This is a genomic window from Paenibacillus amylolyticus, from assembly GCF_036894225.1.
Lineage (GTDB): Bacteria > Bacillota > Bacilli > Paenibacillales > Paenibacillaceae > Paenibacillus > Paenibacillus amylolyticus.
On record NZ_CP145892.1, the window covers coordinates 3921655 to 4036997 of the forward strand.

106 protein-coding genes, 2 pseudogenes and 3 riboswitches (2 of these 111 only partly in view) are annotated in these 115343 nt (G+C 44.3%); of the genes and pseudogenes, 21 read left to right on the plus strand and 87 right to left on the minus strand.

What is annotated here, in order from left to right; translation table 11 throughout:
• The 4 genes from V6668_RS17385 to V6668_RS17400 form a co-directional block, all read right to left on the minus strand.
• Positions 1-1019, minus strand: the 5' portion of a protein-coding gene (locus tag V6668_RS17385; RefSeq protein ID WP_338706265.1) for a hypothetical protein. 61 nt of this gene lie to the left of the window's left edge; the window shows 1019 of its 1080 coding nt (coding positions 1-1019); its start codon is at positions 1017-1019; the stop codon falls past the left edge of the window.
• Positions 1020-1278: 259 nt separating this feature from the next.
• On the minus strand, positions 1279-2715 hold the full coding sequence (locus V6668_RS17390) for an amino acid permease (protein WP_338706266.1): 1437 nt from the start codon (positions 2713-2715) through the stop codon (positions 1279-1281).
• A 520-nt stretch (positions 2716-3235) separates the two neighbouring features.
• Positions 3236-4606, minus strand: a complete 1371-nt coding sequence (locus tag V6668_RS17395) for an amidohydrolase family protein (protein ID WP_422395218.1) — start codon at positions 4604-4606, stop codon at positions 3236-3238.
• 120 nt (positions 4607-4726) lie between these two features.
• On the minus strand, positions 4727-5278 hold the full coding sequence (locus V6668_RS17400) for a CGNR zinc finger domain-containing protein (protein ID WP_338706268.1): 552 nt from the start codon (positions 5276-5278) through the stop codon (positions 4727-4729).
• Positions 5279-5420: 142 nt separating this feature from the next.
• Here V6668_RS17400 and V6668_RS17405 point away from each other — a divergent pair, with 142 nt between their 5' ends.
• The 6 genes from V6668_RS17405 (at position 5421) to V6668_RS17430 (ending at position 11445) form a co-directional block, all read left to right on the plus strand.
• A complete protein-coding gene (locus tag V6668_RS17405) occupies positions 5421-5921 on the plus strand; it encodes a DinB family protein (RefSeq protein ID WP_338706269.1) in 501 nt (166 codons plus the stop codon).
• An 84-nt stretch (positions 5922-6005) separates the two neighbouring features.
• Positions 6006-6159, plus strand: a riboswitch (FMN riboswitch).
• Between the two features lie 144 nt (positions 6160-6303).
• Positions 6304-7284 carry a DMT family transporter gene (locus tag V6668_RS17410; RefSeq protein WP_253509061.1) on the plus strand — a complete coding sequence of 327 codons (981 nt, stop codon included), beginning with the start codon at positions 6304-6306 and terminating at the stop codon, positions 7282-7284.
• 310 nt (positions 7285-7594) lie between these two features.
• The gene (locus V6668_RS17415) at positions 7595-9091 is read left to right on the plus strand and encodes an amidase (protein ID WP_338708967.1); all 1497 of its coding nucleotides are present in this window, start codon (positions 7595-7597) and stop codon (positions 9089-9091) included.
• Between the two features lie 135 nt (positions 9092-9226).
• Positions 9227-9835: a DUF1989 domain-containing protein gene (locus V6668_RS17420; RefSeq protein WP_074095440.1), complete on the plus strand. Its 609-nt coding sequence runs from the start codon at positions 9227-9229 to the stop codon at positions 9833-9835.
• A 139-nt stretch (positions 9836-9974) separates the two neighbouring features.
• Entirely contained in the window at positions 9975-10601 is a 627-nt protein-coding gene (locus V6668_RS17425) for a LysE family translocator (RefSeq protein WP_017688112.1), read from the plus strand.
• Between the two features lie 82 nt (positions 10602-10683).
• On the plus strand, positions 10684-11445 hold the full coding sequence (locus V6668_RS17430) for a YqcI/YcgG family protein (RefSeq protein WP_047843355.1): 762 nt from the start codon (positions 10684-10686) through the stop codon (positions 11443-11445).
• Positions 11446-11506: 61 nt separating this feature from the next.
• Here V6668_RS17430 and V6668_RS17435 read toward each other — a convergent pair whose 3' ends face one another.
• The 7 genes from V6668_RS17435 to V6668_RS17465 form a co-directional block, all read right to left on the minus strand.
• Positions 11507-12853, minus strand: a complete 1347-nt coding sequence (locus V6668_RS17435) for an amino acid permease (protein ID WP_338706273.1) — start codon at positions 12851-12853, stop codon at positions 11507-11509.
• A 683-nt stretch (positions 12854-13536) separates the two neighbouring features.
• Positions 13537-13986, minus strand: coding sequence for a group II intron maturase-specific domain-containing protein (locus tag V6668_RS17440; RefSeq protein WP_338706274.1), 450 nt, complete (start codon positions 13984-13986; stop codon positions 13537-13539).
• 16 nt (positions 13987-14002) lie between these two features.
• Positions 14003-14374: a reverse transcriptase domain-containing protein gene (locus tag V6668_RS17445; RefSeq protein WP_338708968.1), complete on the minus strand. Its 372-nt coding sequence runs from the start codon at positions 14372-14374 to the stop codon at positions 14003-14005.
• On the minus strand, positions 14298-14831 hold the full coding sequence (locus V6668_RS17450) for a hypothetical protein (RefSeq protein WP_338709017.1): 534 nt from the start codon (positions 14829-14831) through the stop codon (positions 14298-14300). Before V6668_RS17450 ends, V6668_RS17445 begins: the two co-directional genes overlap by 77 nt.
• A 579-nt stretch (positions 14832-15410) precedes the next feature.
• Complete coding sequence (locus V6668_RS17455; protein ID WP_338706275.1) at positions 15411-16304, minus strand: aldo/keto reductase; 894 nt, start codon at positions 16302-16304, stop codon at positions 15411-15413.
• 134 nt (positions 16305-16438) lie between these two features.
• Entirely contained in the window at positions 16439-17212 is a 774-nt protein-coding gene (locus tag V6668_RS17460; RefSeq protein ID WP_076250275.1) for an SDR family NAD(P)-dependent oxidoreductase, read from the minus strand.
• A gap of 78 nt (positions 17213-17290) precedes the next feature.
• On the minus strand, positions 17291-17779 hold the full coding sequence (locus V6668_RS17465; RefSeq protein WP_036613700.1) for a GNAT family N-acetyltransferase: 489 nt from the start codon (positions 17777-17779) through the stop codon (positions 17291-17293).
• Between the two features lie 178 nt (positions 17780-17957).
• Here V6668_RS17465 and xerS point away from each other — a divergent pair, with 178 nt between their 5' ends.
• Complete coding sequence (gene xerS / locus V6668_RS17470; protein ID WP_338706277.1) at positions 17958-19064, plus strand: tyrosine recombinase XerS; 1107 nt, start codon at positions 17958-17960, stop codon at positions 19062-19064.
• 246 nt (positions 19065-19310) lie between these two features.
• On the opposite strand, the gene mobB is transcribed toward xerS, so the two are convergent.
• Together mobB and glp are read right to left on the minus strand one after the other, a co-directional pair.
• Positions 19311-19844: a molybdopterin-guanine dinucleotide biosynthesis protein B gene (mobB, locus tag V6668_RS17475; protein WP_338706278.1), complete on the minus strand. Its 534-nt coding sequence runs from the start codon at positions 19842-19844 to the stop codon at positions 19311-19313.
• Positions 19845-19850: 6 nt separating this feature from the next.
• Positions 19851-21140, minus strand: coding sequence for a gephyrin-like molybdotransferase Glp (glp, locus tag V6668_RS17480; RefSeq protein ID WP_338708969.1), 1290 nt, complete (start codon positions 21138-21140; stop codon positions 19851-19853).
• Positions 21141-21334: 194 nt separating this feature from the next.
• On the opposite strand from glp, the gene V6668_RS17485 reads away from it, so the two are divergent.
• Positions 21335-21631, plus strand: a complete 297-nt coding sequence (locus V6668_RS17485; RefSeq protein ID WP_076328545.1) for a restriction endonuclease — start codon at positions 21335-21337, stop codon at positions 21629-21631.
• A gap of 114 nt (positions 21632-21745) precedes the next feature.
• On the opposite strand, the gene V6668_RS17490 is transcribed toward V6668_RS17485, so the two are convergent.
• The 5 genes from V6668_RS17490 to V6668_RS17510 form a co-directional block, all read right to left on the minus strand.
• Positions 21746-22486 carry a DUF4247 domain-containing protein gene (locus V6668_RS17490; protein ID WP_017688102.1) on the minus strand — a complete coding sequence of 247 codons (741 nt, stop codon included), beginning with the start codon at positions 22484-22486 and terminating at the stop codon, positions 21746-21748.
• Between the two features lie 11 nt (positions 22487-22497).
• A complete protein-coding gene (locus V6668_RS17495) occupies positions 22498-23004 on the minus strand; it encodes a DUF4178 domain-containing protein (RefSeq protein WP_076317633.1) in 507 nt (168 codons plus the stop codon).
• A gap of 23 nt (positions 23005-23027) precedes the next feature.
• Complete coding sequence (locus V6668_RS17500; protein WP_338706279.1) at positions 23028-23429, minus strand: DUF350 domain-containing protein; 402 nt, start codon at positions 23427-23429, stop codon at positions 23028-23030.
• Positions 23430-23524: 95 nt separating this feature from the next.
• A complete protein-coding gene (locus V6668_RS17505) occupies positions 23525-24196 on the minus strand; it encodes a PspA/IM30 family protein (RefSeq protein WP_076210133.1) in 672 nt (223 codons plus the stop codon).
• A 111-nt stretch (positions 24197-24307) separates the two neighbouring features.
• On the minus strand, positions 24308-24649 hold the full coding sequence (locus tag V6668_RS17510) for a hypothetical protein (protein WP_051447323.1): 342 nt from the start codon (positions 24647-24649) through the stop codon (positions 24308-24310).
• Positions 24650-24803: 154 nt separating this feature from the next.
• Between V6668_RS17510 and V6668_RS17515 the strand changes: the two genes are divergently transcribed.
• On the plus strand, positions 24804-25595 hold the full coding sequence (locus tag V6668_RS17515) for a polysaccharide deacetylase family protein (RefSeq protein WP_338706281.1): 792 nt from the start codon (positions 24804-24806) through the stop codon (positions 25593-25595).
• Positions 25596-25702: 107 nt separating this feature from the next.
• Here the strand turns inward: V6668_RS17515 and V6668_RS17520 are convergent, their stop codons facing one another.
• From V6668_RS17520 to V6668_RS17530, 3 genes are all read right to left on the minus strand, one after another.
• The gene (locus V6668_RS17520) at positions 25703-26377 is read right to left on the minus strand and encodes a 3D domain-containing protein (RefSeq protein ID WP_338706282.1); all 675 of its coding nucleotides are present in this window, start codon (positions 26375-26377) and stop codon (positions 25703-25705) included.
• A gap of 2 nt (positions 26378-26379) precedes the next feature.
• Positions 26380-26574, minus strand: a riboswitch (cyclic di-AMP (ydaO/yuaA leader).
• 218 nt (positions 26575-26792) lie between these two features.
• Positions 26793-27515: an amino acid ABC transporter ATP-binding protein gene (locus tag V6668_RS17525; protein WP_338706283.1), complete on the minus strand. Its 723-nt coding sequence runs from the start codon at positions 27513-27515 to the stop codon at positions 26793-26795.
• Positions 27502-28965: an ABC transporter permease subunit gene (locus V6668_RS17530; protein ID WP_083677436.1), complete on the minus strand. Its 1464-nt coding sequence runs from the start codon at positions 28963-28965 to the stop codon at positions 27502-27504. The genes V6668_RS17525 and V6668_RS17530 overlap by 14 nt, the downstream gene beginning before the upstream one ends.
• A 184-nt stretch (positions 28966-29149) precedes the next feature.
• Between V6668_RS17530 and V6668_RS17535 the strand changes: the two genes are divergently transcribed.
• Both V6668_RS17535 and V6668_RS17540 read left to right on the plus strand, forming a co-directional pair.
• Positions 29150-30325, plus strand: a complete 1176-nt coding sequence (locus V6668_RS17535; protein ID WP_338706284.1) for a M20 family metallopeptidase — start codon at positions 29150-29152, stop codon at positions 30323-30325.
• 265 nt (positions 30326-30590) lie between these two features.
• A complete protein-coding gene (locus tag V6668_RS17540) occupies positions 30591-32357 on the plus strand; it encodes an alpha-glycosidase (protein ID WP_338706287.1) in 1767 nt (588 codons plus the stop codon).
• A gap of 142 nt (positions 32358-32499) precedes the next feature.
• Here V6668_RS17540 and glgA read toward each other — a convergent pair whose 3' ends face one another.
• Positions 32500-33942, minus strand: coding sequence for a glycogen synthase GlgA (glgA, locus tag V6668_RS17545; protein WP_074095456.1), 1443 nt, complete (start codon positions 33940-33942; stop codon positions 32500-32502).
• Complete coding sequence (gene glgB / locus V6668_RS17550; RefSeq protein WP_076328539.1) at positions 33939-35945, minus strand: 1,4-alpha-glucan branching protein GlgB; 2007 nt, start codon at positions 35943-35945, stop codon at positions 33939-33941. The genes glgA and glgB overlap by 4 nt, the downstream gene beginning before the upstream one ends.
• A gap of 193 nt (positions 35946-36138) precedes the next feature.
• On the opposite strand from glgB, the gene V6668_RS17555 reads away from it, so the two are divergent.
• Positions 36139-37365 (plus strand): glucose-1-phosphate adenylyltransferase, encoded by a 1227-nt coding sequence (locus V6668_RS17555; RefSeq protein ID WP_338706288.1) that lies wholly within the window; start codon positions 36139-36141, stop codon positions 37363-37365.
• A gap of 114 nt (positions 37366-37479) precedes the next feature.
• On the opposite strand, the gene V6668_RS17560 is transcribed toward V6668_RS17555, so the two are convergent.
• The 5 genes from V6668_RS17560 to V6668_RS17580 form a co-directional block, all read right to left on the minus strand.
• The gene (locus V6668_RS17560; RefSeq protein ID WP_127547712.1) at positions 37480-38979 is read right to left on the minus strand and encodes a sensor histidine kinase; all 1500 of its coding nucleotides are present in this window, start codon (positions 38977-38979) and stop codon (positions 37480-37482) included.
• A complete protein-coding gene (locus tag V6668_RS17565; RefSeq protein ID WP_017688086.1) occupies positions 38976-39674 on the minus strand; it encodes a response regulator transcription factor in 699 nt (232 codons plus the stop codon). Before V6668_RS17565 ends, V6668_RS17560 begins: the two co-directional genes overlap by 4 nt.
• The gene (locus V6668_RS17570; protein WP_338706290.1) at positions 39667-40869 is read right to left on the minus strand and encodes a hypothetical protein; all 1203 of its coding nucleotides are present in this window, start codon (positions 40867-40869) and stop codon (positions 39667-39669) included. Before V6668_RS17570 ends, V6668_RS17565 begins: the two co-directional genes overlap by 8 nt.
• Before the next feature lie 139 nt (positions 40870-41008).
• Entirely contained in the window at positions 41009-41734 is a 726-nt protein-coding gene (locus tag V6668_RS17575; RefSeq protein ID WP_036613671.1) for a phosphonate ABC transporter ATP-binding protein, read from the minus strand.
• A gap of 83 nt (positions 41735-41817) precedes the next feature.
• Positions 41818-43008 (minus strand): MFS transporter, encoded by a 1191-nt coding sequence (locus V6668_RS17580; RefSeq protein WP_338706291.1) that lies wholly within the window; start codon positions 43006-43008, stop codon positions 41818-41820.
• A gap of 380 nt (positions 43009-43388) precedes the next feature.
• Between V6668_RS17580 and V6668_RS17585 the strand changes: the two genes are divergently transcribed.
• Together V6668_RS17585 and V6668_RS17590 are read left to right on the plus strand one after the other, a co-directional pair.
• Positions 43389-44309: an ArsR/SmtB family transcription factor gene (locus tag V6668_RS17585; protein ID WP_036613670.1), complete on the plus strand. Its 921-nt coding sequence runs from the start codon at positions 43389-43391 to the stop codon at positions 44307-44309.
• A 49-nt stretch (positions 44310-44358) separates the two neighbouring features.
• Positions 44359-45123: an HAD family hydrolase gene (locus V6668_RS17590; RefSeq protein WP_036613669.1), complete on the plus strand. Its 765-nt coding sequence runs from the start codon at positions 44359-44361 to the stop codon at positions 45121-45123.
• Positions 45124-45158: 35 nt separating this feature from the next.
• On the opposite strand, the gene V6668_RS17595 is transcribed toward V6668_RS17590, so the two are convergent.
• From V6668_RS17595 to pdhA, 9 genes are all read right to left on the minus strand, one after another.
• Positions 45159-47498 carry a type IA DNA topoisomerase gene (locus V6668_RS17595; protein ID WP_100527397.1) on the minus strand — a complete coding sequence of 780 codons (2340 nt, stop codon included), beginning with the start codon at positions 47496-47498 and terminating at the stop codon, positions 45159-45161.
• Between the two features lie 125 nt (positions 47499-47623).
• Positions 47624-48115, minus strand: a complete 492-nt coding sequence (locus V6668_RS17600) for a Fur family transcriptional regulator (RefSeq protein WP_036613667.1) — start codon at positions 48113-48115, stop codon at positions 47624-47626.
• A gap of 231 nt (positions 48116-48346) precedes the next feature.
• Entirely contained in the window at positions 48347-49834 is a 1488-nt protein-coding gene (locus V6668_RS17605) for a glutamate synthase subunit beta (RefSeq protein ID WP_036673826.1), read from the minus strand.
• Positions 49835-50450: 616 nt separating this feature from the next.
• Entirely contained in the window at positions 50451-50939 is a 489-nt protein-coding gene (locus tag V6668_RS17610) for a dihydrofolate reductase (protein WP_036613663.1), read from the minus strand.
• A 50-nt stretch (positions 50940-50989) separates the two neighbouring features.
• On the minus strand, positions 50990-51784 hold the full coding sequence (gene thyA, locus V6668_RS17615) for a thymidylate synthase (protein WP_338706292.1): 795 nt from the start codon (positions 51782-51784) through the stop codon (positions 50990-50992).
• Between the two features lie 477 nt (positions 51785-52261).
• Positions 52262-53677 (minus strand): dihydrolipoyl dehydrogenase, encoded by a 1416-nt coding sequence (gene lpdA, locus V6668_RS17620; RefSeq protein ID WP_036613658.1) that lies wholly within the window; start codon positions 53675-53677, stop codon positions 52262-52264.
• Between the two features lie 3 nt (positions 53678-53680).
• Positions 53681-55000, minus strand: a complete 1320-nt coding sequence (locus V6668_RS17625; RefSeq protein ID WP_338706293.1) for a dihydrolipoamide acetyltransferase family protein — start codon at positions 54998-55000, stop codon at positions 53681-53683.
• Positions 55001-55176: 176 nt separating this feature from the next.
• On the minus strand, positions 55177-56154 hold the full coding sequence (locus V6668_RS17630) for an alpha-ketoacid dehydrogenase subunit beta (RefSeq protein WP_036613653.1): 978 nt from the start codon (positions 56152-56154) through the stop codon (positions 55177-55179).
• Positions 56155-56255: 101 nt separating this feature from the next.
• Positions 56256-57323 (minus strand): pyruvate dehydrogenase (acetyl-transferring) E1 component subunit alpha, encoded by a 1068-nt coding sequence (pdhA, locus tag V6668_RS17635; RefSeq protein WP_017688072.1) that lies wholly within the window; start codon positions 57321-57323, stop codon positions 56256-56258.
• 256 nt (positions 57324-57579) lie between these two features.
• Here pdhA and V6668_RS17640 point away from each other — a divergent pair, with 256 nt between their 5' ends.
• Complete coding sequence (locus V6668_RS17640; protein WP_338706295.1) at positions 57580-58314, plus strand: alpha/beta hydrolase; 735 nt, start codon at positions 57580-57582, stop codon at positions 58312-58314.
• A gap of 165 nt (positions 58315-58479) precedes the next feature.
• Here the strand turns inward: V6668_RS17640 and V6668_RS17645 are convergent, their stop codons facing one another.
• Positions 58480-58950 carry a low molecular weight protein-tyrosine-phosphatase gene (locus tag V6668_RS17645; RefSeq protein WP_282321103.1) on the minus strand — a complete coding sequence of 157 codons (471 nt, stop codon included), beginning with the start codon at positions 58948-58950 and terminating at the stop codon, positions 58480-58482.
• 1 nt (position 58951) lies between these two features.
• Positions 58952-59653: a trimeric intracellular cation channel family protein gene (locus V6668_RS17650; RefSeq protein ID WP_036613646.1), complete on the minus strand. Its 702-nt coding sequence runs from the start codon at positions 59651-59653 to the stop codon at positions 58952-58954.
• A gap of 182 nt (positions 59654-59835) precedes the next feature.
• Here V6668_RS17650 and V6668_RS17655 point away from each other — a divergent pair, with 182 nt between their 5' ends.
• Together V6668_RS17655 and V6668_RS17660 are read left to right on the plus strand one after the other, a co-directional pair.
• Positions 59836-60477, plus strand: a complete 642-nt coding sequence (locus V6668_RS17655; protein ID WP_100527390.1) for a thiamine diphosphokinase — start codon at positions 59836-59838, stop codon at positions 60475-60477.
• 296 nt (positions 60478-60773) lie between these two features.
• Positions 60774-61274, plus strand: a complete 501-nt coding sequence (locus tag V6668_RS17660; RefSeq protein WP_036613641.1) for a C40 family peptidase — start codon at positions 60774-60776, stop codon at positions 61272-61274.
• 110 nt (positions 61275-61384) lie between these two features.
• Here the strand turns inward: V6668_RS17660 and V6668_RS17665 are convergent, their stop codons facing one another.
• From V6668_RS17665 to metH, 27 genes are all read right to left on the minus strand, one after another.
• Positions 61385-62089: a response regulator transcription factor gene (locus V6668_RS17665; RefSeq protein ID WP_338706297.1), complete on the minus strand. Its 705-nt coding sequence runs from the start codon at positions 62087-62089 to the stop codon at positions 61385-61387.
• A gap of 119 nt (positions 62090-62208) precedes the next feature.
• On the minus strand, positions 62209-63258 hold the full coding sequence (locus tag V6668_RS17670) for a ThiF family adenylyltransferase (protein ID WP_338706299.1): 1050 nt from the start codon (positions 63256-63258) through the stop codon (positions 62209-62211).
• A complete protein-coding gene (locus V6668_RS17675) occupies positions 63255-64022 on the minus strand; it encodes a thiazole synthase (RefSeq protein ID WP_338594985.1) in 768 nt (255 codons plus the stop codon). The genes V6668_RS17670 and V6668_RS17675 overlap by 4 nt, the downstream gene beginning before the upstream one ends.
• A 2-nt stretch (positions 64023-64024) precedes the next feature.
• On the minus strand, positions 64025-64228 hold the full coding sequence (gene thiS / locus V6668_RS17680) for a sulfur carrier protein ThiS (protein ID WP_036613636.1): 204 nt from the start codon (positions 64226-64228) through the stop codon (positions 64025-64027).
• Positions 64225-65397: a glycine oxidase ThiO gene (gene thiO / locus V6668_RS17685; protein WP_338706300.1), complete on the minus strand. Its 1173-nt coding sequence runs from the start codon at positions 65395-65397 to the stop codon at positions 64225-64227. The genes thiS and thiO overlap by 4 nt, the downstream gene beginning before the upstream one ends.
• A gap of 17 nt (positions 65398-65414) precedes the next feature.
• A complete protein-coding gene (locus V6668_RS17690) occupies positions 65415-66077 on the minus strand; it encodes a thiamine phosphate synthase (protein ID WP_338706301.1) in 663 nt (220 codons plus the stop codon).
• 226 nt (positions 66078-66303) lie between these two features.
• A riboswitch (TPP riboswitch) is annotated at positions 66304-66413 on the minus strand.
• Positions 66414-66488: 75 nt separating this feature from the next.
• The gene (locus V6668_RS17695; protein WP_036613631.1) at positions 66489-68039 is read right to left on the minus strand and encodes an ABC-F family ATP-binding cassette domain-containing protein; all 1551 of its coding nucleotides are present in this window, start codon (positions 68037-68039) and stop codon (positions 66489-66491) included.
• 138 nt (positions 68040-68177) lie between these two features.
• A complete protein-coding gene (locus V6668_RS17700) occupies positions 68178-69161 on the minus strand; it encodes a hypothetical protein (RefSeq protein ID WP_338706302.1) in 984 nt (327 codons plus the stop codon).
• Positions 69148-69699, minus strand: a complete 552-nt coding sequence (locus V6668_RS17705) for a hypothetical protein (protein ID WP_338706303.1) — start codon at positions 69697-69699, stop codon at positions 69148-69150. Before V6668_RS17705 ends, V6668_RS17700 begins: the two co-directional genes overlap by 14 nt.
• The gene (locus tag V6668_RS17710; protein ID WP_076250224.1) at positions 69696-70094 is read right to left on the minus strand and encodes a hypothetical protein; all 399 of its coding nucleotides are present in this window, start codon (positions 70092-70094) and stop codon (positions 69696-69698) included. Before V6668_RS17710 ends, V6668_RS17705 begins: the two co-directional genes overlap by 4 nt.
• Positions 70095-70110: 16 nt before the next feature.
• Positions 70111-70596, minus strand: coding sequence for a hypothetical protein (locus V6668_RS17715; RefSeq protein ID WP_017688056.1), 486 nt, complete (start codon positions 70594-70596; stop codon positions 70111-70113).
• A 62-nt stretch (positions 70597-70658) separates the two neighbouring features.
• The gene (locus V6668_RS17720; protein WP_422395219.1) at positions 70659-72725 is read right to left on the minus strand and encodes a hypothetical protein; all 2067 of its coding nucleotides are present in this window, start codon (positions 72723-72725) and stop codon (positions 70659-70661) included.
• A complete protein-coding gene (locus V6668_RS17725) occupies positions 72715-74541 on the minus strand; it encodes an ATPase, T2SS/T4P/T4SS family (RefSeq protein ID WP_338706307.1) in 1827 nt (608 codons plus the stop codon). Before V6668_RS17725 ends, V6668_RS17720 begins: the two co-directional genes overlap by 11 nt.
• 7 nt (positions 74542-74548) lie before the next feature.
• Positions 74549-75379 (minus strand): hypothetical protein, encoded by an 831-nt coding sequence (locus V6668_RS17730; protein ID WP_338706308.1) that lies wholly within the window; start codon positions 75377-75379, stop codon positions 74549-74551.
• Positions 75376-76089: a hypothetical protein gene (locus V6668_RS17735; RefSeq protein ID WP_017688052.1), complete on the minus strand. Its 714-nt coding sequence runs from the start codon at positions 76087-76089 to the stop codon at positions 75376-75378. Before V6668_RS17735 ends, V6668_RS17730 begins: the two co-directional genes overlap by 4 nt.
• A gap of 75 nt (positions 76090-76164) precedes the next feature.
• The gene (locus V6668_RS17740) at positions 76165-77184 is read right to left on the minus strand and encodes an SAF domain-containing protein (protein ID WP_338706310.1); all 1020 of its coding nucleotides are present in this window, start codon (positions 77182-77184) and stop codon (positions 76165-76167) included.
• 24 nt (positions 77185-77208) lie between these two features.
• A complete protein-coding gene (locus V6668_RS17745; protein WP_338706311.1) occupies positions 77209-78687 on the minus strand; it encodes a serine/threonine protein kinase in 1479 nt (492 codons plus the stop codon).
• 226 nt (positions 78688-78913) lie between these two features.
• Positions 78914-79963, minus strand: a complete 1050-nt coding sequence (locus V6668_RS17750) for an SAM-dependent methyltransferase (RefSeq protein WP_338706312.1) — start codon at positions 79961-79963, stop codon at positions 78914-78916.
• A gap of 6 nt (positions 79964-79969) precedes the next feature.
• Positions 79970-80749, minus strand: a complete 780-nt coding sequence (locus V6668_RS17755; RefSeq protein WP_373461254.1) for an ABC transporter ATP-binding protein — start codon at positions 80747-80749, stop codon at positions 79970-79972.
• Positions 80746-81063, minus strand: a complete 318-nt coding sequence (locus V6668_RS17760; RefSeq protein WP_036613610.1) for a thioredoxin family protein — start codon at positions 81061-81063, stop codon at positions 80746-80748. Before V6668_RS17760 ends, V6668_RS17755 begins: the two co-directional genes overlap by 4 nt.
• A complete protein-coding gene (locus tag V6668_RS17765; protein WP_017688046.1) occupies positions 81063-81401 on the minus strand; it encodes a cyclic-phosphate processing receiver domain-containing protein in 339 nt (112 codons plus the stop codon). Before V6668_RS17765 ends, V6668_RS17760 begins: the two co-directional genes overlap by 1 nt.
• Positions 81402-81420: 19 nt before the next feature.
• On the minus strand, positions 81421-82269 hold the full coding sequence (locus V6668_RS17770) for a deoxyribonuclease IV (RefSeq protein ID WP_338706314.1): 849 nt from the start codon (positions 82267-82269) through the stop codon (positions 81421-81423).
• Positions 82259-83080, minus strand: coding sequence for an Fpg/Nei family DNA glycosylase (locus V6668_RS17775; RefSeq protein ID WP_091029323.1), 822 nt, complete (start codon positions 83078-83080; stop codon positions 82259-82261). Before V6668_RS17775 ends, V6668_RS17770 begins: the two co-directional genes overlap by 11 nt.
• Positions 83081-83086: 6 nt before the next feature.
• Positions 83087-83896 carry a TIGR01457 family HAD-type hydrolase gene (locus V6668_RS17780; protein ID WP_076317609.1) on the minus strand — a complete coding sequence of 270 codons (810 nt, stop codon included), beginning with the start codon at positions 83894-83896 and terminating at the stop codon, positions 83087-83089.
• Positions 83897-83977: 81 nt separating this feature from the next.
• Positions 83978-84112, minus strand: a complete 135-nt coding sequence (locus V6668_RS17785) for a hypothetical protein (RefSeq protein WP_255319801.1) — start codon at positions 84110-84112, stop codon at positions 83978-83980.
• 140 nt (positions 84113-84252) lie between these two features.
• On the minus strand, positions 84253-85191 hold the full coding sequence (gene rnz / locus V6668_RS17790; protein WP_017688042.1) for a ribonuclease Z: 939 nt from the start codon (positions 85189-85191) through the stop codon (positions 84253-84255).
• A gap of 77 nt (positions 85192-85268) precedes the next feature.
• Entirely contained in the window at positions 85269-88709 is a 3441-nt protein-coding gene (gene metH, locus V6668_RS17795) for a methionine synthase (RefSeq protein ID WP_338706315.1), read from the minus strand.
• Positions 88710-88888: 179 nt separating this feature from the next.
• On the opposite strand from metH, the gene V6668_RS17800 reads away from it, so the two are divergent.
• Positions 88889-89434 (plus strand): cupin domain-containing protein, encoded by a 546-nt coding sequence (locus tag V6668_RS17800; protein WP_047843398.1) that lies wholly within the window; start codon positions 88889-88891, stop codon positions 89432-89434.
• Between the two features lie 96 nt (positions 89435-89530).
• Here V6668_RS17800 and V6668_RS17805 read toward each other — a convergent pair whose 3' ends face one another.
• From V6668_RS17805 to V6668_RS17840, 8 genes are all read right to left on the minus strand, one after another.
• The gene (locus V6668_RS17805) at positions 89531-90205 is read right to left on the minus strand and encodes a GntR family transcriptional regulator (protein WP_338706316.1); all 675 of its coding nucleotides are present in this window, start codon (positions 90203-90205) and stop codon (positions 89531-89533) included.
• A gap of 102 nt (positions 90206-90307) precedes the next feature.
• Positions 90308-91942: an extracellular solute-binding protein gene (locus V6668_RS17810; RefSeq protein WP_076328521.1), complete on the minus strand. Its 1635-nt coding sequence runs from the start codon at positions 91940-91942 to the stop codon at positions 90308-90310.
• Between the two features lie 247 nt (positions 91943-92189).
• On the minus strand, positions 92190-93062 hold the full coding sequence (locus V6668_RS17815) for a carbohydrate ABC transporter permease (protein ID WP_036613592.1): 873 nt from the start codon (positions 93060-93062) through the stop codon (positions 92190-92192).
• A 12-nt stretch (positions 93063-93074) separates the two neighbouring features.
• Positions 93075-94004, minus strand: coding sequence for an ABC transporter permease (locus V6668_RS17820; RefSeq protein ID WP_339177159.1), 930 nt, complete (start codon positions 94002-94004; stop codon positions 93075-93077).
• A gap of 588 nt (positions 94005-94592) precedes the next feature.
• On the minus strand, positions 94593-95384 hold the full coding sequence (locus V6668_RS17825) for an HAD family hydrolase (protein WP_076328520.1): 792 nt from the start codon (positions 95382-95384) through the stop codon (positions 94593-94595).
• A gap of 28 nt (positions 95385-95412) precedes the next feature.
• Positions 95413-95922 (minus strand): hypothetical protein, encoded by a 510-nt coding sequence (locus V6668_RS17830; RefSeq protein ID WP_017688037.1) that lies wholly within the window; start codon positions 95920-95922, stop codon positions 95413-95415.
• Positions 95923-96047: 125 nt separating this feature from the next.
• Positions 96048-96257 carry a DUF896 domain-containing protein gene (locus V6668_RS17835; protein WP_017688036.1) on the minus strand — a complete coding sequence of 70 codons (210 nt, stop codon included), beginning with the start codon at positions 96255-96257 and terminating at the stop codon, positions 96048-96050.
• Positions 96258-96352: 95 nt separating this feature from the next.
• Complete coding sequence (locus V6668_RS17840) at positions 96353-96730, minus strand: LysM peptidoglycan-binding domain-containing protein (RefSeq protein ID WP_076328519.1); 378 nt, start codon at positions 96728-96730, stop codon at positions 96353-96355.
• Positions 96731-97026: 296 nt separating this feature from the next.
• On the opposite strand from V6668_RS17840, the gene lexA reads away from it, so the two are divergent.
• Positions 97027-97653 (plus strand): transcriptional repressor LexA, encoded by a 627-nt coding sequence (gene lexA / locus V6668_RS17845; RefSeq protein WP_017688034.1) that lies wholly within the window; start codon positions 97027-97029, stop codon positions 97651-97653.
• 105 nt (positions 97654-97758) lie between these two features.
• Here the strand turns inward: lexA and V6668_RS17850 are convergent, their stop codons facing one another.
• Positions 97759-99060, minus strand: a complete 1302-nt coding sequence (locus V6668_RS17850) for an aldehyde dehydrogenase (protein ID WP_338706318.1) — start codon at positions 99058-99060, stop codon at positions 97759-97761.
• Positions 99061-99791: 731 nt separating this feature from the next.
• Here V6668_RS17850 and V6668_RS17855 point away from each other — a divergent pair.
• Positions 99792-100103 carry a hypothetical protein gene (locus V6668_RS17855; RefSeq protein WP_036673874.1) on the plus strand — a complete coding sequence of 104 codons (312 nt, stop codon included), beginning with the start codon at positions 99792-99794 and terminating at the stop codon, positions 100101-100103.
• A 104-nt stretch (positions 100104-100207) separates the two neighbouring features.
• Here the strand turns inward: V6668_RS17855 and V6668_RS17860 are convergent.
• The 5 genes and pseudogenes from V6668_RS17860 to V6668_RS17880 form a co-directional block, all read right to left on the minus strand.
• Positions 100208-101508: pseudogene (locus V6668_RS17860) on the minus strand (IS3 family transposase).
• A 148-nt stretch (positions 101509-101656) separates the two neighbouring features.
• On the minus strand, positions 101657-102331 hold the full coding sequence (locus V6668_RS17865) for an adenosine deaminase (protein WP_235200808.1): 675 nt from the start codon (positions 102329-102331) through the stop codon (positions 101657-101659).
• Positions 102332-102394: 63 nt separating this feature from the next.
• Positions 102395-102598: a hypothetical protein gene (locus V6668_RS17870; protein ID WP_017688028.1), complete on the minus strand. Its 204-nt coding sequence runs from the start codon at positions 102596-102598 to the stop codon at positions 102395-102397.
• A 1203-nt stretch (positions 102599-103801) separates the two neighbouring features.
• Positions 103802-104821, minus strand: a complete 1020-nt coding sequence (locus V6668_RS17875; RefSeq protein WP_338706319.1) for a phosphotransferase enzyme family protein — start codon at positions 104819-104821, stop codon at positions 103802-103804.
• A 301-nt stretch (positions 104822-105122) separates the two neighbouring features.
• On the minus strand, positions 105123-105245 hold the full coding sequence (locus V6668_RS17880) for a hypothetical protein (RefSeq protein ID WP_268745234.1): 123 nt from the start codon (positions 105243-105245) through the stop codon (positions 105123-105125).
• A 919-nt stretch (positions 105246-106164) separates the two neighbouring features.
• Between V6668_RS17880 and V6668_RS17885 the strand changes: the two are divergent.
• Positions 106165-107348 (plus strand): annotated as a pseudogene (locus tag V6668_RS17885) (tyrosine-type recombinase/integrase).
• Between the two features lie 70 nt (positions 107349-107418).
• On the opposite strand, the gene glnA reads toward V6668_RS17885, so the two are convergent.
• The 7 genes from glnA to V6668_RS17920 all read right to left on the minus strand — a co-directional run.
• Positions 107419-108747 (minus strand): type I glutamate--ammonia ligase, encoded by a 1329-nt coding sequence (gene glnA / locus V6668_RS17890; RefSeq protein ID WP_036613569.1) that lies wholly within the window; start codon positions 108745-108747, stop codon positions 107419-107421.
• A gap of 129 nt (positions 108748-108876) precedes the next feature.
• Positions 108877-109290, minus strand: a complete 414-nt coding sequence (locus tag V6668_RS17895; protein WP_017687924.1) for a MerR family transcriptional regulator — start codon at positions 109288-109290, stop codon at positions 108877-108879.
• An 82-nt stretch (positions 109291-109372) separates the two neighbouring features.
• Complete coding sequence (locus V6668_RS17900; protein WP_338706321.1) at positions 109373-110626, minus strand: aminotransferase class I/II-fold pyridoxal phosphate-dependent enzyme; 1254 nt, start codon at positions 110624-110626, stop codon at positions 109373-109375.
• Between the two features lie 83 nt (positions 110627-110709).
• Positions 110710-111996, minus strand: a complete 1287-nt coding sequence (gene hflX / locus V6668_RS17905; protein ID WP_076317601.1) for a GTPase HflX — start codon at positions 111994-111996, stop codon at positions 110710-110712.
• Positions 111997-112120: 124 nt separating this feature from the next.
• Positions 112121-113092 (minus strand): AAA family ATPase, encoded by a 972-nt coding sequence (locus V6668_RS17910; protein ID WP_036613563.1) that lies wholly within the window; start codon positions 113090-113092, stop codon positions 112121-112123.
• Positions 113093-113202: 110 nt separating this feature from the next.
• A complete protein-coding gene (locus tag V6668_RS17915; protein ID WP_036613560.1) occupies positions 113203-113766 on the minus strand; it encodes a DUF402 domain-containing protein in 564 nt (187 codons plus the stop codon).
• A 302-nt stretch (positions 113767-114068) separates the two neighbouring features.
• A protein-coding gene (locus tag V6668_RS17920) for a PBP1A family penicillin-binding protein (RefSeq protein ID WP_338706323.1) crosses the window boundary here: on the minus strand, positions 114069-115343 show its final stretch. 1398 nt of this gene lie beyond the right edge of the window; only the last 1275 of its 2673 coding nucleotides appear in the window; the start codon falls outside the window, past its right edge; the stop codon is at positions 114069-114071.

Below are 115343 nucleotides of genomic sequence, written 5' to 3' on the forward strand. Positions count from 1 at the left end.
CTGCGAGTAAGTACAAACGATGGCAATGGATTCTCGTGCAACCCATTCACGGATTCACAGATCTGAGTATACAAATTCATGTGCAACGTCTCGCCTTCACCCGCCACATCAATGACAGGCCAATCGTTCTGAACACAGCCAGGCCAATAAGCCAGCTCATTCGCAGGTACGATACTTAACTGCTGAATGGACGGATCAATACGGTAGATCCCTTGCCGTTCAGGTTCATCGCCCAGCTTGTCCACGGCGAGTATTCGAGCAGACTGCTCATCTGGTGCAGAATAGAGTGAATAACACCACGGAGTCACGCCCCAGGCAATTGCCATCAGCCCCTCTTCCAGCAACGTATCCGACAGTTCCCCTTCCGCAAATTGTTCGATCAGATTATGGTTCCCCGGTCCCATCAGTTCCTCTACACGTTCAGCGAGTCGAGGCAGGTCAGCGAGAATAAATCCCCCTCTGCCATAGGAGTCAAACACATGATGGTTTCTGCTCCACACAACTTGAGTTGGTGAACTCAACGACGCTGCTTCTGCCGGGAAAAGCGATATATATACGGTGATAACTTGCGCATACTTAACCATTGCAAGTTGTTCAGGTTCGAGTGTACCTTCAGCAATACGAGGTGTTTTCATATGCAGGGAGATTCGAAGTTCGTATTCCCCCTCTGTAAATACTGACCAACCAAGATTAACAGACTGTACAACGCCTTCAATAGATGCAATGGAGATTGAGCTATCCGGTTTCAGGTTAACAGCATACTGCACGTATGCCAGCTCCTGACCATAGATGATATTGGCATCCTGACGATTGACCGGTGAGTCCAACTGTTGTGCAATGACAGATACCTTACGTCCATCCTTCAGAAGGCGCTGCGGATCAATATCCAACTGCAATCCGTCTTCACGTCCTAATTGTGAAACAATTAATTGCGCCTCTGCAAGTACGGATGAGTCAGCTAGTGCAAATCCAAAAGCTGCTTTTTGATGATCTGAATTCGTATGTAATGGTGTGTTCATGATACATCCCCTCTCTTATGTCTGATGGCATGTCACATCCCCAAATATATTTCATATTTGGCTTAGCCGCAACCCCGCCCCCGTGATTAAGTTCGTCACGTCCCTAATTACTTACCCATATATGAAGAAAATCCCAACCTTCCCCTGCTGTTATCTTCCTTTATCTTTCTATATAAAAAAATCCCCATCCCGCTTCGCCTAAGCGATACGAAATGAGGAAAAATGAAGATGTACTCTGTTAAAAACGTTCTCGACTAATCTATTTATCCTTTGCTCTGAAAGCACTCGAGATCCGGCGTGCCGGATTCAGATGACTGTAATGCCTTCCATACGCAAAGTAGATAATTAATCCGATGATCAACCAAGCAAAAAACGTAATCCATGTCAGCGCTGCAAGGCGTGTCATTAAGTATACACAACCCAATGCACTCAGAATCGGAATCAGTGGCACAAGTGGAACGCGGAATCCGCGTTTGAGATCAGGGTTATTTTTACGCAACACAATAATGCCCAGACTTACAACTGCAAAAGCAAACAACGTTCCGATGTTCGTAAGCTCCGCCAAATGTCCCAACGAGATGAACCCGGAGAAAAGAGCCACGATAATGCCTGCAACCCATGTTCCTACCGCTGGTGTCTGACTCTTGCCACTAACCTTGGAGAAGACCGGAGACAGTAGTCCATCACGAGACATGGAATAGAGCAAACGTGTCTGACCATACATCATGACCAGCAATACGGTCGTAATGCCGGCAATCGCTCCAAGAGATACAATCCAGGACAATCCCTTCAATTGAACAAATTCAAATGCAAACGCAACCGGATCACTTACATTCAACATGTTATAAGGCACAATCCCAGTGAGGATCAACGATACAACAATGTAGAGAACGGTACAGATTGCCAGTGACGCAATAATTCCAATCGGCAAATCCCGCTGTGGCTGCTTAACTTCTTCTGCCGCTGTGGAGACCGCATCAAATCCGATGTAAGCAAAAAATACGGTTGCTGCTCCAGCTGTTACACCTGAGATACCAAAAGGCAAAAATGGCTGCCAGTTGGTTGGCTCCACATAAAAGACACCAACACCAATAAAGATCAGCACAACAATAATTTTAATCGCTACCATGATACCGTTCGCACGAGCAGCTTCCTTCACTCCTCGGGTAAGCAGGAAAGTAATAATTAACGTTATGACCGCAGCCGTGATGTCAAAATAAGTCCCTTTTTCCGGGCTGAACGCACTCGTAAGCGCATGAGGTAACTCCAATCCGAATCCGGACAATAACGTCTGGAAATATCCTGACCACCCACTGGCTACCGCCGCACTTGCGAATCCATACTCCAATATCAGATCCCATCCCAAAATCCAGGCAATCACTTCGCCAAAAGCCGTATAACTATACGTGTACGCACTACCCGATGCCGGTATGCTTGATGCAAATTCCGAGTAACACAATGCTGCGAATGCACATATGATACCTGCCAGTAAAAATGACAGTACAAGGCCAGGGCCAGCATACGTTGCGGCAGCTACACCGGTCAGCACAAAAATCCCTGTGCCGATAATGGCACCTACGCCAAGTGTGGTTAAGTCCAACGGACCGAGCGCCCGTTTCAATGCACTGCTGTTATCACCCGCTGAGGCAATTGGTTTTTTACGAAATAATGAAGATCGTTGTTTGTTCTCACGCATAGTCATGTTCCTCTCGTCATGAATCTTGAATGTGCTATGGATGTAGCAGCGATTGGATGGCTTCCCATCTGTTCTATGAAAAAGTCATTTGTTCTATCTTATCGATCACCTATAAAAACCTATCGAATTCTACACGTTATCGCGTTGCTTGGTTAAATTTATTTTTGTGGATCACTTATTTTGTTCTTTTTCCGCGAAATTTATCATGATCTGTTGCACGTGGATGAATATGAAAATGGATTTAAAACAAAACTGCGTATAATTTATATTATGCGCAGTTTTTATGAGCCTATTTTTCCGTAAAAAACATCTTATATACCTTGTTATATGAAGTTAAGAAAAAGAGAGCTCTTTTCGTCTTTTTTCGCTGTCCCTTCCTACCTTATCCTGTCTAATTCCACGATATGAAGGCATGTAAAAGAGCCACATATCATTATGCGGCCCTTTATTTTTTACTATAGGTAGAGGTGTATATAAAAATACGAACTGACTTCATTTCAGGTTTTTATGAAAAAGTAAATTATGAGAAAGCAATTCTCTCTGCATCTGACATCCTGTATTGGGTTAACAAATAATCTTTGCTCTGCATCGCCGCATGACGAATCGCATCCAGATCAACATTCAACAGCTTACCCTCTCTCTTCACGAGTCTACCTGCCACAAAGACCGTATCCACGTTGGATGGATTGGCAAATTGCACAACAGCGCCGATTGGATCATGAACGGGGAACATATTCAGATCGGTGGTACGAATCATGATCAGATCCGCTTCTTTCCCTGGGGTCAACGTACCCACCTTCTGCTCCAATCCCAACGCTTGGGCACCAGCTGAAGTTGCAAATCTCAGTACTTGGCTGGACTGCAAGTTCAACTCACCAGGCATCTCACCCTGCTGCAAAAGTTGTTCATTGGCTCTGGATCGTTCAGCTTGAAGTGCAAACTTCATCTGCGAGAACATATCTCCGCCTGTAGACGTCACTACATCTACACCAAGTGTAGGTGTTCCTCCATGTTCAAGAAAATAGCCGGTGGCCGGATATCCATGCCCCATCATCATTTCAACCTCAGGTGTGACCGACAAGGAAGCGCCGCTATCTGCCAGCATTTTGTATTCATCCATGCCCATGGTGTTACCATGAACGATATTCACCCGTGGACTTAACAGTCCCGCTTCGTACAAGTGACTGATCGAGCGATCCACAGATCCCCAACTGCCAAATCCGGCATGCATGGAACAGATCGCATCCAGTTCTTGTGCTAGCTCGATCTCTTTCACGGTTGTATCCCAATGACTGAACTCCGGACCACGAATGGCAAGCCCATAAGTAAGCAATTGATCCCGTGATGAAAAATAACGTTCTTTGACTCTTCTCACATCATTATTCGAATATGTGAGTTGACTATCCCGATTCCAGTAGTCCGTCTCACCAGGTACTCCGTGAGCAAATACCGCCCGAATGCCAGCATCCTGAAGTCCACGAATCAGTTCATCCGTATGGTCAGGGGAATATGGCATGCTCCAATCCATTACTGTCGTCACTCCTGCGTTAAGCGCTTCCAAGGAACCGAGCAGATTGGCAATATAACTATCTTGTGGGCGGAGCTTGCTTCCCATCGCACCATAATAGAGATTTTGCAAATAAACTGGTAACGACCAGTTGGTTCCAGCTGTTTTGACAAGTGATTCCCACATATGCCGATGCGTGTCCACCAGCCCAGGTATAATAATCATCGATGAAGCATCAATGATCTCCGCATCCGGAATATCGAGGTCGGGCTGAACCGCCATGATCAGTGAATCCTGAATCAGAACGTCCGCCCTCTTATACTGTCCAACTTTAGCATCCATCGACAACACACAGCCATTTTTCAACAGATAACTTGTCCGCACAAGAAACATCTCCCATCTATTTTGGTTTGAAAGACGATCACATCCTGCTTACGAATCCGTACTGCTTCTGACTATTTTTTCGCTAGTATATATACATTATATAGTTATTGTTAGTATTTATCAATTTTGGGATTTGCGTTTCGCCCGAAATCTTCTAACCTTCATCAGATTGCCACACATCTTATCATCACAGTACTTCTGTGTTCTGCTTCGGGTATCATCATAGAACATCCAGCGACAATCCGAATTATCACAGATCCGAATCCTGCCCCCTTCTCCCTCCACCAAAGTCAAAGCAAAATCAGCAGCTACTTCAGCCATAACCTGATGCCAATGAGCTTCCACAGCTACCAGTTGGAGTTTCAGTTCCTGATCAATTGTATTCAATCTTCTTCTCACATGCCCTGCTTCCATAACGTCGTTCAACCATTGTTTTTCTATATCCGTTAATGATGCTCCTGAAGACAAGCGGGCTCCAAGAGCTATCAATTCATTCCTGAAATTTCTCATCGACAACTCATCTTCTGGAGATGCAGGGACAGCAGCGTTAAGTTGCCATCGTTCCAGAAAATCTCGCTGCCAGCTCGCCTTCCCGAGTCTGTCCTCCGATCGATCTCCCCCACGCCAATCGTGATAATCGCTGTTTACAAAATCGGTCCATAATCTGTCCATATATACCTCCGTTTATGTAACCATCTAATTAAACAAAGAAGGTTACAACTCATCTTTGATGTGTTATATTAAGTGTAACCTCATTAATCAGTTTTAGCTAGTTACATCACCTATCACAATTATACGCAAGGAGGAAAAGGCAATGACGAACACAACAGCACTAGATGTGTTACTTATTCAAAAGGATGATACTTGGGATCAATGTAATTGGATTGTACCTTTGTCGAAATCCTTGGAGGGCCTTACAGCAGAACAAGCAGCCTGGATTCCACCCTCAGGGGGATTAAGCATCTGGCAGTTGGTTAACCATATGTATTATTACAACCATCGCTTATTATGTCGCATGCAAGGTAAGGAGCCTACCCTTCCTGCTGTAGACTCCAATGAATACACATTTGGGAATCCGGGAGATGCAACGGATGCAGCTGGTTGGAATACACTGATGCAAGGTACAACTCGATTAGCCCAGCAGTTGCGAGATCAATTAGCTGCACTACAAGAGTCTGATCTTGAAGCCGCATATATGGACTCCGAAGAGAAATGGGCACACGAACTGGCTCGCTGGGTACTCCATGATGTGTATCACGCAGGCCAGATCGTGCTCCTTCGCAGACAGCAAGGAAGCTGGAAAATCGTTTTCTAAAAAAAATGCTTGAACTGCTAGCGCTTACAGGAATAAGATGAACTTATTAATGTTACAGCTTGTTCAACACACTATATAATTGAATAGGATCTTCGGGGTAGGGTGCAATTCCCAACCGGCGGTGATGTTCTTCGGAACCAGCCCGCGACTCGCTAATTGTTCTTAACGAAGGACATTCAGCGACTGACTTGGTGTGAATCCAAGGCCGACGGTACAGTCCGGATGAGAGAAGATCAACACATTGACATGCCGTTCACGGGAAGGCCTCTTTCCTGACGCATGTCCTTGGATGAGCCCCCGTTTATTTGGTATATACCAAAACGGGGGCTTTTGTCGATTTTGCCAACTGAAGATTCCGTGTTCTGACGAAGGAGTCCTGAATATGGAAAAGACATCAGCAGCATCAACGGTTTACCGCAAGGAACGAAGTAATACCGGATTCTGGCTTGTAGTTCTCGGCGCCGCTTTATGGGGTGTCGACCCACTCTTCCGCATTATTTTGCTAAACACGATGACATCCACGCAGATTGTACTGGTGGAACATATCATCGTCAGTCTTATTGCCATTCCCGTACTGTGGAAATTTCGAGCTGACCTGAAAAACCTGCGCGCTCGCCACTGGATTGCCGTGATTTTTATCTCATGGGGAGGATCAGCACTCGCAACGGTATTGTTCACCATGGCACTAACACATAACGATCCGAATACGGTGCTTTTATTGCAAAAAATGCAACCACTCTTCGCTATCGTGCTGGCTAAACTGTTATTGAAAGAAACGTTGCCTCGTCGCTTCGGTGGATTGTTCTTCATAGCATTAGCAGGAACGTACCTGCTTACATTTGGCTTCACATTGCCATTAGGTAACTGGGACAACTGGATTCATGCTGGAAGCTTGTTATCCCTTGGGGCTGCTGCCTTATGGGGAGGTTCAACCGTTATGGGACGATTGATGCTGGGTCAGGCGCGTTACGAAACCGTCACCTCCCTGCGCTTTGTCGTTGCTCTCCCGCTCCTGATCTTTATGACGTGGAACGAAGGTGCGGCATGGACGTTTCCGTCCGGAACGGGTGAACAGACCGCTGTCATCCTCAACATTCTCGGTCAGGCATTGTTACCAGGACTGCTCAGTCTTCTGTTGTATTACAAAGGTCTGTCGTCAACCAAAGCCTCTGTTGCAACTCTCGCGGAGCTTAGCTTCCCGATGGCGGGTGTGTTGGTGAACTGGATTGCTTTCCGTACACTGATTACATGGGAGCAATTGCTTGGTTTTATTCTGATCTGGGTGGCACTCTTCGCCATCTCCAGACAGCAGGAAAGATCATCAACTGCGGCCGATGCTGCACCAAAGCTGCGTACAGAGTAAGTGGATATATCTGAGGTTCACATATAAACAAATAGTCAAATACAAAATAAAACCATTGCACATCAAATTAGATGAGCAGTGGTTTTTTATTTCCATGACTCGATCATTGTCTCAATTAGCAATATGGGCTATTAACCCTGTGCTTTATTTCTATATCGCAAATGCAAATCCCCCTCTTTTCCCTCCAACCTCATAACGAGTATGATATCATCGCACTACGATTCATCTATGTTTTGTCTTTTATCTAATCCGGTGGTACGATGACATATGGAATAAACAGATGAATTATATTCAGAGAGGAACGATCATGATGTCTTCATTCTCATATACCTCCTACGACGCCGTAGGTTTGGCTGAACTGATCCGATCCCGGGAAGTATCCCCGGTTGAAATGCTTGAAGCGGCGTTTGCACGCCTTGAAGAAGTGAATCCGCAACTTAATGCGGTTATTCGTACATATGAATCTCGCGCACGGGAGGAAGCCGGTTTGGTTCTCCCTGGAGAACAACCTTTTGCCGGTGTTCCCCTGCTCCTGAAAGATATCTCGCAATCCTTGGAAGGTGAATTTCTGACTTCAGGCTCACGTTTGTTCAGCGAGCATCGGGCATTACGCAATTCCAATTTTGTCACTCGACTCCGTGATGCAGGCTTTATCTTCATAGGACATACCAATACGCCTGAATTTGGTTTAAAAAATATTACCGAGCCCCGTCTTCATGGTCCAACTCGCAATGCATGGAATATCAATCATTCCCCAGGTGGTTCAAGTGGTGGTGCCGCTTCCGCTGTAGCTTCAGGTATTGTTCCTCTTGCGGGAGCCAGTGACGGAGGAGGTTCGATTCGTATCCCGGCTTCCTTTAGCGGATTGTTTGGATTAAAACCAACGCGTGGACGGACACCTGTGGGGCCTGGAGTTGGTCGTCAATGGCAAGGCGCATCGATTGATTTCGCCCTCTCTCGCTCGGTTCGGGACAGTGCTGCATTGCTTGATACGTTACAAGTCATTCAGCCCGAAGCTGCGTTCCATGCTCCACTCTTTCCAGGCAGTTACTTGGCTGATATGAGCTACCCACATCAACGCAAACTGAAAATTGCATACACAACGGATTCACCCGTGGGTACACCTGTCAGCGCAGAAGCCAAAGAATCTGTATACAAGCTCGTGCGCTGGTTGGAAGAACAAGGTCATCATGTTGAAGAAAAACTGAGTCCCGTCAACGGAGTTCGGTTGATGGAGAATTATTACATGATGAACAGCGGTGAGATGGCCGCGATGATCTCTTCCATGGAACGATCCTTGGGCCGGGCTCTGACCTCCGATGATATGGAGATTGAATCTTGGGTTCTGGCTGAAGCAGGCAAAAAGGTGTCCGCTGCGGAATTTGTACATAGCTTAGCTGAATGGGATGTAGCTGCAGCCCAGATGTCCACTTTGTTCGAGCGTTATGACTTCTACGTCACACCTGTTAATGCTTTTCCTGCGCCTAAGATTGGTGAATTAACGCCTCATGACGAACAAATCCGTAATCTGATGCGAATTAGTGAATTGGACAAGACCCAGCAGCAGCAACTCATCTATGAAATGTTTGAGCCAAGTCTTACGTATACACCGTTCACCCAGCTCGCAAATCTGACAGGCCAGCCTGCGATCAGTGTACCTCTGCATATGACACCTGAAGGGTTGCCAATGGGCGTTCAAGTGATGGCAACCAAGGGACGTGAAGATTGGTTATTACATCTAGCTGGACAGCTTGAACAATCAGACCTCTGGATCGGAATGAGAGGTAATCCACTGTTCCCAGCATAAAGGCATATAATGTGGTTTGTGTTTAAATTCACCATTGGATGTTCCTGCCTGAGTAGAGTACGGCGCCATAACAGTGCATGAAAGCTTCATCTGCTCCGCATACTGAAAGCAAAAAGTAGCGGAGGAATGTGACGGATGAATACGAATCAGCGCCATAAACAGTCTTATCGTATCCCAGCCAAAACGGGATATGCCCTGAAAGTAAACAAGGGTTCTTTACTACGCATAACTGATCTGGAGGGACAACAAGTCATTGATTTTGTGGCATACGATGCTACGGATGCTAACCATCGCTTGGACCCCGGCGTGACAATGGACGTATTGCGTACTTATCGCATTAAACCAGGACAATTTGTGTATTCCAATCAATATCAACCCTTACTCAAGATTGTCCGTGACACCGTTGGGGTACATGATTTCTTTAACTCCGCTTGTCGACCAGAGATGTATGAGGTGTTATACGACAAAAAGGATCATGCCAGTTGTTATCACAACTTGAACACGGCACTAGAACCCTTCGGAATCTTACCGCCGGATCAACACTATCCATTCAACCTGTTTATGAAGTCCGTTGTAGACAGTGAAGGCAAGATTGATGTTGTAGCTCCCGACTCTCGTGCAGGTGATTATATCGAGATGGAGGCATTAATGGATCTCACAATTGGGCTCTCCGCCTGTCCTTGTGAAGAAAGCTCATGCAACGGATATAACTGCACCCCTATTCAATTGGATGTGGAACTTTAACAGAATGAAAAGGCCTTGACACAGTATGAGATAAAAGTAGTTTGTTCTAATTCACTCCTTGCGGGAATACGATGACTTGTACCCATTTTCTCTGACAACTGGTACAATTCATCGAACCCGTTAAGGAGTGAACGTGTTTATGTCTGTACTGTTCAGTTATATCATTCTGGGAATATCATTGTCCGCTCCAATCGGTCCGATTAACGCCGCCCAACTCGACCGTGGAGCCCGCCACGGATTCATGCATGCTTGGATTCTAGGACTCGGAGCTATGTTTGCAGATTTGGTGTATATGCTGCTGATTTATTTTGGAGTTGCCCATTTTCTGGACACGCCGTTCATGCGCTCTTTTCTCTGGTCATTTGGCAGTTTTATTCTGATTTACACGGGAGTGGAAACGCTCTCGAAGCTAAAGCAAGGCATTCAAGGTACATCTACTGCGGAAGCAACTGTTCGAAAATCTTTTATTTCCGGATTTTTGATGGCCCTGTCCAATCCACTGAATATATTATTTTGGCTGGGGATCTACGGCTCTATTCTCGCGACAACTGTGAAACATACGGATACTGCTCATTTGCTGCTCTACAGTTCAGGCATATTCATTGGTATCCTGGTATGGGATGTCATTATGGCTGGAATGGCCAGTCGATTCCACAAACATAGCAGTGAGAATGTATTGCGCTGGATCTCTATCATTTCGGGAATCTGCCTGATCGGATTTGGTTTGTATTTTGGGTACGAAGCTGTACGTTCCATTTTTTTCTGACAACAAAATCAGGCTGGACAGTCACCCAACTTCCCCCACATTAATACTGTAACGGTATCATGTGGAATGGAGTTGGGAATCAATGGCGGAGCTGTATAGTGCCGACGAAATAAACACCTTGTTTGAGCGTCTTCCATCTTGGCAGCAGGACGCTTATTCGCAATTTGCAGATATGATCGCCGATGAAAATAATACGTATCCGTGTGTACCTGGACGAATGGGATTTCTGTCAGGGCATTTGAGGTACGGCTTTACGTGTGACCCCCGATCTGAACATGCTGCCGAAGATATGGCCGATCTGCTTAGACAATATGGTCCTGTCTCCAGAGACACTGGTCATTACGCTTCGATGGTCGTGATCTGTGAGACGCCAAGTGATCTGAAAGATCATACAACGGTAGAGCAATATCAGACGTTATTCTGGCAAATGCTCAATCGGGTAAGTTCACACGATACCGAGCCGTGGCCAGAACATATTTCAACCGATCCTCATGATTCATCATGGGAGTTTTGCTTTGGCGGAGAGCCTTACTTTTGTTTCTGTGCAACTCCTGCACATGAACTCCGAGCCAGCCGGCATTTTCCTTATCTCATGTTTGCTTTTCAACCACGGTGGGTATTCGAATCCATTAATGACAACACCCCTCTTGGCCGTAAAATGAAAACCTTAATTCGCAAACGTCTCGCTGCGTATGATGCTGTACCTGCTCACCCTTCGCTGATGTGGTATGGTCAGCAGGATAATCTGGAATGGAAACAATATTTCCTGCCTGATGATGAGCAGACACCTTCCAAATGTCCATTCATGCGGATGAAGCAAGCCCTAGGCAAGTTGACGAAATAATCTTAAAGCACTCATTAATCCGTTGTACGACATCCACAAAAGTTGCTGAGAAGAGAGTTGCTTATGGTTTGGATGGTGCTGACTGCGGTGGTTTCGAGCCACGTACCTTATGAACAACATACGTGATGATGCCAAGGAACACCAGAAGTCCCACACTTGCCAGCAGACCCGTTCTGCTGGCTTTTTCCATCGCTGTCCCAGCCACAGCAGCCACAATTAATACTATGGCAATCCACACTTTGATGCGATTCCACTTCACGGGCTTCATTTTTTTAATGTACGTGATGCAGATGAGCAGCCATGTATACATTAATACCAGACTACCTGCTGTCGTCACATATTCAAACAAACTCTTGGGCATCCATAATGCCATCAACGTAGATAGAACTAATCCAGCCGCTGTGCAACACAATGCCTGAAGTGGCATGTCCTTTTTTCCCCAGGTCTTCGTGAACAGTTTTGGTGCATCTCCATCTTCTGCGAGTTTCACCAACATGGACGTAATGGCATATAACGAAGCCACCATCGTCGAGAATCCGGCTATAATCAGAATTCCGTTGAGAATGTGGACCACAACAGTGAATCCAATGGTTGCCATGGCTTTGACAAGCGGACTTTCATCTGGAGTTAACTGAACTGAAGGCACAAGCAACAGGATCAACGCAATTGCAATCACATAGAGTGTACTCACCGATAATAACATTACTCGACCTGATTTCACTGCATCTTTTGGTTCTTTCAGGTTAGCTGCCATCAAACCCATAACCTCGATCCCGGCAAAAGCAAAAAATGCATAGATGAAACCGGTCCATACCCCTTTCCCCCCATGCGGGAACCATTCATTCTTCAATTGCTCTGGTGTGACTTTTACAGGTAACCAACCCAGACAAGCCGCTCCTGCTATAGCTATAAATGCAACCGTTGCAGCAAGTTTGATTACAGCAAGAATATTCTCCGTTTTGGTTAATCCCTTCGCTCCCAGTGCAGCAATGAACAGACCTATAGCGGCATAGATCGCAACAAATGCCCATAGCGGAAACTTGGGAAACCAGAATTGTGAGAACAGCCCAAGTGCCGTTAATGAGCTGCCCATGATGAGCATTTCAGAGAACCAGTACATCCATCCACTACCAAAACCAGCCCAAGGTCCGAATGCTTCGCCCGCATACGTTCGAAAAGCGCCTTCCTTCGGATCTTCTGCGGTCATCTGTGCCAGCGCACCAAATACAAAGTAAGTACCTGCCGCCGCCAGCACCAACAATATAAGTACGGATATGCCTGCCCAATGAATCGCGAGACTGGTTCCTAGGAAAAATCCCGTTCCCAGTGTGCAACCCGCGCCAAACAAGGATAGGCTGACCCAACTTAATTTTTCGTCGTCGTTTTTACGGTGTTGCTGACTTTTCATGAAGCTCCTCCTTCTACCTTATCCCCTTACGATTTACAGGTCATGGAGGTTTTATGTCTGTAGTGCCAAAAGAATTATTATTAGTTTACATAATAATTAATATGTTAAAATTATTCTGATCATGAATTTAAGGTGTATGCTTTTAGAGATTATTCATAAAAATATATTTTCAATTTGATTAAAATTCGTAAAAAAATTGGTTGACTTCAATCGCTTAGAATGGTTTCCCTTTTAAACTTGGTGGTGTGTCACTGTAGCTGTATGAGCGATAGTAACTAAGGTGAGAAAATGATCTTTCTATTGTGAATTTTTCATATGTTGAAATATTATAAATTAAATCGTTATTTCTTTTATATCGAACGCACACTGCCTATTTTTTGTATTATCTCAATAGCTTTATCGTTTTTTATAAATTTAATTGTTTTAAATAAAGGCTATTTCCTGGGATTTTTCCTCTTTCATCCTTTTTCACCCGTTTTCGGGCTAGGCTGACGTATAGACATTATCCACTAAAATTTTTCGCAGCCTCTGTTCCAAATTCTGTTGTGAATTTTTCATATGATGAAAATATTTTATGTTTCTAGAGTAAAAGGCTGGGCAAAACCCAGCCTCTCCTCATCAAACCGTACGTGAGGTTTTCCCTCATACGGCTTTCCGATGTTTGTCATTCATGGGCATGCAGATTACAATAGCGTTTTTAATTCATATTGACTGGCGATGTACTTAACCTCAGCTATTGAACCCATCCATTTTCTGCGTTGTCTCTTCTTCGCGTACCACCGTGTTAACCGTTGCAACATATACCAATCCAGCTTAGCTAGTCTCTTTTGGCTGTAACTCGTGTAGTAATAGTTTCTCCACCCTTGAATCTTCGGATTGAGCCATTTCACATGTTCCGCAAACGATCTAGATCGCATACTCGGTGGGGATAATCGCTCTTTAATGACTCCACGAATACGTTCTTCCGCCTTTTTGGTTAGCCATTGCTGTGTGGTGTAATATACCTTCCCTTGCGACGTTTCTGCTTTCGTTTTTCGGTGGTGCATTCCTAAGAAGTCGAATCCCTCGTCTCCTGTCCATAGACCTACAATGCGAGTTTTGGTCGGGTGCAGGGTTAGCTCCAGACGTTCCATAATTTTGCCTATGTGTTCATACGCATGCTCGGCGTCCTTTTTTGGTTTTACAGATGACTACAAAGTCGTCTGCATACCTTGTCAGTTCTCCCAGACCTCTTCCATGTTTCTCCCATAGTCGGTCAAAATAGTTCAGATAGATATTCGCCAGAAGCGGTGAGATCACACCACCTTGCGGCGTTCCTAAATCGGAGCGCCTTACGTTTCCTTCTTCCATCACTCCCGCCTGAAGCCACTTCGATATTAATTTCAGTATCCGCCTGTCGTTGATGCGCATCTGCACCAATTTCATAAGCTTCTCTTGATTAATGTTATCGAAGTAACCTTGGATATCGACGTCGACTACCCAATTCCCTTTGCGGTTGCAGGCTTTCCGAATTCGTTCCAGCGCTCCTTTCGCACTTCGTTTTGGGCGAAATCCGAAGAGATACGTCCTCAAAATCCGCTTCAAAGATGGGTTCAATCACCAGTTTCGTTGCCATCTGTATGACTCGGTCGCGCACGGTGGGTATGCCCAGCGGCCTTTGCTTCCCATCTTTCTTGGGGATATAGTGCCGCCGTACAGGCTGCGGATGGTAGTTGCCTTCTTTCAACGCTCGTTCGCAGTCCTTAAGGACGTTCATTTCTCCTTGTTCCTCCACATCTGCCAGCGTCATGGCATCTACTCCTGCTGCTCCCTTGTTCGCTTTCACTCGTCTCCAGGCTTCGCACAAGACATCTCCCCGGTAGACTTTGTCGTACAAGGCATGGAATTTACGCTTGCTGTTCTCCTTGGCCACATGACCTAGCTTTTCTTGGAGTTGTTGAACTTTTTCCTTTGGTGTTATTAGCCGATTGGCATTCACTCACTCGTACCTCCTCCAAAAGCATAAACAAAGCAGGGCTCCTTCCCTCCCCAAGGTTATGTTGTCCTTGGGTTCTTCGATACTATGAGCCCCTCGGACTCCCTTCCCACAGACGTTTCACTTCGTCTTTTGGACTTATAGAGCATCTCTTTACGAATTCCTAAAAAAAAAAAAATCCGTGTGGGGGAGGGTCTCCCCAGTTCACTGCATGATCTTTCAAACCATGCCGCTCCCTTTACGCCGGAAGGTTCTTCACTGTTGTTCCAAGTTCTGCACAGCTTCCTTGGCCTTCATCTATATGACCGAGACTCGGCACCTTCTTTTCCCCCTTGCAGGGCCTTTTTGACGACGCGGCAGGATTCACTTCATGTTACGGCCTGGCTTGTTGCTCGCCCTGTTTCTGACAGGTACTTTTGTCGATGCGCTTTTGCACACAGATTTCGCCATATGCAAGCATCCTAGCTACCAAGGTGGCTTGGCCCCTCCTTGGATTGGACTTTCACCAACAAGATCATGCGTGCCTCTGGGCACGCGTCATAAAAAAAGCCGCCATATGGCGGCTTCGCTAATATCTCCAATTTAAGTCCGGCCAGTCCAATCTGCTCCGGCGATTTCTTTCCATCGTGCTCTAATTTCATCATACAGTTCCTGCGGGAGTGGCCCCTTAGCCACAAGATCAGCATTTTGCTGCCAGCGATTGGGCTTGGCTGTTCCTACAATAGCTGTGTCTACACCTTCGGTACTTAGCGTAAAACGTAGTGCTGTTTCCACCGCTGCCTGGGCATCTTCACCCAGAAAACCATAGTTCAGTTCACTTAAGCGCTTCCAGTATATAAATGGATATGCCTCTTCCGAAAGTGTTTCATACGTCCAAGCCGCATTGGCAATTGGTCTTTTCGCGATGACACCCATGTTTCTCTTCCTTGCCTCAGGCAACGTAAGATCAATTGCTTCCTGATCTGCGATATTTAATGAAGTCTCTAGGCTGTCAAATACTCCGGTCTGAATCGCATATAGCGCATCTGTTGTATCCCCACTGTATCCGATAAATCTGGTTTTTCCTTCTTCCTTGGCACGCTGTAGTACTTCGATCACTGCTCCTTGTCGGAGTACTTCTTCGGAGCAGCTATGCAAATGGATAACATCCACATAGTCCGTTTTCAGCCTTTTCAGACTGCGGTCAATCGTTTGCTCCAGTACTTTGGCATCCCAATCCGGACCTTCGATCCCGGCAGCATGTCCACATTTGGTGAACAAATAGTAGTCATCACGCCGATGTGACAACACCTCGCCGATTAATTCCTCGCTGTCACCGTAACATTCAGCCGTGTCTATCACGTTTAATCCAGCATCCAGGGCACTATTCAGCAATGTCGCTACATCCGTTTTGGATACATTTTTGCCTATTTCCGCTCCGCCAAATCCAAGTGTACTTACGTTCATGCCAGTATTACCGTACTTGCGCGTTTCCATGGTTATCTTCCTCCAAGTTCAGTGAATTGGGTACAGATAAATAGAAATACAGATTAACTTCAACTTCCCTTATGTTATTACCCATGAGTTGGTTATGCCACCCACTTTTCTAAACTACAACCAACTTCATTTACTTAGAATCCATAAATGGACATTCCACCGTCAACCAATAACGTCTGACCCGTTATGTATCCCGCTGCATCTGATGCCAGGAATACAACCGGCCCTACCACTTCTTCGAGTTCTCCCACTCGCTGTAGCGGTGTACGGCTGACAATTTCCTGCAAATACTGGGGATCATCCAGCAGTTTTTCAGTCAGAGGTGTTCGGAAATACCATGGCCCTACTGAATTGACACGGATTCCATACTTGCCCCATTCCAGTGCGAGCACTTTGGTCATATGAATTAACGCAGCTTTGGTCGCGCCATATACAACCCCTGTCCGTAAAGCCGTGTGACCGCCTACCGAAGAGATGTTAATGATCTTCCCAGTCCCACGTTCTTTCATATGCAGACCCGCCAACTGCGAAGCGAAGAAAGCCGATTTTAAGTTTGTCTGCATGATGGTCTCCCACTGCTCGTCCGTTACTTCAAGTGCTGGTGTCCGTATGTTCATACCTGCGTTATTCACCAGAATGTCCAGACTACCCATCTCCGAGATTGCCTCTTGAAACGACTCTTCCATTTGTTCTTTTGATGTCACATCCGCAGTCAGAGCGAGCGCTTTACGCCCTGTCTGTTCATAGATGTAGGCGGCTGTCTCCTCAATTTCTTTCATCGTTCGGGATACAAGTACAACGTCACTGCCTGACTGGGCAAGTCCAATCGCAATTGCTTTTCCGATCCCTCTCCCTGCACCTGTCACCAGTGCTGTCTGTCCATCGAGATGGAATGTGGGTACGTTCATGTCACTCACTCCTTCATCAGATTCTTTATTTCAGCATTCAAGCAGAATGCTTTATATGTAGGTAAACCCCGATGGGAATCAGGTTACAAAATACTGGCTTGGATTGCCTAGCTCCGGATGGAACTTTTCTCGAAAGCGGCCTCCGGTATAATCTCCTATAATTTTTCGCCAGAATGCCTGTGCAATAACATTGTTACGAACCTGGGTCACTTTCCATCTTCCTGGAAAACGTTTGAACAGCTCATATGCTGCCCGAGTGCCCACCCCACTACGCCGATATTTTTGCATCACAAAAAACTCAGTCAAATAGTAGTCATTATCCTTACTACCAGGCTCCAATTTCTCCACCAGAGCAAACCCTGCAGGTGCCCCATCACTTGTAATCAAAAAAGGAAACTTGCGGTCCTTTTCTGCCCAGAATGCCTCCAGACCGGGATATTCCGGAAAAATGCCGTTACTGTCCACATCAATATTCAGGTATTTAGTAAAATCATATAAATAAAATTGCATTAAATGCCGAATCACCTGACTGCGTTCCCGGGGAACCAGTTCTATTTTCATATTCATCCGGTTCACCTCCTCTGCTCTACGTATACTAATTACTTTAAAGGTTTACGCGCCGAAGGGCAAGGAAGCATACCCTACTTACTGCCTGCTTTGGTGAACAAGCTGTGAGCATGTAAATTATGGTACACTAGAGCATAGAATACTATTAAATTGAATATTAATCTTATATGTTTTTCACATGGAGGTGTCGAACTTGACCAACGTGCAAAAAGAGATTGATCGACGCAAGCTGGATGACAAACTACCTTCCATGCCTTGGTTCGTTCAGCAATTCATGGACTACAAACTGCCTGACCTGTCCCCCTCTACCCTGCTCGAATATCTGAGAGATTACGAAGCTTTCTTCGGATGGTTGCGAGCAGAGGGGCTATCCGAGGCAAGCTCTAATAAAGAAGTTACCTTGACTGAACTGGAAGTCCTTCGCATGGATTCGGTTACCGCCTATCGGTTATTTCTTACAACCAAACGGGAAGGAACCAATTCCAGAATTACCGTATCTCGCAAACTCTCTTCCCTTCGCTCCCTTTTTCATTACCTGAGCCAAATTGCGGAAGATGAAGACTTTTATCCTTTGCTGAAGCGGAACATTATGGCCAAAATCGAGATCAAGCGTACCCATAAACCCAAGGACACCGCTGCCAAACTCAAAGGTAAAATCCTGGAGGAAGAGGAACTGCTGGAATTTATCGGCTATATCCTTGAAGGTTACGCTGTTGATATGGAAAAGAACAAGCAGGCCCTGTACTCCCATGAAATCAACAAAGAACGGGACGCCTGCATTGCCAGCCTGATCCTCAATTCAGGTTTACGGGTGTCGGAAGTTGTGAACCTGAACGTCGATGATCTCGATCTGAACAACAAACTCTTGTATGTTTATCGCAAAGGTAATAATGATGAGACGTACAAAACACCCGTTTATTTCAGGGAACAGGCCAAGGACGAACTCGCGACTTATATGAACCTGCGGCAATCACGTTACCGTACGCCCAAGCGGGAGAAAGGTCTGTTCATTGCTTTGCGTAACGGAGATTCAGAAGGCAGTCGAATGACCAAAAGAGCGATCCAGGCTATGATCATGAAATACGCCAAACGTTTTGGCAAACCATTCTTGACCGTGCACAAATTACGCCACTCATTCGCAACCGACTATTATTTGCAAAATGATATTTACAAAACAAAAGAGCAGCTTGGACACGCTTCTACGGAAACGACCGAGATCTATGCTCACCTTACCGACAAAACGATGTCCGAAGCCATCGAACGTCGTACCGACGAAGGGATGTAACATCCCGAACATAATAAAAGCAGCAAACCGCATCAAGGATTTCGATCCGAGAAAGGTCTGCTGCTTTTTTGTTTCTTTTGCATCATTCAAGGAGAAGAGTACAAGCAGAAATGATTTAGTTTACATAATAAAAATTACGTTATATTCAAAGGGGATCAATCACGCTCTCTGTACATTCAATCATGTGTAAAGACCATAATATCCCACTTCTTGACGTTTCCACGATTAGACTTCACCATTCTGCCTTCACTTGCTTTCAACCATTGCTAACAACGCTTTGGCTATATCCTCCGTTTCATGAACCGAGTACCATGTTATATCTCTGCTTACGGTGCTCCGCTCTATAAACTGCTCTGAAGGTAACCATGAGATTATACCCACTACCCCTTTAAGCTGATCAATCAAGGTCAGATCCTTCTCTTCTCGAACCATCACGAATTTGGGATAAGAAGCATCCTTGAATCCTTCAACAACAATCCAATCATAATCCGATAGATAGCTCAGCATATCCTCCAGCTTGGTTGCCTGTCGCTCCATAATCGCAGTACGTTTCTCTGACATAACAACCACCGCCGAGGCCCCAGACTCTCCAAATCGATAAGAATCCGTTCCTTCTTGATCCATCTCAAAATGGTCATGTCCATCATGCTTAATTGCTGCTACTTTAAGTCCCATAGAAGAAAAGTGCCCGATCAGCGCGGCTGTCAGGGTTGTCTTGCCCGTGTTTTTGTATCCAACAATCTGTATGATATGTGGCTTTGCATCACTCATTGTAGTCATCTACCACTACCTCACATGACCTGAGGGCAGTTTGAGAATACGTACCTGCTCACCCGCAGGAATGCCTTTTTTCTCAGGTGGAACAACAATCAGGCAATCACTGTCCTTAATGGTGATCATCACACTGGATTCATCTACACGGGCGGCAGCCGGTATTGCGTACACCATGCCGTTGCGGATCTCTGTGCGTCCACGTACGAACCGTGTAAAATTGTTTACTTTGGTGTACTCTTCTTCCAAGATCGCGGTCCATTCTTCCATATAAGGATGAGCATCCGCCTGCATGGAACGTATGGTTGGACGAACAAACAAACCAAAACCTACAAAACAAGCCCCCGGGTTACCCGAAAGTGCAAAAAGCAATTTATCTTTATATATAGCAGCTGTGGTCACACTGCCTGGTCGCATCGTCACTTTGTTAAACAACATCTCCACATGTTCTTCCAGCACAAGTTCACCCATAATATCATAATCCCCGACGGATACACCGCCTGTGGTCACCACGATATCATTATCTTGAATGGCTTCTTCCAGTTTGGCCCTTGCCGTATTCACATCGTCTGCAATAGAGCCGTACATCACAGGCTCTCCACCTGCTTCAACAACCAGAGAGCGCAGCATGTAACTGTTGCTATTCCGAATCCGACCTGGTTGTAATGGCTCTTCTACATCAAGCAATTCCGTACCGGTTGCGAATATCGCCACCTTTGGACGTTGAAATACGGGAACTTCTGCTATGCCAAAAGTAGCTAACACGGATTGCTCTCCTGCCCTGATGATCGTTCCTGCTTCGAGCAGTTGCTGTCCCTCTTGGACTTCCAGTCCGATTGGGGTGATGTTAGCACCCGACAATATGTGCCGTTTCAATGCAATCCACTGTTCTCCGTCCTCTACCTTGCTCTCAGTCATCTCCATCATGACCACCGCATCCGCACCTTCCGGAACCTGTGCACCGGTCATGATGCGAGCCGTCGTACCTGAAACAATGGTGTGATCCGAAGTGTAGCCGCAAGGAATTTCATCAATTACTCGAAACCAAACTTGATGATCACTCGATGCATCTATGGTATCTGTACTTATAATCGCGAATCCATCCATACCCGATCTCCGGAAGAATGGATACGGATGGGGTGCCTGAATCGTCTCTGCAAGTGTGCGGCCATGAGCAGATTCAAGATGAACTTTCTCTATGGAGCCTACAGTAACTCTTGCAGCTATTTTGGCCTGGGCATCCGGTACCTGTACAGCTGTACGATTGAATTTGGCAGTTGTCATATCATGTGAATGTGAGTTCATTTTCAAAAGTATTTTTACCTCCTAAAGACTATCATCCTTTAAGAAAGTGTAGCCCGAATATTGTAAGATAACAAGTACATCACTTATTGAATCCTGTGACAAAATCTTATTTCTTACAGGTGTAACATTCCTTGATCTATATTCAACATGAAAGGCATCTTGTCTGCCCATAATATAAGTGACAAAGGGAGGCGATGATCATAAGTAATCGATGTGAATTATGCGGAAGAGAACCTGTGAACACGACCGTTCATCATCTGACACCCAAAGAAATGGGCGGAACATTTCTACCAACGGCCAACCTGTGCATCCCCTGTCACAAACAGATTCATTCGCTATACACCAATCGCGACATTGTAACCCTTGGTCTCACTGATCTGCAATCCTTGAGACAGGATGAACGAATGATTCCATTTATCCGCTGGATTCGCAAACAACCTGCTACAACGATTCCCCGCGTACACAAGTCCAATCATGTTCGCAAGTCGTAAAGAAAAAAGAACAGCTCCAAGGTAAATGCGCGGATAGAGATAAATCCGTCATACCTTTTCCTGTTCTTTTTGGATTGAACTATATGTTGGGCAGCCAAGCTTATAATTAAATCATTATCTTCGCCTCTTAATTCGGCCGCCGCCCACTCTGGTTTTTGGTTTTTTGTAGGATTTCTTAGGTGAATCAAACAGCCCACCACTGCTCTTGTTGCGATCAATGGTTCCCTTGCTCTGATCCTTGTTGCGGTTGAATAATCCTCCGCCAGATCCCACGCTTGAATCTTTATCGCTTCCGCGCCTTGTAATCGTACCTTTCCGATCAACAGTAATAGGTGGAGCAAGCTTCTTGTCATTACTTGTTGGTGCACGATAAGATCCTGCACTCGGTTTATACGTATCTTTATTGGTGTATCCCCGATAGTTGCCATAACCTCGCCCGCCAAAAGAATCGAACAAATTACCAATTAATGTAGCGGTGAGGTAACCTTGTAAAAAAGATGAATCGTAGTTCTGCCGAACATATTCCTTGGAGTCCACCTCAACCAAGGTATCCTCCGGCTTGTTCGGGTCTTGTTGCAGGTGATAATACTCGTCCTGATACACGAGGAACATACGCTCTGTGTTCTCTGCCGAGATCTGATCCGGTTGCCGCTGGTCAGACAATTCCTGAGCCACTTCCGGAACGGTACGGTCCGAAGCCCGGTACACATAGGACGTTGAGTTACCACTGCCGTTAACCGATTCAAGCGGATAGGTGTCCTGAACAGAAGGTGCTGCTCCGCACGCGGACAACAGAGACATGACAAGGCTGAGGACCAGCATTAATTTTAATCCATGTGCCAAGCGTTTTTTCATTGGAACCTCTCCTAGCTCGAACGAATCACTTTGATATCCGCAGGAAGAATGGACTCACCCTCATACAGTGTAAATCTTCTGTCTTGCCACTCCACGCGAAGAAGCATATTATCATCCGACTGATACTGCCATACCAATTGTTCTCCAGCCTGGCCATATGGAGTTCTACCTGCCGTTGATACCATGCCTCCATACTCTTCCTCCAGATGATATGCGCGTCCATCCAGGTCCAGCAATGTAGGCACCTCATCAGGCGCATCAAGCCTGCCATCAATTGGTGTATATAGGGCGTAACGTGTGAGTTCCCGTTCTTCGATATGCAAATATCGAAATGCGGTACCATCCTGTAGCGTGAGCACAACTGCATTTCGAGCACGATTTTGTACCCGACCAACGACTTCATAAGTGACCAGAGAAACCTCACAGATATCACCAGGTGCAAGCTGAAGCATCGTTTTCTCTGCCTGCGGTGGTTCAGGTTTCGTTAGTATTCCTTTAATTCGTTTCCATACACTCATGAGAATTACTCCTGTTCCTTATCTTATAAACAAGCTGCAATAATCAGTGCGCCCACGATATGTAAAGCGCCAGAGAACAATCCGTACCCTGTCTTCCCTTGCTGAATTCCCGTATCCAGATCCAGATTGGCCCATTTGCGAATCATAAAGTGTACAACACTCTCCAGAATCAACAAAATGATAAAGGATACAACGGAGACCAGCAGTGCTTCTCCCAGGTGACCGGCCGTAGAAATGGACGTAGCGAGTACATATCCTTGTGCAAATAATTTCATAACCATACGTGTAGTAACGGCCATATTTCCGGCCTTAACTTCAGCAAAATCCTTATATTTCGTGAACAGTGAACCAACATACATCAGCACAAACAGCAAAACCGAACCAGATCCGGTCCAGACCAGCATCGCCAAAATGTTCAAATCCATTTACACAGCCCCCACTTATCAACATGAACCGCATTTAAAAGCGAAGGAGAAATACTCTTCTCCTCCGCTGGTTAACCTTGCTGACAACCAAGGTATTAGTTCTTATTATCGTACTGTTTCATCAATGCTGCGAGTTCGTCTTCAACAGCCTGATCTTTACCCAACTTCTCGAACTCTTCATCCAAAGATTTTCCTTTGGAAGACATTTCGTTACTTGCTTCGGCCTGTGCTTCCATCTGCATCATTTTCTCTTCCATACGCTTCATACCAGCACTTGCGGTATCAGAGCCAAACCCATTCAACGCTTTGTTGATTTCCGTTTGGGCTTTTGCTGCATTGTAACGCGCTACCAGTGTTTCGCGTTTGTTCTTCATTTGAGTCAGTTGCTTACGCATCTCGTCGAGCTTGCCACGCAGGTTATCTGCAGAAGCCTTGTTTTGATCATAGCTGGTTTTGTACTCAGCCATCTTCTCTTCAGCAGCCTTTTTCTCTTCCAGGGCACGTCGAGCCAAATCCAGATTCTGAGCACGTGCCGCCGTATGCGCCTGCTCTTCACGTTTCTTCACAAGAGCTTCCTGCTCTTCGAATAACTGCTTGAATTTCTTCTCAATGGCGATCTGTTGCGCTACTGCTTTCTCCGCATCTTCCAAATCCTCTTGCATGTCACGGATATATTGGTCCGTCATCTTGATTGGATCTTCCGCCTTGTCAATAATGGCGTTGATGTTAGACATGGTTAGATCACGCAAACGTTTGAAAATGGACATTATGTTATTCCTCCTAGTCGATATTACATCGTATATAAACATACATACGTAACAATCTACAACTCGTTTCAATTTTAGCAAATAAAATCAAAACATTGAATGGTTCTTATGTCAGGAAGATCGTTTATCTTTGTTCAGATGATCCTCCATCAACCTCTCTGCAGTCTGCACGATTTCGTCGATCTGCATCCGCGTGATGGAATCAAAATGGATACCCATGATCACCGTAACGGTTACTTTCAGCTGCAGGGCAGCCTTTCGGGCAAGTCGCTCACACAGCTCTTGTTCCTTATGCCCAGGAATATGTACCGTCGTCCCGCTTACGCGCTCATGATCCACGTAGAACGTGGCTACGGCGCCAATATGCGCCTTTCCTCCGGTAACGAGAAAAACCTTATCCTCTCCTGCTTCAATCACTTGTAAACGTATGGATTTCAAATCATATGTACTCATATCCTATCCACCTATCCTTTTCTATATGTTATATATGGAGGAATTATGGCTATCATAAGATAAATCCGCAATGAAACTTCTCACACTGCGCATATTTTATGGAACCCCCGGGCATACCAAGGAGAACGTCATTTTGGAAAAGGAGGCCGTTATTATGCGCGTACGCCTCATTATGCTGATGGTTATCGTTATTTTTCTCGGAGGATCTCATGCTCCAGTTTCAGCGCGGGATGTTTCAAGCCCGCCAAGTGAATACGTATCAGGTTCGGATTCTGCTGGAGAAGAACAACTGACATTGGGACAGTTACGTCAAAAATATGCCGATACGTTCAAAACCAATGGTCCTTCAACAAAAAAGGTTGCACTGACTTTTGATGATGTACCTGATCCACGGTTTACTCCACAAGTGCTGGATGTATTGAAGAAATACAATGTCAGAGCTACATTCTTCATCGTGGGTAGTCGTGCTGAGAAACATCCGGATCTGGTGAAACGCATCGTTAAGGAAGGGCATATGGTTGGTAATCACAGCTACAATCATCCTGAATTCAGTAAGCTGTCGATGAATGCCTTTCGTAAACAAATTCTACATACCGGAGATATTATTCAACGTTTGGCGGGATATACGCCCAAGATGATTCGGCCACCTTATGGAGACATTAATGAAGAACAGCTGAGATGGGCTGCCAAACAACACTATAGCATTGTGAACTGGAACGTAGACTCCCTGGACTGGAAAGGCCTTTCAAAGGAACAAGTGAAAGATAACATCCTGTCTGCCGTGAAACCTGGCTCCATCGTTCTGCAACATGCTGGAGGCGGTGTAGGATCAAATCTGAACGGTACGATTGAGGCTCTGCCTGAAATTATTGAGGAACTACGTAAACGGGGATATGAACTGGTCACTTTGGACGAAATGCTGGGATTGCCAAAGGCCAAAGATTAGGATGACCGTGATAACAAATAATGAGAATATTAAAAGGGTGCTGTTCAATCGCGAATTAGCGACTGGCAGACACCCTGTTTGAATTCATTTTAAATGTTATTTTCTCTCTACTTCAGAATGTACAGCTCGATATCCTGAAAACCAAATGAGCTTACAGACTGTTTGCTACCCGGGATAAAGATATCAATCCGGTGACCCTTGATTGCACTGCCCACATCACGTGCTGTGGCTACAAAAGCTTGTTTTGGCAATCCTGGATGGCTGTGACCAGTTACCAGTACTTTAGTTCCAAGTGGAATCACACTTGGATCAACTGCAATCGTACCCAGTTCAAGGTCATTCCCGAAATAATCGACTGCACCCCAGCCTCCATTTTCAGACGGATCTGCAGAGTATGCCGTTGCTTTTACGTTCACAGCTTTGCTGTAATCGAATGTCTTACCCCAGGCTTGAACCACTTTGTTATCTGCGTTAACGTCCAAACTTGCTGTGGTAACCGTTTTGGCTGGGGTCTTGCTCTCCGTTGCCGCAGCGGCTGCAACATTGTTTGCCTTACCGGGAATCGTAATTTTCAAACCACCATAAATGTTGTAAGCCGAAATGTCGTTGTTTGCTTTAACCAACGTGTTGAGTGCTACTCCATATTGTTTTGATAAGGTGTAGAAGGTATCCCCTTCTTTGGCCACATGAACTGAATCGGCGTGAGCCGGAACGGCTTGAATGAGCATTGCTGTTGTCATTAATGCTACTGCTGTTTTGGCTATACGTTTCTTGTTAATCATGGTCTTCCTCCCTCATTGTGCCTGCGAAGTTAGTTGTCGGATTCGGATGAGGAGCCCACCCTATAGGTTATTCGTTACATTTGAAACGTTATGTACCCAATTCACCCCAAGCAGTGTGCCGTAGATCTTCCCCCTGCACAATCTGCATCGTTACATCCCCCGCACTCCCTGTCCGGAAGTTTCGGCAGAGTTCAATATATCACAATTTTGTAACCTGAACTTGTAGTAATTCTTACCAAATGGTTTTTAGCATGTAAGCATTTGTAAGAATACTGGTTAATTCAGAAAATTTGGTTGACCCGATTCCTTTACATTTGGTAACAGAATAGTTACTTTTCCGAATCCATACGTCATTATTATCCATAAAAAATAGCGTTACCGACTCGAAGTCAGTAACGCTATTTGATCACATCGTTTAGAGTACTTTCGCAAGAAAATCACGTGTACGTGAATTTTTGGGTGCTCCAAACACCTCATCAGGTGTTCCCTCTTCCACAATAACCCCGCCATCCATGAACAGGATTCGGTCTCCCACTTCACGTGCAAAACCCATCTCATGTGTTACGATGACCATCGTCATCCCGCCTTCTGCAAGACGTTTCATGACATCCAGCACTTCGCCGACCATCTCAGGGTCCAGTGCCGACGTAGGCTCGTCAAACAGCATCACATGCGGCTGCATGGCCAATGCTCTAGCAATGGCGATCCGCTGCTTCTGTCCACCAGACAGCTGATTCGGGAATGTATCTTTTTTATCGTACAAGCCCACGGTGTTAAGCAGATCAGCGGCGATTTTCTCCGCTTCCTGAGTGGATTGTTTCTTCACTCTAATTGGAGCAATCGTAATGTTTTGCTCTACCGTTTTGTGTGGGAACAGGTTGAAGTGCTGGAACACCATGCCCATTTTCTCACGAGTTGCGTTAATGTTATGCTTGGGGTCCGTGATTGACACGCCTTCAAAATCAATCTCTCCTGAGGTAGGCTGTTCCAGCAGATTCAAACAACGCAAGAAAGTACTTTTACCTGAACCGGAAGGACCGATGACCACGACAACCTCACCTTTGCCAATCGTCACGTTTATGCCCTTAAGCACATCGTTATTTCCATAAGATTTGTGTAATTGTCTAACGTCTATCACTTGCACTCAACTTCCTTTCCAGTCGTCCCAGCAGCTTGGACAAAATGAACGTCATTACAAAGTAGATGGCTGCTGCAATCAAAAATGGACTCAAGCCTTGGTACGTAATGTTCTTGACTACACTTGCCTGATACATAATATCCACCATACCGATAACTGAGATAATAGAGGATTCTTTAATGATAGTTATGAATTCATTACCGATCGCTGGTAATACAGCTTTGAAGGCTTGTGGCAATATGATATAACGCATCGCGGCGCCTCTTCCCATACCTAATGAACGCGCTGCCTCCAACTGACCACGATCCACACCTTGGATACCTGCACGGAAAATCTCCGCCAGATACGCACCACTATTAATGGAAAGCGTGATAATACCTGCCTGAAGGGCAGTGAAGTTAATGCCAAAGCTCAGGGAAAAACCATAGTAAATAATCATCAATTGTACCAGCATCGGTGTGCCACGGATCACTTCAACGTAAGCCGTACCGATCCAGCGCAAGATTGCAGCGTCATGCAAACGGAACAAACAGATGATCAATCCAATAATTACCCCGAAGATAACCCCAAGTGCAGACAACAGAAGTGTGTATCCTACACCTGTAGCATAGAAACTTTTGTACTCCCAGAATACTTGGAAAATATTTTGTGATTTGTTCGCTTTATCCGCCATCAAGAGGCTGGCGTCCGTCACCATCTGATTGATTTTATCTTCACTTTTCAGTCGCTCCAGTGTTCCATTTACTGCAGCTAGCAGCTCGGTATTACCTTTACGAATCCCAATTGCCGCTTCTGCTTGCTCTTCGTCCGGAACAGCAGCAGCAAGTCCAATGATATCGTCCAGATAACCTACAGCAACGGTATCTTCAACGATTGCCGCGTCAATGCGTTTTGTTTGCAGTTGAAGCACGATATCCGAGATTTTATCCAGCGCAGTAAGCTTCGCTCCTGGAATGCTCTGTCCGATCGTTTCCTGAATGGAGCCTTTCTGAACACCAATCTTCGCATTTTCAAGTTCTGCCATAGTTGGATATTTGTCTTTATCCACATTGCGAACCATAATCACTTGTTTTGATTTATAATAGGTGTCGGAAAAATCGATACTTTTCTTCCGCTCATCCGTCGGCGTCATACCTGAAATCACCAGATCAACACGCCCGCTCTGCAATGAAGGCAGAAGACCGTCGAAGCCCATATCCTCAATCACAAGCTCAGCGCCAAGATCTTTGGCAATCTCTTTGGCGATCTCAATATCGAAGCCGACGATTTCATCTTTGCCATTAATCACTTTATGGAATTCATATGGTGCAAAATCGGCACTTGTACCGAGCACCAGCTTTTTACTGCTTGAATTATCTGTAGTTCCACTTGCAAGTGCCACAGGAACGGCAGTCGTCAGCAGAATAACAAAGGTCAACAGCATCATGGTGTAACGACTTATTAATTTCAACCTTTTTCTCTCCCCTTACAATACTTTGTATGCTTCTCATGTTGATGACTGAGTCATTATAAAGTACAATGCATGATTATGCAATGCATTTTGACAATACAAATCTTGACTTGTTTCTGAAAAAAATAAAGCAAACATGATATAATCAATGAATTATTTTCATTTTTGCATAAGGAGTTTACTAATGACAGCTAACAAATCACAATTTCTGACGGTTATTGATCAATATGCTTCCCGTTTTAAAGCCATTTCATCATATATCGGTGCCAACCCCGAACTGGGAAATGAAGAGTATCTCGCTTCTGCCCGTTTGAAAGAAGAACTGCTCTTCCACGGTTTCACTGTAGAGGCTCCAATCCTCGGTCTGGAGACAGCCTTTATCGGAACCTATTCAGCCGCCAAACCCGGCCCTACCATTGCTTTATTGTGCGAATATGACGCCTTGCCGGAGATCGGTCACGCTTGTGGTCACCATCTGATCTGTATGATGAGTCTTGGGGCCGCTGTTGGGCTAAAATCTATTCTGGATGAAGTAGGTGGAACCATTAAAGTGTTTGGTACCCCCGCTGAAGAGACACGTGGTGCCAAAGTTCCGATGGCTGAAGCAGGTTTGTTCGATGACTGTGATGTCGCTCTCATGGCGCATCCATATTATGCCTACGAAAAGTCAGGCAGCTCGCTGGCTATTGATGCAGTGCAATTTGAATTCCATGGCCGATCTTCACATGCTGCTGCAAGTCCGCACGAAGGCATTAATGCACTTGATGCCGTCATTCAAACGTACAACGGAATCAATGCATTCCGGCAACAAGTGAAAAGCACCGTGCGCATTCATGGTGTGATCAACAACGGAGGTCAGGCAGCAAATATCATTCCTGACTATGCTTCTGCGCAATTTTATGTACGGGCAGCAACTCGCAAAGAACTGAATATCCTCACAGAACGTGTGATTCAGATCGCTGAAGGTTCTGCTCTCCAGACAGGTTGCAAGCTGGTGACATCCAACTATGAAACGTCCTATGACGAGATGGTTACCAATGAAGCATTCTCAGCTGCGTTTAGTCAAAATCTGATGGAACTTGGGATCCCGCAAGAAGAGATTGTGAGTGGTAATGATCACGGCTCTATGGACATCGGTAACGTTTCCCTGAAATGTCCTGCAATTCATCCCTACATTCGTGTTGTAGACGAGGTGCATACACTGCACTCCATAGCATTCCGTGACCTTGCACTTCAGGAGCGTGCGCTGGATGGCATGATTCTGGGAGCCAAGGCACTTGCAACAACAGCCTATGACGTACTGAGCCAGCCAGAGCTGCTTCAAACCATCCGCACGGAGTTCGAGCAAACTATTCGCTAAAATTCACTTTCAACATGATATAGGGGTGCCCTGAACAATCTTGAATTCCAAGCTGTTCAGGGCACCCTTTTTTCTAAATTAGCTGTAAGTATATTCAGCACAAAGCTGGAAATGCTGTGAAAGAAACCTTTGAAAACGATGAAAATAATACATTATATTACAGTAAATGTGATTCGTTTGCTGGCTAACTTGGTTAATTATAACTATAAGCGCGTGTTCTAAAGACCGGTTTTCATAACTTATCCTATATTCAGGAGGTGCTGTCATGCTGCTCGAAGCCATGTATCATGTTCCTCGTGACAAATGGGCTTATGCTTATAATTCGTCTACCATACATCTGCGCGTACGAACCAAACGTAATGATGTGCAATACGTGACTGCACTGACCGGAGATAAGTACGATTGGAATGGAACGTACAAGGAAATTCAATTGGAGAAGGCTGCTTCGGATAACATGTTTGATTATTGGGAAGCTGCCGTCAAGCCACAATTCAAACGTCTCACCTATATATTTCGGATAACTGCCGGTTCAGAAGATGTTTTTCTTGCGGATAACGGAATTCATTATGAGATCCCCTATCCAACTGGAGGATATTATGAGTTCTCGTATATACATGAAATTGATGTGTTTAAGGTGCCCGAGTGGGCCAAAGAAGCCGTCTTTTATCAGATCATGACGGAACGGTTTGCTAATGGAGATCCTAAGCTGAATCCAAAAGAAACGCATGACTGGGGTGGCAAACCTGAGTTGGACAATTATTTTGGTGGAGATCTGCAAGGTGTGCTGGATCATCTGTATGACCTAACTGAACTTGGCGTGAACGCCATTTACTTTACCCCGTTATTCCAGGCCAATTCCTACCACAAATACGACACGATTGATTATAAAAAAGTCGACCCCCATTTCGGTGATAATGCCCTGCTTAAACAATTGACAGAAGAATGTCATCGCCTGGGTATACGTGTCATGCTTGACGCGGTGTTTAACCATTGCAGCGAAGACTTCCCTCCTTTTCAAGACGTTCTCCAGAATGGAAAAAACTCTAAGTATGCCGATTGGTTCCACATCAATGAATATCCGGTTCAGATCAAGGATGGTATACCAACCTACGATACATTTGGGTTCTATGGCAACATGCCCAAGTTCAATACAGCCAACCCTGAGGTTAAGTCATATCTACTTGATGTAGCTGAGTACTGGATCAAGGAAATTAAGCTGGATGGGTGGCGACTGGATGTAGCGAATGAAGTGGACAACCATTTCTGGCGTGATTTTCGCAAGATTGTTAAGGCAGCGAACCCTGAAGCCTATATTGTTGGTGAAGTATGGAGCGACTCCTTGACCTGGCTTATGGGAGATCAATTTGATTCCGTCATGAATTATCCATTTGCCGACAAAGTGCTTCAGTTCTTCTGTGGTTCAATGGATGGTTATAACTTTGCCAACGAGATGGGTTCACTGATTATGCGCTATCCGCAACAAACCAACGAAGTGATCTTTAATATGCTGTGCAGCCACGATACCCTACGACTGCTCACCCGGTTAGGAGAAGACAAACGACGATTAAAATTGTCGGTAGTATTTCTTTTCACCTATATCGGTACACCTTGTATCTTCTACGGCGACGAAGTTGGGATTAGTGGTGATGCTGACCCGGATTGTCGAAAATGTATGGAATGGGACCCGGCCAAGCAAGACAGAGAATTGTATGATTTCTATCGTCTGATGATTGATTTACGCAAAAGTAATGAAGCCCTGCGCAAAGGACGCTTCCGATTCCTCAAGGCTGATCACAATGATCCCTGTATCGTCTACGAGCGTGTGGATGACAACCTTCACTTTACCGTATGGATGAACAATACACCTCAAGATCGAACGCTTTCTCATCCCATGGAAACAAAAGACTGGAAAGATGCATTAACTGAAGAGCCTGTGTTTCCAGCCGATGGAATGATGAACATTAAGCTTGACCCCTATGGGTATCGCATTTTGTACAGACAGCTTGATCCGGCAACTATCCAACACAACTGAGGTTTAAATTCTAAACAGTCATATAAAAGAAAAGAAAAACACTTCCACCGTCTCAGATGATACTTCATTCTGAACTTTGGAAGTGTTTTTTTGGATGAGAAAAAGCCACAGCATCATATGCTGTGACTCATTCAAGACTACATCAATTTACAGGGTCAAGTGTGATCCGACGATAAATATCCATATATTCTTCAGCTGAGACATTCCAGCTGTATTCTCCGCCCATTGCATTTTTCACAATTTTCTTCCAGTGTTCTGGCTGTTTGTAGATCTCCTCAGCACGCCGAATGGTACTCATCATGTCATGTGCGTTAAAGCTTGTGAATGAGAAACCATTCCCTTCTCCAGTAAACTCATTGTATGCCTGCACAGTGTCGTTCAGACCGCCTGTTTCCCTTACGAGAGGCACACTACCGTACCGCAGAGCCAGTAACTGACTAATACCACACGGTTCGAATCTGGACGGCATCAGGAAGATATCACTGCCTGCATAAAACCGACGGGATAATCCGTCGTTGAACTTGATCTGTGCAGACATTTTAAGTGGATAACGATTCGCGGCTTCACGGAACCAATGTTCATAGGACTGCTCCCCTGTTCCAAGTACAGCGAATTGAATATCATCATAATACAACAATTCATCCAGGATACGGCAGACCAAGTCAAGTCCTTTGGAATCCACAAGCCTTGTGACCATGACCATAAGAGGTACATCAGGACGAACAGGAAGTCCAAGTTCCTTTTGCAGCTCAATTTTGTTTTCCGTTTTCTTGGACAGACTTGTTCTGTATTTCACCGGGATCTTGGTGTCTGTAGCCGGGTTGTAGCTCTTGGTATCAATGCCATTTACAATCCCGCTGAATCGATCTCCAAGTGAACTAAGCAGTCCGTCCAGACCGTATCCGTAATAAGATGTTTTCACTTCCTGTGCGTAAGTTGGACTAACGGTTGTTACATGGTCAGCGTAGACAATTCCAGCCTTCAAGAAATTGACGTTACCGTAATATTCGGCTCCATCCACGGTGAAATATCGATCGTCCAGCTCAAGGATATCACTGAATAACTCATGCGGGAATACCCCTTGGTACAACAAGTTATGTATGGTGAATACCGTACGAATATCACTGTAGAATGAATCATGTCTGTAATGGGCTTCAAGCACCAAAGGAATCATTCCTGCATGCCAGTCATGACTGTGCAACACGTCAGGCTTGAACTCAATCTGTGGCAATACTTCGAGCACTGCACGGTTGAAGAAGGCGAAACGCTCGCCATCATCCATATAACCGTACACTCCATCACGCCCAAAATAATACTCATTATCCACAAAATAGACTGGAATCCCATCATGAACCAGCATTTCTATTCCACAATAGGGTCTGCGCCAGCCAAGAGGTACATCCGTTGTAATTACGGGCTGTAACGCGTCTTTATACTCATCGGGAATCCCCTTGTACTTAGGCATAATCACCCGCACATCTGCCCCGCTCTTCTTCAAAGCAAACGGGAGAGCACCGATTACGTCAGCAAGGCCTCCTGTTTTGATAAATGGATGTACTTCAGCAGCAGCAAATAGAATATTCATGCCTTTGTCCTCCTCTTCGGTTTGAGCGTGTTGCTTTCATTGTTATTCTTCGTTTTTGAACTGACGGAAGTTATACTCGCAGGTGATTCATCCGTTTTCCGACGTGTGTTCTTTTTTAGAATCACGATACTAAGCGGAGGCAATACCAATTCGAGACTATGCGGATGCCCATGAAAAGGAATCTTTTCGGTAGGCAGTTGCATATCATTAGTAATGCCTGAACCGCCGTAAACGGAATGGTCACTGTTCAGTACTTCGGTATACATACCGGGACGCATGACACCAATCCGGTAACGCTCCCGCTTGACCGGCTGAAAGTTAATGAGCACAAGGAGTGTATCCGCAGGTTTTTTTCCTTTGCGTACGTATGAAATGACACTCTGGTCCTGATCATCCGGAGTGATCCATTCATAACCGTCCAAGGAATGATCAAGCTCCCACAAAGCTTTTTCGCTCAAGTACAGGTTAGACAGCTCACGCTCAAACTTATGCAAATTGCGGTGACTGTCATAATCCAGCAAGAACCAATCCAGTTGATCCTCATCTTTCCATTCGATGAACTGGCCAAAGTCTCCACCCATAAACAACAGCTTTTTCCCTGGGAAAGTCATAAAATAGCCCAGAAAAGCACGCATGCCGGCAAATTTCTGCTCATAGGTTCCTGGCATCTTGTCGAGGAGTGACTTTTTGCCATGAACAACCTCGTCATGTGACAGAGGTAGCACATAATTTTCAGCAAAGGAGTATACGACCGGGAAAGTCAGCAAATGATGTTTGGAAGGACGCTCATGAAAATCAGATTCCATGTAATCAAGCGTATCGTTCATCCAGCCCATGTTCCATTTGTAGTTGAAACCCAGACCACCTTCATCTACAGGTAAAGTCACCATTGGCCATGCACTGGATTCTTCAGCCATCATCAATGCATAAGGGAAATATTTGAACACTGTCTCATTCAGCTGCTGCAAAAAGGCCACAGCTTCCTTGTTCTCAAGACCACCTTCATCATTGGTACGATATTGTCCTGGCTGCTTCTCAAAATCAAGCCGAAGCATACTCGTAACCGCATCAACACGGAGTCCGTCAAAATGATACATCTCCATCCAATATAAAGCATTGGAGATCAGAAATGAACGAATCTCAGGTTTCGAATAGTCAAAGCTAAGTGTGCCCCAGCCTGGCTTCTCTGCTAACATCGGATCTGCATACTCATACAAAGGCGTACCATCAAACATACGCAACCCATGAGCGTCTTTGGCAAAATGTGCAGGTACCCAATCCAGCAATACGCCAATCCCTGCCTGATGTAGTGTATCCACTAGATACATCAGATCTTTTGGATGCCCATAACGACTGGTTGGCGCATAAAACCCTGTGTTTTGGTAGCCCCACGAAAGGTCATATGGATGCTCACTGAGGGGCATCATTTCAACATGTGTATATTTCATTTCTAATAAGTAAGGAACAAGCAAATCAGCCATCTCGCGATAACTATAGAGGCTTCCGTCTTCTTTGCGCTTCCAGGTTCCCATGTGCATTTCGTAAATATGTAGAGGTTTGTTATACATGGCACGTTGTTTGCGTCTCCAGGCTCCATCATTCCATTTGTACCCTTCGATTGAACTGGTGACAGAGGCTGTCTGAGGTCGAACCTCTGCTTGAAACGCATATGGGTCCGCTTTGAGCAATTCTGTTCCATCTTCCGTTAATATACGGAACTTGTATAAAGTTCCTTCGCTAATTTCCGGAAAAAAACGACTCCAAAATCCTGATTCGGGTATCTTATATAAAGGTTCCTTTTCGCCTTTCCATTCATTGCGGTCCAGAGCCAGTCCTACTTCTACGGCATTTGGTGCCCACACGGTAAAGCGATACCCCCGAAGGCCATCGCAAGTCTCAGGCTGCGCGCCCAACATTCGATAACTGTGATGAAGGTTACCTTCATGAAATAAATAAATATGCTCCGGCAATATGTCCGGGTGTGCTAACGGTTGAATGGCCAAGAGATCACCTTCTTCTCAAGAAAATAGATATAACAGTAACCATTACCCCAGTCTAGCCAAGTTGAAAAGAAAAATGCGGTGGTTTAGAAAATGTTGTCTTTTTTCTGAATTTTTACAGTAACAATCGTTTCATCTGCTCTACTTTGCGTTAATGATGTACTACAATGCACAATATTTTGGGAGGGAAACGATTATGTTTAATAAAGATTGCATCGCTATGCTGTTGGCGGGAGGAGAAGGGAAGCGATTAGCCCCTTTAACCTCGAGTATCGCAAAACCCGCTGTACCGTTTGGCGGGCACTACCGGATCATCGATTTTCCTCTCAGTAACTGCGTAAACTCAGGGATCGATACTGTAGGAGTATTGACGCAGTACCAAGCGGAATCTTTACACGATCACATCGGTGGAGGAGAACCATGGGGACATGGCAACTCAAGTGAGGCAGGAATATCCTTGCTTCCATCTTATCATACAGGAAATGACGAATACTTGGGAACGGCGGATGCTATTTATAAAAATATCGACTATATTGATCAACAAAACCCCGAAAATGTTCTAATTTTGTCGGGTGACCATATTTATCATATGAATTATCGCGATATGTTGGAGGTTCATCAAGCCAATAATGCCGCAGCAACGATTTCAGTTATGGAAGTTCCATGGGATGAAGCACATCGCTTTGGGATCATGGCTGCCGATGCTGATTTGCGTGTAACCGAGTTTGCCGAGAAACCGGCTGAACCAAAAAGTAATCTGGCTTCAATGGGCATTTACATGTTCAAATGGGATTATCTGAAACGCCATCTGTTGGAAGATGCCGCTAATCCTGAATCCAGCCATGACTTCGGTAAAGATGTGATTCCTCAAATGTTGAACGAAAATAATCCCCTCTTTGTCTATAATTTTAATGGTTATTGGAAAGACGTAGGTACGGTTAAGAGCCTTTGGGATGCACATATGGATCTGTTACACAACGAGGAAGACTGGAGTCTGCAAAAAGAAAACTGGCCGATGTTTACTCGCGACTGGCGCTCCAAGCCAAGTGCTTACAAAGCAAGACATACAAAGATCGAACATGTTACTTCCATGATTCACGACTCTTGTGCAATCGAAGGTCGTTCAGAACGTTCCGTTATCTTCTGCGGTGCAGAAGTGGGTAAAGGCTCTGAGGTTAAAGACAGTGTTGTTATGCCTAACGCACGCATAGGCCGTGGGGTTCACATCGAACGTGCCATCATCGGTGAAGGTGCAATAATCAAGGACGGTGCAATCGTTAAAGGTACAGCAGATGAAATTGTGGTCGTTGGACCTAACGAGATCGTCTCTGCCAAACCGGCTGTCCGTACGCAACCTGTTCGTATGTTGAAAGAAGTATATGAGAAAAGTGGACGCCTGCGCACTGGCGAACTTTCTTCATAAGAATATGCAAAAAAGGTGAGCCTTGGATGGCTCACCTTTTTTTGTGTTGGTATGGATATTATAAAGCGTATATGCTCGATCATCAGATAGAAAAATCGCTTATCTTTTAAAACCTTAAGACTTTTCTAGATCTGATTTTGTATCGCTTGCTGTTCGCTCATCTGTGACTTCAGCATCACCAGATTGTGTTACAGATTCTTCTGGACCCATCTCCTCAGCCACAGCCGGTAACGTAACCGTAACGGTTGTCCCCGATCCGAGTTCACTCTGCATCGTGATCGTTCCCTCATGCAGTTCTACCAGTTCCTGCGTAATCGCAAGACCCAGCCCCGTTCCCCCATTTTGATGATTCACCTGGAAGAAACGGTCCCGTACTTTAATTAAATGTTCTTCACTAATTCCGATACCGGTGTCCTGAACAGCTGCAATGATCTGACCATTCTCCTCTTTGACCGACAAGAAGATCCAGGAATTCTCATGTGAAAATTTGATCGCATTGTCCACAACATTCAGGAAGACTTGTTTCAGTCGGTTACCGTCTCCATGGACATTATAAGCACGAGTCTCGTCCGTTTCCAACTTGAGATGGACCTGTTTTTGTTCCGCTTTGGCCCAGACATTCAACATCGTTTCCTGTACAATTTCACGAATGTTGACCGTTCCTTTGACCAGCTTCATCTGATTCTGCTGCAATTTGGAGAAATCCAGCATCTCTTCAACAAGTCCAATCAGTCGTTCGGTTTCCTTGGAGATAATACCCATACCGATACGGGTTTCTTCCGGATCATAACCACCTGAATCCAGTGTCTCGCTCCAGCCTTTGATACTGGTCAAAGGTGTTCTTAATTCATGTGAGATCGAAGAGATAAAATCATCCTTGATCTGATTACTCCGCACAATCTCATGTGCCATGAAGTTAAGTGTTGATGCCAATTCGCCCAGTTCGTGCTTATAATTCCCCTTAACCCTGACATCCAGCCGTCCTCTAGCCATTTGGGCAGATACTGCGGTGATGTTGTTAATTGGACGTACAATGGAATTTGCCATACCAATACTGATGATCAACACTATAGCAAGCACTCCAACACCGACGGCAGCGGCGAGTAGTCCCATATTCAACAGCTTTGAATTCACATCTTCAAGTGATGTCAGATATCGAATAACATAAGTATTTTCGCCGCCCAGATCAAACTTGTGTGAAACGGCCATGACGGATTCTCCAGTACCTGGTTGTCTTCCAATCCAGCGTCCCATATCCCCGTTCAGAGCCTGCATAATATCACTGGTTTGTAGCACAGCACGGTCAGATTCAAAAGCAGTTGAACTCGCCAATACGCGCCCGTTCAGATCCAAAATTTCCAATTCAGTATTGGACAATGCCAAGTTCACAAGGAGTCTAGACAGATTATTGCCATCCTCCGTAGTATTCTCACGAGCGATTGGCTCGAAAAAGTCCTTTGAATTAGAAATGTGGGTACTAATCGTATTGTAGATACTCTCATAATAATACCTTTGAACTGCCAACATAAATACGAATTCGACCAACAGCAGAGCGAGAAAAACTACAAAGAAATAATGTAGTACGATCTGCCGAGTAATGCCTTTTTTAATCATTGCTCCCGGCCCTTCCATTTGTACCCGTGACCCCATACTGTCTGCAGGTATTCGGGCTCGGAAGGATTGTTCTCAATTTTCTGACGCAGACGACGAATGTTGACATCCACAATTTTGGGATCACCCATGTACTCTTTTCCCCATACGTGATCTAACAATACATCGCGGCTGAGCGGTGTATTTTCTTTTTCCAGGAAAAACTGAATCAAGGAAAACTCCGTTGGAGTCAACTCAATGGCTTCATTCTGTTTTTTGAATTGCTTCGAGATCAGGTCCAGTGAAAATGGCCCGGACTGGAACGTAACCTTTGCCGCAGTTTCCCGATGCACGTTCACGCGGCGTAACAATGACTGAATACGTGCAATCAACTCTGTTGGGCTGAAAGGCTTGCTGACGTGATCATCTGCACCAACGGAGAGTGCATACACTTTATCCTGTTCCTGAACTTTGGCGGTCAGAAAGATGATGCCCAGACGTTCATTGGTTTCACGGATCCGTCGACACACCTCGAATCCATCAATACCTGGTACCATGACATCCAGCAGAGCCAGATCAATATCCGGTACTGTCTGCAGTATGCGAAGCGCTTCATGACCGTCACCCGCTTCAAGCACTTCGAATCCGTTTCTCTTTAAATTAATCACTATAAAACTGCGGATGGATTCTTCATCCTCAAGAATAAGTACTTTACTCATTAAGTTCTCCCTTTCTATTCAGCTGAGAAGTATTGCTCAGTGCATCTTTACCCGCCTCTGATTGTGCTACCCGTGAAGCAATAACCCGATCTTTGGTACGCGTAATTTCCTTCCAGCTTTTACCCTTCTCCTGTTCCCACTTGGAAAGGGTGAAATATTTGATCTCTGCTACGGTTTCGTCCGTATCAATCATTTTAAATCGAATATATTTTTCCTTCTCCGATTTGGTATCAATAGTGATCTTACCGTACCACTCTGGCTTGAGATTTAGATGGAATAAATCAGCATCATCTCGGAATTGGAATGAGACAAATTTCTTGCTATCTTTGCCATCCCACTGATAATAGGTGTAAAACCACAACCGAGAGTCAAATACGTAATGCTCCCAACCTTTTGGAGTCTCTTTGAGCCCAAACTCAATAATACCATCATTATCAACATCACCGCTTAAAATTTTGTCATCTCTATACGTTTGATCCGGTGATTTGAAAGCATTGACTAACTTGTTATCTTTAACATACATAATTTGCGAGAAGGAACTCCGATCATCCAGCTCGGCATCCAGTACAATGCCCATCTGTCCTTTGGCAATCTCTCCGCCCAGAGCATTATAAACTTCTTTAACGGTATAATCGGTCTGCACCCGATCAACTTCCTTGAAGCTGCCATCTTCGTACTGGTATAACGCAATCGTTGCAAAACCGCTGTTGTTCAGCGAAATGATAACAAAATCACTTTTACCATCTCCGCTCAAATCCAGCGTGTTCCCCTGCGCATCATCAATGATATATTGATTATACGGAACTCCACCCAAGACCTGCTCCAGTGCCCCGCCCTTGTAGGAATATGCAGTCAGGGCTTTCTGCTCCTGCAGGCTTACACCAAGAATAATATCCGGATTTCCGTCATTCGTAATATCCAATACTTTAAAGGATTGCAACTCATTTCCCGGCACATCAAAAGTAAGTTTTTTAACCCATGTGCCTCCCTGCTCTTCCAAAATCATGCCATGGATTCGCACATTCTCATTTGGTGTCTCATAAAAAACAATCGCTTCCCGAGTTCCATCCCCATTCAGGTCTTCCACCCGAATCATGCTAGTATTATTCATATCCTTGGGACGAATCAATGTACTCTCTGGCGGCAGTTTAACCTGAACCACGTTGTACAGTTTCTCCTTATCGGTGGACATCATTGGTTTTCTCATCAAACCCTTGGGGTCACTTATGACTGTGCATCCGCTTAGAACAGAACCAAGCATAATTGCCATAGTTCCTGCTGCTACAAAGCGTCCCCACCGTGAATTAAACAATCTCATCACTCTTTTCAATAGTTTAAATCTGGTTTTTTTCTTGCTGTGTCAGTCTTCGTCCACGAATATCAAAAGCAATCTTGCCTTCTGCCAATCCCCAGATCCGTGTGGCATGTTTCTCAGCAAGCTCAATAGGCAGTACTGCAATGACTGTTGCACGTTCTTCTTCACATAATTTGCGCAGCGTTTCCAGCACCGAATCTGCTGTGTGAGGGTCAAGACCAATCACTGGTTCATCCGCCAAAACGACTTTGGCACCGTGAGCAAGTGCTCTTGCAATAGCAACACGCTGCTTCTCGCCACCACTGAGCTTCTCTGCTATTTGATGTGCTTTATCAAGTAATCCCAATCCTTCGAGATAATCCATAGCACCCATATAATCATCGGAACGTACCATACCGGTTACCATTCTCCATACAGGAGTCTGACCCGATCGTCCGATTAATACATTTTTAAGAGCCGTACGTCTAGGAAATAATTCTGGATTTTGTTCCAAGTATGCCCATTCCCGTTTGATTTTCCGTTTTCCAGACCAGCCTTCTTTCAAAATCTCGGCGCCATCCACCGTAAACCGGCCGGAATCCCATTTTTCCATCATGGCCAAACATTTAAGCAACATGCTTTTACCGCTACCGCTTGAGCCAACTACAGCTATCATTTCACCCTGTTGCATATCAAATCGAATATCCCGTAGAACGGGAACGCGGTCCACGCCAACGGATTTACTCAAGTTCTCTACTCTGATCATCGCGATGTCTCCTCTTGTCCATGTTTTTCCCTACCACTAGTGTACTCGGAAATGGACATCAATTTCCATGCGAACACCAGCTTCTATTTTAACACAGATTCGAACTCAGGTTTACGACGAAATAATATACCTGCCAAGCCGAAAAGAAGGTACAGGATTCCGAGCAAGGTGAACATGCTTCCGGGTGAAATCCAGTTGATCATCTGACCACCCAGATTCGGTCCAATAATACTTCCAATCGTGAAATGAAAGGAAGCCACAACGTTGGCTGCAGGCAGCAACAATTTAGGTAAAATATCTGCGGCATAGGCCAGGCCCAGTGAGAAAAAGGAGCCGACCAGGCCGCCTGCGATTGTTAACAATACAAGCGTCCACCAGAAATGCGTACCTGCGACTGGAACCAGCATGAAGATGATTCCTCCACTGATGCCCGCAAACATCAATATCTTCTTCCGCCCATATCGGTCACTCATCATCCCGAGTGGCAATTGAAGGAACAAACCTCCAATCCCGATAAAAGGAAGCAACGACGAAATCTGATTGGTATCAAATCCAATACGCAGCCCATACACGGGGAAGTTACTATTCATACCTGCTTCCATATATCCGTATAAGAGTGCTGGTAAAAGTGCATACCAGGCCCATGCCAGACTTCGACGGAAACGACGTTCCGGCAATTGGCCATGCTCTGCTTTTTCCGGTTTTGTATCCGGAAGCTTCATTAATACCAGTATGAGCACTGCTGCTATACAGATGAACAAAACCCAGAAAGGGACAGCATAACCGAAGCCAAGCAGCTTAATTCCCAGCGGACCAATACTGAATCCCAGCCCGTAGGACATGCCATATAGTGATATGTAGCGTCCACGCTTTTCAGGAGCGGTAACAAGCAGTACCCAGAGCTGGGCCGCATAATGAAGTGCGCTGTCTCCTATCCCAACGATCAGACGCAATATGAACCATATTTTAATATCTGGTAAATACGGAAACAGTATTAAAGGGACCATGACTAATATCAGGCCACCTACAATCAACTTTTTGAACCCTAATGCTCCCAATAACCGTTCCGCTACGAGAGTCATGGCAAAAGAGCCAATGTACAACGCGGCGGCGTTTAATCCGTTTAAACCTGGTGAAACCCCTTTTTGCTCCAAAAAAATCGAAAGCACAGGTAGCAAAAGCCCCTGACTTATTCCCGCCACCACAATAACCGTAATCAAAATGAGATAGTTGGCTGTCGAGTGTGATAGTTTGGGACGAGTAATCGATGACACGAATTCATTCCTCCTGCGAGCACACAAAGAAAAATCGCCATCGCTGACGACTTTTGTATGTTATACATGTGGTTTTAAACTGCTATTCAAAGATCGGGGCTTTGCCCCGGACTTGAACATTATAGTGGACAACGCCCTGCAAAACAAGCCATAATAGAGGTTGTTCAAAAAGTTCACTTTTGATTACGAATCATGCCTAGTGGCATCATCAGCTTCGAAGATGAAATTCAGCCGAAATGTCCGTTGCTCACGTAGTTTTCCTACGCTCTGCTACTCCATTTCCATCTTCTTGGTACTGAAAACCAGACTTTTTGAACACGCACTAATCGTACTTAAGTCGCTGCGTACATTTAGATGTGACGGGAGGATTCTGCAACAATATGGCTTATCATGTGAAAATTGATGTTTCACCGATATATGAAATGCTTAATAGCTTTCTGGTTTATGTCACGAAAAAATGGATTCAGCATCTGGATATTGGTCCTGAATGGATTCTGGAAGTGGAAGGCAAACTAAGTTCCAATGTACGAGCTGCGCTCGCACCTGCTGCCACTTGGCCTTTTGATGATTTTGATGTTTTGTTTGCATGGGCAGCCTATCAAAATGATACATCGGAGAATCGTGATTTCCTGGACATGCTTGCCGGAATGACAGCGGAAGACCTGTTTGCACGTGTGTCTCCTCTTCTGCCGGCTCTTACAATAGAAGAATCTACGCGCATTCGGAACAGCTATGTCCCATTATTGCGACTATGGGATGAACACTACTGTCAGAATATGAGCGAAGATCAGCGTGTGTGGCTGGAAGAAGATGCCGAAGAAAAACGCATTTTGCTTGATAAAATGGGCTCTGAACTGCTTATTGAATATGCTACAGCGGGCGTTCTTGTTGAACCGATGCCGGGACTGAACGAAGTCATCCTGTTTCCAACGGTGCACAATCGTCCTATTAATATGTACTGTTTCTATGAGGGTATGATGATCATGCAGTATCCCGTAGATGCACCTGAAGAGAACGAAGACCAGCCGCCAACATGCCTTTTACGTTTTACCCATGCGCTGGCTGATCCCGAAAGACTTCGCCTGCTTCGTTACGTATCGGATGAACCCAAATCCCTCGCTGAGATGTGTGAAGAATTAGGTAAAGACGAAGACACAGTCAAAGACCAGGTGATGGCGCTACGCATCGCAGGTCTGCTACGGACCCATCTGCTCGGAAGTAACCGTAAAGAGAAATACAGTATTCGGCCGGATGGCGTATCTGAATTAAATATGTTCCTGGAATCCTATATTCGCATTTAATTTAGTTGAATCATTGTGGATTTACTGGCTACAAGGAGTGAGTTAGATCATGAAAATAATGAAACAACATATTTTGTTTGACCTTGATGATACACTCGTATATTGCAACAAGTACTTCAACCTGATTTTGGGAGAATTCTTTGAGAATATGCAAGAGTGGTTTGATGGACATTCTCTGACAACACAAGAGATTCGGGAAAAACAGCTGGAGATCGATGTAACCGGAGTGAACAAGCTTGGTTTTGCGAGTCATCATTTCCCGCAATCCTTGATTGATACCTATCGTTATTTCTCCGGCAAGTTCGCCAGATTAACCTCTCCCAGAGAAGAATCTTATCTGAGCAAGTTGGGTATGAGTGTGTACGATCAGGAGGTTGAACCCTACCCTCATATGGTTGAAACGCTTGAGAACCTCAAGGGTGCTGGACACTCCCTCTACTTATATACCGGCGGCGAAACCGTGATTCAGCAGCGCAAGATTGATCAGATGAAACTCTCGGCTTATTTTGATGATCGGATCTATATCCGACAACACAAAAACGTCGAGGCACTGGAAGGCATTCTGTCTAATGGTCCGTTTGATCGTCGTGCAACATGGATGATTGGCAACTCACTACGCACAGATATTATGCCTGCGGTAAAAGCCGGAATTCACAGCATTTATATCAAACAACCGAATGAATGGCAATACAACATCGTAGAACTTCAGCCTAATCCGGAAACGTCGATGTATACCATCACTGCACTGGAAGAGGTACCAAAAGTCATACACGAAAATATACAACAGCAGCAACAGAAAAGGACCCTTGGATAAGGGTCCTTTTGCTGTATGTTAACTGTTAACTAAGATCAAGCATCCTGCTTCTCACCAGATAATTTGCCTGTTACTACGTCCTGCAAAATAATACGTGCTTTCACCATACTCCCGTCTTTTCGTTTAAACGACAGTACTTGTGTACTCCCCTTCTCAATCAGCGATTTTAACATCGTACTGGTAATTTTTTTGCCCGCATACTCTTTCCAGACCACAAATGAACAGCCTTCCTTGAAACGTGAGCATCCATAACCCTTCTTGCCCTCTATAATCTGACCCGTGCAGCCAGGAGAGGGGCAAGGTGCCAGTAACTCTCTCACTCCCGATGGGCTCGCACTTGAGGACGGCGCCTTGGTGGTCGCATTTTTCCCACTGCCGGCTCTCGATGAAGATGCCGAAGTCTGACGGGACGTTTTTACAGTTGAACCGCCACTAGCCGTCTTGGCTGATGTCCTTGTATTGCCTGCCTGGGTTCTGGCTCCCTTGCCTTTCCCCCTGCCTGCCCGTGAATCTTCTCCAAAAGCATCTGCTGGAGCAGGAGCTTGTACACGCACTTTCTCAATGATGGACAAGGTGAATTTCTTGACGTTCTCCATGAACTTGTCCTGACCCGCCTCACCTTTGGAAATCTGATATAATCTTCTTTCCCATTGCCCGGTCATCTCAGGTGAAGTTAACAGATCTACACCCGCGCGACGAATCAACTCAATAGCCGTTCTGCCTTTGAGCGTTAACTGCATTTTCTTCCCTTGCAGCGTAATGTAACCTACGTTTTTGAGGCGTTCAATTGTAGCCGCACGTGTAGCCGGAGTACCCAGGCCACTATCTTTCATCGCGTCTCGCAGCTCTTCATTCTCGATCTGCTTGCCTGCACTCTCCATCGCTTTCAGCAATGTTCCCTCGGTATAACTCTTGGGAGGCTGGGTCGCCTTCTCCTTGAACTCACTCTTCGTGCATTGAACAGGCAATTCAGGTTGCACACTAAAAGCCTTGTCCGTCCACTCTTCAGCTTCCTCTTCCTCATTGCCGTTTTTCTTGGTCTTCTTCTTGCCTGCACCGCCCTGTTCCTGATCTCCAGAACCGAGAACCACTTTCCATCCGAGGGACAACAGCTCTTTGACAGATGTCTTAAACTGATGTTTCTCCACTTCGGTGAGCACGGTATGTTGCTTATACTCTGCCGGAGGATAAAAGTGAGACAAGAAACGTCTGACAATCAAATCATAGATGTTCTGCTCATCCTTGGATAAGGTACCTGGTCGCTTCAAAGTAGGTAGGATCGCATGGTGATCCTCAACCCTGCTCGGATTACATACCCCTTTATTATTCTTATGAACAAGCTCCGGCTTGGCCCCCTGCGCAAGCTCACTATAGGTACCATTTTTAAGCAGGTTTAGTGTTTTGTGCATACCTTCAATATTCTGTTCTGTAACATAGTTGGAGTTTGTCCGCGGATACGAAATCACCTTGTGTTTTTCATACAAGGCCTGTGCGATATCCAGTGTTTTTTTGGCACCATATCCAAACTTGGCATTGGCTTCACGCTGTAAAAGGGTCAGGTCATACAAACGATACGGATACTCCTTCGTCTGCTTCGCTTCGTATTTGGTAATCTGCCCTGTCTTGCCCTTCACACTGGCTGCAATGGCCTCTGCTGCCTCCGCATCGGTCAACTTATCTCCCTGACGCAGTCCCCGGTACTCAACACCTTCCTGCCGAAACCAGGCGGCTACTTCATAAAAGGTCTGTGACTGGAACGCTTCAATCTCGATTTCACGATCGTAGATTAGCGCGAGTACCGGCGTCTGCACACGACCTACAGACAACAATGCATTATGGCGGGTTGTAAACGCCCGTGAGGCATTCATCCCGATCAGCCAATCGGCTTCACTTCTGGCGCGAGCAGCATGGGTCAGATTTTCAAATTCAGAGGCATCCTTCAGACCATCAAAACCACGTCTAATGCTCTCTGCCGTCAAATCCGATATCCATAAACGCTTTACAGGCTGACGCAGCTTCAATTGCTGTTGTATGAGGGCGAAGATGTACTGACCTTCTCTCCCTGCATCGCAAGCATTAACGATCGCTGAAGCCCGTTTTGCCAGTTCTCCAATCATTTTAAGCTGATCTTTAGTCCTCGGATTGGGTACAATCTTGAACTGATCGGGTATGATCGGCAGGTCCGCTATATTCCAGCGTTTGTACTTTGTATCATAGGCATCCGGTTCAGCCAGTCCAAGCAAATGCCCTATCGCCCAAGTGATGATGTAATGTTCACCCTCCAGATACGTGCGATTGTTCTTGGCCTTTGGTTCTATGACGGCGGCAATGGTTCGACCCATGTCGGGTTTTTCCGCTATAACCAGTGTCTTCATCCGTCCATCTCTCCTCCTTCACCGTCCGCATGACGGCAAAAAGGGGCATTCCGCCGACGGAAGCCCCTTGCTTCTGAAACTCATTATATCAGATTTTGGATTCGGGAGCACCTTCCCGAAATGAATTAGCCTGCTGCCTGCTCCTTTAATACATGCTTTTGTCTGCACTCTTTGCACACACCCTGGAAATCCAGACGATGATCCGTAACAGCAAAGCCATACTGACGCTCGATTTGTTGTTCCAAACGAAGCAGACCATCTTCCATAATCTCTTCCACTTTACCACATTCTGTACAGATCAAATGATGGTGGTGATGGGAACCGTCTGTACTTCGCAGATCAAAACGCGCAGCGCCGTCACCAAAGTTAATCTTTTCAACGACCTGAAGGTCACTCAGCAGTTCGAGAGTGCGGTATACGGTAGCCAATCCAATCTCAGGGAACTGCTCCTTAACCAGCAGGAATACTTCCTCTGCGCTAAAATGATCCTTCTCATGTTCAAGCAATACACGTACAGTAACTTCTCGTTGTTGTGTTAACTTATATCCTTTTTCAACCAATTGATTTTTAATGTGAAAGATCTGTTCTGAAATGGACTTGTCCCGGTTACTTGCCATAGCAGGTCGCACCTCCGATTTATATTCATTGAAATTTACTTTTATCGTAGGGATTCATGGTTTCAGTTAATCCTTATTTATAATCATTATAATATAATAATAAATCTTTATCACTTAAAAAGCAATGATATTGCTCACACTTACATGAAATATGTAGTCAAATTGGTTAAAATAACAGCAAACAACCCTCGCTGATCGCGAAGGTTGTCATTTATATCTTGTTCTATACTTTTACACCAGAACCGAAGCACCCATCAAGTATTTGTCCACTTCACGAGCAGCCTCACGGCCTTCATTAATTGCCCATACAACCAAACTTTGACCACGACGCATGTCACCTGCTGCAAATACTTTATCCACATTGGTGTTGTATTTGCCGTAACGTGCCTTAACGTTTGTGCGACGATCTGTTGCAAGTCCCAGTTGCTCGACCAACGTTTGTTCCGGTCCGTCAAAACCAATGGCAATCATGGCCATCTGAGCCGGGAATACACGCTCTGTACCTGGAATCGGCTGATAAATCTTGCGACCAGTCTCATCCACAATACGCTCGATCTGTACTGTATGCAATTCTTTGAGGTTCCCCTCATCATCTCCGACAAATTTCGTTGTCATGATGGAGAATTCACGCGGATCTTGACCAAACAACGCTTTGGCTTCCTCTTGCGCATAATCAAGTGTGTATACGTTCGGGAATTGTGGCCAAGGGTTGTTAATGCGATCACGTTCCATAGGCGCTTGTGTATGCGTACCGAATTGAGTGATCGTACGACAACCATGGCGTAGCGATGTAGCCACACAGTCAGATCCTGTATCACCGCCACCAATGACGATAATATCTTTATCTTTAGCGGACAGATATTGACCATCTTCCAGATTGGAGTCCAGATAACTCTTAATACTGCCATTCAGGAAATCCATTGCGTAATGAACGCCTTTTAAGTCGCTACCTTCAATATTGAATTCACGCGGCTTCGTTGCACCACCGCACAATACAACAGCGTCATATTCATCCACCAGTTGTTGTGCTGCAATATCTTTACCAATCTCGGTGTTCGTAATGAATTGAATGCCTTCTGCTTCGAGCAGATCAACACGACGTTGAACTACGTTTTTATCCAATTTCATCGTTGGGATACCGTACATCAGCAATCCGCCGACACGGTCCGAACGCTCATATACGGTTACCGAGTGTCCTGCTTTATTCAACTGAGCCGCAGTAGCTAATCCCGCTGGACCTGAACCTACCACAGCTACACGTTTACCCGTACGTTTTTCAGGAGGTTGGGGAACCACCCATCCTTCTTCGAAACCTTTTTCAATAATTGCTTCTTCAATCGTTTTGATGGTAACAGGCTGACCAATTAAGCCAACTGTACATGATCCTTCGCAAGGAGCTGGACAGACGCGACCTGTAAACTCTGGGAAATTATTCGTTTTGTGAAGGCGCTCAAGTGCTTCTCTCCACAGTCCGCGATATACAAGATTATTCCATTCTGGAATCAGGTTATGCACGGGGCAACCTGACGTGCCACCAATCATATCTATACCTGTATGGCAATACGGGGTACCACAATCCATGCATCGTGCACCTTGTGTTCTGAGCTCTTCTTCAGCCATGTGTTTATGAAACTCTTCCCAATCCTTAATCCGCTCCGCTGGCTCACGATCTGTTGGCAGTTGACGTTTGTATTCCATAAATCCAGTAGGTGTAGACATCTTACGTTTTCCCCCATCCGTTCTTGTCTTAATCCCTTCATGTGCATGGTTCTATATGAAATGGATTACTCATTACTTGAGTTTTTGTCTATTGTATCACAAAATCTTCTCGAAGATATTTCAATTATAGTAGCATTTACTGTGCTGAATATTAAATGGATTATCCGCATAATTATTTGTATTTTATACATCATATCTTTCAAGTCTACCCATGGTCAATACCCTTATTTTGGTGTTAAATGTGGTTTTGAACTGCGAAATCTGGTGTGTGTTAAAGAAATAAAAGGTCGAAACGTTAAGTGAATGTCAGATAATTTGTCATCAAATTCAACATATTTTGCTATAAATCGTTCTAAATTCCGAATATCAGACCTGTTTTAGAGCTTCACAACGTTAAAACCTCAAAACTTTTACACTTTTTTACTGTTTAATGCTTGGCCGTATGTATAATATACATAAATACCAATTACTTATGTTATATTAATGTTATATGTATTCCAGTTTAAACAAGTGACTCATTTTTTTTATAAAGAAAAGACGCTGTTCACGAATATTTCGCAATCAGCGCCTCTCATCATACAAATACGACCGAAGTCAGGAATTTCTTATGCCACATTTACCGTTTACGTTCGTAAAATTCGAATGTATACGCATGAACATTTTTTTCATCCTGTTCGCCTTCAATCTGTTCAATCAGTTCCCATTCGGACCAATCCACTTCAGGGAAAAACGTATCTCCCTCAAAATTCTCATGAATTTTGGTCACCACAAGACGATCTGCAAGTGGCAGGAACTCACGATACACTTGGGAACCCCCAATTACGCACAGTTCCTCACCTTTGGTTACACTCAGCCCCTCTTCAATCGTATGTACGATTTCAGCCTGTTCCACCTTGTAGTTCAGATCTCTTGTCACTACGATATTACGACGCTGAGGAAGCGGCTTACCACCAAAAGATTCCCACGTATTACGTCCCATGATAATGGTTTTGTTCAGCGTACGTTGTTTGAAAAAGGCCATATCCTTGGGTAAACGCCATGGAATCGAATTGTTTAATCCGATCACACCGTTCTCCCCCATTGCCCACACCAATTCAATACTCAAGGGTAATACACTCCTTCAATCCAAGTCTCTTGTCGAGATTGAACACATAATTAGACTGCAATTGGAGCTTTAATGCCCGGATGATGCTGATAGTTCTCAAACTCAAAATCTTCAAACTTATAATCAAAAATAGAATCCGGCTTACGCTTGATTACCAGCTTAGGTAAAGCATAAGGTTCACGCTCCAGCTGCGTTTTAACCTGATCAACATGGTTAGAGTAGATGTGAACATCCCCTCCAGACCAGATGAAATCACCCACCTCAAGATCACATTGCTGGGCAATCATATGAGTCAAAAGCGCATAACTCGCGATGTTAAACGGTAATCCGAGGAACGTATCCACGGAACGCATCGTAAGCATACATGATAATTTACCCTCTGCAACGTAAAACTGAAACGCAAAATGACAAGGTGGAAGCTTCATATTATTGATCTCAGCCACATTCCATGCGCTGACAAGGTGACGACGTGAATCCGGATTATTTTTGATCGAATCAATGACTGCGGCGATCTGATCAATTTTTTCTCCGTTTGGGGCTTCCCATGTACGCCACTGCGAGCCGTATACCGGACCGAGATCCCCATTTTCGTCCGCCCAGTCGTCCCAGATCTTCACACCGTTTTCTTTCAAATAAGATATATTGGTATCGCCACTCAAAAACCATAACAGTTCATGAATAACCGATTTGAGATGAATTCGTTTGGTTGTTACCAGCGGAAATCCTTCGGAGAGATCATAACTGAGTTGTCTGCCAAATACAGATTGTGTTCCTGTTCCTGTACGGTCTCCTTTATGCACGCCGTTGTTCAGAATATCCTGCAATAAATCGAGATAGTTTTTCATGTTGAAATCCCCTCACTAAAGAATATTTACACTTACCACTCCGATGACAGAACAACCTTCCGATCGCTGTTATCCCCAGATTTTTTTAATCTCCTTTTCCAAAGGTAAAATCCGGGGATAAAGGCGAAGCGTATGCTTCCGATGCAGCTTTCCTTCAGAAAGCTTTTAGCTCCGCTTCTTCAGGTTTTTTCTGTCCTCTACGTTCTCGTGTAAAAGGTTAGTTTAACTAAATATATAGACCGTGATTGGCTTGGAGCCACATCATGACTGATCATTACTACAGTGTACCACAATTGAGTTGTTGGATAAAATCAATTCACTGAAACTTATGAGCGTGTAAATTTTCATCATATCACATACACGAGTATCTTATATTTCTCGACTCTTGCTCAGAAAAAAGAGACGAATAACGCGTTAACGTCATTCGTCTCTTCTGATATACGTATAATGCCGGACGGATCCGAAGCTTAGATGATCTTAACGGGAGATGATGTGGATCGGGTGACCCATAACCAATTCCGCAGCTTCCATCACGATTTCGCCCAAAGTTGGGTGAGCGTGAATTGTGAGAGCCAGATCTTCCAAAGTAGCGCCCATCTCAATTGCCAAACCAAGCTCAGCAATCAGGTTGGAAGCTTCCAGACCTACGATTTGGCAACCCAATACAAGGCCGCTTTCTTCGTCAGCTACGATTTTCACGAAGCCTTCAGCGTGGTTCAAAGATACAGCACGGCCGTTACCCGCATAAGGGAACTTGCCTGCTTTTACTTTGTAACCTTTTTCTTTAGCTTCTTTTTCAGTGTAACCTACGCTGGAACATTCTGGATCTGTGAACACAACAGCTGGCATACATTTGTAGTCAACTACAGATGGTTGTCCTGCGATTGCTTCAGCAGCCACTTTACCTTCATAAGAAGCTTTGTGTGCCAGAGCCAAGCCAGATACGATGTCACCGATAGCAAAGATGTGAGGAATGCTGGTACGGCCTTGGTGGTCAACTTTGACAAATCCACGCTCGTCAACGTCAACACCAATCATGTCGAGACCCAGTTCTCCATCTGTGTTTGGACGACGTCCAACAGTTACCAGCAGGTAATCTGCAGTTACTTCTTTGGACTCACCATTTACAGAGTACTTAACAGTTACATCTTTATCCGTTTGCTCAGCACTTTCAGCTTTTGCACCCGTTACGATTTCGATGCCTGTTTTCTTCATGTTTTTAGCCACGAGGCTAGTCATGTCTTTATCGAAACCTGGCAGTACTGTATCCAAACCTTCGATGATTGTTACTTTTGCACCGAATTTGGAGTACATTTGACCAAGCTCAGCACCGATATATCCGCCACCGATAACGATCATGCTTTTTGGTACTTCAGGCAAGTTCAGAGCTTCTGTTGAAGACAGAATGCGTCCGCCAAACGGGAAAGGTTTCAGTTCGATTGGACGGGAACCTGTTGCAATAATTGCATTTTTAAATTTGTAACGCGGAGACTCGTGGTCATTGAATACACGAGCTTCGTTTTCGTTGATGAACATGCACTCACCGTTGAAAACTTCAACTTTGTTGCCTTTGAGCAAACCAGCTACGCCGCCAGTCATTTTCTTAACAACGCCGTTTTTGAACTCTTGAGTTTTGCTGAAGTCCACTTTTACGTTCTCAGCAGAGATACCAAAAGCTTCACCGTGAAGTGCAGACTCATATTGGTGTGCAGCAGAGATCAGGGCTTTGGATGGAATACATCCACGGTTCAAACAAACACCGCCCAGTTCGGATTTGTCTACGATCAATACGCTTTGGCCCAGTTGAGCAGCGCGGATGGCAGCTACATAGCCGCCAGGACCCGCACCAATTACTAATGTGTCGATATTGAGAGAAGCGTCGCCTACTACCATATCTTACACCTCCATAACAAGCAGCTCAGGGTTAGCGAGCAGCTGTTTAATGTAATTCATAAAGTTTTGTGCTGTTGCGCCATCGATGATACGGTGGTCAAAGCTCAGGGAAAGAGCCATTACAGGTGCTGCAACTACTTCGCCGTCTTTGATCACTGCTTTTTCGCTGATGCGTCCTGTTCCGAGAATAGCAACTTCAGGGAAGTTGATGATTGGAGTGAAGAACATACCGCCAGCAGAACCGATGTTACTGATGGAGATTGTGCTTCCTCTCATTTCATTCGCGCTCAATTTGCCCTCACGACCACGAGCAGCCAGATCACGGATAGAATCAGCAATCATCCAGATGGATTTACGATCAGCATCTTTGATAACAGGAACGATCAAGCCGTTGTCTGTATCTGTAGCGATACCGATGTTGTAGTATTTTTTGTAAACAATTTCGTTAGCTTCTTCATCAATCATAGCGTTCAGAGCCGGGAATTGGCGGGAAGCCGCAACCAGTGCTTTAACGATGAATGGCAGATAAGTAACTTTTGTTCCTTTTTTCTCTGCAATTGGTTTCATGCGAGTACGGAAAGCAACCAATTCAGTTACGTCCACTTCGTCCATGATTGTAACGTGAGGTGCTGTGTAAGCCGATTTAACCATTGCATTAGAGATCGCTTTACGGATACCTTTGAATGGTACGCGCTCTTCTTCAACGTGTTGATCAGCTGCAGCTGCTGGTGCTGCGGATTTTTTCTCTTCTTGAGCCGGAGCTTCGGAAGATGCCGCTGCGGAAGAACCGCCACCGTTTTTGAAGGATTCAACATCTTCTTTGGTTACTTTACCGTTGTTGCCAGTGCCGTTAACCTGAGCGATGTCTACACCTTGTTCGCGAGCAAATTTACGCACGCTTGGTGTTGCCAGAACGTCTTTGGCAGGTACTGCCGGAACGCTGTTGTTGCCGCCTTCTTTAGCTGCATCCGAGCTGGAAGCTGCTGCAGAAGAACCGCTTGTGTCAGCTCCGCCTTGAGCTGCATCTTTCTCTTGCTCGCCTTGATCGCCAGCAGGAGCGTCGTCTTGCTCAGGAAGTTCGCCTTCTGCATCGATGATCGCTACAACTTCACCAACGTGGCAGACTTGACCGTCTTTAGCGAATACTTCTGTAACTGTTCCGTTAACCGGACAAGGTACTTCTACAACCGCTTTGTCGTTCTGTACTTCCATGATGATGTCGTCGTCAGTTACTTTGTCACCGACTTTGATGTGCATCTTGATGATTTCGCCTTCGTGCAGGCCTTCGCCCAATTCAGGGAATTTATATTCAAATTTAGCCAACTGAAAAACCTCCTTGATTATGTGCTCAGTCCTGAAAACAACCCTTAACTCCAAGAAACAACTGTTACTGCTAATGCAAATAACTGTTACTCAAGGGGCTAATGGCTGTTTACAGTGCAGCTTGCGCTGCGGTGTGAATCACCATACTGCGCCTTGCGGCATGTCAGATGATTAAATTAGAAATTTACGACTTTGTTAACCGCAGCAATGATACGCGCCGGGTTAGGCAGCCATGTATCTTCGATTTGTGCAAATGGATATACAGTGTCCGGACCAGCTACACGCAGAACCGGCGCTTCCAAGTGCAGGATTGCTTTTTCATTGATTTGGGCAATGACTTCAGCTGCAACACCTGCGCTCTTTTGAGCTTCCTGTACAACAATTGCACGGTTTGTTTTCTTAACGGAAGCAACGATAGTATCGATGTCGATCGGGCTAACCGTACGAAGGTCGATAACTTCAACTTTGATTCCTTGTTTTTCGAGTTCATCTGCTGCTTTCACAGAAGTGTGAACCATCATACCGTAAGTAATGATCGTTACATCAGAACCTTCACGAACAACGTTCGCTTTGCCCAATTCAACAACGTAATCTTCTTCAGGCACTTCTGCACGGAAAGCATGGTACAAGTTCAAGTGCTCCATGAAGAATACAGGATCGTTATCGCGAATAGAAGCGATCATCAGACCTTTTGCATCGTAAGGGTTAGAAGGAATTACGACTTTGATACCTGGTGTTTGCGTGAGCAGACCTTCCAGGGAATCTGTATGCAATTCTGCCGCTTTTACGCCGCCACCGAATGGTGTACGGAATACGATTGGAGAATTGTATTTTCCACCGGAGCGGAAACGCATACGAGCAGCTTGCACTACCATTTGGTCAAGGGCTTCGAAGATAAAACCAACGAATTGGATCTCAGCAACCGGACGGAAGCCTTGTACACCCAGACCTACAGCCAGACCACCAATAGCGGACTCAGCCAGTGGTGTATCAAATACACGCTCTTCGCCAAACTCTTTTTGCAGACCTTCCGTTACACGGAAAACGCCGCCTACATTACCTACGTCTTCACCGAAAAGCAGAACGTTAGGATCACGTTTCAACTCCACGCGAAGCGCATCACGGATTGCTTCTTTCATGTTCATTTGTGCCATTTGCTTCATTTCCTCCTTAAACATTGACAGTTCACATTTGAATTCGTACATGTATACCGGGACATTAAAGTCGCGGATGTTTATGCTTTATCGGAAAAAACTTATTGGAAATCAGCTTTTTGCTCTTCCAAGTGCTTAGGCGTTTGTTCGAACATGCTGTCGATCAAGCCTGAAATCGTCATTTTCTCGGTTTTTTCCGCTTTTTTGATCTCTTCATTTACTTTAGCTTTTGCTTCTTCTTTCACACGTGCTGTATCTTCTTCAGTCCAAAGACCTTTTTTCTCCAGATATTTAGCGAAACGTGCGATAGGATCTTTAGCAGACCATTCTGCCTCTTCTTCTTTTGTACGATACTTGGAAGCATCATCCGAAAGGGAGTGAGGACGGAAACGGTAAGTTACTGCTTCGATCAATGTTGCGCCTTCTCCGTTACGTCCACGCTCAGCAGCTTCCTGAACAGCTTTGATAACAGCGAAGATGTCCATACCGTCAACTTTAACACCTTTGATACCTGCTGCTACCGCTTTGTGAGCGATGGAAAGAGCTGCAGTTTGTTTAGCAAAAGGAGTAGTGATGGCATAACCATTGTTTTGTACAAAGAAGATAACAGGCAGTTTGTATACACCAGCGTAGTTCAGACCTTCATAGAAGTCACCTTCAGAAGAACCGCCATCACCTGTGTACGTGATAACAACTTGTTTTTGTTTCTTCAATTTGTAACCCATAGCGATACCCATTGCATGCAGAATTTGTGCACCAATGATGATTTGTGGCATCAATACATTAACGCCATCTGGAATTTGTCCACCATGTTGGTGTCCACGGGAGTACAAGAATGCTTGATAAAGAGGAAGTCCGTGCCATACGAGTTGCGGAATGTCACGATAGCCAGGACATACAAAGTCTTCTTTTTCAATTGCAAATTCACTACCAACCATTGTCGCTTCTTGACCAGATACTGGAGCATAGAAACCAAGACGACCTTGACGGCCCAAGTTTACTGCACGGTCATCCCAAGTACGGGTAAATACCATGCGGTACATAATTTCTTTTAATTGATCATCGGAAAGTGTAGGCATCATGTCTTTGTTAACAATTTCGCCGTCAGGAGACAGCACGGACAGAGCTTCTACATCCTCTGTATACACTTCATAAGGAACCTTGCTCATTTTTTTCTTCACCTCAACAAAAAATTTGAATATCAAGTTCCGCTGTTATAATATTATTATACACCTGTTTCACTCCATACGTCAAAGAAATCCGTATTTTTTTTATGTTTCCTACCGGATTGTATGTATAACAGGGGCTTAATATTGGTATAACAGCATAATACATGATTGCGTGTTTGACCTAACCCCGCACAAGGGTAATCTTACCGTATTGCGCGGTCGAATGCAAAAAATTAACCGAGAAAGGTGACGTTTTATGACGGATTCCCGCTATTTGAAACGCACGATTGTGAAGGAAGAGATTGAAAGTCGCTATCTCGGAGAGAAGCGAACGCTCCGTATTTACCTTCCTCCGGGCTATAACGAATTGCTTAGCTACCCTGTCGTTTATTGTCAGGATGGCGAAGAATTTTTTAATTTCGGACGAATTGCTACAACAGCTAACCAAATTATTCTGGACGAAGGAGCCGAACCTTTCATTATTGTAGGGGTTCAGGTCGATGTGTCTGTGAGAACGCAGGAATATGCTCCATTTGGAGATCGGTTCAAGGCATATACCGCTTGCTTCGCTGAAGAGATTATTCCCTATATAGAAGAGAAATATCCTGTGCGTCCATCTCCGCAGGAACGCATTCTTGCCGGAGACTCGCTCGGTGGCAGTGTTTCGCTTCATCTTGCTCTGTTATATCCGGATCTTTTCACACGTGTGATCAGCATGTCTGGCGCCTTCTACTCTGCTTCACAGGAAATCTATGCCGCAGCTGAAGATCTGTCTTGGCTCTCGATCTGGATGATTGTTGGTTTGCAGGAAACTGATTTTGAGGCAGACACGGGCACGTATGATTTCGTTCAATTAAACCGGGATACTCGAGAATTGTTGGAAAGACGTGGTGCCCTCGTCTCCTACCAGGAGAAAGACGGAAAACACCAATGGGGTTTTTGGCAGAAGGAATTGCCCGAAGCATTACTTTATTTTCTCCAGGAAAGATAAAAGGACCACTTTAACAGGCGGCTGAAATGCCGCTATTGTTTTTCATTTTAATGATACCGCTTACAATTGTAACCTGAAAAAGAAGCAGGATATCCTGCTTGCTTTAAGTGCTCTAATCCTGCTTCTTTGTCGAATTACAAATTAAGCATGAATTTCGTTTGCTTTTTAGGCTAAGGAATGTTCCGCTTCAATCTTACTCAACAGAACATCGCAGCCTGCGTTAACCAGCTCGTACACCTCTTCAAAATTGCCTGTGTAATATGGGTCAGGTACTTCTCTGAGTTTTTCCTCGGGAAGCATGTCCATGAACTTGATGATGTCCGCCTCAGCTCCGCCTGGAACGTTGCGCACATTATCTGCATTGGAATTATCCATACACACAATGTAATCAAATTGAGTAAAGTCTTCGCTGGCGAACTGTCTTGCTGCCATGTTGGCATAAGAAATCCGGTACGAATCCAGCAATTTTCGAGTCCCTTCATGCGGAGGTTTACCAACATGCCAGTCCCCTGTACCCGCTGAGTCCACACGAATCTGGTGTTCAAGCCCCTTCTCAAGGACTTTGTGACGCAAAACGGCTTCAGCCATTGGTGATCTACATATATTACCCAGACATACAAACAACACATTAATCATATTAATCCCCCTTGCTTAACGTACCTTGAAGTACCGACGATGTTGGCTGTGTCACAATGTTCTCCGGCTGAGGACTGACGTTTCCGGTCTCAGATGGTACAAGCGAACGACGTGGCAGTTTCCATTTATAATGTACAGAACACATCCGGAAGAACACAACGGCCGCGAAACAAAATAATAATCCAGCATTCGTTGTTAACCAACCCATACCTATAACAAATCCGGCTGTCATTGCCCATACAGCATAGATTTCGTCACGCAATACAAGCGGTTTACGTCCAGCAAGCACATCACGAATAACGCCCCCACCAATACCGGTCATCACTGCCGCAACGATAACTGCGCTAATAGGATGTCCCATGTTCGCCGCGTACAGCGCCCCTTGAATTGCAAATGCTGCGAGTCCGATTGCATCAAACAACGCCTCTGTTCGCTTCCAGTGACTAATCCACTTGAGAGGTAATATAAACGCAATCGCTACAGATACTAAGGCTAACATAATAAGTGATCCCTGACTCCATAGTGTCGTTACAGGTATACCTATAAGTACATTCCGGATAATCCCGCCTCCGAATGCCGTGACAAGTCCAAGCACTAGTACACCCAGAATGTCATACTCCTCTTCCATTGCCACGAAAGCGCCGGACATTGCAAATGCGATAGTGCCTATAATGCTGAATACTTCAAAAATGTGTAAGTCCAACCTGTTCAAACCTCACTTTTCAAGTCATCTCCATGTCGCTCTACCCATTGTATCCGCGAGCACTTAAATTGTGCAACCACATTTTGTGGATTATACTGGTTTGGTGAATATATTTGTACAGGTTCCAACATTATATTTGGACTATGAACTATTTTTCTCTGAATTAGGAAGGATGAAATAAAATGACGGCGAAACGGATTATTATTTTTACAGGCGGAAACTTATCTGTAGAATTACTTCAGGAAATACGAGAAGATGATATGATCATCGCGGCCGATCGCGGTGCATTATTTTTAATTGAACACGGCATTCAGCCACACATTTCAGTTGGTGACTTCGACTCCATTAATGAAGAGGAACGTATTATTGTAAGTAACAATAGCATTCGATTCATTACATGTGACCCTGTTCATAAAGATCTCACTGATACAGAAATGGCTTTTGAGACAGCGCTAGATTACGAACCTTCTCATATCTTAATGTTAGGTGCTACAGGTACACGTATGGATCACACACTCGCCAATGTACATATCATGGTTCGCGCGATGCAGCATCATATCTCCTGTGCCATTCAGGACAAGCACAACTACATGACACTGACCACATCCAAAGCTGAAGTTGAGCACCGGGACTATAAATATGTTTCTCTGCTCCCCTTGACTCATGAAGTTACAGGAATAACTCTAGATGGTTTTATGTATCCACTAGATCAAGCCACCATACGCATGGGACAATCCTTGGGTGTAAGCAACCAGCTTTTAGGCTCCTCCGGTACAGTCACTATTGATAGCGGCTTATTACTGATTATTCAGAGCAAAGATTGAATCTATTCGTATGCTTCATAGTTATTTATTACGTTTTTGTAACCAGTGATTCAATCAAGAAAATAGGTTCACACATAATAAAGACCCTTGATATTCAAGGGTCTTTGTTGTTTCATCATTATTCTTCATTCGTCAATGATTAATTTTTTGACATTTTTAATCATATTTTAATAAACATACCCAAACCATTGTGGCGCAAGGGATTACACTCCCCTATCCAATTTCTAGGCTGTTACAAAGCTGTTATACTCGCTCTAGCAACTTAACGAAAACGAATTTTGGAGGTACTAACTAACATGAAAACAAACATCTTTGTCCAAAAGGCCGTAACCGTCGGGTTGTGCGCTACACTAGGTTTTGGAGCTGTATTAATGACTAACGCACCTGTTGCACAGGCAGCAACTGCTTCTGTATCCACAGGTCAACAGATTGTTAACTATGGTAAACAATTTACTGGAACTCCATATAAATTTGGTGCTTCAACTACAACAACCAAAGTTTTTGACTGCTCTTCTTTTATGAAATATATTTTCAAAAAGTATGGTGTAGATTTGCCGCGCACTTCCGTGAAACAATCCAAAGAAGGTAAAGCTGTGTCCAAAGCTAATCTGCGTGTCGGCGACCTGGTCTTCTTCTCAAGTGGTAGCCGTTCTACCGGTTCCAATGTCACTCACGTAGGCGTTTATGCGGGAAATGGTAAGATTCTGCATACGTACGGATCTCCAGGCGTAACCCTCTCTGATCTGGACTCTGGTACTTGGAAGAGAACGTATGTTAAAGCTCGTCGTGTACTTTAGATTCACATTATAGCTAATGAGTAAGGACCGGGGATTATTATCCGGTCTTTTATTTTTACCCTCTTTTTGCCACACTTTAAACTGGTGATTCATGGAACTAACCTAGTAATCTAATTTTTATCATGCAACATATAACCGATCCCACGCACAGTATGAATCAGTTTCACACTTCTTCCCTTATCCACCTTAACCCTTAGATGTTTGATATACACATCCACAACGTTGGTATCCATCGCATACTCATATCCCCATACTTCCCGCAAAATATCACTCCGGGTACATGCTTCATTCACATGCAGGGCCAGAAATTCCAGCAATTCGTACTCTTTTGGTGTTAATGTCAGGTATTCACCCGCACGATTTACCCGTCTTGAACGCAAATTCACTTTAAGATCATGAACTACAATTACTTCTTCGCCCTCTGGTGTTGCATTCGCAAAAACACGCAATAAATTTCGTATTCTGGCAAGCATTACGGTCATGTGGATAGGTTCCTCCATCACGTCATTAGCTCCATAATCCAGCCATTCCACGATGAACTGAGGAGATGCATTTGAAGTAATAACCAGTAGAGGTATAACCTGACCTTTATCTAACCATCGTTTTAATTCTAATTTCTGATCCTGGCCACAATGTTTCGTCCCCTTTTCCCGGTCTACCAGGATGATCAGGTTAATATGCAACAACGAAGGCTCGACGGATTGGTTTAGTTCAGACCACTCCATTCGTTGCACTTCATACCCTTCGCTACATAAAACATCCTGAATAAGGCTGACCTGCTCTCCTGCTCCAATCAGCAAAATGGCTGTTTTCACTCTTTTTCACCCGGCCTGTCTCTATCCCCACTGCTCGCAGCAATGGTTGGTACAGATAGCATGCCGTAAAATGAAAAAGTCCATTCCCTTAAGGGAACAGACTTTGCTTCTTTCTTGCTTTAACCAAAGTAACGATGGACAAGCGTACGTGCTTCAGCTGTGTCTTTTGTTCCGTGTACAAGGACACGTCCATCTTGGAAAATGACCATTCTATGGACTCCTGTTGTAAAAGAAACCAGAAACGGATTGGATTCCACTTTTCCTTCTTGAAGCCTGTTCAGGCGATCTGATGTATGTTGAAGATCCAGATTCATGCGCCGTGCAGGTCGGATCTGAACGGTGTCCCTGCCACACAACACATCTGTTTTCTCCAGATTGGACGCAGAAAGATATGGATACGTTGCCGAAGTACCGCAGGAAGGACAGTCTTTCTTTTTCGCACCATCCACATTGATGGATATGTATTCGTTCCTCCACACATCAAATGACAATAACTTACGTCTCAATGCATTTGCATTGCCACTAAGTAACTTCATCGCCTCTGCTGTCTGATTCGCCGTTACCATCTGTACCGCTTGAGGTATGATGCCAGACGTATCACAGGTATCTCCACCCAGAGGGACTTCACCCAGCAAACAATTTAAACATGGCGTATCTCCGGGCATAAACGTATAGGTAATACCATAACTACCTACGCATCCACCATAAATCCAGGGAATACCGTGCTTCTGTGCCATATCATTAATAAGTAGTCGGGTATCAAAGTTATCCGTTGCATCCATGATCAAGTCTGTATGCTGAACGAGTTCTTCCAACTCATCTACTCTGACGTCCAACACTTTCCCTTCCACATGAACCGTGGAATTAATGGCAGATAAACGTTTTTCCGCCGCCATTGCCTTCGGTATCCGCTCCATCGCGTCCTGTTCTACATATAATTGCTGCCGCTGCAGGTTACTCCACTCCACATAATCACGATCCACAATCGTTAAGTGTCCGACTCCTGAACGAACTAACGTTTCTGCAATTCCTGTTCCGAGTGCGCCAGCGCCTACAATTAAAACTCTGCTGCCCTTTAATCTGGCCTGGCCTTCCTTGCCAAGTGGCGCGTACCGTTCCTGTCTGGAATAACGATCGGCCTGCTCGGAAGATGTTATTTGATCTGTCATGTATGAACCATTCCTTCCACCGGACTACTGGCTGCTGCATAACGCTTTACGGGAATCATGCCTGCCTCATATGCCAATCTACCCGCTTCTACCCCCAATCGCATCGCTTTAGCCATGCTCACTGGATCCCCTGATCCAGATACGGCTGTATTTAACAATACGCCATCGGCACCAAGTTCCATCGCATAAGCAGCATCTTTTGGGGAGCGCAATCCTGCATCCACAATTACAGGTACAACGGCCTGCTCAATGATGATCTCAAGGTTATATGGATTGATGATGCCTCTGCCAGCTCCGATGGGAGAAGCACCAGGCATTACAGCATGTACGCCAAGTAATTGCAGCCTTTTGGCCAGAATGACATCATCTGAAATATAAGGCAATACCGTGAAGCCCTTTTCAAGCAAAATTTCGCAAGCCTTGTACGTTTCAATCGGATCTGGGAGTAACGTAATTCCATCTCCGATGACTTCGACTTTTATCATATCACAAAGTCCTGAAGCCCGCGCAAGCTCGGCAATCCGCACCGCCTCTTCCGCAGTGGAAGCCCCTGCCGTATTCGGAAGAAGTGTGTATTTATCCAGATCCAACGTATCCAGGAAATGCTTCTGGTTACGCTCTTCCAGATTCAGACGACGAACAGCGAAGGTTAAAACTTCCGTTTCAGATGCTTCCACAGCCTGACTTTGCACTTCCAGATCCGAAAACTTACCTGTTCCAAGCAACAATCTGGACTCAAACGTATATTTACCAATGTTCAACATCATCAACCGCCTCCTACAAAATGTACAATCTCGATTCGATCGCCTTCTCTTAATGCCGTCGTTTCATGATACTCACGGGTTAAAATATGCTTGTTCAGCTCTACAACTACAGTCTTGACTTGCAAATCAAAAGATTGGAGTAATTTATCCACACGATTCAATCTGTCTTCAATCTCCATCCGTTGACCATTAACGATGATATTCACTGCACCACTCCCTTTCTGTTCAATCGCTCAGGGCTCAGCGCCTCAATTCCGAGTTCTTCTGAGCTTTTGCCAGCGAGCAACTCAACGATAAGCTTGCCTGTTATCGCACTAAGCAAGATACCGTTGCGGTAATGTCCAAAGGCGGCGAACAACCCGGGTATACTCTTGCAAGCACCTATATAAGGCAGTCCATCGGGAGTTGCCGGTCTTACGCCTGCCCACGCTCGTATAAATTGTGCTTCCTTCATCCCAGGCACCCAGTGGGTAGCCGCTGTTAGCAGCTTCTGAACACCCTGTACAGAAACGTTCAAATCCGTTCTGCCTGGCAGACTGGTTGCCCCAAGCCAAACCTCTCCATTGGCTTTGGGAACAATGTAGATATCCTCTGCATACACCGTTCTATCAGGTCTGTACCCTGCATGTTCATCTGAGAACTGAACGGCGGCTATTTCACCTTTTACCGACCACACAGGCAAGCTCAGATTCACATGTCTCATCAACTCTTCACTCTGTAATCCAGCCGCTATAATGACATGTTTGCATTTCATCTCACCGATCGATGTGGTGATTCCCTGCACGCCGTGTTCGTTTGCTTGCACACGTATATCCTGTATGTCCTCCATAACCCGTGCTCCCAATGCTTGAGCGGATTCAGCATATGCCTTCGTTAGATGGACTGGAAGAATCTCACTCTCGTAAGGTCTGTAATAGGCTCCATACGTATCTCTGTTAAGCCATGATGCCTCCTGTTGCACAACGGAACGATCCCACCACACCTCATCAGCAGAATCAGACAACGCAAACTTCCGATTGTCCTTGTAACTACTTAATTCACTGTATGAACGAAAAGGAGTTAGGAATCCCTGACGTTGCAGACCAACCTCTACCTTGCTGAGTGTAGCCATTAGCACCTGTTGCTCGATAAGTAACTGTCTACTCTGCCTGGCGAGCTTAGCCATCAAAGGATGAGCAAAATCCTCACTATCTGCCGCCAGCATTCCAGCCGCCGCACAAGAAGTGCCTCCCGCAATCACCGAACGCTCCAGCAACAGCACATCCTGTCCACGGGAAGCAAGCTCATACGCAATGGCACAACCAACAACGCCTCCTCCTACAATAATCGTTTCTGCATGAATTTTATCCGGTTTATCAGTAACGATCTCTTTCATCCTCTCATCTCCTTGATTCAGCGCCTCAGACTTTCTGTAGCCACGATAGACTGCCTTAATAATGCAGCCGCCCGATCCGGGGAATCACTCGCCCATACATTCGAGATCACAGCGACTCCCTGTGCGCCTGCAGAGCGAATAGCGTGAATGTTTCCCGGTTCGATGCCCCCAATCGCCATGACAGGAATGGAGACACCAGAGCACACTTCAGCCAGAGCATATAATCCTCTTGGTTCAAGATCAGGCTTACTGTTGGTTGAGTAGACATGCCCGAAGAAAAGGTAATCGGCTCCCCGTTCTTCAGCGATTTTTGCCTCATCGATTGAATGAACAGATACACCCAGACGAATTCGCTGGATATTGCTTATAACAGCAGGGTTGTAGTTACGTATAGCCTCTTGCCCCCAATGTACACCGCCATAGATGTCATTCTGTGATGGCAGTTCTGAACCATTGATAACGATGCGACAAGACGGAACGCCAACACCACGCAGACTTTCAGCCCAACCGATCTTTTGTTGCCACGAGAGTTGTTTCTCTCGTATATGGATGTAGTCCACCCATGGCCAAACGTCCTTTGCAACTTTTACAAAAGATGCTTGATTCCCTACACCCGTAGATACAACATGCAGTTCAAATGATCCGTGTACACGTTCATGAGAAATTACCGTACTTTTCATCTCCTTCCATGCGTGAATGCTATGAAAACACAAAAAAGCCACTCCCGTAGGGGAGTGGCTGCGTATTAATTATAGGACCAGATGACTGACTGATACATACAGTTCATTTCGTGCAATAAAGCTATAGACCTTATAGCCATAACGTTATACACGCAACTGCATGTTTCAATTTACTAAGCAAGACGGTTGAATTCTTTCGAATTGCCGTTTGCTCACGTCATTCACTGAAACGCGCTCGCCACTTCCCTACGCTGGTATGATCCAGATCAGGTGCAAAGGGTCCGGAATCGCATTCTTCCATCTCAGCCACATCGTGCGGCCCCCCTAGTGTTCATATGAAGTTGTAGCCTATGTTACCATAGAAGGATTTTTTTGTCACCGTTCATTTCTATTAAGCGTTGCTTGAATTGTCTAGTTTTTCTCAGACCATTCTTCAACATTCCATGTTTTGGTAACCCAACCCTCGTAGAAATCAGGTTCATGAGATACCAGCAACACCGTTCCCTTGAATTCTTGCAAGGCACGCTGTAACTCAGCTTTAGCTGTGACATCCAAATGGTTCGTCGGCTCATCGAACAGAATCCAGTTGCTTTCACGCATCAAGAGTTTGCATAGACGAACCTTGGCTTGCTCTCCACCACTCAGCATGTTAAGCGGACGGGTAATGTGCTCATTTTTCAACCCGCAGCGAGCGAGATGACCCCGGACTTCATTTTGGGTCAAATGTGAAAACTCATTCCACACATCCTCAATAGGCGTGATATTCCCAGCACGAACTTCCTGCTCAAAATAGGCCGTTTCGAGATAATCTCCCAAGAAAGTCTTTCCACTGAGTGGAGATATTTTTCCCAGGATGGTTTTCAGCAGAGTTGATTTACCCACACCATTACAACCTACGATGGCAATTTTTTCACCACGTTCAATTGTCATTGTCATTTTAGGCAGCAAAGGATACGTATATCCAATTTCAAAATCAATGCCCTCAAAGACCGTTTTGCTGCTCGCGCGGGCATCCTTGAATTTGAACGTTGGTTTGGCCGCTTCATCTGGACGATCAATACGTTCAATTCTGTCCAGTTGCTTCTCCCGGCTCTTCGCTCGACCAGAAGTTGAAGCACGTGCCTTGTTACGCTGAATGAAATCTTCCTGTTTCTTGATGTACTCTTGCTGTTTCTCGTACGCATCAATATGCTGGGCTTTATTCATATCAGCCATCTCAAGGAACTTGTTATAGTTCGCTGCATATCGCGTTAATTTGGCAAATTCCAAATGATAAATGACATTTACGACTTCATTCATGAATTCCGTGTCATGGGAGATTAACAGAAACGCGTGCGGGTAGTCCTTCAGGTAACGTGACAACCATTCAATGTGTTCTACATCCAGATAGTTGGTCGGCTCATCCAGCAAAAGAGCTGTAGGTTTCTCGAGCAGAAGCTTGGCAAGAAGCACCTTGGTACGTTGCCCACCACTTAGAGCTGCGACATCCCGATCAAGACCAATTGCGGACAAACCAAGACCATTGGCCATCTCTTCCACTTTTACGTCAATCAGATAAAAATCGCCCTGTTCCAGTTGTTCCTGAATATCGCCCATTTCTTCCAGCAACTGCTCCAGCTTATCTGGATCTGCATCTGCCATCTGGTCCGTAATATTCATCATTTCTTTTTCTAATTCAAGCAACGGAAGGAATGCATCCTTAAGCACGTCACGAATAGTTTTGCCTGGGGTAAGCTTCGTGTGCTGATCCAGATATCCATAACGTACCTTAGGTGTCCATTCTACTTTTCCACTATCTTTAAGCAATTTACCGGTAAGGATGTTCATTAATGTGGATTTACCCACACCATTGGCACCAACAAGTCCTACACGCTCTCCGGCAAGTAAACGAAACGATACATTTTTAAATAACGTGCGATCTCCAAAATTGTGACTTACGTTCTCTACTGACAATAAACTCATAAGATGAGGTTGCTCCTATCTATTAGACATTACTTTTGTTATTGTTCCGAAACCCTATTCTAGCACAGGTCCCGTCTTTTCTGAAAGTAATGTAAACAGTTCAGGAACCTCTTACATGATTTTATCATACAGGCTACCCTAACGATTAGAGCATTTATATTCAAAATAGCCTTGTGCAGCTGCTTGTTTTGCGTCTGTAAACACCTCTTCAGCACGGTAACCATTACCACATGTGGAGGGGTAATAGTACTTGATACCCGTTAAAGGATCTACCCCACCTACGATGGCCGTTTTCTTCACAAGTCTGCCTCCACCGATCGCATAATTGTTGATCTTTTGGTCACCCACACCTATACCTTGGATAAAGGCCATAATCCCTGTATCGTTAATGGAGTTGTACCAATCTTCCTGCGCAATCAGGGGCATCGTAAACGTATAGGAAATACCGTTCTTTCTGGCAAACTCATTATGGCGGTTAATCACATCAGCCAGATCATCCTGTACAGCAGTCACAATCCGGCTTTGTCTAACTTGCTCAAATACGCTGGTATTCTGAAGTAAAGGAATCTGTGTGCTTGAGGCCAGTTCTTTTTGAAATCCTTCAATCCATTTCCCTGCGCTTGCGTCAAAGGCATATACGTAGTCGTCCAGTGTAAAGTTAATACTGTTACCATTAGAATCTGAATATGTATAAGGTTTCTTGGGACTCCACACTTGCCTTAAAGAATCTTCACGGTTACCTGTCAACTCTGTTTCTGTGGACAACATATAATAGCCATCATAATCCAGAATAACTACGGCAGGAATGTAATTAAACATGTTTCGAATAGCTGCAGGATCATTCTGAATCCCCATATTCAAAGCCATCGTCTGCGTAAATGTCAACAAGGCAAGTTCCTTATCGGCTTTAACAAACTTGGTTGAATCATAACCGGCTTCATCATTTTGCTTCTCATTTTGATGCATCACTGCACCTGCATCCATGACTGCAGTTTGAAGTGCAGATCTGTATCGTTGGCCAAGATATTGAGCCTCCTCGGCATCTTGCGTATGGAGTGAGATGATCCAAAAGAGCGGGAAAAAGATCAACACAAATACAATGGATAGTTCAGTAATCTTCATTGAGGACCATACCTCCGTATGTTACAAATACTGCTGAAGCCTGAACCGTGCCACTCAACCATTCACGAATGAGCATGGAAGGTGTACGATTTGTATTTTGGAGCGTCACGGTAAAAAAATCCCCTGTCGTCAACGTATATCTTCGGCCAGGATCATCAACCGGTATCACACCTGAGGATGGGAATAGTCTTTCTCGAATCTGAGCTGCATAATATCCATCCTGCACCACTTCATAGGTCCCGTTAAAACTGTTATTGTCCATCGGGTCTATATAGTGAGGTACATATTTCTTATGTAAATGTTCCATCGACACATCATACACATTGCCCGTCTGGGCCAGTTGCTCCTCAAAATCAGCCAACATTCGAGGTGAAATATACCCTTTCGTTCGGACAGCATCAACAAAACGTGTTACATTCTGAACAGCCGTCATACGTGCTATATCATCCTGCCGATCGGCTGTTTCAGCAGCTGGGTACACATAGAGCAGAAGGACTGCGAGCAATACGGCAAGCAGCTTGGATGCGGCATTAATCAATTCACACTCGCCTCCTTCCAAAAAACAATCTTGAGCAGTTCTCCAGTTTCATTTCGTATAAACTCTGGTCTGTAGGTGGCATCGAGCTGGACAGGAATCGTCGCTGTTTTGCTGACAAGTGGATCGATCACATACGAAGTCCCATCTACCTCCACAGGAATGCCTGTGCCTGTCATCTGTCTCACGGTATGCAACACTTCCGCACCATTATACTGATACGGATTAGTGGTACGCAGTGTTGTTGTCAGCCGACCTTCCATGCCTGCTGTTGTCTGTACTCTGTCGTTCAAGGCCGCTGATAAAATCTTAACATTCTGTTGCCCGTACAGGCAGGCTGTCACAAAAAGGACAACCGCCGTACAAAACAACATGAGATGCTGTGTATTCCGGGACATGTTATACCAACTCCTGTCAGGATTGCTGGAAGATCAGCCCTCTTACCACGTTAGAACGGTCTTTTACGATAATGGCTTTGAATTTACCACTTGGATTTACATATTGATTGTCTTTTTCACTCATGGTTTGGTTAATAATACCCACCTTATCTTCAGGTCCAATAACAGAGCCATAATCCGCATTATTGAGATCCTGAGAAATATTCAACTGATTACCGTACCATTGACCAGCTACATTTTTACCCGTAATCACTTTAATACCAAACTGTTCCTTGTCCGCATATTTACGTAGTGCGTTGGTTACCTGAGATCCACTGATGGTTGTTCCGTCATACACCGTAAATGCAGCCTGGGACAACTCGGTTTGGATATCAGCAAAATTGTTCTGGGCCGTCTTGGTTGCCTCCTGAGCCGAAATAAACAACAGAACTACAATTGTGATCAAAGCGATTGTTAAAAATATCCCTGCTGCCACCTTTAAAGCGCTTGATGCATTGTTCATGATAAATCCTCCCAAGTTATAAGTTATTAAACTATTTCAGACTGTCACACAGATGAATTGTGCTACAGTTTCTGAATTTGCTCATAATAAATGCTCATCTGCAAGAAACTCATACCGACCAATGGAATAACCAGATACAAAAAGATAAGGGCATACATAGGTGTAAATCCAATGGTTCTCCCCCATGATGCTTTGACATCTATCATTTTGCTGTACTCCTGTTTGCGTTGTTCAAAATAAAATGCCATCATGCTCTCGAGATCATCAAAGGCTTCACGTATTGAGATTTTGCCAAGGGCAAGCTGCAATTTATCAACCAGTCGCTGGAACTCGGGCAAGCCCGCCTCTTCCTTTAATTGTTCAAGTGCAAGCTCTGGTCCATGTTCAAAATGCAACAAACATTTTTGCAGCGGGCGCTTGAAAATGACGGCAAATCGATTAAGCCATTCCAATATCTCTTCAACTGACATCCGGTCCATCTCACGCAAAATGGAAATCACTGTCTGGAATTGATAGATTTCATGTCGCATATCCAACCTTCGCATTTTCCGCTGAAATAACATAAGCCATACGGGCATGTAGTACCCCGCTGCACCCATGAGAATGGCTATAATCATTTCCCACCAGCGTACATATTGCTTGTTATACACCTCAAGTTTCTGCATAATGCGCGTGATGGTCTCATTCTGGGTATCATGGTCTAACTGAACTGGAGATAACTGCTGTAACGCTTTGGAGACTTCTTCGTATGTAGCTCCTCGGTTCATTTCTACACTTTCCAACACGGATTGATCCAACGCTGTTTTTTCCTCAGCTTTCCTGAGATCCGCTTCAGCCATTGCACCAAACATTCGATCATCGCGGATTGGATCATACAAGATGTGGTTACGTTCAACCTGGTGCAACAGCAAGATGCACACCATTGTAAGGACCAAACAACCTGCGAATAACATCACTCGACGAATGGCAAGCCATTCGTATTTCAACTCTGAACTGCTCTCCCTCATGAGCCGTATCGTTTGACTGTACTGTGCACTGCCAGGTTTCGCTGCAAACAACATCGCCAATTTCCGTATGAAGGTCTGCCTGTACAGAAACTGATCCAACCATGAATGCTTATGCCCTGCCCGGTAACGTGTCTCATCGTATTGCTGGAGCCTTTGCAGAAGCAAATAAGCAAGAATGATGATGACATAGATCGATATTTTAGTTACAAAACCGATTTTGCTGCGATAAAATTCATCCATCGTTGGAAAACTGACTCTGGCCCAGCGTTCGATTGGAGCGGTGAACAATACCGGAGCTAGCGCGATGATATTAAGTCCTTTGAGCAGGTAATCCAATTTATCACGCCGTAAAATCTCCAGATGGATCTCCTGAGTCAGGTTACCAAGTCCTTTGAGATAAATAGAGCCTTGTGCCCTGTCCTTATCCCCGAACTCCATGACCATATAGGAAACGCCGGCGAATCCTTTGAGAAAACGGTTGGGAGCCACTTCATAATAACGCTCAAGTGCTTCATTCGGATCTGGAGAGGTCAGAGCTTCGTAGATCAGTCTTACCTGTTCCGCGGCTTCTCCTGTACCCGCCTCAGCAGCTTCATAGAGCGCTTCCTCAACCATGCCATGCTGATGATACCGATGCCTTACATCTGCAAAGAGATCCAACATCTGCACCAGCAACCTTTTTTCCATACGACTGAGGCACATATCCAATACCAGGCTATTTAGCACCACAGCACAGAGTACGGAAAGTATTACAAAAGCGATACCCGGCTGCAGAAGAAACAGAAAGACACTTATGCCTCCATAACCTCCAAGAATGATCAGAACCACTGTCATCGTCAGCCTGCGAAGTGAAGGCTCATCCCCAACATGGCGGAATGAAATACGTTTCTGCACCTGTAGAATATAAGCTGATAGCAATGGCACTTTCATTCCAAGACGGTAGGACTGCAACAAGATTGATCCCAGTCCTTTGAATCCCTTCCCGCTAGGAACAAAAATCACGCCGGATTGACTTGTTGAACCACCTCCTCTGTGACGTAACATACTTAAAACCAGAAGTGTAATCAGCAAACCCCCTGCACAAATACTTAATACGAGGAGCAGAATCCATTTAATTGTCATGCTGATCACCCCAGTGTTGCTTCATAAACAGTTCAAATTTCTCGGCATCCTGTAATGTCATCTGGTCTCGCATATCCACCATGCTTCCAGAGGAGATTGGAGCTGTTGCAACATACGCTCCATCTCTGTACTCCACAACATTATGAAATGTAAAACCTGCCCTCTCTTCCACGCTATCACCTTGATTCGCACGAGGAAGACACTCCGTAATTCGTTCGATATATCTTCGTCCCTCAGCATCTTTCTTCATATGAACATCGAAGTTGATTACACTCACAACCTGCTCCTCAGCAATATGCTCATGCTGGAACATACCTGTCTTGAGCAAGGAATTTCGGAGGGAGAAGACCAGATCACGAAACGTTTTGGCATGGTGGGTAAACAGGGTGAACAGACTGGCAACCTGAGACATTTGAATCATCCAAGCGGCCACCTCATCACTCGCAACCTCACCGAGAATATTGACGGTACCATCCGTTTTTTTCTGCAAATCAAGCCCTTGTTGACCTGAAATGTGTTCGGTCTCTCGGAAGCTCAAAATATTACGTCTGCTATAGATCCGTCTTAATTGAAGTTCAAACGCCATCTCCTGCACCCGAAGGGTGTACGATGCATAGATGTGTTTGACCATAGCCATAAGCAACGTTGTTTTACCAGAACCCTGTGCCCCGGTCACAGCTGTGATCCGGCTTCCTTTCATCAGGTATTGAAGCAATGTGATTGGCAGATCTGCGTTGTTACCCGTAATTAACTGTTCAAGTGAAGCATTCGGAATATCGAACTTCCGGACGAAGAACGCCCAAGATTCTGCAAAAGGAGGTCTAACAACAACGACACGGGAGCCGTCTTTCATCTCGTTCACCTTGTATCCACTTGCTTCCGACAACTGTCCGGGATAATTGTATTTGTATATATTCTGGCATACCCTTTTCAGTTCACGAATACTGCCGAAGGACAGAAAGGATAGATGAATGGACTTACCTTTATAGAAAATCCAGACACTTTCCATGCCGCTAAGCGGTTCTTCATGTGCATTATCCTCCAGTCCTTGATCCAGCAAATCATTCCATGATGCCGGTTTTCGAAGTCCCATATTATGAACAGCATCAAGCATACCGCTAACACCACCACTAACGCCGTCAATACGTTGGTCCCTTATCTCATCAACAACCGAGAATCCTTTATAATGTTGGTAGATACGTTGAACGATGATATCTGTCTTTTCTCTGAATCCAAGCTCTCGATATTCGCACTCGAACACATACTGAATATCCTCCTCAGAAATATAATAACTTCCTCCATCGTCCGTACCTTCCTCCATTCTCAGTCTGCTAAGATCGTAGGTATCAATCATTCGGGAGAGTGCATCCACACCGAATTGCTGTCGGTACAGATAAAATACAATTTCGAATCGGTCCTGGATCGTCAACAAATCTGGTTCTGCAAACAAAATAACTTCATCTACATTTGATTTGTTCAGCCCTATGCTTCGGGTCAGGAGATCCCCTATCAGATTTTTGACATACGTTTTGTCGCTGATACTGCCTGAGACACAGCCCTTCAGTGCTTTTCTCATCTCGGCACGTTGATTAATTCTTCGACGATATTCTTCTTCATGCAGACCCGCATCCGCGAGCTGACTATGACTAAGCTCATGAAGTGAGTTCTTCACCTTCTCAATCAACATGTCAATCGTGAATGATTCCTGTTCAGGAACACGAGCATTCTTTTCACGAAGAAACGTTCTATACTTGAACCAGATATAAGTCAGGCACAGAATCAAAATCAAACTTATCCATATGGTATTCCAGAGCATCGGAGGTTCAGGCTCCCCTTTCCAGCCTCTTCAGAACTGTGCGCATACCTGCACCGTCCATAATCAGGCGAGCGAGTTCGCTCATGCTTGCAGCAAAACTCCCTTTACGAATATCCTTATCCTCAGTCAAACTTTCCAACTGCAAGTATCTAGCGACATCTCGCCGATTCATTGCATCCAGGTATCCGGTTGTGTACGGTATCGCAGATATCGTGCCTTTGTATCTGAACTGGCGCCGAATATTGGAAAGCGTTGCACGGGAATGCGAATCGTATTTGTTAATTACAACATGTATATTCTTATTGTTCATTCGTTCTGGCAGGATCTCTTCAAAGAACAACTCCAGATTTCGCATATTTTGATCTAGATTAATTACAACATAGTCCGCCTGTTGCAGCTTGAACTGTGAATCAACACCAGCATGATCCGCATCCAGAAGAACCAGATCATAATACTCGTTAGCTACATTTAGCAGCTTTTTCACAGTCTCACCATGTTCCTGCGGGGAACGTTCCATCTCATCAATTCTTCCGGTTAGGAAATCAAGTCTTTCCTTCAGAAGTGGCTTGGTATAATCCCTGAGATTGTGCTTATTCAGACTGCCGCTCGAATGCAGCCGTTCAATCGCATCCCAGCCACCCTCTTCAAAGGAGAACATAAAATCCGCTGAATCCGTATCTTTGGATGGTAGAGCAGCTTCTGTGCCAGTTCCTGCAAGGCCTGCATTAACAAGTAACACTCTTGTCCTGTAGTGAAGTGCCATCGCATAAGCACTAATTAATGTGCTTGAAGTGCAACCTGTTCCTGCAAAAGGGCTCCAAAAGGTAATGGTGCTCATGCTCTCATCCTCTCTGCTTCTTTCATCGCACGGCGACTGCGAACACTTTCCCAACCTGTTAACTGCTCGACCACGCGACACAACGATTTTTTGTAATTTCGTGACAGAGGTCCAAGATGAACTCGGCGATGATGCTCATTCTCAAGCTTAACCGCAGCTGTTAACTCATCCCACGGAAGCACTAAGGATTCTCCTGTCCACACAAATGGACTGCCTTCCAGATACGCCCATAGATAACGAGCTTCAAGCTTGCAGTCAACCCCGTTAATTAAGAGCCGCTGAAATGACAGCTCACCAGGTAATGACTGTTCTTCAAGCAACCGCTTCAACCAGCCCTTGCCACGTTCCAGATTGTAACGCTCATAATCACTCACCCAGACTCTTACATCAGCGGTTAGCCAGAGATTACGTGAAGCAAAATGCGAGGTCTCCATGTCATATAACACATAGTCATAACTATCCAATCGCTCGCCATTTACTTCAAGATGATTCTCTACTGCTGCTGAAGTAACAAAATGACAAGCGATATCAAATCCTTCAAATTCCGTAATTCGCAAAGACTGCTGACTGTCACCTACACCGTACCCATACTTCTGCTGTAAGGTTCCATCTACGAGCAAAACCTTGTTGCCTGTCGAAGCCAGTATCTTGCAAAGATATAACATCAGATCATTCTTCTCACATAAACCCGCAAAGATCCATGTATGCATAGATGTTACAACTCCTTTCTTTTTCTTAAACTCCCTGTTATCTGAATTATTCTAAATTAAACCTCGGATTTCGCTCTATTCTCCACCCGTTAGCAAGCTCTGTTGTTCTGTTTGTGAAGCATCAGTAGGATCATTTACGCTTCCAGAATTAGCTCCTGCTCCGTTTCCTGAACCATCATTCCACATTACTCCATCCGACGTTGCCGGATTATTTGATGATGGACGACTGTTATATGTAACTGAGGATTGTGCCACATCCTGTTCAACCCCTTTTGACGGTGCTGTCATGGAGGCGGCCAGTGAACTTTCAAGCGAACTTCGCACCTGTCTGGATAACTCCTGCTCGGCTCGTCGAACAATATTCGGATCACTCTCCAGCAGTTTTAACACTTCTGAATTGGCAGGATACGTCGCGATTGCAGGTGTCTGAAACTGTGGTTCTACATAGGTTAAGGCATAGATTGAAGCTTTATGTAAATAGGCATCTACAATTGCACTTGAGAGTGACAGAATTTCTTCCTCCGTCATCGTAATCCATAAGGTAGCTGCATTGAGTCGTTCCACTTTTTTCTTCGATAAGAGAACATAGTCTTGTCCGGTAGGGAATTGAATACGAACATCAATAATATCTCCCTTAACAAGTGAGGACGGCAGTAATACAACTTGCAGCTCTCGATTTCTTAAATCGGGAGGAGCCGGTACATCCTCATACACCATCTCGGTGGTAATGGCTGTTCCTTTTTTCAACTCTATTTTGGCCACTTGGCCTTCCATCTGCTTGGTACTGGACCAGAGGTTTCGCGGTGCTTGTGCATCCGGAACAGCAATGAGCTTCAGATCCTCCGGTAATATCGGTTCACCTGCTTCAATATCCCGAATCGTAACCCATCCTTGTGCTCCCGAATCCCATTGTTGCTTTAATTCAGCTTCCTTTTCCTCATATGCCGATAAATAACGGGCTTCTACAGCTGACCTGACATCCCCCATCGTTTTGACATTGTAAATAACATATCCTCCAAACACCAACCCTACAGCTCCTGCTCCGATAAGTCCGGCATAGATCAGTTGACGGCTTTGTTTTCTTAATTTAGACAAAAGAGGCTCTCCTTTCGTAATCTTCTAATCATGTACTTTCCTTCTTGAAAAGAATGAACGTTTCTTGGGCTGCTGTGCCATCATATGCGTTAAAATATGAGAAAACACTTTATCCATCTGTGCGTCCTTGTCAAAAGGATCAATATGTAACGGCAGACCATATACACTCGATGTATCCAGAGCTTTACGAATGCGCTGAACAGCCTCACTTGCTGCCAGGGGCAGACAATATATCCATTTCTCTCGTGGATACCGATGATGTGATCGAACAAAAGCACCAATCTCCGCCTGTCTCCATTCGGCACCTGAGCCTATAACAATAGGTAGATCTGCACGCAGGAATTCTTCCAGCCGGTTCTGATCCTGACCACTACCGAGATCCATCACGATGAACTGATAACTCCCCCCAAGCAAAGACAAAATATCCGCTCGCCCGGATTGTTTCCAATAATGCACACCATCGACTGCAAACTGTCTGCCTGCCGGCACCGGTTTACCCGCTTGAGCGATTTGTTGAATCCTTGCAAAGGATTGAGAGCGAGGTGACATTTCAATCACAGCTACTTTGAAGTTTTGCCTTTCGAGATAATGACTGATAGCTATAGCCGTATGGGTAACCCCTACACCAGATGAAGCACCAGTCAGGGCAATAACTCTTGTTCCCCCATTCAAGGTCATCGTTGTATCTCCACCAGGCGTTGTTCCGCCGGGTATTCGGAGCAGTTCCTTCCGCACCTCATCGGCAGATTGGAATCGCTCTTCGGCATTATACCTTAACAGTCTTCTCGCCACAGGGATGTATGTCCGCGGAACATCACTCCGGATAGAGCTTTCCACACCCTGAATCCATTCCGTATACGCACCACTTGTCATAAGATACAGTAGCAATGCTCCGAGTCCATATAGATCTGAACGCGCATCGGTCTGACCCGAGCCATATTGTTCTGGAGCGGCAAAACCAGCGGTTCCCAACTTAACGGTATCTTCAGAACTTTGCGGTTTGTAACTTCTGGCGATGCCAAAATCAATTAATCTTACTTCATGTTCCGGCGTGATCATGATGTTTGATGGTTTCAGATCCCTATAGATCACAGGTGGATTCAGATTATGCAGATAACTCAACACATCCAGCAATTGAAGTACAAGCTCCGTCAACTGCTCCATCGGGATCTTCCCACGACACTGCTTGAAATACTCACTGAGCGTTAACCCGTCGATGTATTCCATCACCAAGTACGTGTACCCATCTTCATCCGGGACAAAAAAATCAACAATTTGCGGCAATCTTGGATGGCGAAGTGATGTCAGAAGAGCGGCCTCCGTCTCCATACTGCCTTCATATGGCATAATCGTTACGCTTTCTTTAATTGCCCATATCTTGCCCGGCAACTTCAGATCCTCCGCCTCGTATACATGGCTCATTCCGCCTGTTCCCAGAATGGATACGATACGATATCTACCTCCCAGCAGGCTTCCGCGTTCCAGCCTGGCCGGATGTCTCATACCAATTCCTCCTTCAATACACAACAAAAAAGGGAAAGCTTCACCGAAGAAGAACAGACCGGATATCCGGTTTTGTTCGCTTCGGGATGCTTTCCCTCAGGTTTGTTATGGTTAATATTGGTATCATTATAGTACAGGCAGGAACAGATTGTAAAGCACAAAATTTGATGAGCTTATCGAATCAATTTCATAATACCTTAAGCTGCTTTAATCAAGGCTAGATCTCTTAATATTTGACCATATAAAGTGTAATCTCTTCCCGGTTGTGAAACAGCTGCTTGGAACGTTGAATTTGCATACGCGAACGCTCAAACGTATCGATGACATCTTTAATCATTGCCAACGGTTTTTTATGCAATAACTTCACGGTAACGATCGCTGTTCCTCCGGGTTGCAGGCTATATAGAAGATCCGATACAAGTCGGCTCATCAGCTTCGGACTCCAACTCATATCACATACGAGCAGGTCGAATTCTCCTTCGCGGAAGCGCACATCCCCTGCATTCTTTTTCAAGAAAGTCAGTTTGGGTGATGCCAGCAGCGTTGCATCCATCTTCGCCGGATCTACCGCCGTTACTTCAAGCCCGCGTTCAAGCAGGAACGAGGTCCATCCACCTGGTGCAGCCCCGATATCAAGTGCTTTATGAAATGAAGTAAAGTCAATGCCAAACGTTTGCTCGGCTTCAAGCAATTTGAACTTAGCACGCGAGATCTGCCCATCTTCTTTTTGAAAACGTACGGCCCCCCCGCTCCAGTCTGACAGGTTCTGTTCAGGTCTGGATACGCCAGCATACAACATATCATTCGCAGCAAATACGGAAATGACATATTCAGCATCACGTACAACCCATTCACAGCCTAGCTCATCCAGCTTTTCAGTTAGCAGTTGCTTCAATGAGGCTGCATTTTCTTGCCAAAAGGCCCCTTCTGTCTTCCGTACCTGTAGCACGACAGAGGCACCGTTCAATTCCTTATGATTCAACACAAATGCAATCAATTTCTCAATAGACTGCTCCGAGTCTTCTGTATTCTCCTGAAACTGAACAGGTTGAATATGACGTAAAAACGTTGGATACTCTGCCCACAACTTATCTGCAACTTCTTCCTCCGCTACAGGCAGACCCGCAAGCAATATTTCTCCTGGTACGAGTACCGTGCTCTTCACCGCACCAAACGTACGGCGCAACTCTTCCTGAGCATAAGGGGCAAAGCCATGATTGGCCGTGCAGATAAAACGGGAGAAGTTGCCTTCTTCCCAAGACGATTGTGTACTCAAATTGTGTTACCCTCCAGAACGTACGCGTATCCACGGACGACCATTATCCCACTGGATATCGACCGGAACATCGTACGTATGCTTAATTGTATCTTGTGTCAAAACTTCATGTTTGGGGCCGGCTGCCGCAATACGTCCATCGCGGATCAAGGCCACATGTGTAAATAAAGGTACGATCTCTTCAACATGATGTGTTACATACACAACTGTAATGTTACGCTGGCGCAGACGATCAATTTCAGCCAGCATTTTCTCACGTTCATATAAATCTAGGCCGGCACAAGGCTCGTCCATAATCAACAATTTTGGCTCGGCCATTAATGAACGAGCGAGCATGACTTTTTTGCGCTCCCCTTGGGATAACGTTCCAAGCGGGTTGTTAGCCAGGTTGGCAAAACCCATGTCATCCAGCAAACTCATTGCCTTTGCTTTTACTTCATCCGGAATTGTCTGATAAAAACGCAAAAAAGCATAAGCTCCTGTAGCGACGACCTCCCATACCGGATCTCTGGGTGTGAGTTTCTCAATCAACGTTTGGCTGATATAACCGATTTCCTTACGTACTTCCCTGACGTCACATTGTCCATACAAATTACCGAGTACTTCAATACGTCCCTGGCTTGGAAACATATATCCGTTCATCATTTCCAATAACGTTGTTTTGCCAGAACCATTCCGACCCAAAATAACCCAATGTTCGCCTTGTTCGATGCGCAAATGTACGTCATCCAAGATTTGATTCTCTTCTCGTCTAAGTGAGACATGTTCCATCGAGATTATACTCATTTCAGCACCGCCTTCCGGATCTCCGAGAGCAGATGCTCCACAGAGCTCATCCGATAAACCATTTTTGGAACATCTTGCTGGCCGTCAAATAGCATCACTGCTGGAACGCTTGAAATTTTAAATTGTTGTACAAGTTCAGGAATGTCATGAATGTTCATTTCCAATAAAATACCTTCTGGCAGCATATGCTCTACTACCTCTAACATACGGCGGGCTGCCGCACATGTCCCACATAAAGGGGTATATATAAATACAGCCTGTGGCATGCCTTCCCATACACTGCGCATTAACATTTTGGATGTAATTGGCTTCATTAACTTTCTTCTCCCGCGGCAACACGCAGCATGACCTCACCCGTCATTGGCCCATTATGAATGGTTACCGAATCCGGTTTATTGCTATATAACATCTCGTACATCTGGCGTTTCCCAAACATACTGGACGTATGCAAATAGATCTCACGCGGAAATAAACCTTCTCGTACAATGGATGCCGCGACCTCACCGCCATTAGGCGAATCCGGACCAAGCTCATAATCCAGAGACAAAATGTCCACGTCACCTTCTCTTAGCAGCATCAGGCACTCTTCAGCATTCGTTGCCAGAACAAATCCTTTCGGACATGCCCGATAGTCATCCAAAAAAACATGCATACAATCGCTCCTCTCCCCATTATAACCAGGAACGCATGAGCGCTATATCATCACGGTGCGTTCCATCTTCGCCCGTTTCTGTCTCGAGCACAACAACCGCATTTTGGAACTCAGGCGCCTTTAACAATGCTTTCATTGATTCATTTCCGATATATCCCTGTCCGATCCTCGCATGTCTATCCTTACACAAACCAGACGCATATTTGGAATCATTAAAATGGACAGCAGCAACATTATCCCAATACCCGAGCACCCTGCCCTTATCGAGCATCGCCGCTTCGTTGCCTGACGACCACAAACCTGAAGCAAAAGCATGGCATGTGTCAAAACAAAAAGCAATATGCTCCGGATATCGGCTTAATTTGCGAATCTGTATCATTTCTTCCATTGTCGTGCCCATCGGGCCATGATCACCTGCCTGATTTTCAATCAGCACCTTTGAATGTCCATTCCAATTCTCCAAGGCGGTATCCAGACAATGAATGAGGTTCTGATAACCCTCCAGCGGATCGTTTGTTTTGATATGTCCAAAATGGACCACCGTCCCAACAGAACCGCAAGCATTCGAAATTTCAAGATCATTGCGAATAGAAGCTATTGTAGCATGAAACCCCGCCTCTCCACGGGTCATGCCCAACGCCGGATTCGTGGGATAGGGTGAATGTGCAATCGATGCAAGTCCCTGCTGTTCACACCAATCCCTGCACTGCTCAGCATCCTTGAGATCCAGACTTTTCAGGCCAAGACTACGCGGGTTCTTCGGAAAATATTGAAACGCCGTTGCCCCCATCACATGTGCTCTCTTGGCTGCCTGAAGAAATCCGCCTCTGGTGCTGACATGTGCCCCGATTCCGGTATTAGGCCTCATGCTGGCATTTCGGACAGAAGAATGCCTTCTTGCCCGTAATTTCCACTCGTTCAATTGTTCCCCCGCAGCGCGGACAAGTCTCGCCTTCCCGATCGTATACACGACATTGCTCGTCAAAACTTCCTGTCTTCGTATCCCCTTGCATCAGCGGCATTTCCATATAACCGCCCTCAGAAGCTGCTTCGCGCAACACGGACTGCATCGAATGGAACAAACGCTCCGTCAACTCTGGTGAAGTCGCGATGTTCTGCGTTTTGGAGCTTGGTCTCAGACCAGCAGCAAAAGCAATCTCATCCGAATAACAGTTGCCAATCCCTGCAATGATATGCTGGTTTACCAATGTTGTCTTGAGCGTACCCCGCCGACCTTTCAAAAGAGAAGCAAAACGTTCCACATTCATCCGTCGATCCAAGGGTTCAGGTCCAAGATCGGACATCGCCTCTTCGGTTTCTTTCGAAGTAAGCAGATGTAAATAACCCAAGCGTAGTCCGATAAAGAATAAAATGTGATCGCCAAACTGAATTTCCACTTGTGTGGAACGATCAGGACGTTCTTCTTCCGTGCCCCAGAAAATCATACCGCCCAACATGAGGTGCAGCACCAGACGTTTGCCATTAGCCAAGTGGAAAATCAGATGCTTCGCTCGGCGTTCAACAAATATAATGCGATTACCTGTAAGTTCATTGATAAACAGATCAGGCTCCGTATTTATCGTTTTATCGCGGTTAATTACCACACCTGTAATCAGTAGATCAAGTATTTTCTCGGACAGCAAGGTCCGGTAATTTTCCATTTCCGGTAGTTCCGGCATCGTACATTACCCCTTTTTGGAAGCTTGGTCTGCCTCTTGCGACAGCCACTCCATCAATTTATGCAAATCTTCAAACACATGATCAGGTCGAGCCTTCGCTGCTTGAATGTGTCCATCCATATTATCCCGTGTTGTCACACCGGTAAGTACCAACAGCGTCTCACACCCTGCTGCCACTCCAGCTGCAATATCGGTTCGCATATTATCTCCGATCACTGCCACTTCATGAGACGCCAGGTTTAGCCGGCTAATGGCTGACTTCATTATAACACTCGATGGCTTGCCAATAACGGTAGGATGAACTCCGGTTGCTGCTTCAATTGCTGCTCCAATAGTTCCCGCCCCAGGTGTCAGTCCATCATCGGAAGGAAGCTGCAGATCCGGGTTGGTCATGATGAATTTTGATCCCGCATTAATCCACCTTAGCGCCTTGGTCAGTTTATGATAGGAAAATTCACGATCAATCCCCTGTATGACGTAATCTGGTGCATCTTCCGTCAGCTGTAGTCCTGCTTCTTCTATGGCTTGCAGCAGTCCTGCTTCTCCAATACATGCCACTTTTGCACCCGGGGACTCTTCAGCAACATATTCAGCAGCCGCCACAGCAGAAGTACATACTTGAGACGCGTCGGCAGGTATGCCCATCCCGTTCAGATGATCTGCCACACCTTGTGGTGTACGGGAAGAATTATTTGTTACGAATAAATACGGCTTTCCTAGCTCTTGCAGTGTTCGAATAAGCTGATCGGCTCCTTCGATACGATGTCTGCCATGATAGAGCGTACCATCCAAGTCAATCAGATAGGCCTTAATCACACACAGCACTTCCTTTCTTCATTCCATTAACGTTTCATGTCCTTAATCATTTACCTCGAACTTGACCGCGAACCTATGTATTCAGGCAAAAAATAATGGCTTGCTGGCATATGCACGCAACAAGTCGAACCGGATCGAACACCGACGGTTTAACTCGCGCGTCTTCTGTACAAGCTTGTCATTTCCTGCGCTTTCCCGGAAAATAATTTGAATCATTTCCCTCTTCATATTGCCCATCCTACACGCTTTCTGACCAGATTGCAAAAGGGACCGCGGGAGTTCCTCTCCCTCAGTCCCGTGCAATTACCCGGATCTTTATATGACGTGTTTAGCCGTGCACTGGTTCGCAATCAGGGTTAAGATTCTTGCTTGCGATGCACAACAGGAATAAGCTGGTGTTCGTTTGCAAGTCTGGTATTCGGGAATACGGACTGCGCCTCTTCCAAAAGTGGCTGAAGTTGATCCTCATCCTTATAGCGTGAACTGAAGTGAGTCATGATTAGTTGCCCTACATTGGCTGCTCTAGCCGCTTCTGCCGCTTGCTTAGAAGTACTATGATAGTACTCATGCGCTGTATCGGCCAGATCATGCATGAATGTAGCTTCATGTACAAGTACATCTGCATTGATGGAAAGTGGCTGTACGTTGTCACATGGACGTGTATCACCCAATATGGTGATCACCATACCTCGTTTTGGCGCTCCCAATACATCTTCTGGACGAAGCGAATCACCGTTATCCAGCGTAATGGTTTCTCCACGTTTCAGGCGGCCGAACAATGGGCCTGGTTTCAGACCATATTCCGCCAGTTTGGCTGGGTCCAGGCTTCCTGGACGATCTTTTTCCGTGATCCGGTATCCATAACTGTCAATCCGATGCTCAAGCAAAGCAGCTTCCACGATAAAACTGTCATCCTCGAACAGGACGCCGCCCGTATGTTCCACGATATTCAGATCATAGTTAACCCGGGATTGGCTCAGCTCCATTGTTGTACTGATCATTCGTTCCGTACCTGGCGGACCATATACGGTTAATGGTGTGGTGCCACCTTGATAGGCTCTGCTTGAAAGCAGTCCTGGAAGTCCAAATACATGATCACCATGCAGGTGAGTAATGAATATTTTCTCCAATTTGCTCAGTTTAAGCGGAGAACTTAAAATCTGGTGCTGCGTTCCTTCCCCGCAGTCAAACAACCACAAAGCTCTGCGCTCATCCAACATGCGTAGCCCAATGGAAGTTACATTCCGTTGAAGCGTAGGTACACCAGCATTAGTTCCCAGGAAATATAGTTCCATTCTGGATCGCACCTCTTTCTGTTGCCAGCAAAAAACCTCCGACAATGCGGAGGGCTTTGCCTGACACTCTACTGAATTTATGCCTTCTCTACATTAAAATACTTAGCTTGCGGATGGCTGAATACCATCGCTGATACGGAAGCTTCAGGTTCCATCATGAAACCTTCCGTCAATTCCACACCGATATCCTCAGGCTGTAGTAACTTGAACAGCGGCCCTTGGTCTTCCAGATCCGGACAAGCCGGATATCCAAAAGATACTCTGATCCCTTGATAACGTGCACCGTGACGTTGCTTCATGGTCATCTGGGCAGAATCCGGGAATCCCCATATATCTCTCATCATATGATGCACACGTTCAGCTAATCCCTCTGCTACTTCAAGCGCTACGGATTGTAGAGCATGCGAGCGAAGGTAATCCCCTTGATCTTTCCACGCCGTGGATAGTTCACGCACACCGTGTCCGGCCGTAACTACCATGAAACCAACGTAATCCATCTGACCGGATTCAACAGGTTTCAGGAAGTCGGACAGGCACAGGAACGGCTCGACTTTTTGACGTGGGAACGTAAATGTATGCAAAATATTACTGGTGTCCTTTGGATCATAGATAATGACGCTATTACCACTGGACTGAGCCGGGAAGAAACGATACATGGCATGCGCCTGAATAATCCCGTCACGAACAGCCTCTTGCATGATATCATCCACGACTGCTTTCAGATCGGTAGCCTTCTTATCACCTGAAGCAATCAGTTGTTCTACTGAACCGCGCAACCCCAGATGATGTCCAAGCAACATCTGCATGTTCACGTATGGCAGGATATGTGATAAAGGATAGTTACGCATCGTATGCCGCTCCAGATCAGGCGGGACAAGTACCGGATGATCTACAGCAATATCCGAACGCTCCACTCGCGTAAGCTCTGGAAGAGCCTGAACAGCTACAGCACTTGAAGCATCAGCTTCTTTTTCTGCTTCCATCTCCAGTTGCATCACTTCACGTGAAACGGGATTCATCAATTTGTTCGCCAGATCCAGACCGTCCATCGCATCTTTCGCATATACAACCATTCCGTTATATTCAGGACGAATACGATTTTTGGTGAATTTACGTGTTAGCGCCGCTCCGCCAACCATAATAGGCACATCAATACCTGCTGTTCGCAAATCCTGAGCGGTAAGAATCATCTGTTGCGCTGATTTTACCAATAGACCCGAGAGGCCGATTGCATCGACTTTTTCTTCTCGGTATGCCTCAATGATACGTTCTGGTGGTACTTTTATACCCAAATTAATGATCCGGTAACCGTTATTGGACAGGATGATCTCAACCAGATTCTTCCCGATGTCATGCACATCGCCCTTGACCGTGGCGAGAATGATCTTGCCTTTAACCGAAGTCTCGTTCTTCTCCATGAATTGCTCCAGATATGCTACAGAAGCCTTCATAACCTCCGCACTCTGCAACACCTCAGCTACAATCAACTCATTGTTGTTAAAGAGACGACCTACTTCCTCCATCCCACGCATCAGTGGACCGTTAATCACTTGAAGTGCTGTGTATTTGGCAAGTGCCTGCTCCAGATCCGGCAGCAATCCTTCTTTGCTTCCTTCCACAACATATGCAGCGAGACGCTCTTCTAATGAAAGGTTTGAGATTTTTTCCTTCTTCTCAACCTTCTTGTTACGGAACGCCGCTACGAACGCCGCCAGAGTTTCATCATTCGTGTTATATAAAAGCTCTTCGGAGAGTCTGCGTTCTTCTTCAGGAATGGAGGCATAACGCTCCAGTTTCTCTGTGTTCACGATCGCATAGTCAAGACCTGCTTTGGTACATTCATATAAGAATACTGAGTTCAGCACCTCACGGCCCGCTTCAGGCAATCCGAATGAAATGTTACTAATCCCGAGGATCGTATGACATTCTGGCATCGCTTCCTTAATCACTCTTATACCTTCAATGGTTTCTTTGGCTGAACCGATGTACTGTTCATCTCCCGTACCTACCGGGAACACCAACGTATCGAAAATGAGGTCTTCTGGTTTGAGACCATATTTGTTCACCAGCAGATCGTAAGAGCGCTTGGCTACGTCAAGCTTGTCTTCCCGACTAATCGCCTGACCCCGTTCGTCAATCGTTCCGACAACTACTGCACCACCATATTTATGAAGCAACGGTGTAATCAGCTCAAATTTCTCTTCGCCATCCTCAAGGTTAATAGAGTTAATTATCGCTTTACCTTGTGAGTACTGGAGGGCCAGATCAATTACTGAAGCATCTGTCGTATCGATCATGAGAGGAACCTTCACTTTTTTTACAACCAATTCAAGGAACTTCACCATGTCTTCAGACTCTTCACGGTCTGGGTCTTGTACACACACATCGACAATGTGCGCTCCATTTTTCACTTGAGCACGTGCAATTTCCGAGGCTTCTTCATATTTTCCTTCTACAATGAGGCGTTTGAATTTCCGTGATCCCAGCACATTTGTACGCTCTCCGACCATATATGGGCGATTGTCCTGTTCGATGTAGATCGGTTCTATACCAGACAATGCCGGTGGATGTGTTCCGTTCATTTCTCTTGGGGGGTACTGGGCAAGTGTATCGCGCATCGCCCGAATATGTGCAGGGGTTGTCCCGCAACATCCACCAGCGATATTCAACCAGCCCTGTTCGGCAAAAGCACCAATCTTCTGAGCAAGCGAGTCAGGTGACTCATGGTAATTACCATTCTCATCCGGAAGACCCGCGTTCGGGTAACAACTAACGGCAACCGATGCCATAGCGGAAAGTGAGCGAATGTGATCACGCATGAACTCTGGACCCGTAGCACAGTTTAGTCCTACCGAAATTGGGTTAAGGTGTTCTAAGGATATATAAAAGGATTCGATGTTCTGACCTGCAAGGGTCGTTCCCATCGGTTCTATCGTTCCTGATATCATCAGGGGCAGTGTAACACCACTCTGTTCGAAGGCCTGCTGAATTCCAATGCTGCCTGCTTTTACATTGAGGGTATCCTGTGAGGTTTCGAGTAGTAGCGCATCAACGCCTCCCTCTATTAAAGCAAGCGCTTGCTCCAAATAACTGTCGATAAGTTCCTGGAACGTTACTCCCCCAGTTACAGACAGTGTTTTGGTAGTTGGTCCCATCGCACCTACCACATAACGTGGAGATTCCGGTGTAGAGAAACGATCAACCGCAGCTTTCGCAATTCTGGCTGCTTCCAGGTTGATCTCGCGTGCCCGATCCTGAATATCGTACTCAGCAAGCACAACGGATGTGGCACCAAATGTATTGGTTTCAATTAAATCAGCGCCCGCCTCCAGATATTCTTCATGAATGCGCTGGATCAGTTCTGGACGAGTAAGCACTAACATTTCATTACATCCATCCAGATCTTCGCCGCCAAAATCTTCGCCAGTCAGATCAACTTGTTGAATCATGGTCCCCATTGCACCGTCGAGGATTAATATTCGTTGTTTTAATGCATCGTGTAGACTAATCTTATCCAATATCTTCACCCCCGCAAAACGTTAGATCTTAGTTTAACAGAAACTAACTTAATGTGAAAGATCGGGTTTGGTCCCGAAAGATGGCGGGTTTGCACGAATATGAACGGAATTTCAGAATCGACAAAAACAAAGCAATCCGATATAATTCAATTAAACCAAGTGGAAAAGAGGGAAAGAACATGGCTGAAATTGTTATCCGAAATACGAACGAACGCATCACTGGTGACGAAAATGTTCGAAATTTCTTAAACAAATACGAAGTATTATATGAGAAGTGGGACGCTTCCAAACTGAACACTGATCTGCAAAATAACTTTGGATTAACTGATGAACAGAAAACCGAGGTTTTGGAAACTTATGATTATGAAATCAGAGATTTGGCTGCACGTCGCGGATACCAGATCTGGGATGTCATCACGCTGTCCGAACAAACACCAGATATCGAAGAAAAGCTCGCCAAGTTCGAAGAGATCCACACCCACGCTGAAGATGAGATCCGTGCAATTGTCGCTGGTAAAGGAATCTTTGTTATCAAAGCTACAGATGATGTGGGCTACTTTAATGTAGAACTGTCTCCAGGAGACGTTATCTCTGTACCTGAGAATACACCGCACTTCTTCACATTAATGGAGAACAAACAAATTATTGCTGTACGTCTGTTCATCGAAAAAGATGGCTGGATTGCAGATCCATACCCTGATCCTACATTTATCAAACAAGCCTAACACTCTCGTGTTACAACTTGCTTAACCAAAACCCCTGTTCAATTGAACAGGGGTTTTCGCATATGCATATGGAGAGTAGTATACAACATCGGTGCATTATATAAAATAATGCGGGTATTTCGCCTTTATCGATTCCTGTTCAATAACAACGAGTCTAAGATGAGCTTCCATCACCTGAACTGCTTGCTCGGTCTGACGCTCTGTGATAAGACGATAAATCTCTTTGTGCTGGGAGATAATGACCTCCAGGTTGGAGTCCTCCGCTAGACGTAATAAACGCAACCGATTAAACGGAATATTCAGTTGTTGCAACATTTTCCATGTTCTTAGCTTACCCGTGCCCTGGAACAAAATCTGATGAAACTCTTCATCCAGTTCAAATAGACGATAGAAATTGTTTTTCCCTATACAGACTACCTGCATTGCAATGTTGGTTTCAAGTCGAAATCTGTACTCTTCAGGAAAAGAAACACAAGCCAAAGTCACGATTTCCTTCTCCATCTTCTCCCGCATAAACCTGCCTTCTTCCACATGCTCCAGATTAATATGAGAGACGATCGTTCCACTCTGGGGAATAATGTCCAGCAGTTCTTCTTCAGCAAGCTTCATGAATGCTTCTCGCACGGGTGTTCTGCTCACCTGCAGTTCATCTGCAATCTCTTTCTCTGAAATCTTGGTACCCGGCTTAAGTTCCAGGTGAAGAATTCGTTCTTTTAACAGGTTATATGAATATGCCCGGGTCGAGCCTCTAATTTTTTGATTAAGTGACATGCCTAGACCTCTTTCTATCAGCCGTATTCATTCATCTTAGCACAAATTACCGTTCCACTTATATATCGGTGTGAAACGGTAATCTGGCCAACATCAACTATATTATTGCTTGTTTTCTTTGTAGGCTTTGTACGTGTCATTTGCCAGCTTCAGATAATTAGATAATCCTTGACTATCCAGCTCTTTGGCAAACGTATCGAATTCAGACAAGTCTCGCTCACCCAAGATAAATTTAAGTGTATTTTGATCCGAATAATCTTTCAGTGGTGTACTCAGAAGTGTCACCCGTTCACGGTCCTCTGAAGAGTAAGGAATTGGTGGTTCTGCCGGGATCACTTCCTTGGTATCCTTCATGTCTTGCTGGAATTTCAACTCTTCTTCACTAAACATCGATTGCAGCAGATCTGTCGTACCACCGTAGGCAAATACTCCACCAGAGAAACCAAAGTCAATACGCAGATCCTTCGTGCCTTTAGGATTCAAGCCATTGTAGTTCACATCTTCTACCAATTCACGTTTTCCGCCCTCTTTGGTAAATGTTTCGCCTTCAACGCCCCATTTGGCAAACTCTTGACCCTCATCACTGTAGTATAACCAATCCACAAATTGCATAATGGCTTTGAAGTTTTCGCTTTTTTGAATTTTCCCGGATATCATGACACCGTTTTCAAGTCTTGAGCCAGACATTAATTGCCCTTTTGGCCCACCAGGAACTGTAATCTTCGCAACAGAGTATTTACCTTCTCCCAGCGTTTTGTTCATATCATTTCGGTGCAGCACTACCGTTTGGGAATTACCATTAATCATGAATGATTTGCCGGATACAAATTTCTGTACAGCCTGATCATCATCCTGTGTGAAACTTTCTTTGTCCAGCAATCCTTCGGATACCAACTTGTTAAAGTACGTTAGCATTTCCTTATACTCCGGCGTAGTAGCCGTGTACACAAATTCATCCTGATCTTCCTTATACGTCAATCCGTTACCAAAACCCCATCCAGCCTTGGTACCAAAGCCGGTAGCCGCAATACCTAATGTGCTATTAAATTTGAAACGGTCCGAGAACGGAACGGAATCCGGGTACAGCTCTTTGAGTTTCTTTGCAGCGTCATACAGTTCATCCCATGTGGTTGGGATCGCAATGTTATTTTCTTCAAAAACATCTGTTCTTACGATTAATGTATAATCTGGCCATACTTCTTCATGCAGACCCGGGAGTACATAATACTTGCCATCTTCCTGTCGAAGTCCTTCGATTTCTTCTTCCAATCCCCATTTTTCCACTTTATCCTTGAAGTTGGGCATCAAATCAATATAATCACTAACGGGCAGAATCGCACCGGAAGATACAAAAGCAGATTCTTCACCAGGATAGGTCTTTGGAATAACCAGCGGTGCATCACCAGAACTGATTAGAAGAGATCTCTTCTGAGAATAGTCACTCATAGGAACAATCGTTGGCTCAAGTGTAACACCAGTCATTTCAGTCATCTTTTCGAAAAGCAACCAGTCTTTTTTGTACGGATAGGTAGGTTGATCACTATACAGTATCGATAGATTAAACGGCTCAGTCGCCTTGAATGTATCCCCTACATTGTACGTCTCCATCGCTGCCTTGGTTTGAACTTCTGTGACGTCACCTCCTGCTCCATTACCGCTGCTACATGCTGCCAGAACAACGGTCATCATTGATGCCAACACCATTTTACCAACAAACTTACGTGGCTTTTGATTCATTTAGGTTATCCCCCTGAATTTGGTTTAAGTTGACCTTGCCTTAAAACTTTTTAATCAATAAAAAGCGAAGCGCTCGCCTACAAGCTTTCTGAAAGAAAGCTGCATCGGAAGCATATGCTATCACCGGATTTTCCCTTTTAAAAAGGGAATCGAAAAAATCTGGGGATAACAGCGATTAAAAGGTTATTCTGTCATCGGAGTGTTCCGTGTAAATCATCTTTAGTTCAATTTATATAGCTGCTACGTATTACTGTTTAACAGACCCTAACATGATACCGGTTACAAAGTATCTTTGGACAAATGGATAGATGGTGAGTATCGGCAAGATGGTTAATACCATCGTTACTGACTTAATATTGGCAGCAATCTGTGTCAGGTTATCAGCTGAGGTTGCACCGGCAGATGCCCCACTTGTCGCTCCTGCAATCATATTGCGCAAATAAATGGTGACAGGGAACAGTTCTTTTTTGTCCAAATACAGAAAGGCTGGGAACCAGGAATTCCAATGACCTACTGCGTAGAACAGCACCATGGTTGCCATAACGGCTTTACTAAGCGGCAATATAATGCGTAACAAGATCCCGTAGGTGTTCAAACCGTCAATGGAGGCAGCTTCCTCCAGTTCTTCAGGCATATTTTCAAAAAATGACTTCATGATCAGCATGTTGTATATGCTAATTGCGCCAGGAACAACAAGTGCCCACATGGTGTTGTTGAACCCAAGGGAATTAATCAACACATAGTTTGGAATCAATCCACCACTGAAGAACATCGTGAATACGGCGAACATCGTCAGAAACTTGCGACCCATCAACCTCTTTTTGGACAGGGCATATGCGAAAATAGTCGTCATAAACATGGAGATTAACGTACCTACTACAGTGTAGATAATCGTATTTTTATAATTCGTCCAGAACATGCTGTCACGTGAGATGGTCTTGTATGTCTCCACATTGAATCCTCTTGGGAACAAACTAACCTTACCCGAATTAATATAGGACTCACTACTGAAGGATTGTGCCACGACATTTAAGAATGGATAGAGCGTTATAAATACCACGAACAGCAGAAAGATGACATTGAATACTTTAAATACCTTGTAAGATCTGGATTCCTGCATGGTGCTCCTCCTTTACCATAAGCTTCTTTGTGTCAGTCTGCGTGAAATGGCATTTACGGAGAACACCAGAATCAGACCGATCAGCGATTCGAACAAGCCAATTGCGGTAGCATAACTGAAGTTACTGGATTCCAGTCCCACCCGATACAGGTAAGTGGAGATCACATCAGATGTCTCGTAGATAAGCGGATTGTACAAGAGTAAGATTTTTTCAAATCCAACTGCTAGGAAATTACCCATGTTCAAAATCAATAACGTCACAATCGTTGGCAAGATCCCTGGTAACGTTACATGAATCGTTTGCTTCCACCGATTGGCACCATCGATACGCGCAGCTTCATACAAAGAATCATCAATGGTTGTCAGTGCAGCCAGATACAGAATTGCCCCCCAACCCATACCCTGCCATACCTCAGAAGTGATATAGATTGTTCTGAACCATTCAGCCCGCTGCATAAAAGGAATATTGTCTCCGGTGAAGAAAGCCACCAGTCCATTAATGGAACCATTCACTGCTGTCAGCTGCAGGATCATACCCGCAACGATAACGATGGACAGAAAATGAGGCAGATATGACGCGGTCTGTACAAACTTTTTGAATCGTTTACTCTTCACTTCGTTAAGCATCAAAGCAAAAATGATTGGAACCGGGAATGTAAAGAGCAATGCAAGTCCGCCCAACATCAGCGTATTACCAAATACTCTCCAGAAGGTAGGGTCCTCAATGAACATTTTGAAGTATCTTAATCCAACCCACGTTTCTCCAAATATACTTCCCCCGGGAACAAAACGTCTGAACGCAATCACATTACCAATCATCGGCCCATATTTGAAAATAAGGAGATAGATGATGGGAAGGATTAATAGTGAATACAGCTGCCAGTCTTTGCGAAACAAGGTTGCTGCCGTTCGTAATCTGCTCTCTTTACGTAAAGATGTCATGGTTAACGTTGTTTTAGCGGTTTCCGACTCCATGTGTTTTCACTCCGATCCAGGACTTGATAAGTAAGAGTAATTCATGTACAATCTCCATCGTTTCTCCTCTTGTAGAAGACAACAACTCCTTTAACTTCACCCCCACTACCAAATAGATAATTGCTGAATGTAAGCGATATCAATTTGGTGTATTATGTAGAATCACACAATCCAAGGTGCTTCACATCATTCATTAGCACTTACTAAGTGGTGTGATTTCCAAATCGGAAGAAGATACTCTAAAATATTAAGCGCTTACAATAAATCAAAATAATAAGCAATAACTCCCTGCTTCCATTTAATGAAGTAAGTCAAAAAGAAATTGCTTTATGACAATCTAAATACTAGTCATACTAGTATGTTAGTTATATTCTAATCCAGCTTCCCCCTAATTTCAATAACTTTTAGTAAAAAAAATGGAGATCTCTTTTAACAAGGTAATTTACTCAACTAGCTCAAATAAAAAAACATTGGTAACTTCAAGAACGACATCATCGTTCATTGAAGCTTCCAATGTTTCAGGGTGCTGAGGAAAGATGTTATAACTGATTCCGCTTAGAACTTAGCAATAAGCTGATTTAATTCCGATAAATGTGTTATTTCATGGTCTGGCGCATACTCTTCATTGTTGGTCTTATGCTCACGGTTAATCCATACGGATTGGATGCCAGATGATAAAGCACCACGAATATCAGTCGTTAACTTGTCTCCAACCATCATGCTCTCTTCGGGTTTAACACCCAGTTTACTCAAAGCATGTTCAAATATCGACGGATCTGGTTTTCCTTTTCCGAAGTTACCCGAGATAATAATCTCATCAAAGAAAGGAGTCAATTCAGGTACACCATCCAACTTCTCTTGTTGCAAAGCAGGACAACCGTTTGTTAACAACAACAGTTTGTACTTTCCTTGTAACTGACGCAAGGTATCCATCGTTTCTTCGTATACATGAGGTCTGGATCTCCGTTCTACTCCAAACTGTGCGGCCAGTTGTTCAGCAAGATCTTCCCGATCTATACTCAACTTCAACAAGCCACGACGCCATGATTCTTTACGGTAAACTGGAGCAAGTTGTTCCAACTGACGGAACTCAGGTTGATCCCCACCAGTAAAGTTAGCCCAAAGGCCTTCAAACGGATTGATTCCAATCATTTTAGTAAAAGGAAAGGTTTCATATGATTCATACAGTCCACGTGCCTCATTACGAACAGCTTCTTCAAGTTCTTCTGGTTTAACCCCAGTCTCTTTCGCTGCGATTAGACAAGTCTCATGAAAAGCTTCTCGAACACTACGGTCATCCCATAATAAAGTATCATCTAGGTCGAACAAAATCGCTTTTAACGCCATTCCGATCATCTACCCCTTTATGCAATAATTACTTTTCGACGGTTTCCACGGTGATCTGGTGTGCTTTTGCAAACTTCAGCAAACGTTCTGCAATCGCATCTGTATCGTAACGGTTCAATAACTTGGTGAACACCCATCTTTTCCCGCGACTGTTATGTTCGATAACAACTGTACCTGGTTCAATTCTGAATTTGACGATATCGTCAACCCCAATTGAACGTTCACGATTACCCTTCGTCGTTATAATCCGATTACTGCTAATCTTGATGTATGGACGTCGAAGCATGAAGATGACTGCCAAAAATACGTAAAGCAGCATGGTCACCCAGTCCCAAGTTGTCATTGGAGCTTGCACAAGGAACGTGCTCATAAACAGATACAAAAAGGCGAGACCAATCAAAAATATAGGGAACAAAAGACTGCGTCCCTTAAAGACTTCTTCACCTGGTGTACCTGTGATTGGTTGACCACTTTTTTTGCGTTGCTGATTTAACTGCTTGGAATTTTTCTTAACCGTTCTCTCGAACGAACGCGACATGAGAATCCCCCTTATGTGTCTTTGTATCGGCTTACATAATTGCAAACCTACATTTCCCCCTATAAATTGTACACTCAAAATACCAGGAAGAAACCTAAATATCATAATGATATCATTAGGTTTCGTTAGTGTTTGAGTTTGCCTTGGTGGCCTTTGTCATTCTCATCATCAACAATCTCAATGGTATCCAGTTGTTGTCTGAAATTGCTGCGAATATTACTCAAATAAATCTCTCTTAGCTCGGCACGTTCAGCAAGCTCTTCCTCCGACAATCCAGTGGACTTTTGCTTACGAGCCAATTCGTTAATGCGTGCTACCAGACTATCTATATCCAAGCTTGTCCCCTCCAAAAATACAAAGTCATATTAACTTTGCCATTATAAAGGCTGCTTGTCAAGCTGACACGCGCTAACACTCATTGATGTGCATTTTATTCTGCAAATTGCGGTAGAGCTAGTACTTGTCCCACTTGGATGGAAGTTGTATGAAGTTGATTCACTTTCTTAATTGCTTCTATATATATACGTGTATCCATATTCGTCGGTTTATGTTCCAAAGAAATACTCCATAATGTTTCCCCTTGTGAAACAGCTATCTTTCCTCCAGGCAGAACAGCATTCTCATTGCCGGCAAATACAGTTAAAACGGTGCTGCATCCAATAAATATAATCATAGAGGTAATGACTACCTTTAACATCCATGAAGAAATCTTGAAACGCGCTAAAACCTTCTTGTAGTTCCCTATGTTAGACTTCACCAGTTCCGAATTCATTGGTTCATAAATGCTTTGATAAGTAGAATATCTCATTAAATACCCGCCTCCAAACGTTTGTTCCTATCTGTTGGAATCAATATAACACGAACACTTGTTTTGTTCAATAGATTTTTAGAACAATTGTTCGCTTCTTTTTTGAAGGAGAAATATCTTATTTCAAGTCCTTTTACAAAACATTTGCAGTATTATGCTCTGACTTTTGGACAATTTCTGTTCTATAAGCTAAAAAACACTGATTTAATGCTATTTTATTTAGAACTTATGTTTGTACGAACGGAGGTTCTATGTTATAATTTTCCCAAACGTTACTAAAATGGGGTTGATACGGTATGTCGAAGATATCCAGCAGGCAGCAGGCTATTCTGGAGTTTATACGAAATGAAGTCCGGTTGAAGGGGTATCCTCCTTCCGTACGGGAAATTGGTGAAGCGGTTGGACTGGCTTCCAGCTCAACAGTACATGGACATTTGGATCGTTTGGAGAAAAAAGGTTTGATCCGACGCGACCCTACCAAGCCAAGAGCCATTGAGCTTTTGAGCCAAGAAGAATCTGAGCATTCTCATCAATTTGCTCATAGCGTTGCACGTATTCCTGTTGTTGGTAAGGTTACAGCCGGGGTTCCAATCACTGCAACCGAGAACATTGAAGACTACTTCCCTCTTCCTACACATTATGTAGGCGAACAGAAAGTGTTTATGCTTTCGGTAGTCGGAGATAGCATGGTGGAAGCTGGAATCGTTAACGGAGATTACGTTATTGTCCGTCAACAGCAAACTGCTGATAACGGTGATATCGTCGTTGCAATGACTGAAGACGATGAAGCTACAGTGAAAACGTTCTATAAAGAGAAAGATCATATTCGCCTTCAACCGGAGAATGCGACCTTCGAACCTTTACGTTTGAAACATGTTAGTATTCTGGGTAAAGTCATTGGCCTTTTCCGAGATATTCATTAATATTTAACTTGAGTAACAAAACTAGATGTAATGAAATACGAAAGAGGTTATCCTGATCAACAGGACAACCTCTTTTTTTCATGTTTATGTTATTTTAGCGGCTAATTATTCACTGCGTTTCAGAACACTCTTGTGATGCGAGAACACATCAAAGCTCTGTTGTCCGTGATATGAGCCCATACCGCTCTCTCCTACACCACCAAACGGGAGGTAGTGTGAAGTCATATGAGAAAGTGTGTCATTAATACATCCCCCACCGAAGGATACTTGATTCAGAACCTGATCCTGCAGCTGCTCATCCTGTGTGAAGAGATATAGCGCCAATGGTTTTGGCCGGCGAACAATCTCATCTAGCATAGGATTCAGGTCACTGTACGTAAATACAGGAAGAATCGGACCAAAGATCTCTTCTTGCATGACAGCTGATTCCCAGTTCACATCTCCAAGTACAGTCGGCTCAATGAGCAACTGCTCTCGTACAGAACGTCCACCAATCAGCGTTTTGCCATCTGTTAGGAATTTCGACAACCGATCAAAGTTACGCGAGTTAACAATATGCGGGAAATCAGCGTTCTGTAACACATCGTCCCCAAATTTATCTTTGATCTCTGCGCCAATCAGATTGATCAATTCGTCATGAACTTGTTCATGTACAAGCAAATAATCCGGAGCAACGCAAGTTTGGCCTGCATTCAGGAACTTACCACGAACAATACGCTGGGCCACCAGCTTCAGTTCTGCATCGTTATGGACAATAGCAGGACTCTTGCCCCCTAGCTCCAGGGTTACAGGAGTCAAATGCTCCGCAGCTGCCTTCATAACAATGCGACCAACACCTGTGCTTCCTGTGAAGAAAATATAATCAAACTTCTCTTTCAACAATGCTGTACTGGCTTCAACTTCCCCTTCCATAACGGCGATATACTCCTGAGGGAAGATCTCCTGAATCAGATCATATGTCAGACGAGATACCGCTGGTGTTAATTCAGAAGGCTTGATAACTGCACAGTTACCGGCTGCAATTGCTCCAATCAGTGGACCAAAGGCCAGTTGGAAAGGATAGTTCCAAGGTGCAATAATAAGAGCCACTCCGTATGGTTCAGGGTAAATGGTGCTCACCCCATCCGGCATAGCCGAATTGGTTGGGACTTGTTTTGGTACAGCCCATTCCTGCAGGTGTTCTAATGCAAAATCCAGTTCACCCAGAACAATGCGAATCTCGGAACCGTAAGCTTCCGCCTCTGATTTGTTCAAATCTGCCCGAAGTGCATCTTGAATCCGTTGCTGATACTTTTCAATTCCTTTTCTAAGCTGTTGAAGTGAATTAATCCGATACTCAATATTTTTAGTTTGTCCTGTATAAAAAAATGTACGTTGATCTGTCACCAGTTGTTTTGCCTGATCCATATTAACATCTCCAATTAATTATTTAAAATTAAATTGTTTAAAATTTAATTAAAGTATACCTCTTCTATATGAAACTTTCAACATACAAATGAAACATCCATTTGTATGTATTTGAACGATGGTTGGAATTTTAAATGAGTGAATGCTAGTATTCCTTTCTATTTCATGGCTATCAGAATTTCTAAGGAAGTTTGATTTAAATCTTTTGCTTCAGACAGTTTAATATTAATGAAAAGTGAGTTTTGCGATTATCTAAATCGACGAACGAATATGTTTGTTATAAAGGTAAGCCTTGGTCACAGATAAACACAAAAATGTTACGTGGGCAAGTGAAGAAGAATCAGGGGACATGTTTTGGCAATTTGCTTTCAGATGATTTATCCATTCCCGGCCACAACTTCACAACGAGCAGATTTTAATCCAACAACTACATCTGAGAGCTGTCTTCGAAGAAAGGGTTAAATAATATCAAATCAACTTGTACTACTTCTATTAAAAAAAGTCATCTAGTATCTCACTCATCCGCTGCATTTCATGATCGTCCAAATCTGTTTAGATTGGATATACTATTTAATCAGTTGGAGGAATTTTTGGAAGTTACGTTAGTAGATCTGTAGGGGAAGAAATACAAATCACAATGTAATATATATCATAATTTTACATAGAATTATATGGTATTTTTAGAAAGTAAAGTTTTATAATTCATTCAAAAAAATTTAGGAGGTATTTACATGAAAAAGAAACTAGCCACAATTGGAGCGCTCACTGCTATAGTAGCAAGTATTGCTGTTCCAGCATCACTTGCTTCTGCCTCATCTTCTGTTCAAGGTTCTGTAACTGCACAAAGTGTTACGATTCAGGCGACGCAAAAATATGTGAGATATTCAGATGCTAACAATAAGTATGGAGATGCGAAGTATGTTCCAAAGACATATACTTATGCTGATGGAGTTTGGTATGGAGTACTCAATCTAGCATCTACTACCTACTCAAACGGATTATATTACGGAAACTATGAAGGTTACGTAACGAAAATGGAGTAATTTTGTCATCACAATAAAATTCACGTATATTAAATATAACAATACTAAAAGAAGGCTTCTGAATTCTAAAGTGTACCCTTTGTAAAGGACATTTCGAAAAAAAACTAGGCAACTTGTTGAAGCTGCTGTCTGTATTTTACAGGCGGCAGCTTTTTCAAATTCCATTGCCCTCGATAATGATTGTAGTACGTCATATAACTCTTAATTTCTCGTTTTACTTCTTCTAATGTTTCGCAATCTTTGATATTCGTTTCATCCTTAAAATGCCCAAAGAACGATTCTTGGGGAGCATTATCCCAACAATTGCCTCGACGTGACATGGATTGTCTTAATCCCATTTTCTTCACTACGGATTGGAATTGTGGTTTCGTATAATGAAAGCCTTGATCAGAATGGATCAACGCATCTTTGGTTAAATGGCGATGCTTCTGTAATTTACGAAGCGTGTTTAGCGCAATTCCTATACTTAACGAAGAAGAAACTTCATACGCTAAAATTTCATTCGTCTGTGCGTCTTTAATCGTCGATAAATACGCACGTTTATTGACTTTTTACGTTAAATATGTGATATCGCTTAATAACACCTTTCCCGCCTCGCCTGGCTTAAAATTGCGCTGTAATTCGTTTGGACAAGTGCGATGTTCTTTCGTTGCTTTTGCCATTCTACGGGCTGGATTAGACTTTCGAATGGGACAGATGATCTCAAATTTCTTCATGATCCGGCGAATCCGCTTCAAGTTGAACGTCATTTTGTACTGATTTTCTAACGTCATTTTGATTTGGTGTGCTCCTTTTTTTCGTCCACGAAAATGATACGCCTTTACAATCTTATCTGTTTTGGCTTTAGCTACACGCTTCTGCACTGATTTTTCAGAGAAGCAATTGTAGTATCCAGAACGTGATACTTCCATAACATCGCATAGATAGCTGATTAACCGTTTCATTTTATACGTTCAGATCGTCCGATAAATGAGTTCAAACTTCAGCTCTGGTGCCACTTTTATTTCTTTTTCAACATCTGCCTTTCGAGTAGATCGAGTTTTTTTAGCAGTTCATTTTCCGCTCGTAACAATTGATTTTTTGCTTCTAATCGTTCAATCTTTTGTTCTAATGTTAATTCACGTTCCGATGGGCGACCTGAATTTGTTTTACGTGTATCCTGTAAGCCTTCTACACCCGCTTCACGATACGAAGCACGTCAACGTTTTCCGGAAGAACGAACACGCTCCAAACCAATACATTCAACATCTAAGCCTGCTTCTTCAAAAATGTCTCGTGGCAGTTTCCCCTGTTCATTTTGTGCAATGAAATGGCGCTTAAATTCATCGGTGTACGTAATCGCCTTTTCGCTAACAGCGATTACATTTGGATTCCGTTTTAGCAGTTCTTGTTCTTTCTTTGTCAGTAATCTTTTCGTCGTAACATTTCCGCTCCAACCTCTTTTTTTTCATTATAAACAAAATACCCTATAAGATGGGCTTTTTTCAAAGTGTCCATCTTATAGGGTACATTTTAACTTTAATCGGCTTTTTCTATCCCACAACATAAAAGAATTAATACTCGTTTACTGGACCACAACCAAAAGGTTGGCAAGTCTGGATTGTCGAAGCGGTATCAATAAAATCGGTATAATCATGATATTTGTAATAATGATGGTCTTTCCTGATGAATAAAGTCGCATTAAAATCACTATGCTTAACATCTCTAGTATATGTTTTTGTTACCCAATAGGCTCTGGGTGCATCCTTAGAAACATAATAACCACCGATGCTTACAAGTATGCCCGCTATTCTACCACCTACAGGTCCTCCTATAAAGGAAGCAAGTATACCTGCTATTGCAGAAGCAGTTGCATATATTATCTCTGTGGAATTTTCTACTTTGCCTTTATATACATAACCGTCTGCTAATGCTTGTGGCGAGAAACTGAGATCTTCGTGAATAGGTTTTATTTCGTTTGTAGCATAATTCACTTCGCCAGTTTGAAGATTTTCATACTTTACTTTAGTCTCATCAACTTTTGTAATTTTTAACTTATCTTTACCATTTAAATCTGTTGCAATATAATAGCTGTCATATTGAATTAATGTAGAACCGTCTTTAAAAGTGATGGAATTATCGGTTGTACTTTCGACTAGTTCTAAAAGGCTATTTTCCACTTGAAGTGCTGGGAAAGAATTTGCCTGATCTTGAGCGAATGCTGGAATTGAGATAGATGTAGAAAGCATGACTCCGGCTAAAATGTTTTAGCAATTTTCATTGTTTGTATCATTTTAGTCCTCCATTCAATTCTAATCTTTCTTTTTTCTAAAAAAATCGAATTTGATTACGTAATCAAACAAAGATGTAATCACAATAGCACCAATTGGAATAAACAAATAAACCCAGAACGGATTATTTGGAGCTTCGCCAGGCGGAGAATCTGTTAAAATAAAGTAAAGAACAATGCAATAGATTATAGCCAATACAATACCTGTTATGTTTCTATTTTTCATAGTTGCTCTCACCTCTTGTTCACAGAATCAAGTATTGTATTTCCAACTCAAAATATTATGACATAAATTTGGTATAATTTCTCTTATATACCTTAAAGTTTTTAAATAATATTTATGATGATAGCTTTAACCAGTATAATCCCTTTTGCTCAACAACTATTTTCAGTACTATATTTCGTTTTTAATATCTGACTCCCTATCTCAGCGTTGCAGTTGCTATATAATAATATGTAACTTCTCATGCGCTAGGATACTAAATGATATTTTCAGTTAAACGCACAATGATTAGACACATCTCTATTCCGACACTTGGTACAAGGTATAAGTTCTGGTCTCGAACTAAGGACATGAACTATAAAGCTAAAGTATGGTCAAATTCTCTGAAATAGGGTAGAATTGTTATAGTTACTTTCTCAGCGATAAAACAAATGTAGTAGACTAAACATAACTTTCGGAGCCAAATATGACTCCTGCACAAACGAGCCTTATATACAAAGGCTCGTTTTTTGATTTATCTTGTAAAATATCTTTTCCGTTACTAATTCGAAGATTTTCCTTTTTACATCTTTCAACAACAACATTTTACTGCTCTGTTCGATACTTTGATTAACTTGCGCTCGCTGTAAGGCGGTTTTACATACACAAAAAAAGAAATAACGTTCTATACAGTACCCGTTCTCTCGACATGTGCCATCATCTCTTATCAGAAGTTTTCCCATCATTCCTACAGCTACCCATTCTGGACGCTCCGTATAGGACGGATGCTTTCCATATAAAAGCTCGATCTTCCATAATGCCTCAACCGTTTTTGGCATCTCGCTGAACTGAACATTCGGCGCAAACCATCAAGCCCCTAGAAAAGAAAAAAGACGACCCACCAATTCGAGTCGCCTTCATTCCAACTCAATGCCAGTTTAAAAAATCACGAAACGACCCAAACAGCTCTGTCAAAATACACCCCGAAAATGAAGGGGAACTAGAGAAGCTGAAGAACAATTGGATCGGACAAACTTCATGAATAAGCATAAATCTTCATAATAAACAGAAAAGTTTCAGCGCTAAGTACACAAGTAGATCTTATATAAACTCGAAGTCATAGCTCACGTTTTTAAAACTTGATGATACGAACAAACACTCTAAACAGCGACCTATTGTAAATCATCACCATAAGATATCATTATTTTAGCCCGGTATCGGTTAGTATTAATCCACATTTACAGGCTCGATCACTTCGAATAAAAATGGATTACCATTTAAATATTCTCTTATGTATGCTTGGGCATACTTTTGTTCATCGATTAAACTGGTTGTTTCTCTTGGATCAGAGGAGTGATGGCAGGTGTTCTCGATCATGAACATGACAAAAAAACATTCCAGATCCCGAATATAGTCCGTTTCCAACTTCCTAATACTCTCATAACCTTGGACAAGCATCCATCGATGTTTTGGCCAAAGCTCCAATATGGTACCTGCCATATCATAGAGATAATATCCGTACCCACATCTTCCAAAATCAATCGGATAGGGTTGATTATCTCTAAAAACCATATTACCGGTATGTAAATCAGCATGAATGAGCCCATAGTTATGTTCACTTGGATGCATCGTGGTAAGTTGGGATACAACCTTCTCAGCTGCATCTTGATACAGCTTCCACCCCTCTTCGGATAAAAAACGTTCATAATAACGTTCCAACTTAGCCATTTCACGTTTAAAACTTTCCACTCCCCAAGTAGGTCTTACAAAATCAGAAGGTGGATTGAAATCCTTTGCCGCTGCATGGAGCCTGCTCATCAATACACCCATATTATATGCTTGATTATCTGTAAATTCACCTACTGCTTTTTCACCTTCTATCCACCGCATCATCGTTACATAAGGGCGCCTATATCCTATCTCTGTTTCGATGTCCAATACATAAATACTATCACAATTTGCCATCCCTTCTGGTACAGTTAGATCTTTCGATTTGTTCAGGGCTTGTAACAGTAGGAGCTCCGAACGAATTTCCTCTCTGCTTAATCGGTCCGAATGAATGCGAAGTAAATAATTGTTATCTGTACTGGTTTCAATTTTATAGGTGATCGTATCGGATAGTTTAATAAACTGGATGTTATCCCATTCTAAGTCATACTTTCCAATTGCAGATAAAGCGACTTTCCTTGCTCTGATTAATAACGCCCGCCGTTCTTCATCAGTATCAAATCTAAAAAAATCATTCATTTGTTATCCCCCTACAGTTTTATGAAGTAAACCAACTACTTCTCTTATATGTTATTATAACGATAGTAAAAGCTTGAAAATATGTAGTAAACAATTTAAACCATAATATACACAAAAAAGTCACATTAGAATTTCTTCCAATGCGACTTTTGTTAAACTATTATTTTGTATAAACGATCTTTTTAATAGTATCGCTTGAAAAGAAAAATCGATCTGAAAGTTTCTCGATAGTGCCACCATCGAGAAACTTTCGCCGGATTTCATCATTTCTAAGATTAAAATTTTTCTACTGCCTGAATTTTCACTCCAATTTTTTACGCAAACCTTTTGATTTAGGGACGTAAACCAATCCACCGTTAATATACTTTTGTATTTCATTTAGTAATTCTTCTGGAAAGATGATGTCGGCATTTACATATCTCATGATAGCCGCTCCTTAAAATAGTTGAATTTTAAGGTAGTAAAGTCTACACTATAACAATTATCACTATCCGGATTTAAGCGGTTACTTATATTATTAGCTCTATACAAACAACCGCCGTTGTTCATAAAATAGACTTTGTATAGAACATATCTCGAACATTGTCATAGTGTCTCCCCTTCATAGATAACATTCAAACTAAAATATGTCTTCATTGGAAATAGAATGCTATCTCAATAGTAACATATTACTCCAAGTGGGCGAAGTGTCAACACTATACAATTAAGTCGTTTGAGCTAAACTGTCACATCTCATCTATTCCTTACGGACCATCAATATTAGACACTCCACATGTATCGAGTACGTGAATACTTTAAGCTCCTTCCTGCAAACTCAGCGTTGCCGATGCGATATCCAGTTCAATTCTCTGCTTTATCACTAGCGATGATATGGTTCGCCGCAGTTAATCTTAAACTAAACTGCCCGCTAGCTTAATGAATTAGAGCAGTGACAAGTAGTTAAATACTTATCTAATCGGTAATCAGATCATTTCCTTTTCGGCAATCGGTACAAGTTCTGGTCTCGAACCAAGGACAAGAACTTTAAAGCTAAAGTATGGTCAAATCCTGTGAAATAGGGTGGAATTGTTTTAGTTACTTTTCCGCAAGAAACCTCTGCACTAATCCAAACATAGTTATTGGAGCCAAATATGACTCCTGCACAAACGAGCCTTAGTTACCGAAGGCTCGTTTTTTGATGATTTCTTTAAAATATCTTTTCCGGCTTTAATTTGAAGCTCTTTCTCCTTTTTCATCTTTAACCCAGAACATTTCACTACTCTGCTCAAAATTACGCTTACATCGCCGTGAGGCGGTTTTACATACACAAAAAAGGAACTAACGTTCTATTAGGAGGAATCAAATTGGCAAGTTTCAAGAAATTAAAAAGTGGCTGGAGGTATCGGTTAAAGTACACCGATCCGTTCACTCAACAACAAAAAGAGAAATCCGAGGCTGGTTTTCGAACTAAACCAGAAGCTGAATTGGCTGCTGCTGAATTTTTAAGGCAGCTAAAGCAAGGGTTCGAACAGACCGACATTCCTTTGGTCGATTACATTCGAAATTGGATAAATAACTACAAAAAAGGAGTTGTACGAAAGAATACGATCAAACTACATGAAAACAACCTTAACACCCATATCAAACCTTATTTTAAGCGTCTGATGCTCAAAGATTTAAAACCAGATATGTATCAGGTCTTTTTGGACTCTCTATTTAAAAAGGGGCTCAGCAAACGTACGGTCGAGATCATTAATTCTACTGTATACTCAGCCATGGAGCATTCATTGATTCAAGGGAAAATATTACGCAATCCATGTAAAGGTTCAATTATTAAAGGAGAGCACAAAAAAAGTCGATTCAATTCATTGATTCAGAGGACATTCCCAAATTTCTTCATACTGCTCGAGGAGATGGGTACATTTATTGGATTTTCTTTAAAGTGCTGATTGAAACGGGTTTACGAAAAGGTGAGGCTGCCGCTTTAAAGTGGTCGGATATCAATTTCAAAGAAAAGACGATCCGCGTGGATGAAACACTCGATTTCCAAGCTGAAGACGAGGACGAACTTTTCGGAGATACAAAAACCGAAAATTCTACCCGTACAATTAGTGTAAGTAACGGAATTATTAATGATTTAAGGTATCATGCTTCATGGCAGAATCAAAATAAGATCAATTTAGGGGAGTCAATATACAGACACGATTTAAACCTAGTCTTGTGCAAAAACGACGGTAGTCCGATGCCTAAATCTAGTCTCTTTAATGCTTCGAAGAGGATTTTGAGAAAGGCTGGTTTGAGTGAGGAATTAACAATTCACTCCTTGAGACATACCTATGCCGTGGTAATACTTGAAGCTGGGGCTGACATAAAATTTGTACAAGAGCAACTTGGGCATGGCAGTGTGCAAATTACATCCGATGTGTATGCTCATATTTCTAAAAAGCTAGAAAAGCGTAACATTGATAAATATGAAGAGTACACTTCCCGTATTTTTGGATCAGAGAATCAAAAACCGGGGGACGTTTGGGGGACGCAACCTCAATAGAAGTGCAATCTCCTCAAAACGTCCCCCGGCTAGATACTTCAAAACCCCGTAGTTACAAGGAATTCAGCTATTAGTACAAAGTAATATATTGATCGCGTTCCCATTGGTGGACTTGTGTGCGGTACATATCCCACTCAATTTCTTTCAGCTCATAGAAGTGAGCCAAGGCGTGGTCGCCGAGAGCATCACAGATGACTTCGCTACGGATCAATTCATTCAATGCTTCTTTCAGGTCAGCTGGCAAGCTTGGAATGCCTTCTTCCACACGCTCTTCTTCTGACATGATGTAGATGTTACGGTCAATTGGAGTTGGTAAGGAAAGCTCACGTTTGATTCCGTCCAGACCTGCTTTTAACAGAACAGACAAAGCCAGGTAAGGGTTAGCAGCCGGATCCGGGTTACGAACCTCAACACGTGTACTCAGACCACGGGAAGCTGGAATACGTATCATTGGGCTACGGTTACTAGCAGACCATGCTACATAACAAGGTGCTTCATAACCTGGTACAAGACGTTTGTATGAGTTCACAGTTGGGTTAGTAATTGCTGCAAACGCACGTGCGTGCTTCAGAGTTCCAGCCATGAAGTGACGAGCAGTTTTGCTCAGACCCAACTCGTCCGACTCATCAACAAATGCGTTCTCATTGCCTTTGAACAAAGATTGGTTACAGTGCATACCGGATCCGTTCATACCAAACAGCGGTTTCGGCATGAATGTAGCATGTAAACCATGCTGACGTGCAATCGTTTTAACAACGAGTTTGAACGTTTGGATCTGGTCAGCTGCTTTCAGAGCATCAGCATATTTAAAGTCGATCTCATGCTGACCTGGAGCTACCTCATGGTGGGAAGCTTCGATCTCAAAGCCCATTTCTTCAAGTGTGATAACGATGTCACGACGACAGTTTTCACCAAGATCCGTAGGCGCAAGGTCGAAATAACCACCTTGGTCATTCAGTTCGTTAGTTGGGTTTCCTTTTTCGTCTGTTTTGAACAAGAAGAACTCGGGTTCAGGACCAACGTTGAAGGAAGTGAATCCCATATCTTGGGCTTCCTTCAGGTTACGTTTCAAGATACCACGTGGATCTCCTGGGAACGGATTACCATCCGGAAGATATACGTCGCAAATCAGACGTGCAACACGGTTCTCTGCAACCCATGGGAAAATAAGCCAAGAATCTAGATCTGGATAGAGGTACATGTCGGACTCTTCAATACGTACATAACCTTCAATGGAAGATCCATCGAACATCATCTTGTTATCCAGAGCCTTAGTCAACTGACTCACAGGAATCTCAACGTTTTTGATAGCTCCAAGCAAATCAGTAAATTGCAATCGAATGAATCGTACGTTTTCTTCTTTCGAAATGCGGAGAATGTCTTCTTTTGTATAACTCACTATAACCTCTCCCTTTCTTATCTGCGTATTTGGCTTGCCTGTTATATTTGTACATTAGAAAGTTCCACGGGTCAAGGAGTCTCACACCAAAAGTGCATGTTTTCCCCTCACTCGCCAAGTTATGCGAATTTAGTTTTTATTAAAGAATCGGGAAAGCTCTCCCTGAATGAGAGATACTTGTCCTGGTCTCTTACCTGATACAAGCTGCTGCTTCAGCAAGCGGTGCAACTGCGTATCGGACAGCTCTCTGCGTTTAACTTCAGTATCTGGCGTGATAACTGTAGCTTCCTCGGATTCTTTTGAAACAGGATTCATCACTTGTTTGATGCCCGCGATGTTAACTCCTTTTTCAATCAAAGCCTTGATCTCTAGCAATCTCTCTACGTCATTAAAAGAGAATAACCGTTGATTACCTGACGTTCTCGCAGGAACGATCAAGCTGTGCTGCTCATAGTAACGAATCTGACGTGCAGACAGATCCGTAAGTTTCATTACAATACCAATTGGGAATAAGGCCATATTTCTGCGGATTTCATCACCCATGTTCATCAACCTTCCAGTCATCTATTCTTCACCCTATTGTACATTTAGTTATTACCAAGTGTCAATGACGTGTTAGATAAACTCACAATAATTTACGATCTTTCATAGTCTGTAACGCCATCAAAACGCCATATTTGACATGAGAGTACGTTAATCCGCCTTGCATATACCCGATATACGGCTCCCGAATAGGCGCGTCGGCTGATAATTCCAGACTTCCACCCTGAATGAACGTACCTGCCGCCATAATGACAGGGTGCTCATAACCAGGCATATCCCACGGTTCAGGAACCACATGGCTATCCACAGCTGCTGCACGCTGAATCCCCTGCACGAAGGCGATCAGATGCTCGGCAGAGCTAAACTTAACAGCCTGGATCAGATCTGTGCGAGCTTCATTCCAGGCGGGTTTGGTTACAAATCCGGATTCAGCAAACATCGCAGCAGCAAACGTACTTCCTTTGATAGCTTGTCCTACAATTGTCGGTGCCATGTAAAGTCCTTGGTAGATGCCACGTGTTGTCCCCAGCATTGCTCCCACCTCTCCCCCAATTCCAGGGGCTGTCAGACGATAAGCTGCCAACTGTACGTATTGTTCCTTCCCACATATGTATCCACCGGTTTCCGCAATGCCTCCACCAGGATTCTTGATCAGTGATCCGGCCATCAGATCAACTCCGACTTCTGTCGGTTCACGTTCCTCCGTGAATTCACCGTAACAATTATCTACGAATACGATGACATCTTCCTTAAGCGCTTTAACACGCGTAACCATGTCAGCAATCTCAGCAACACAGAAGGATGAGCGCCAGTCATAACCACGTGAACGTTGAATCCCAATGACTTTTGTAGCCGGTGTAATGTTTTTTTCAACTGCTGCCCAGTCCACTCCACCTTCATCAGTTAAGGCCGTCTCACGGTAACCGATGCCAAAATCGCGTAATGAACCTGTGCCATCACCGGGTTTGCCAATAACTTTATGCAACGTGTCGTAAGGCTTACCCGTGATGTACAATAATTCGTCACCCGGACGCAAAACTCCAAAGAGAGCTGTACTAATCGTATGAGTACCTGAAGCAAAATGAGGACGCACCAACGCGGCTTCCGCGCCGAATACATCAGCATATACTTCATCAAGTACTTCACGCCCACGATCGTTATAGGCATAACCTGTTGAACCTGCAAAGTGAAAATCACTTACTTTTCGCTGTTGGAAAGCATGAATCACCTTCCATTGATTGTGATCTGTGATCCGATCAATCTGTTGCAGTTGTCCTTCAATCTGACGCTCCACTTGACGTTGAAGTTCAGATATTTCTGAATCAAAGCTTACCATCTTACTTCATTCCCCTTCATAGCACGAATCTGACGTCGAATATCCATTATCGTGTAACTTATCACATCAATATGTCATGAATATTACAATTCAATGAATTCTTCAAGCATATAACCAAATTTCTCATATTCACCTTTTTGCAATTCAACTTCATAAATGACATCATTCTCTTCAAAGCTGGTATCCACTACATCACCAATTTTATAGAGTACTGACGTAAGATCACCACGTTCTGCCGGAATACGGAAGCGCTTCGTATCACCTGTCAGCTCTGTCTGAATGAATTCACGGATTTTAAGCAGATCCTCCGAGTCTAATGCGCTTACTTTAATATGGTCTTTATCCAATGGAAGCATCTCAAGCTGCTCTGGTGTGCACGCATCTTTTTTGTTATACAGGACTAACTGCGGCTTGTCCCCTGAACCAAGTTCTTGCAGAATCGTATTAACCGTCCGCATCTGATCTTCACGCATAGCTGATGAGGCGTCCACAACATGCAGGATCAGGTCTGCCTCATTCACTTCCTCCAACGTTGCCCGGAATGCTGCAATCAGATCATGCGGTAGATTTTGAATAAATCCAACCGTGTCGGTAAGTACGATTTCTTTTCCACTTGGAAGTTCCATCGTACGTGATGTAGGATCCAATGTTGCGAATAGCTGATCTTGAATATACACATCTGCAGCCGTCAACTGCTTGAGCAAAGTTGATTTGCCAGCATTGGTATAACCAACAAGGGCCACCTGAACAATACCTGTCTTTTTACGGCGTTCACGATGCAACTTACGATGCCGTGTCAATTCTTCCAGATGACGTTTCAGATCATCGATACGACCACGAATGTGACGGCGGTCTGTCTCCAGTTTGCTTTCACCTGGGCCTCTTGTTCCGATTCCGCCCCCGAGTCTGGACAGGTTCTTGCCATGACCCGACAACCGTGGCAGCAAATAGCTATGTTGAGCCAATTCCACTTGAATGATACCTTCTCTAGTATTGGCCCGTTGTGCAAAGATGTCCAAAATCAATTGGGTACGGTCAATAATTTTGAGATCGAGGGTTTCTTCCAGATTACGAACCTGTGCACCTGACAATTCCTGATCAAAAATAGCCGTAGTTGCTCCGAGCTCCTCCGCGATTGCACGGAGTTCTTCCACCTTACCTTTACCAATGAACCATTTGGTATCACGTTTTTCCCTGTTCTGAGAAAGTACACTTAGCACTTCCACTCCAGCTGTCTCGGCAAGTTTCACCAATTCCTCTAAAGAGTACTCAGGATTGATACCTGTACGTTTAACATCATCCGTAACAAGACTCACCAAGACGGCGCGATCTTTTTTGACCATATCTGTATCATGCGTGCCATTTGTCATGTATATGTTCACTCCCTCTAATTACTTAATCAATCCGTTGATATACATTGCCACGAATATGCCATGGCATGCCTTAAGCCGAACCGGTTGGCCCGGCCGGCTGGTGTAAAAACTATATTATCGCTTACTTTCGCTCAAAGTTCAAATCCTCTGTACGGATTGTCATCAGCTCCAGTTTTCCTGGACTGCCTTCCGAGTATTGTTCCAACAAACGAACCGCCTGATGCCTGATCGAACGCTCAATGGCATTACGAACGTATCTGGCGTTACTGAACGCATGCAGCGAATCATTTTTTTCCTGAAGCAAATGTTGTTTTAGCTTGAGTATGGTCTGTGGCATTAGAATATAGTCACGCTCTTTGGCCATAATCTCAGAGATTTGAATCAACTGATCAATGCTATAGTCTGGAAACTCCACTTGAATGGGAAAGCGGGAAGGTAATCCGGGATTGGTCTGAAGAAAAAAATCAATCTCATCTGAATAACCAGCCAATATGAGAATGAACTGATTTTTGTTATCTTCCATTGATTTTACAAGCGTATCGATTGCTTCCTTGCCAAAATCCTTCTCTCCCCCGCGGGCCAAACTGTAAGCTTCATCAATGAACAATATTCCACCGAGTGCCTTCTTGACCAGATCTCTTGTTTTCTGCGCCGTGTGACCGATATATTCTCCAACCAGATCCGCACGCTCTACTTCAATAAGATGACCTTTACTCAACACACCCATCTTCTGAAAGAGTTTGGCAACGATCCTCGCCACGGTGGTCTTACCGGTTCCGGGATTGCCTTTGAAGATCATATGATACACGTGCGCACCACTAAGTAAGCCTGCTTCGGTACGCATCTGAGCAATCTGTAGGAAAGCATAGATCTCAAACACCAAGTCTTTGATATTTTCAAGTCCAACCAGTTGCTCCAATTCACCCTGTATCTCCTGGAAGTGCGCATGTTTGGTTATACTCTTGGCTGCCTGTACTGCCGCTGCTTCATCTTTGACCAACATCTGAGGTTCCTGGTTACGCAACACAATATTAATTTGTCTGGATGGTCTGCCTCCTGGTTGCTCTCCTGCAGCCATGACCCGTCCGTTCATTCGCCATCACCTCTATTTTATCGGGCTGAACTCTCCTGATTATTAATGTATTCTATCAGGTGCTCCAATATTAGAAGGATCATGAAGAATTCTACGGATAAGTAGATGACTCAAATCTGAATATTTTTTCGAAACTCTCCGTTCTCAAACAAACTCGGCCTATGCTTCAGTGATAACTGAAAGTATGGGAATACATGTGCATCAATGGCATGCAGCAGTTCCTTTGCCGTCTTGTTAGCCAAGTCATAATCACCCGTTGTAATATGTTTTCGTGACAGTGCATCTTCAAGCTCATCTTCATCCAGCAAAAATACTTCCCCATCTTTCAATACAACGACATCCAGATACAGGTCATCAAACCAAGGAACACCCTGATCGGTTATCCCCTGACTACGACATGTATCAATGTACCACTCTACAATCCGTTCCTTATCGTCAAACATCGCCGTAACTACAAAGTGCTCTCCCTTCGGATAGTATTGCAGCCAGGAATAACCTTTATCTGCGATACAGAAGGTACTGCCTCCATAAGTTTTCCACAGAGGTTCTTTCAAATCCTGTATGGTGTACAACGTAATATAACCTGTGAAAATTTTGGATTGAACGAACCGGCATGTGAATTGTCGGTTCGTAATCCGGCGCCAGTTCGCGCGATCCCCGAATTTCCGTTTCATACGAACCCCTCTTTGCCGACTACAGGTCCGTGACCTGCTCTGATGTTATTGGTGAACAATGTAATAACGTCCGCCTGATGGATTCCAGCGCTCTGGGCCCGCCCTTGCACAACGTATTACGAATAGTTACAGCTTACCATATTTAAGGTTTACACTCAAAATCAAGCTTTGTCCCACCTATTCATCAAATCGGTTTCCATTAGAGTTGGTTTTGTATAACACAAAAAAAACTGCTTCACCGGTTTCCCGGGAAGCAGTTTTTTCAATGTAGCTATAATGTAGCTATTTAGTGATTCATTGGCTTAGCCGCCGGTGCCAGCTTGGGAATCTGCAGGTGCATCTGTCCCTCCAGTATCCCCACTTGTTCCGCTGTCCGGAGTTACAACTTCGCCCGGCGTTGTTACGCCCCCGTCATCGGAACCTTCACCATTTCCGCCAGGATCTGTTGTGCCCTGACCAGGTGGGGTCGTATTGCCTTCCCCAGGTTGACCGTTTCCGCCGTTATTACCACCGTTGCCATTGTTTCCGTTATTACCATTACCATTACCGTTATTGCCATTTTCATTTCCATTTCCATTACCGTTACCGTTATTACCGTTCGAGTTGCCATTATCGGGTATACCATTGTCCGGATTCTCCGTACCTGGCTGCTCAGGATCAATCTCTGTTCCAGGGTCTATACCAGGATCAGGTTCCTCCGGCGGCACTTCCTGCGCTTCAATCATCAAGGAGATGGTGTTGGAAGGATCCGTCTCAAGTCCTGATGCCAAGTCGTAAGCTGTCACATAGTACTCATAGGTTAGCCCAGGCAACGCACTTAAATCTTGTGCATTGGTCGCTCCTATTGAATCAATGAGATGAGTGAACTGGGCTTCAGATGTTTCTTTCCGATAAATTCGATATTGCGTACTCGCGTCACCCGTTCCAGTCCAACTCAGGGAGACGGTTTGTGCATTTGGATCGTATGATCCACTCAGCCCACTAACGGACAGAGCCGGCTTTTCTGGTTCTTCTACTGGCGGAGGTGCCTGCCCTCCAGCTGGTGCTTTGAATTGCTTCACTGGAACGCCTTTTAAAGCATCTCCCATGACTTTGGCAAAGAAAGCTGCCGACAGCTTGCTGCTGTTCTTAAGCATATGATTGGCATCCGGATTGTCATAGCCCATCCAGACTGCGGCAGTCCATTCCGGGGTGTATCCAACAAACCATACATCACGGTTGGCACTGTTGCCAGAGATACCACTTTGAACTGTTCCTGTTTTACCCGCTACCGGACGATCCAGACGTGCTGAACGTCCCGTACCGTCATTAACGACGTTCTGCAGCATCTGTGTGAGCTGATACGCATTTTGCTCACTCATAACACGCGTTGTGTCCGAGTTATCATGTTTATAAGTGGTTTTGCCTGCGCTATCCTTGATTTCTTTAATCGCATAGGCTTGTCGGTATTCTCCGAGGTTGGCAAATGCACTATAGGCCTGCGCCATTTCCAGTGTATTTGTACCTTTACTTAGACCACCGAGGGCAATCGCCAAGTTTTTGTCTTCATCTGTCAGCTGTATGCCTACACTCTTGGC

What these genes read in the sequence shown, in the direction of transcription:
- V6668_RS17880 (WP_268745234.1), bottom strand. Translation starts at nt 105,245, where the DNA reads ATGAGATATGTAAATGCCGACATCATCTTTCCAGAAGAATTACTAAAT.
- V6668_RS17820 (WP_339177159.1), bottom strand. Translation starts at nt 94,004, where the DNA reads ATGACATCTTTACGTAAAGAGAGCAGATTACGAACGGCAGCAACCTTG.
- V6668_RS17815 (WP_036613592.1), bottom strand. Translation starts at nt 93,062, where the DNA reads ATGCAGGAATCCAGATCTTACAAGGTATTTAAAGTATTCAATGTCATC.
- V6668_RS17910 (WP_036613563.1), bottom strand. Translation starts at nt 113,092, where the DNA reads ATGAACGGACGGGTCATGGCTGCAGGAGAGCAACCAGGAGGCAGACCA.
- V6668_RS17555 (WP_338706288.1), top strand. Translation starts at nt 36,139, where the DNA reads ATGTTTAATAAAGATTGCATCGCTATGCTGTTGGCGGGAGGAGAAGGG.
- V6668_RS17895 (WP_017687924.1), bottom strand. Translation starts at nt 109,290, where the DNA reads ATGGGTGATGAAATCCGCAGAAATATGGCCTTATTCCCAATTGGTATT.
- glgA (WP_074095456.1), bottom strand. Translation starts at nt 33,942, where the DNA reads ATGAATATTCTATTTGCTGCTGCTGAAGTACATCCATTTATCAAAACA.
- V6668_RS17765 (WP_017688046.1), bottom strand. Translation starts at nt 81,401, where the DNA reads ATGCATGTTTTTTTGGATGACTATCGGGCATGTCCGAAAGGATTTGTT.
- V6668_RS17535 (WP_338706284.1), top strand. Translation starts at nt 29,150, where the DNA reads ATGACAGCTAACAAATCACAATTTCTGACGGTTATTGATCAATATGCT.
- V6668_RS17640 (WP_338706295.1), top strand. Translation starts at nt 57,580, where the DNA reads ATGACGGATTCCCGCTATTTGAAACGCACGATTGTGAAGGAAGAGATT.
- pdhA (WP_017688072.1), bottom strand. Translation starts at nt 57,323, where the DNA reads ATGAGCAAGGTTCCTTATGAAGTGTATACAGAGGATGTAGAAGCTCTG.
- V6668_RS17490 (WP_017688102.1), bottom strand. Translation starts at nt 22,486, where the DNA reads ATGAAAAAACGCTTGGCACATGGATTAAAATTAATGCTGGTCCTCAGC.
- V6668_RS17760 (WP_036613610.1), bottom strand. Translation starts at nt 81,063, where the DNA reads ATGAAGCCAATTACATCCAAAATGTTAATGCGCAGTGTATGGGAAGGC.
- V6668_RS17735 (WP_017688052.1), bottom strand. Translation starts at nt 76,089, where the DNA reads ATGCATACATGGATCTTTGCGGGTTTATGTGAGAAGAATGATCTGATG.
- rnz (WP_017688042.1), bottom strand. Translation starts at nt 85,191, where the DNA reads ATGGAACTATATTTCCTGGGAACTAATGCTGGTGTACCTACGCTTCAA.
- V6668_RS17435 (WP_338706273.1), bottom strand. Translation starts at nt 12,853, where the DNA reads ATGAAAAGTCAGCAACACCGTAAAAACGACGACGAAAAATTAAGTTGG.
- lpdA (WP_036613658.1), bottom strand. Translation starts at nt 53,677, where the DNA reads ATGGTAGTAGGCGACGCTTCTCTCAATATCGACACATTAGTAATTGGT.
- hflX (WP_076317601.1), bottom strand. Translation starts at nt 111,996, where the DNA reads ATGACAAATGGCACGCATGATACAGATATGGTCAAAAAAGATCGCGCC.
- V6668_RS17495 (WP_076317633.1), bottom strand. Translation starts at nt 23,004, where the DNA reads ATGAGTGTATGGAAACGAATTAAAGGAATACTAACGAAACCTGAACCA.
- V6668_RS17415 (WP_338708967.1), top strand. Translation starts at nt 7,595, where the DNA reads ATGTCTTCATTCTCATATACCTCCTACGACGCCGTAGGTTTGGCTGAA.
- xerS (WP_338706277.1), top strand. Translation starts at nt 17,958, where the DNA reads ATGGAGGTGTCGAACTTGACCAACGTGCAAAAAGAGATTGATCGACGC.
- V6668_RS17675 (WP_338594985.1), bottom strand. Translation starts at nt 64,022, where the DNA reads ATGTTGAACATTGGTAAATATACGTTTGAGTCCAGATTGTTGCTTGGA.
- V6668_RS17830 (WP_017688037.1), bottom strand. Translation starts at nt 95,922, where the DNA reads ATGTCGCGTTCGTTCGAGAGAACGGTTAAGAAAAATTCCAAGCAGTTA.
- V6668_RS17870 (WP_017688028.1), bottom strand. Translation starts at nt 102,598, where the DNA reads ATGAAAAATAGAAACATAACAGGTATTGTATTGGCTATAATCTATTGC.
- V6668_RS17805 (WP_338706316.1), bottom strand. Translation starts at nt 90,205, where the DNA reads ATGTCACTTAATCAAAAAATTAGAGGCTCGACCCGGGCATATTCATAT.
- V6668_RS17505 (WP_076210133.1), bottom strand. Translation starts at nt 24,196, where the DNA reads ATGTCCATTTTCAAACGTTTGCGTGATCTAACCATGTCTAACATCAAC.
- V6668_RS17730 (WP_338706308.1), bottom strand. Translation starts at nt 75,379, where the DNA reads ATGAGCACCATTACCTTTTGGAGCCCTTTTGCAGGAACAGGTTGCACT.
- V6668_RS17500 (WP_338706279.1), bottom strand. Translation starts at nt 23,429, where the DNA reads ATGGATTTGAACATTTTGGCGATGCTGGTCTGGACCGGATCTGGTTCG.
- V6668_RS17570 (WP_338706290.1), bottom strand. Translation starts at nt 40,869, where the DNA reads ATGATGTCCACCGATAAGGAGAAACTGTACAACGTGGTTCAGGTTAAA.
- lexA (WP_017688034.1), top strand. Translation starts at nt 97,027, where the DNA reads ATGTCGAAGATATCCAGCAGGCAGCAGGCTATTCTGGAGTTTATACGA.
- V6668_RS17410 (WP_253509061.1), top strand. Translation starts at nt 6,304, where the DNA reads ATGGAAAAGACATCAGCAGCATCAACGGTTTACCGCAAGGAACGAAGT.
- V6668_RS17630 (WP_036613653.1), bottom strand. Translation starts at nt 56,154, where the DNA reads ATGGCACAAATGAACATGAAAGAAGCAATCCGTGATGCGCTTCGCGTG.
- V6668_RS17595 (WP_100527397.1), bottom strand. Translation starts at nt 47,498, where the DNA reads ATGAAGACACTGGTTATAGCGGAAAAACCCGACATGGGTCGAACCATT.
- V6668_RS17655 (WP_100527390.1), top strand. Translation starts at nt 59,836, where the DNA reads ATGACGGCGAAACGGATTATTATTTTTACAGGCGGAAACTTATCTGTA.
- V6668_RS17660 (WP_036613641.1), top strand. Translation starts at nt 60,774, where the DNA reads ATGAAAACAAACATCTTTGTCCAAAAGGCCGTAACCGTCGGGTTGTGC.
- V6668_RS17600 (WP_036613667.1), bottom strand. Translation starts at nt 48,115, where the DNA reads ATGGCAAGTAACCGGGACAAGTCCATTTCAGAACAGATCTTTCACATT.
- V6668_RS17400 (WP_338706268.1), bottom strand. Translation starts at nt 5,278, where the DNA reads ATGGACAGATTATGGACCGATTTTGTAAACAGCGATTATCACGATTGG.
- V6668_RS17585 (WP_036613670.1), top strand. Translation starts at nt 43,389, where the DNA reads ATGGCTTATCATGTGAAAATTGATGTTTCACCGATATATGAAATGCTT.
- V6668_RS17485 (WP_076328545.1), top strand. Translation starts at nt 21,335, where the DNA reads ATGATCATAAGTAATCGATGTGAATTATGCGGAAGAGAACCTGTGAAC.
- V6668_RS17510 (WP_051447323.1), bottom strand. Translation starts at nt 24,649, where the DNA reads ATGAGTACATATGATTTGAAATCCATACGTTTACAAGTGATTGAAGCA.
- V6668_RS17770 (WP_338706314.1), bottom strand. Translation starts at nt 82,269, where the DNA reads ATGAGGCCTAATACCGGAATCGGGGCACATGTCAGCACCAGAGGCGGA.
- V6668_RS17560 (WP_127547712.1), bottom strand. Translation starts at nt 38,979, where the DNA reads ATGATTAAAAAAGGCATTACTCGGCAGATCGTACTACATTATTTCTTT.
- V6668_RS17865 (WP_235200808.1), bottom strand. Translation starts at nt 102,331, where the DNA reads ATGCTTTCTACATCTATCTCAATTCCAGCATTCGCTCAAGATCAGGCA.
- V6668_RS17465 (WP_036613700.1), bottom strand. Translation starts at nt 17,779, where the DNA reads ATGAATATGAAAATAGAACTGGTTCCCCGGGAACGCAGTCAGGTGATT.
- mobB (WP_338706278.1), bottom strand. Translation starts at nt 19,844, where the DNA reads ATGACTACAATGAGTGATGCAAAGCCACATATCATACAGATTGTTGGA.
- V6668_RS17875 (WP_338706319.1), bottom strand. Translation starts at nt 104,821, where the DNA reads ATGAATGATTTTTTTAGATTTGATACTGATGAAGAACGGCGGGCGTTA.
- V6668_RS17405 (WP_338706269.1), top strand. Translation starts at nt 5,421, where the DNA reads ATGACGAACACAACAGCACTAGATGTGTTACTTATTCAAAAGGATGAT.
- V6668_RS17810 (WP_076328521.1), bottom strand. Translation starts at nt 91,942, where the DNA reads ATGAATCAAAAGCCACGTAAGTTTGTTGGTAAAATGGTGTTGGCATCA.
- V6668_RS17850 (WP_338706318.1), bottom strand. Translation starts at nt 99,060, where the DNA reads ATGGATCAGGCAAAACAACTGGTGACAGATCAACGTACATTTTTTTAT.
- V6668_RS17575 (WP_036613671.1), bottom strand. Translation starts at nt 41,734, where the DNA reads ATGATCAGAGTAGAGAACTTGAGTAAATCCGTTGGCGTGGACCGCGTT.
- thiO (WP_338706300.1), bottom strand. Translation starts at nt 65,397, where the DNA reads ATGAAAGAGATCGTTACTGATAAACCGGATAAAATTCATGCAGAAACG.
- V6668_RS17825 (WP_076328520.1), bottom strand. Translation starts at nt 95,384, where the DNA reads ATGGCGTTAAAAGCGATTTTGTTCGACCTAGATGATACTTTATTATGG.
- V6668_RS17565 (WP_017688086.1), bottom strand. Translation starts at nt 39,674, where the DNA reads ATGAGTAAAGTACTTATTCTTGAGGATGAAGAATCCATCCGCAGTTTT.
- V6668_RS17590 (WP_036613669.1), top strand. Translation starts at nt 44,359, where the DNA reads ATGAAAATAATGAAACAACATATTTTGTTTGACCTTGATGATACACTC.
- V6668_RS17695 (WP_036613631.1), bottom strand. Translation starts at nt 68,039, where the DNA reads ATGAGTTTATTGTCAGTAGAGAACGTAAGTCACAATTTTGGAGATCGC.
- V6668_RS17710 (WP_076250224.1), bottom strand. Translation starts at nt 70,094, where the DNA reads ATGTCCCGGAATACACAGCATCTCATGTTGTTTTGTACGGCGGTTGTC.
- V6668_RS17745 (WP_338706311.1), bottom strand. Translation starts at nt 78,687, where the DNA reads ATGAGACATCCGGCCAGGCTGGAACGCGGAAGCCTGCTGGGAGGTAGA.
- V6668_RS17460 (WP_076250275.1), bottom strand. Translation starts at nt 17,212, where the DNA reads ATGAACGTACCCACATTCCATCTCGATGGACAGACAGCACTGGTGACA.
- V6668_RS17430 (WP_047843355.1), top strand. Translation starts at nt 10,684, where the DNA reads ATGGCGGAGCTGTATAGTGCCGACGAAATAAACACCTTGTTTGAGCGT.
- glp (WP_338708969.1), bottom strand. Translation starts at nt 21,140, where the DNA reads ATGAACTCACATTCACATGATATGACAACTGCCAAATTCAATCGTACA.
- V6668_RS17425 (WP_017688112.1), top strand. Translation starts at nt 9,975, where the DNA reads ATGTCTGTACTGTTCAGTTATATCATTCTGGGAATATCATTGTCCGCT.
- V6668_RS17540 (WP_338706287.1), top strand. Translation starts at nt 30,591, where the DNA reads ATGCTGCTCGAAGCCATGTATCATGTTCCTCGTGACAAATGGGCTTAT.
- V6668_RS17605 (WP_036673826.1), bottom strand. Translation starts at nt 49,834, where the DNA reads ATGTCTACACCTACTGGATTTATGGAATACAAACGTCAACTGCCAACA.
- thyA (WP_338706292.1), bottom strand. Translation starts at nt 51,784, where the DNA reads ATGAAAAACTATCTCGATTTATTGCAGGATATTCTGAACAACGGCGTG.
- V6668_RS17690 (WP_338706301.1), bottom strand. Translation starts at nt 66,077, where the DNA reads ATGAAAAGTACGGTAATTTCTCATGAACGTGTACACGGATCATTTGAA.
- V6668_RS17900 (WP_338706321.1), bottom strand. Translation starts at nt 110,626, where the DNA reads ATGGTAAGCTTTGATTCAGAAATATCTGAACTTCAACGTCAAGTGGAG.
- V6668_RS17515 (WP_338706281.1), top strand. Translation starts at nt 24,804, where the DNA reads ATGCGCGTACGCCTCATTATGCTGATGGTTATCGTTATTTTTCTCGGA.
- V6668_RS17915 (WP_036613560.1), bottom strand. Translation starts at nt 113,766, where the DNA reads ATGAAACGGAAATTCGGGGATCGCGCGAACTGGCGCCGGATTACGAAC.
- V6668_RS17670 (WP_338706299.1), bottom strand. Translation starts at nt 63,258, where the DNA reads ATGACAGATCAAATAACATCTTCCGAGCAGGCCGATCGTTATTCCAGA.
- V6668_RS17455 (WP_338706275.1), bottom strand. Translation starts at nt 16,304, where the DNA reads ATGGAAACGCGCAAGTACGGTAATACTGGCATGAACGTAAGTACACTT.
- V6668_RS17775 (WP_091029323.1), bottom strand. Translation starts at nt 83,080, where the DNA reads ATGCCGGAACTACCGGAAATGGAAAATTACCGGACCTTGCTGTCCGAG.
- V6668_RS17800 (WP_047843398.1), top strand. Translation starts at nt 88,889, where the DNA reads ATGGCTGAAATTGTTATCCGAAATACGAACGAACGCATCACTGGTGAC.
- V6668_RS17715 (WP_017688056.1), bottom strand. Translation starts at nt 70,596, where the DNA reads ATGAACAATGCATCAAGCGCTTTAAAGGTGGCAGCAGGGATATTTTTA.
- V6668_RS17755 (WP_373461254.1), bottom strand. Translation starts at nt 80,749, where the DNA reads ATGAGTATAATCTCGATGGAACATGTCTCACTTAGACGAGAAGAGAAT.
- V6668_RS17520 (WP_338706282.1), bottom strand. Translation starts at nt 26,377, where the DNA reads ATGATTAACAAGAAACGTATAGCCAAAACAGCAGTAGCATTAATGACA.
- V6668_RS17700 (WP_338706302.1), bottom strand. Translation starts at nt 69,161, where the DNA reads ATGAAGATTACTGAACTATCCATTGTATTTGTGTTGATCTTTTTCCCG.
- V6668_RS17420 (WP_074095440.1), top strand. Translation starts at nt 9,227, where the DNA reads ATGAATACGAATCAGCGCCATAAACAGTCTTATCGTATCCCAGCCAAA.
- V6668_RS17720 (WP_422395219.1), bottom strand. Translation starts at nt 72,725, where the DNA reads ATGACAATTAAATGGATTCTGCTCCTCGTATTAAGTATTTGTGCAGGG.
- V6668_RS17645 (WP_282321103.1), bottom strand. Translation starts at nt 58,950, where the DNA reads ATGATTAATGTGTTGTTTGTATGTCTGGGTAATATATGTAGATCACCA.
- V6668_RS17855 (WP_036673874.1), top strand. Translation starts at nt 99,792, where the DNA reads ATGAAAAAGAAACTAGCCACAATTGGAGCGCTCACTGCTATAGTAGCA.
- V6668_RS17440 (WP_338706274.1), bottom strand. Translation starts at nt 13,986, where the DNA reads ATGGAACGTCTGGAGCTAACCCTGCACCCGACCAAAACTCGCATTGTA.
- V6668_RS17785 (WP_255319801.1), bottom strand. Translation starts at nt 84,112, where the DNA reads ATGATTCAAATTATTTTCCGGGAAAGCGCAGGAAATGACAAGCTTGTA.
- V6668_RS17840 (WP_076328519.1), bottom strand. Translation starts at nt 96,730, where the DNA reads ATGAGATATTCTACTTATCAAAGCATTTATGAACCAATGAATTCGGAA.
- V6668_RS17725 (WP_338706307.1), bottom strand. Translation starts at nt 74,541, where the DNA reads ATGCTCTGGAATACCATATGGATAAGTTTGATTTTGATTCTGTGCCTG.
- V6668_RS17390 (WP_338706266.1), bottom strand. Translation starts at nt 2,715, where the DNA reads ATGCGTGAGAACAAACAACGATCTTCATTATTTCGTAAAAAACCAATT.